General features: G+C 67.4%; 111 protein-coding genes, 1 tRNA gene and 3 pseudogenes. 56 read left to right on the top strand and 59 right to left on the bottom strand.

Annotation, left to right across the window (positions count from 1 at the left end):
• Positions 1-72 precede the first annotated feature (72 nt).
• Both FA740_RS08410 and FA740_RS08405 read right to left on the bottom strand, forming a co-directional pair.
• On the bottom strand, positions 73-297 hold the full coding sequence (locus FA740_RS08410; protein ID WP_136856324.1) for a DUF2798 domain-containing protein: 225 nt from the start codon (positions 295-297) through the stop codon (positions 73-75).
• A gap of 57 nt (positions 298-354) precedes the next feature.
• A complete protein-coding gene (locus tag FA740_RS08405; RefSeq protein ID WP_136856323.1) occupies positions 355-1,716 on the bottom strand; it encodes an aminotransferase in 1,362 nt (453 codons plus the stop codon).
• Between the two features lie 120 nt (positions 1,717-1,836).
• Here FA740_RS08405 and FA740_RS08400 point away from each other — a divergent pair, with 120 nt between their 5' ends.
• The gene (locus FA740_RS08400) at positions 1,837-3,132 is read left to right on the top strand and encodes an alpha/beta hydrolase family protein (protein ID WP_136856322.1); all 1,296 of its coding nucleotides are present in this window, start codon (positions 1,837-1,839) and stop codon (positions 3,130-3,132) included.
• 1 nt (position 3,133) lies between these two features.
• Here FA740_RS08400 and FA740_RS08395 read toward each other — a convergent pair whose 3' ends face one another.
• Positions 3,134-3,454, bottom strand: a complete 321-nt coding sequence (locus FA740_RS08395) for a TfoX/Sxy family protein (RefSeq protein ID WP_136856321.1) — start codon at positions 3,452-3,454, stop codon at positions 3,134-3,136.
• 64 nt (positions 3,455-3,518) lie between these two features.
• Between FA740_RS08395 and miaB the strand changes: the two genes are divergently transcribed.
• Positions 3,519-4,835 carry a tRNA (N6-isopentenyl adenosine(37)-C2)-methylthiotransferase MiaB gene (gene miaB, locus FA740_RS08390; protein ID WP_136856320.1) on the top strand — a complete coding sequence of 439 codons (1,317 nt, stop codon included), beginning with the start codon at positions 3,519-3,521 and terminating at the stop codon, positions 4,833-4,835.
• A gap of 190 nt (positions 4,836-5,025) precedes the next feature.
• Here miaB and ccoP read toward each other — a convergent pair whose 3' ends face one another.
• The 4 genes from ccoP to ccoN are packed head-to-tail and all read right to left on the bottom strand — an operon-like array spanning position 5,026 to position 8,613.
• Entirely contained in the window at positions 5,026-6,045 is a 1,020-nt protein-coding gene (gene ccoP / locus FA740_RS08385; protein WP_136856319.1) for a cytochrome-c oxidase, cbb3-type subunit III, read from the bottom strand.
• On the bottom strand, positions 6,045-6,263 hold the full coding sequence (locus tag FA740_RS08380; protein WP_136856318.1) for a cbb3-type cytochrome c oxidase subunit 3: 219 nt from the start codon (positions 6,261-6,263) through the stop codon (positions 6,045-6,047). The genes ccoP and FA740_RS08380 overlap by 1 nt, the downstream gene beginning before the upstream one ends.
• A gap of 10 nt (positions 6,264-6,273) precedes the next feature.
• On the bottom strand, positions 6,274-6,996 hold the full coding sequence (gene ccoO / locus FA740_RS08375) for a cytochrome-c oxidase, cbb3-type subunit II (protein ID WP_136856317.1): 723 nt from the start codon (positions 6,994-6,996) through the stop codon (positions 6,274-6,276).
• A gap of 12 nt (positions 6,997-7,008) precedes the next feature.
• Positions 7,009-8,613, bottom strand: coding sequence for a cytochrome-c oxidase, cbb3-type subunit I (gene ccoN, locus FA740_RS08370; RefSeq protein WP_136856316.1), 1,605 nt, complete (start codon positions 8,611-8,613; stop codon positions 7,009-7,011).
• 202 nt (positions 8,614-8,815) lie between these two features.
• Between ccoN and FA740_RS08365 the strand changes: the two genes are divergently transcribed.
• Positions 8,816-9,655: a universal stress protein gene (locus FA740_RS08365; protein WP_136856315.1), complete on the top strand. Its 840-nt coding sequence runs from the start codon at positions 8,816-8,818 to the stop codon at positions 9,653-9,655.
• Positions 9,656-9,738: 83 nt separating this feature from the next.
• On the opposite strand, the gene queE is transcribed toward FA740_RS08365, so the two are convergent.
• The 4 genes from queE to fnrL form a co-directional block, all read right to left on the bottom strand.
• Positions 9,739-10,461 (bottom strand): 7-carboxy-7-deazaguanine synthase QueE, encoded by a 723-nt coding sequence (queE, locus tag FA740_RS08360; RefSeq protein ID WP_136856314.1) that lies wholly within the window; start codon positions 10,459-10,461, stop codon positions 9,739-9,741.
• Entirely contained in the window at positions 10,458-10,811 is a 354-nt protein-coding gene (queD, locus tag FA740_RS08355; protein ID WP_136856313.1) for a 6-carboxytetrahydropterin synthase QueD, read from the bottom strand. The genes queE and queD overlap by 4 nt, the downstream gene beginning before the upstream one ends.
• Positions 10,811-11,518 carry a 7-cyano-7-deazaguanine synthase QueC gene (queC, locus tag FA740_RS08350; protein ID WP_136856312.1) on the bottom strand — a complete coding sequence of 236 codons (708 nt, stop codon included), beginning with the start codon at positions 11,516-11,518 and terminating at the stop codon, positions 10,811-10,813. Before queC ends, queD begins: the two co-directional genes overlap by 1 nt.
• 96 nt (positions 11,519-11,614) lie before the next feature.
• Positions 11,615-12,331 carry a transcriptional regulator FnrL gene (fnrL, locus tag FA740_RS08345; protein WP_136856311.1) on the bottom strand — a complete coding sequence of 239 codons (717 nt, stop codon included), beginning with the start codon at positions 12,329-12,331 and terminating at the stop codon, positions 11,615-11,617.
• A gap of 74 nt (positions 12,332-12,405) precedes the next feature.
• Between fnrL and hemN the strand changes: the two genes are divergently transcribed.
• Positions 12,406-13,761 carry an oxygen-independent coproporphyrinogen III oxidase gene (gene hemN, locus FA740_RS08340; protein WP_136856310.1) on the top strand — a complete coding sequence of 452 codons (1,356 nt, stop codon included), beginning with the start codon at positions 12,406-12,408 and terminating at the stop codon, positions 13,759-13,761.
• 7 nt (positions 13,762-13,768) lie between these two features.
• Here the strand turns inward: hemN and polA are convergent, their stop codons facing one another.
• Positions 13,769-16,567, bottom strand: coding sequence for a DNA polymerase I (polA, locus tag FA740_RS08335; RefSeq protein ID WP_136856309.1), 2,799 nt, complete (start codon positions 16,565-16,567; stop codon positions 13,769-13,771).
• A 79-nt stretch (positions 16,568-16,646) separates the two neighbouring features.
• Between polA and FA740_RS08330 the strand changes: the two genes are divergently transcribed.
• Positions 16,647-16,829, top strand: a complete 183-nt coding sequence (locus FA740_RS08330) for a DUF2256 domain-containing protein (RefSeq protein WP_136856308.1) — start codon at positions 16,647-16,649, stop codon at positions 16,827-16,829.
• Positions 16,830-16,884: 55 nt separating this feature from the next.
• Here FA740_RS08330 and FA740_RS08325 read toward each other — a convergent pair whose 3' ends face one another.
• Positions 16,885-17,073, bottom strand: a complete 189-nt coding sequence (locus FA740_RS08325; protein ID WP_136856373.1) for a zinc-finger domain-containing protein — start codon at positions 17,071-17,073, stop codon at positions 16,885-16,887.
• Positions 17,074-17,221: 148 nt separating this feature from the next.
• Here FA740_RS08325 and FA740_RS08320 point away from each other — a divergent pair, with 148 nt between their 5' ends.
• A complete protein-coding gene (locus tag FA740_RS08320) occupies positions 17,222-18,145 on the top strand; it encodes an ABC transporter ATP-binding protein (RefSeq protein WP_136856307.1) in 924 nt (307 codons plus the stop codon).
• Positions 18,146-18,158: 13 nt separating this feature from the next.
• Here the strand turns inward: FA740_RS08320 and FA740_RS08315 are convergent, their stop codons facing one another.
• Positions 18,159-18,533 (bottom strand): HIT domain-containing protein, encoded by a 375-nt coding sequence (locus FA740_RS08315; RefSeq protein WP_136856306.1) that lies wholly within the window; start codon positions 18,531-18,533, stop codon positions 18,159-18,161.
• A gap of 11 nt (positions 18,534-18,544) precedes the next feature.
• Positions 18,545-20,122: a DUF5928 domain-containing protein gene (locus tag FA740_RS08310; RefSeq protein WP_136856305.1), complete on the bottom strand. Its 1,578-nt coding sequence runs from the start codon at positions 20,120-20,122 to the stop codon at positions 18,545-18,547.
• A 168-nt stretch (positions 20,123-20,290) separates the two neighbouring features.
• On the opposite strand from FA740_RS08310, the gene FA740_RS08305 reads away from it, so the two are divergent.
• Complete coding sequence (locus tag FA740_RS08305; RefSeq protein ID WP_136856304.1) at positions 20,291-21,109, top strand: sulfotransferase family protein; 819 nt, start codon at positions 20,291-20,293, stop codon at positions 21,107-21,109.
• Between the two features lie 21 nt (positions 21,110-21,130).
• Here the strand turns inward: FA740_RS08305 and dps are convergent, their stop codons facing one another.
• From dps to ndk, 5 genes are all read right to left on the bottom strand, one after another.
• A complete protein-coding gene (gene dps, locus FA740_RS08300; RefSeq protein ID WP_136856303.1) occupies positions 21,131-21,604 on the bottom strand; it encodes a DNA starvation/stationary phase protection protein Dps in 474 nt (157 codons plus the stop codon).
• Between the two features lie 139 nt (positions 21,605-21,743).
• Positions 21,744-21,977, bottom strand: coding sequence for an acyl carrier protein (locus FA740_RS08295; protein ID WP_136856302.1), 234 nt, complete (start codon positions 21,975-21,977; stop codon positions 21,744-21,746).
• A gap of 169 nt (positions 21,978-22,146) precedes the next feature.
• Positions 22,147-22,884, bottom strand: coding sequence for a 3-oxoacyl-ACP reductase FabG (gene fabG / locus FA740_RS08290; RefSeq protein ID WP_136856301.1), 738 nt, complete (start codon positions 22,882-22,884; stop codon positions 22,147-22,149).
• Positions 22,885-22,944: 60 nt separating this feature from the next.
• The gene (gene fabD, locus FA740_RS08285) at positions 22,945-23,871 is read right to left on the bottom strand and encodes an ACP S-malonyltransferase (protein ID WP_136856300.1); all 927 of its coding nucleotides are present in this window, start codon (positions 23,869-23,871) and stop codon (positions 22,945-22,947) included.
• A 141-nt stretch (positions 23,872-24,012) separates the two neighbouring features.
• Complete coding sequence (gene ndk / locus FA740_RS08280) at positions 24,013-24,435, bottom strand: nucleoside-diphosphate kinase (RefSeq protein WP_136856299.1); 423 nt, start codon at positions 24,433-24,435, stop codon at positions 24,013-24,015.
• 151 nt (positions 24,436-24,586) lie between these two features.
• Between ndk and FA740_RS08275 the strand changes: the two genes are divergently transcribed.
• The 15 genes from FA740_RS08275 to urtE all read left to right on the top strand — a co-directional run bounded on the left by FA740_RS08275 (position 24,587) and on the right by urtE (position 38,291).
• Positions 24,587-25,696 carry an AI-2E family transporter gene (locus tag FA740_RS08275; RefSeq protein ID WP_169306256.1) on the top strand — a complete coding sequence of 370 codons (1,110 nt, stop codon included), beginning with the start codon at positions 24,587-24,589 and terminating at the stop codon, positions 25,694-25,696.
• Between the two features lie 117 nt (positions 25,697-25,813).
• Positions 25,814-26,569 carry a GNAT family N-acetyltransferase gene (locus FA740_RS08270; RefSeq protein ID WP_136856297.1) on the top strand — a complete coding sequence of 252 codons (756 nt, stop codon included), beginning with the start codon at positions 25,814-25,816 and terminating at the stop codon, positions 26,567-26,569.
• Between the two features lie 135 nt (positions 26,570-26,704).
• Positions 26,705-27,520 (top strand): urease accessory protein UreD, encoded by an 816-nt coding sequence (locus FA740_RS08265; protein WP_136856296.1) that lies wholly within the window; start codon positions 26,705-26,707, stop codon positions 27,518-27,520.
• Between the two features lie 2 nt (positions 27,521-27,522).
• Positions 27,523-27,837: an urease subunit gamma gene (locus FA740_RS08260; RefSeq protein WP_136856295.1), complete on the top strand. Its 315-nt coding sequence runs from the start codon at positions 27,523-27,525 to the stop codon at positions 27,835-27,837.
• Positions 27,834-28,415: a HupE/UreJ family protein gene (locus FA740_RS08255; RefSeq protein WP_246053530.1), complete on the top strand. Its 582-nt coding sequence runs from the start codon at positions 27,834-27,836 to the stop codon at positions 28,413-28,415. The genes FA740_RS08260 and FA740_RS08255 overlap by 4 nt, the downstream gene beginning before the upstream one ends.
• Position 28,416: 1 nt before the next feature.
• Complete coding sequence (locus FA740_RS08250; protein WP_136856294.1) at positions 28,417-28,722, top strand: urease subunit beta; 306 nt, start codon at positions 28,417-28,419, stop codon at positions 28,720-28,722.
• The gene (gene ureC, locus FA740_RS08245; RefSeq protein ID WP_136856293.1) at positions 28,719-30,404 is read left to right on the top strand and encodes an urease subunit alpha; all 1,686 of its coding nucleotides are present in this window, start codon (positions 28,719-28,721) and stop codon (positions 30,402-30,404) included. Before FA740_RS08250 ends, ureC begins: the two co-directional genes overlap by 4 nt.
• Before the next feature lie 14 nt (positions 30,405-30,418).
• Positions 30,419-30,964, top strand: a complete 546-nt coding sequence (locus FA740_RS08240) for an urease accessory protein UreE (RefSeq protein ID WP_136856292.1) — start codon at positions 30,419-30,421, stop codon at positions 30,962-30,964.
• Positions 30,927-31,592 carry an urease accessory protein UreF gene (locus FA740_RS08235; RefSeq protein ID WP_246053529.1) on the top strand — a complete coding sequence of 222 codons (666 nt, stop codon included), beginning with the start codon at positions 30,927-30,929 and terminating at the stop codon, positions 31,590-31,592. Before FA740_RS08240 ends, FA740_RS08235 begins: the two co-directional genes overlap by 38 nt.
• Entirely contained in the window at positions 31,589-32,212 is a 624-nt protein-coding gene (gene ureG / locus FA740_RS08230; protein ID WP_136856291.1) for an urease accessory protein UreG, read from the top strand. The genes FA740_RS08235 and ureG overlap by 4 nt, the downstream gene beginning before the upstream one ends.
• Before the next feature lie 219 nt (positions 32,213-32,431).
• Complete coding sequence (urtA, locus tag FA740_RS08225) at positions 32,432-33,694, top strand: urea ABC transporter substrate-binding protein (RefSeq protein ID WP_246053539.1); 1,263 nt, start codon at positions 32,432-32,434, stop codon at positions 33,692-33,694.
• Between the two features lie 57 nt (positions 33,695-33,751).
• Entirely contained in the window at positions 33,752-35,665 is a 1,914-nt protein-coding gene (gene urtB / locus FA740_RS08220; RefSeq protein WP_420873141.1) for an urea ABC transporter permease subunit UrtB, read from the top strand.
• Positions 35,666-35,669: 4 nt separating this feature from the next.
• Positions 35,670-36,845, top strand: a complete 1,176-nt coding sequence (urtC, locus tag FA740_RS08215; protein WP_136856289.1) for an urea ABC transporter permease subunit UrtC — start codon at positions 35,670-35,672, stop codon at positions 36,843-36,845.
• Positions 36,842-37,582, top strand: coding sequence for an urea ABC transporter ATP-binding protein UrtD (urtD, locus tag FA740_RS08210; RefSeq protein WP_136856288.1), 741 nt, complete (start codon positions 36,842-36,844; stop codon positions 37,580-37,582). The genes urtC and urtD overlap by 4 nt, the downstream gene beginning before the upstream one ends.
• A 1-nt stretch (position 37,583) precedes the next feature.
• Positions 37,584-38,291 (top strand): urea ABC transporter ATP-binding subunit UrtE, encoded by a 708-nt coding sequence (gene urtE, locus FA740_RS08205; RefSeq protein ID WP_136856287.1) that lies wholly within the window; start codon positions 37,584-37,586, stop codon positions 38,289-38,291.
• Between the two features lie 85 nt (positions 38,292-38,376).
• Here the strand turns inward: urtE and FA740_RS08200 are convergent, their stop codons facing one another.
• Together FA740_RS08200 and FA740_RS08195 are read right to left on the bottom strand one after the other, a co-directional pair.
• Entirely contained in the window at positions 38,377-38,826 is a 450-nt protein-coding gene (locus FA740_RS08200) for a DNA polymerase III subunit chi (protein WP_136856286.1), read from the bottom strand.
• A gap of 177 nt (positions 38,827-39,003) precedes the next feature.
• Complete coding sequence (locus FA740_RS08195) at positions 39,004-40,587, bottom strand: leucyl aminopeptidase (protein ID WP_136856285.1); 1,584 nt, start codon at positions 40,585-40,587, stop codon at positions 39,004-39,006.
• A gap of 107 nt (positions 40,588-40,694) precedes the next feature.
• Here FA740_RS08195 and lptF point away from each other — a divergent pair, with 107 nt between their 5' ends.
• The 6 genes from lptF to rsmA are packed head-to-tail and all read left to right on the top strand — an operon-like array spanning position 40,695 to position 48,468.
• A complete protein-coding gene (gene lptF, locus FA740_RS08190) occupies positions 40,695-41,828 on the top strand; it encodes an LPS export ABC transporter permease LptF (protein ID WP_136856284.1) in 1,134 nt (377 codons plus the stop codon).
• Positions 41,825-42,934, top strand: coding sequence for an LPS export ABC transporter permease LptG (lptG, locus tag FA740_RS08185; RefSeq protein WP_136856283.1), 1,110 nt, complete (start codon positions 41,825-41,827; stop codon positions 42,932-42,934). Before lptF ends, lptG begins: the two co-directional genes overlap by 4 nt.
• The gene (locus FA740_RS08180) at positions 42,931-45,303 is read left to right on the top strand and encodes an LPS-assembly protein LptD (protein WP_246053528.1); all 2,373 of its coding nucleotides are present in this window, start codon (positions 42,931-42,933) and stop codon (positions 45,301-45,303) included. The genes lptG and FA740_RS08180 overlap by 4 nt, the downstream gene beginning before the upstream one ends.
• 29 nt (positions 45,304-45,332) lie before the next feature.
• A complete protein-coding gene (locus FA740_RS08175) occupies positions 45,333-46,601 on the top strand; it encodes a peptidylprolyl isomerase (RefSeq protein WP_136856282.1) in 1,269 nt (422 codons plus the stop codon).
• A complete protein-coding gene (gene pdxA / locus FA740_RS08170; protein WP_169306258.1) occupies positions 46,598-47,632 on the top strand; it encodes a 4-hydroxythreonine-4-phosphate dehydrogenase PdxA in 1,035 nt (344 codons plus the stop codon). The genes FA740_RS08175 and pdxA overlap by 4 nt, the downstream gene beginning before the upstream one ends.
• The gene (rsmA, locus tag FA740_RS08165; protein WP_136856280.1) at positions 47,629-48,468 is read left to right on the top strand and encodes a 16S rRNA (adenine(1518)-N(6)/adenine(1519)-N(6))-dimethyltransferase RsmA; all 840 of its coding nucleotides are present in this window, start codon (positions 47,629-47,631) and stop codon (positions 48,466-48,468) included. Before pdxA ends, rsmA begins: the two co-directional genes overlap by 4 nt.
• 722 nt (positions 48,469-49,190) lie before the next feature.
• On the opposite strand, the gene FA740_RS08160 is transcribed toward rsmA, so the two are convergent.
• The 6 genes from FA740_RS08160 to FA740_RS08135 all read right to left on the bottom strand — a co-directional run bounded on the left by FA740_RS08160 (position 49,191) and on the right by FA740_RS08135 (position 54,641).
• Positions 49,191-50,072: a DUF4167 domain-containing protein gene (locus FA740_RS08160; protein ID WP_136856279.1), complete on the bottom strand. Its 882-nt coding sequence runs from the start codon at positions 50,070-50,072 to the stop codon at positions 49,191-49,193.
• A 254-nt stretch (positions 50,073-50,326) separates the two neighbouring features.
• Positions 50,327-51,163: a peptide chain release factor N(5)-glutamine methyltransferase gene (gene prmC, locus FA740_RS08155; RefSeq protein WP_136856278.1), complete on the bottom strand. Its 837-nt coding sequence runs from the start codon at positions 51,161-51,163 to the stop codon at positions 50,327-50,329.
• Positions 51,160-52,215: a peptide chain release factor 1 gene (gene prfA / locus FA740_RS08150; protein WP_136856277.1), complete on the bottom strand. Its 1,056-nt coding sequence runs from the start codon at positions 52,213-52,215 to the stop codon at positions 51,160-51,162. Before prfA ends, prmC begins: the two co-directional genes overlap by 4 nt.
• A 107-nt stretch (positions 52,216-52,322) precedes the next feature.
• Positions 52,323-53,282: an agmatinase gene (gene speB / locus FA740_RS08145; RefSeq protein WP_136856276.1), complete on the bottom strand. Its 960-nt coding sequence runs from the start codon at positions 53,280-53,282 to the stop codon at positions 52,323-52,325.
• Positions 53,283-53,346: 64 nt separating this feature from the next.
• Positions 53,347-53,724, bottom strand: coding sequence for a rhodanese-like domain-containing protein (locus FA740_RS08140; RefSeq protein ID WP_136856275.1), 378 nt, complete (start codon positions 53,722-53,724; stop codon positions 53,347-53,349).
• A complete protein-coding gene (locus tag FA740_RS08135; RefSeq protein ID WP_136856274.1) occupies positions 53,721-54,641 on the bottom strand; it encodes an MBL fold metallo-hydrolase in 921 nt (306 codons plus the stop codon). Before FA740_RS08135 ends, FA740_RS08140 begins: the two co-directional genes overlap by 4 nt.
• 236 nt (positions 54,642-54,877) lie before the next feature.
• On the opposite strand from FA740_RS08135, the gene rpsF reads away from it, so the two are divergent.
• From rpsF to bmt, 4 genes are all read left to right on the top strand, one after another.
• Positions 54,878-55,318, top strand: coding sequence for a 30S ribosomal protein S6 (gene rpsF / locus FA740_RS08130; protein ID WP_136856273.1), 441 nt, complete (start codon positions 54,878-54,880; stop codon positions 55,316-55,318).
• A gap of 13 nt (positions 55,319-55,331) precedes the next feature.
• The gene (gene rpsR, locus FA740_RS08125) at positions 55,332-55,559 is read left to right on the top strand and encodes a 30S ribosomal protein S18 (RefSeq protein ID WP_042247758.1); all 228 of its coding nucleotides are present in this window, start codon (positions 55,332-55,334) and stop codon (positions 55,557-55,559) included.
• Between the two features lie 13 nt (positions 55,560-55,572).
• Positions 55,573-56,157, top strand: coding sequence for a 50S ribosomal protein L9 (gene rplI / locus FA740_RS08120; protein ID WP_136856272.1), 585 nt, complete (start codon positions 55,573-55,575; stop codon positions 56,155-56,157).
• A 165-nt stretch (positions 56,158-56,322) separates the two neighbouring features.
• Positions 56,323-57,291, top strand: coding sequence for a betaine--homocysteine S-methyltransferase (gene bmt / locus FA740_RS08115; RefSeq protein ID WP_136856368.1), 969 nt, complete (start codon positions 56,323-56,325; stop codon positions 57,289-57,291).
• Here bmt and FA740_RS08110 read toward each other — a convergent pair.
• On the bottom strand, positions 57,288-58,367 hold the full coding sequence (locus tag FA740_RS08110; RefSeq protein WP_136856271.1) for a PA0069 family radical SAM protein: 1,080 nt from the start codon (positions 58,365-58,367) through the stop codon (positions 57,288-57,290). The genes bmt and FA740_RS08110 overlap by 4 nt on opposite strands.
• 99 nt (positions 58,368-58,466) lie before the next feature.
• Between FA740_RS08110 and yghU the strand changes: the two genes are divergently transcribed.
• Positions 58,467-59,330 carry a glutathione-dependent disulfide-bond oxidoreductase gene (yghU, locus tag FA740_RS08105; protein ID WP_211243660.1) on the top strand — a complete coding sequence of 288 codons (864 nt, stop codon included), beginning with the start codon at positions 58,467-58,469 and terminating at the stop codon, positions 59,328-59,330.
• A gap of 195 nt (positions 59,331-59,525) precedes the next feature.
• Here yghU and ilvC read toward each other — a convergent pair whose 3' ends face one another.
• Positions 59,526-60,548 (bottom strand): ketol-acid reductoisomerase, encoded by a 1,023-nt coding sequence (gene ilvC / locus FA740_RS08100; protein WP_136856270.1) that lies wholly within the window; start codon positions 60,546-60,548, stop codon positions 59,526-59,528.
• A 126-nt stretch (positions 60,549-60,674) separates the two neighbouring features.
• On the opposite strand from ilvC, the gene FA740_RS08095 reads away from it, so the two are divergent.
• Together FA740_RS08095 and FA740_RS08090 are read left to right on the top strand one after the other, a co-directional pair.
• Positions 60,675-61,130 carry an Lrp/AsnC family transcriptional regulator gene (locus FA740_RS08095; RefSeq protein WP_136856366.1) on the top strand — a complete coding sequence of 152 codons (456 nt, stop codon included), beginning with the start codon at positions 60,675-60,677 and terminating at the stop codon, positions 61,128-61,130.
• The gene (locus tag FA740_RS08090; protein ID WP_136856269.1) at positions 61,127-61,585 is read left to right on the top strand and encodes an Lrp/AsnC family transcriptional regulator; all 459 of its coding nucleotides are present in this window, start codon (positions 61,127-61,129) and stop codon (positions 61,583-61,585) included. The genes FA740_RS08095 and FA740_RS08090 overlap by 4 nt, the downstream gene beginning before the upstream one ends.
• 21 nt (positions 61,586-61,606) lie before the next feature.
• Here the strand turns inward: FA740_RS08090 and ilvD are convergent, their stop codons facing one another.
• Positions 61,607-63,445, bottom strand: a complete 1,839-nt coding sequence (ilvD, locus tag FA740_RS08085; protein ID WP_136856268.1) for a dihydroxy-acid dehydratase — start codon at positions 63,443-63,445, stop codon at positions 61,607-61,609.
• Positions 63,446-63,631: 186 nt separating this feature from the next.
• Positions 63,632-63,946: a DMT family transporter gene (locus FA740_RS08080; protein WP_136856267.1), complete on the bottom strand. Its 315-nt coding sequence runs from the start codon at positions 63,944-63,946 to the stop codon at positions 63,632-63,634.
• A 232-nt stretch (positions 63,947-64,178) separates the two neighbouring features.
• On the opposite strand from FA740_RS08080, the gene FA740_RS19660 reads away from it, so the two are divergent.
• Complete coding sequence (locus tag FA740_RS19660) at positions 64,179-64,352, top strand: hypothetical protein (protein ID WP_169306255.1); 174 nt, start codon at positions 64,179-64,181, stop codon at positions 64,350-64,352.
• 3 nt (positions 64,353-64,355) lie between these two features.
• Here the strand turns inward: FA740_RS19660 and FA740_RS08075 are convergent, their stop codons facing one another.
• The 4 genes from FA740_RS08075 to FA740_RS08060 form a co-directional block, all read right to left on the bottom strand.
• Complete coding sequence (locus FA740_RS08075; RefSeq protein WP_136856266.1) at positions 64,356-64,955, bottom strand: HNH endonuclease; 600 nt, start codon at positions 64,953-64,955, stop codon at positions 64,356-64,358.
• A gap of 150 nt (positions 64,956-65,105) precedes the next feature.
• Positions 65,106-65,762, bottom strand: coding sequence for an alpha/beta hydrolase (locus FA740_RS08070; protein ID WP_136856265.1), 657 nt, complete (start codon positions 65,760-65,762; stop codon positions 65,106-65,108).
• Positions 65,759-66,391, bottom strand: a complete 633-nt coding sequence (locus FA740_RS08065; RefSeq protein ID WP_136856264.1) for a DNA-3-methyladenine glycosylase family protein — start codon at positions 66,389-66,391, stop codon at positions 65,759-65,761. Before FA740_RS08065 ends, FA740_RS08070 begins: the two co-directional genes overlap by 4 nt.
• Positions 66,384-67,007, bottom strand: coding sequence for a GntR family transcriptional regulator (locus FA740_RS08060; protein WP_119884870.1), 624 nt, complete (start codon positions 67,005-67,007; stop codon positions 66,384-66,386). Before FA740_RS08060 ends, FA740_RS08065 begins: the two co-directional genes overlap by 8 nt.
• A 65-nt stretch (positions 67,008-67,072) precedes the next feature.
• Here FA740_RS08060 and FA740_RS08055 point away from each other — a divergent pair, with 65 nt between their 5' ends.
• Both FA740_RS08055 and FA740_RS08050 read left to right on the top strand, forming a co-directional pair.
• Positions 67,073-67,735: a pyrimidine 5'-nucleotidase gene (locus tag FA740_RS08055; RefSeq protein ID WP_136856263.1), complete on the top strand. Its 663-nt coding sequence runs from the start codon at positions 67,073-67,075 to the stop codon at positions 67,733-67,735.
• 71 nt (positions 67,736-67,806) lie between these two features.
• Positions 67,807-69,006, top strand: coding sequence for a UbiH/UbiF family hydroxylase (locus FA740_RS08050; protein ID WP_136856262.1), 1,200 nt, complete (start codon positions 67,807-67,809; stop codon positions 69,004-69,006).
• Positions 69,007-69,071: 65 nt separating this feature from the next.
• Here the strand turns inward: FA740_RS08050 and dapA are convergent, their stop codons facing one another.
• On the bottom strand, positions 69,072-69,947 hold the full coding sequence (gene dapA, locus FA740_RS08045; protein ID WP_136856261.1) for a 4-hydroxy-tetrahydrodipicolinate synthase: 876 nt from the start codon (positions 69,945-69,947) through the stop codon (positions 69,072-69,074).
• Between the two features lie 123 nt (positions 69,948-70,070).
• Here dapA and FA740_RS08040 point away from each other — a divergent pair, with 123 nt between their 5' ends.
• Positions 70,071-72,134, top strand: coding sequence for a lytic transglycosylase domain-containing protein (locus tag FA740_RS08040; RefSeq protein WP_246053537.1), 2,064 nt, complete (start codon positions 70,071-70,073; stop codon positions 72,132-72,134).
• Here FA740_RS08040 and FA740_RS08035 read toward each other — a convergent pair.
• The 3 genes from FA740_RS08035 to FA740_RS08025 all read right to left on the bottom strand — a co-directional run bounded on the left by FA740_RS08035 (position 72,100) and on the right by FA740_RS08025 (position 74,931).
• The gene (locus FA740_RS08035) at positions 72,100-73,053 is read right to left on the bottom strand and encodes a DMT family transporter (protein WP_136856259.1); all 954 of its coding nucleotides are present in this window, start codon (positions 73,051-73,053) and stop codon (positions 72,100-72,102) included. The genes FA740_RS08040 and FA740_RS08035 overlap by 35 nt on opposite strands.
• Positions 73,054-73,152: 99 nt before the next feature.
• Positions 73,153-73,941 (bottom strand): inositol monophosphatase family protein, encoded by a 789-nt coding sequence (locus FA740_RS08030; protein ID WP_136856258.1) that lies wholly within the window; start codon positions 73,939-73,941, stop codon positions 73,153-73,155.
• 75 nt (positions 73,942-74,016) lie between these two features.
• Positions 74,017-74,931: a LysR family transcriptional regulator gene (locus FA740_RS08025; protein ID WP_136856257.1), complete on the bottom strand. Its 915-nt coding sequence runs from the start codon at positions 74,929-74,931 to the stop codon at positions 74,017-74,019.
• 91 nt (positions 74,932-75,022) lie between these two features.
• Between FA740_RS08025 and metF the strand changes: the two genes are divergently transcribed.
• Positions 75,023-75,895 carry a methylenetetrahydrofolate reductase [NAD(P)H] gene (gene metF, locus FA740_RS08020; protein WP_136856256.1) on the top strand — a complete coding sequence of 291 codons (873 nt, stop codon included), beginning with the start codon at positions 75,023-75,025 and terminating at the stop codon, positions 75,893-75,895.
• Between the two features lie 64 nt (positions 75,896-75,959).
• On the opposite strand, the gene FA740_RS08015 is transcribed toward metF, so the two are convergent.
• Both FA740_RS08015 and FA740_RS08010 read right to left on the bottom strand, forming a co-directional pair.
• Positions 75,960-77,060: a DUF2235 domain-containing protein gene (locus FA740_RS08015; protein ID WP_136856255.1), complete on the bottom strand. Its 1,101-nt coding sequence runs from the start codon at positions 77,058-77,060 to the stop codon at positions 75,960-75,962.
• Positions 77,061-77,095: 35 nt separating this feature from the next.
• Positions 77,096-78,250 carry a type III PLP-dependent enzyme gene (locus tag FA740_RS08010; RefSeq protein ID WP_136856254.1) on the bottom strand — a complete coding sequence of 385 codons (1,155 nt, stop codon included), beginning with the start codon at positions 78,248-78,250 and terminating at the stop codon, positions 77,096-77,098.
• Positions 78,251-78,418: 168 nt separating this feature from the next.
• On the opposite strand from FA740_RS08010, the gene FA740_RS08005 reads away from it, so the two are divergent.
• From FA740_RS08005 to FA740_RS07995, 3 genes are all read left to right on the top strand, one after another.
• Positions 78,419-78,850 (top strand): Lrp/AsnC family transcriptional regulator, encoded by a 432-nt coding sequence (locus tag FA740_RS08005; RefSeq protein WP_136856365.1) that lies wholly within the window; start codon positions 78,419-78,421, stop codon positions 78,848-78,850.
• Positions 78,851-78,906: 56 nt separating this feature from the next.
• Entirely contained in the window at positions 78,907-79,257 is a 351-nt protein-coding gene (locus FA740_RS08000) for a DUF1428 domain-containing protein (RefSeq protein WP_136856253.1), read from the top strand.
• 74 nt (positions 79,258-79,331) lie between these two features.
• The gene (locus tag FA740_RS07995; protein WP_136856252.1) at positions 79,332-82,193 is read left to right on the top strand and encodes a valine--tRNA ligase; all 2,862 of its coding nucleotides are present in this window, start codon (positions 79,332-79,334) and stop codon (positions 82,191-82,193) included.
• A gap of 81 nt (positions 82,194-82,274) precedes the next feature.
• Here FA740_RS07995 and FA740_RS07990 read toward each other — a convergent pair whose 3' ends face one another.
• From FA740_RS07990 to FA740_RS07980, 3 genes are read right to left on the bottom strand one after another with little or no spacing between them, the layout of a single operon-like run.
• Positions 82,275-83,375, bottom strand: a complete 1,101-nt coding sequence (locus FA740_RS07990) for a pyridoxal phosphate-dependent aminotransferase (RefSeq protein ID WP_136856251.1) — start codon at positions 83,373-83,375, stop codon at positions 82,275-82,277.
• Positions 83,375-83,611, bottom strand: coding sequence for an Lrp/AsnC family transcriptional regulator (locus FA740_RS07985; RefSeq protein WP_136856250.1), 237 nt, complete (start codon positions 83,609-83,611; stop codon positions 83,375-83,377). Before FA740_RS07985 ends, FA740_RS07990 begins: the two co-directional genes overlap by 1 nt.
• A 24-nt stretch (positions 83,612-83,635) precedes the next feature.
• Positions 83,636-85,009 carry an MATE family efflux transporter gene (locus tag FA740_RS07980; RefSeq protein ID WP_136856249.1) on the bottom strand — a complete coding sequence of 458 codons (1,374 nt, stop codon included), beginning with the start codon at positions 85,007-85,009 and terminating at the stop codon, positions 83,636-83,638.
• A 130-nt stretch (positions 85,010-85,139) separates the two neighbouring features.
• Between FA740_RS07980 and FA740_RS07975 the strand changes: the two genes are divergently transcribed.
• From FA740_RS07975 to plsY, 3 genes are read left to right on the top strand one after another with little or no spacing between them, the layout of a single operon-like run.
• Entirely contained in the window at positions 85,140-86,099 is a 960-nt protein-coding gene (locus tag FA740_RS07975) for an aspartate carbamoyltransferase catalytic subunit (protein ID WP_136856248.1), read from the top strand.
• Positions 86,099-87,379, top strand: coding sequence for a dihydroorotase (pyrC, locus tag FA740_RS07970; RefSeq protein ID WP_136856247.1), 1,281 nt, complete (start codon positions 86,099-86,101; stop codon positions 87,377-87,379). The genes FA740_RS07975 and pyrC overlap by 1 nt, the downstream gene beginning before the upstream one ends.
• Entirely contained in the window at positions 87,376-87,951 is a 576-nt protein-coding gene (gene plsY / locus FA740_RS07965; RefSeq protein WP_136856246.1) for a glycerol-3-phosphate 1-O-acyltransferase PlsY, read from the top strand. The genes pyrC and plsY overlap by 4 nt, the downstream gene beginning before the upstream one ends.
• 3 nt (positions 87,952-87,954) lie before the next feature.
• Here the strand turns inward: plsY and FA740_RS07960 are convergent, their stop codons facing one another.
• From FA740_RS07960 to FA740_RS07910, 11 genes are all read right to left on the bottom strand, one after another.
• Entirely contained in the window at positions 87,955-88,338 is a 384-nt protein-coding gene (locus tag FA740_RS07960) for a hypothetical protein (RefSeq protein WP_136856245.1), read from the bottom strand.
• Between the two features lie 185 nt (positions 88,339-88,523).
• The gene (locus tag FA740_RS07955; protein ID WP_136856244.1) at positions 88,524-89,894 is read right to left on the bottom strand and encodes a glutamate--cysteine ligase; all 1,371 of its coding nucleotides are present in this window, start codon (positions 89,892-89,894) and stop codon (positions 88,524-88,526) included.
• Positions 89,895-89,965: 71 nt separating this feature from the next.
• Complete coding sequence (locus FA740_RS07950) at positions 89,966-90,472, bottom strand: hypothetical protein (RefSeq protein WP_246053526.1); 507 nt, start codon at positions 90,470-90,472, stop codon at positions 89,966-89,968.
• Between the two features lie 34 nt (positions 90,473-90,506).
• On the bottom strand, positions 90,507-90,941 hold the full coding sequence (locus tag FA740_RS07945; RefSeq protein ID WP_136856243.1) for a molybdenum cofactor biosynthesis protein MoaE: 435 nt from the start codon (positions 90,939-90,941) through the stop codon (positions 90,507-90,509).
• Positions 90,941-91,192, bottom strand: coding sequence for a MoaD/ThiS family protein (locus FA740_RS07940; protein ID WP_136856242.1), 252 nt, complete (start codon positions 91,190-91,192; stop codon positions 90,941-90,943). Before FA740_RS07940 ends, FA740_RS07945 begins: the two co-directional genes overlap by 1 nt.
• On the bottom strand, positions 91,182-91,814 hold the full coding sequence (gene pgsA / locus FA740_RS07935) for a CDP-diacylglycerol--glycerol-3-phosphate 3-phosphatidyltransferase (RefSeq protein WP_136856241.1): 633 nt from the start codon (positions 91,812-91,814) through the stop codon (positions 91,182-91,184). The genes FA740_RS07940 and pgsA overlap by 11 nt, the downstream gene beginning before the upstream one ends.
• A gap of 99 nt (positions 91,815-91,913) precedes the next feature.
• Positions 91,914-93,764, bottom strand: a complete 1,851-nt coding sequence (uvrC, locus tag FA740_RS07930) for an excinuclease ABC subunit UvrC (protein ID WP_136856240.1) — start codon at positions 93,762-93,764, stop codon at positions 91,914-91,916.
• 300 nt (positions 93,765-94,064) lie between these two features.
• Entirely contained in the window at positions 94,065-94,835 is a 771-nt protein-coding gene (locus tag FA740_RS07925; protein ID WP_277355195.1) for an SDR family oxidoreductase, read from the bottom strand.
• A gap of 5 nt (positions 94,836-94,840) precedes the next feature.
• Positions 94,841-95,764: a calcium/sodium antiporter gene (locus FA740_RS07920; protein WP_136856239.1), complete on the bottom strand. Its 924-nt coding sequence runs from the start codon at positions 95,762-95,764 to the stop codon at positions 94,841-94,843.
• 105 nt (positions 95,765-95,869) lie between these two features.
• Positions 95,870-96,679, bottom strand: coding sequence for a S49 family peptidase (locus tag FA740_RS07915; RefSeq protein ID WP_136856238.1), 810 nt, complete (start codon positions 96,677-96,679; stop codon positions 95,870-95,872).
• 44 nt (positions 96,680-96,723) lie between these two features.
• Positions 96,724-97,749 (bottom strand): LacI family DNA-binding transcriptional regulator, encoded by a 1,026-nt coding sequence (locus tag FA740_RS07910; protein ID WP_136856237.1) that lies wholly within the window; start codon positions 97,747-97,749, stop codon positions 96,724-96,726.
• Between the two features lie 108 nt (positions 97,750-97,857).
• On the opposite strand from FA740_RS07910, the gene FA740_RS07905 reads away from it, so the two are divergent.
• Positions 97,858-97,934: transfer RNA gene (locus tag FA740_RS07905), tRNA-Arg, on the top strand.
• Between the two features lie 230 nt (positions 97,935-98,164).
• Here FA740_RS07905 and FA740_RS07900 read toward each other — a convergent pair.
• A complete protein-coding gene (locus tag FA740_RS07900; protein WP_169306254.1) occupies positions 98,165-99,649 on the bottom strand; it encodes a TniQ family protein in 1,485 nt (494 codons plus the stop codon).
• A gap of 417 nt (positions 99,650-100,066) precedes the next feature.
• Positions 100,067-100,511, bottom strand: a pseudogene (locus FA740_RS07895) (transposase); the annotation flags it as partial.
• A 286-nt stretch (positions 100,512-100,797) separates the two neighbouring features.
• Between FA740_RS07895 and FA740_RS07890 the strand changes: the two are divergent.
• From FA740_RS07890 to FA740_RS07870, 5 genes are all read left to right on the top strand, one after another.
• On the top strand, positions 100,798-103,410 hold the full coding sequence (locus FA740_RS07890; protein ID WP_136856235.1) for a Z1 domain-containing protein: 2,613 nt from the start codon (positions 100,798-100,800) through the stop codon (positions 103,408-103,410).
• Position 103,411: 1 nt separating this feature from the next.
• Positions 103,412-104,407, top strand: coding sequence for a PD-(D/E)XK motif protein (locus FA740_RS07885; RefSeq protein ID WP_169306253.1), 996 nt, complete (start codon positions 103,412-103,414; stop codon positions 104,405-104,407).
• Positions 104,404-106,245 carry a hypothetical protein gene (locus FA740_RS07880; RefSeq protein WP_136856233.1) on the top strand — a complete coding sequence of 614 codons (1,842 nt, stop codon included), beginning with the start codon at positions 104,404-104,406 and terminating at the stop codon, positions 106,243-106,245. Before FA740_RS07885 ends, FA740_RS07880 begins: the two co-directional genes overlap by 4 nt.
• 104 nt (positions 106,246-106,349) lie before the next feature.
• The gene (locus FA740_RS07875; protein ID WP_246053524.1) at positions 106,350-107,156 is read left to right on the top strand and encodes a hypothetical protein; all 807 of its coding nucleotides are present in this window, start codon (positions 106,350-106,352) and stop codon (positions 107,154-107,156) included.
• Complete coding sequence (locus FA740_RS07870; protein ID WP_136856231.1) at positions 107,153-108,016, top strand: DUF6339 family protein; 864 nt, start codon at positions 107,153-107,155, stop codon at positions 108,014-108,016. Before FA740_RS07875 ends, FA740_RS07870 begins: the two co-directional genes overlap by 4 nt.
• Here FA740_RS07870 and FA740_RS07865 read toward each other — a convergent pair.
• The gene (locus FA740_RS07865) at positions 107,944-109,443 is read right to left on the bottom strand and encodes a DNA cytosine methyltransferase (protein ID WP_136856230.1); all 1,500 of its coding nucleotides are present in this window, start codon (positions 109,441-109,443) and stop codon (positions 107,944-107,946) included. The two genes, FA740_RS07870 and FA740_RS07865, sit on opposite strands and share 73 nt — an antisense overlap.
• Before the next feature lie 76 nt (positions 109,444-109,519).
• Between FA740_RS07865 and FA740_RS07860 the strand changes: the two genes are divergently transcribed.
• The 4 genes and pseudogenes from FA740_RS07860 to FA740_RS20030 all read left to right on the top strand — a co-directional run bounded on the left by FA740_RS07860 (position 109,520) and on the right by FA740_RS20030 (position 110,541).
• Positions 109,520-109,999: a very short patch repair endonuclease gene (locus FA740_RS07860; RefSeq protein WP_136856229.1), complete on the top strand. Its 480-nt coding sequence runs from the start codon at positions 109,520-109,522 to the stop codon at positions 109,997-109,999.
• Positions 110,000-110,060: 61 nt separating this feature from the next.
• Positions 110,061-110,300, top strand: a pseudogene (locus FA740_RS07855) (transposase); the annotation flags it as partial.
• 22 nt (positions 110,301-110,322) lie between these two features.
• Positions 110,323-110,367: pseudogene (locus FA740_RS20035) on the top strand (hypothetical protein); the annotation flags it as partial.
• 36 nt (positions 110,368-110,403) lie between these two features.
• Positions 110,404-110,541, top strand: a complete 138-nt coding sequence (locus tag FA740_RS20030; RefSeq protein WP_246053541.1) for a hypothetical protein — start codon at positions 110,404-110,406, stop codon at positions 110,539-110,541.
• The last annotated feature ends 1,384 nt before the right edge of the window (positions 110,542-111,925 follow it).

Below are 111,925 nucleotides of genomic sequence, written 5' to 3'. Positions count from 1 at the left end.
CGGTCCGCCGGACAAGTTTTTTACGACCCGGCACACCGACTGCCCCGCACGCGACCCGGGCCGGGGTCGTCGTCACCCCCGCGTCAGCCGCGCGACCAGACGCCGGGCCATCGGCGCCACGACCAGCACCGCCGGAAAGGCCACCGCCCAGCTGGACAGCCAATTCCCCAGCCACAGCCCCGCCACCCCGTCGGCCATACCGACCGCCCGCACCGTGGCGATCCCCGACACCAGCGAGGACATCAGCCCGGACAGAAAGAACCCGAACAGGATCGGGGCATAGCGGGCGGGAATCATCGGCCATCCCTTTCGACAGGCAGCCCCCGGCACCACGCCGGAGGCCGCAGGCAACTCTTACGCAAGCTCGGCAAAGACCTTGCCCAGGGCCTTGTCCAGCTTCTCGAACATCTCGTCCATCTGCGCGGGCGTCATGATGAAGGGCGGGCACAGCACGATCGACTGCCCCAAGGGCCGACAGATCAGGCCCATGTCGGTGCAGGTGTTCGCGATCCGCTCGCTGACCGACAGATGCCCCTCGAAAGGCGTCTTGGTCGCCTTGTCGCGCACCGCCTCCAGCGCCCACATGAAGCCCACACCGCGATATTCGCCGATATTCGGGTTCTGCGCCAATTGCCGCAGCCCGTCCTCGAACCGCGGGGCCAGGTCGATGACGTTCTGCGCCAGCCCCTCGTTCATCACCACGTCGATGGCCTTCAGCGCGATCGCGCAGCCGACCGGATGCCCCGACGCGGTGAAACCGTGCGGAAACTCCTCGATCTTGTCGATGGCGGCCTGCAGGCGGTCGGTCAGTTCCGGCCCCAGGATCACCGCGCCCATCGGGAACAGCCCCGCCGTCAGGTTCTTGGAGCTGATGATCGCGTCCGGCACGAAATCATAGGTGACGGACCCCCAGGTATTCCCCGTCCGCCCGAACCCGGTGATGACCTCATCCGCGATCATCGGGATGCCGTGCTTTTTCAGCACCGGCAGGATCGCCTGGAAATACCCTTCGGACGGCGGAATGACCCCGCCCGCGCCCTGCACGGGTTCCGCAAAGAACCCCGCGATGGTGTCGGCCCCCTCGCGCTGGATGGTTTCGTCCAGCTCACGCGCCAGACGGGCGGTGAACTGCTGCTCGGTCTCGCCCTCATGACCAAAGCGCCAGTAATGCGGGCAGGTCAGGTGGATAAAGCCCGGCAGCGGCAGGCCGAACACCTCGTTATAGGGCTTGCCCGTCATGCTGGCCGACACCACCGTCACCCCGTGATAGGCATTCCAGCGCGTCAGGATCTTGCGTTTCTGCGGGTTGCCTTCGGACGCGTGCATGAACCACAGCATCTTGACCATGGTGTCGTTCGCCTCGGAGCCCGAGTTCGTATAGAACACCTTGCCCCGCGAGAACGGCGACACCTCGACCAGCTTTTCGGACAGCATCACCGTCTGGTCGGACATCCGCCCGAAGAACGCGTGATAGCCCGGAAACCGGTCGTACTGATCCTTGGCGGCCTGGGCCAGGCCCTTGTGATCGAACCCCGCGACCATGTTCCACAGGCCCGAATTGGCGTCCAGATAGCGGTTGCCGTTCACGTCGACGACATAGGGCCCCTCGCCATGGGTCAGGACGACGGCGCCGCGCTTGTGCACGCTTGGCAGGTCGGTGAAGCCATAAAGCGAATATTCGTCGGCGCGCGATTCCCAGCTTTGCGGGATGGTCATGGTCAGGCTCCTTACCGATTTGGGATCAGGCTATCCGGGCGGCGGGGCGCGTTCAATGGGGCGGCTTGTGCAGATCGTGCAACCGGGGCACAGTTCGCGCGAACCGCCGGAGGAGCCTTGATGAGACACCTGCTGTTGGCCGCCGCCACCACCCTGGCCTGCGCCGCGCCCGCCCTGTCCGAAAACCGTATCGATCTGATCCGCCCCGACGCGCCCGCGCTGGCCACGCGCGGCACGCACCCGGTCGGGGTGCGCGCGCAGGACTTCACCGATGCCGACCGCATCGACGTGATCGCGGCCGCCCAGGGCGGCACGCCCACCACTGATCGCACCCTGCGGACCGAGATCTGGTATCCCGCCGCCGAAGGGACCGAACCCGGCACCACCTATGACACGATCCTGCGCGACGGGGTGACGCCCACCACCCTGACCGGCAGCGCCGCCCGCGACGCGGCCCCCGCGCAGGGGTCGTTCCCGCTGGTGATCCTGTCGCACGGCTATCCCGGCAACCGCTATCTGATGAGCCACCTGGCCGAAAACCTGGCCTCCAAGGGCTATGTGGTGGTCGCCGCCGACCACCCCGAAAGCACCTATGACGACCAGCAGGCCTTTGCCTCGACGCTGGTGAACCGGGCGGTGGACCAGCGCTTCCTGCTGGACAGCATGGCCGCGCTGGAGGGCGATCTGGGCGCCGCGACCGATGCCGATCATGCGGCGGTCGTGGGCTATTCGATGGGCGGCTATGGCGCGCTGATCTTTGGCGGTGCGGGCCTGTCGCGCACCGCGCTGGAGCGGACCGAGCCTGCCGGCTTTGCCCCGCCCGCGGGCCTGCTGGACCGCCTGGCCGCGGGCGGTGAGGATCACGCATCGCTGGTCGATCCCCGCGTCAAGGCGGTGGTGGCCATCGCGCCCTGGGGGCGACAGCATGAGTTCTGGGACGCGGGCGGGCTGAACGACCTGACCAAGCCGCTGCTGCTGGTCTCGGGCAGCGATGACGACGTGTCGGTCTATGATGCGATCCGGCAGATCTATGACCAGACGACGGCCACGACGCGCCATCTGCTGACCTTCGATCACGCCAACCACAATGCCGCAGCCCCCATCCCCGCGCCCGCCGAGGCCTGGGCCATGTCGGAATCCCTGGGCCGCGCGCCCTTTGACCATTATGCCGATCCGGTCTGGGACAGCGTGCGGATGAACAACATCCTGCAGCATTTCACGACCGCCTTTCTGGACATCCACCTGAAGGGCGACAGCGGCAAGGCGGACTATCTGAACCTGATCCCCGATGCGGGCGACGGGGTCTGGTCGCTGGACGATGACGGCACGCCGGACGCGGCCCATACCTATTGGCTGGGCTTTCCCGACCGCAGCGCCAAGGGCCTGATGTTCGAGACGAAGCCCTCCGGCCAATGACTTAGGGGCGGCGCAGGCCGATCTGGTCCAGCGCCGCCTCCAGCGCCGTCAGCGGGCGGCGTGCGCCCACCAGCGCGTCGAACCGCGCCCGCAGCGCGGTCTTTTCTGCGCCCTTGCAATCGTTCCAAGGCCGCCCCTGCAGCGCCATGTGCAGGACGTAATAGCCGATGAAATGCGGCCGCTCCCCGGCATCCATCAGGGCGCAATAGGCCGCATCCGCCCCTATCGCCCTGAGCGCCGCCGCATCGGGCACGCCCGCCGCGATCAGCGCCCGCGCCGTGGCGGGGCCGATGTTGCGGATCTGGGTCAGGTCGCTCTCCATCCCGTGCCTTTCCAAAAGCCTGCATTTCCTGTATCGCTGCGCGACCTTCAGGAACAGGCATGACATGACCGCCCATAACCCGGCCGCGAAAAAACTGTTCATCAAGACCTATGGTTGCCAGATGAACGTCTATGACAGCCAGCGCATGGCCGAGGCGATGGGCGCCGAGGGCTATGTCCTGACCGAGGATCAGGCGGATGCCGACATGGTCCTGCTGAACACCTGCCACATCCGCGAGAAGGCGGCCGAAAAGCTGTACAGCGACCTGGGCCGCCTGAAGCCGCTGAAGGCCGCGCGCCCCGATCTGAAGATCGGCGTCGCAGGCTGCGTGGCCCAGGCCGAGGGGGCCGAGATCATCCGCCGGATGCCTCTGGTCGATCTGGTCGTGGGGCCGCAGACCTATCACCGCCTGCCCGCCATGGTGCGCGGCGAGGCGCCCGCCATCGACACCGACTTTCCCGAAGAAGACAAGTTCGACCACCTGCCCGCCCCCCGCGCCACCCGGCGCGCGCCGGCCGCGTTTCTGACCGTGCAGGAGGGTTGCGACAAGTTCTGCGCCTTTTGCGTGGTGCCCTATACACGGGGCGCCGAGGTCAGCCGCCCCGCGGAACGTATCCTGGCCGAGGCCCGCGATCTGGCGGAGCGCGGCGTGCGCGAGATCACGCTCCTGGGCCAGAACGTCAACGGCTGGCACGGGGGGCCGGGGGGCTTTGGCGCCCTGATCCGGTCCTTGGGCGAGATCGCGGGGCTGGAGCGGATTCGTTACACGACCAGCCACCCCAACGACATGGCCGACGATCTGATCGAAGCCCATCGCGACGTGCCGCAGCTGATGCCCTATCTGCACCTGCCGGTGCAGTCGGGCAGCGACCGCGTCCTCAAGGCGATGAACCGCAAGCACACGTCAGACCAGTATCTGCGCCTGATCGACCGCATCCGCGCGGCACGGCCCGACATCGTGCTGACCAGCGATTTCATCGTAGGCTTTCCCGGAGAGACGGATGAGGATCACACCGACACCCTGCGCCTGATCGAACGGGTGGGATACGGCATGGCCTACAGCTTCAAGTATTCACCCCGCCCCGGCACCCCGGCCTTTGACCGCCCCGAGGTGGACGCCGCCGTGGCCGACGCCCGCCTGCAGGAGCTGCAGGCCCTGCTGACCCGCCAGCAGCACGCCGTCCAGGAGGGCATGATCGGCCGCACCGTCACCGTGCTGTTCGAGAAAGCCGGGCGCGAGGCCGGGCAGATGATCGGCAAGTCCGACTATCTGCATTCGGTCTTTGTGGACACCGATCAGGTGCAGGTGGGCGATCTGCGCGCCGTGCGCATCATCGGCAGCCAGCGCAATTCGCTGCATGGCGAACTGATCGCCGGATAAAAACCCGGCCCCCGACCGGAACGCACATTCTGTCGGGGGCCGGTCCTCCATGCGGTCGCGCCGCCCTGGAAGATCGTGTCGCAGCCAGGCTGCGAATCAGCTGCCGGCCCCCCAGGAACGCGCGAACAGGACGGGGGGCCGGGCTTTTCCGCAGCGGGTAGGGCCGCTGCGGAAACCGGTCGGGCAGAGGCTATTCGCCGCCGCCCAGATTGTGGACATAGACGGCCAGGGACCGGATCTCGGCCTCGGACAGGCGGTCGGACCAGGCGGGCATGACGCCATAGGGCCCCTGGGCGATGATGCGGGTCAGCGTCTCGGGCGAACTGCCATACAGCCAGACCTGATCGTTCAGCGCGGGCGCGCCCTGGCCGCGGTCGCCGCTGCCGTCATCCATGTGGCAGGCCGCGCAATTTTCGGCATAGACCGCCGCCCCCAGGGCCGCACGCCCCGCATCATGGGGCAGGCCCGACAGGGACAGGACGTGGTCGGTGACTTCGGTGATCTGCTGGGGCGCCAACAGACCGTCCGTGCCGAAACGCGGCATCTCGGAATAGCGGGTATCGGTGTCCTTGGGGTCGCGGATGCCGTGGCGCAGGGTCAGGTGGATATCCTCCAGCGTGCCGCCCCACAGCCAGTCGTCGTCCAGCAGGTTTGGATAGCCCGGCCCGCCTGCCGCCCCCGCGCCATGGCATTGCGCGCACCAGGTCCGGTACAGCGCGGCCCCCGCGTTCGTGGCATAGCCCACCAGCTGCGGATCGGCGGGAATGGCCTCCAGATCGGCCGCGACCAGGGCCTGCTGGACCGGCGCGTTCGCGGCGGCAAAGCGGTCGATCTCGGTCGCGACGGCGCTGCGGGTGTTGTACCCCAACAGCCCCTGCGTCGCCTGCGACACCAGCGGGATCGCCGGATAGGCGACCATATAGCCGAAGGCCCACACGATCGTCGCATAGAACGTCCACAGCCACCAGCGGGGCATGGGGTTGTCGTATTCAGTGATGCCGTCCCATTCATGCCCGGTCGACGGCGGCTCCTGCACCGCGGCACCGGGGCGGGTCCGACGGCGATAGGCGGGCGCGGCCGGGGCGTCGGGTTCAGCGCGCGGCGGGATGTCGCCCGCGATCTTGGCGGCATGTTCGGCATCGGCGGACTGGCGTTCCAGGGCGATGCGGTTGTCGGCCTCGTCCGCCGGCCGGTCGGTCTTGTCGGACATCAGCGGGTCTCCTTGTCGTCAGGGGCCTGGTCGGGGTCTTGGTCTGGGTCGGGCTCGGCGGGCCGGGTCTCGTGGCGAAAGATGCTCTCGGCGGCGTCGCGATGGATGCGCCTGCCGCCGGGGCGAAAGACGAAGACGACCATCCCCACAAAGACCAGCGTCAGCGCCAGAAGGGCCCAGCTGTCGGCCAGCGTGCGAAGAAAACTGTAGGTTTCCATGCCATGCCCCTCAGCGGTTCGGGTCGGGTTCGAAGGTCGAAAAATCGACCATCGTGCCCAGCACCTGCAGATAGGCGATCAGGGCGTCCATCTCGGTCAGCTGGGGCTGGCGGTCGAAATTGCGCATCTGCGCACCGGGATAGCGCTCCTGCAGGGCGGCGTCGCCGAACGGGTCGGCCTGGGCGCGCAGATCGGCGGCGGCGGCCTGCACCATCGCCTCGTCATAGGGCACCCCCACCCGGCGGTCGGCCACCAGACGGTCGCGCACATGATCGGCGCGGATCACCCGGTCCAGCAGAAAGCCGTATTTCGGCATGATCGATTCGGGCACCACCGATTGCGGATCGCGCAGGTGGTCGATGTGCCATTCGTCGGAATAGCGCCCGCCCACGCGCGCCAGATCCGGCCCGGTGCGCTTCGACCCCCATTGGAACGGGTGGTCGTACATCGATTCGGCGGCCAGGCTGTAATGGCCGTAACGCTCGACCTCGTCGCGCATCGGGCGGATCATCTGGCTGTGGCAGACATAGCAGCCCTCGCGGACATAGACGTCGCGGCCCATCAGCTCCAGCGGCGTATAGGGACGCACGCCCTCGACCTTTTCGATGGTGTTCTCCAGATAGAACAGCGGCGTGATCTGCACGATGCCGCCGATGGTGACGACCAGAAAGGACAGGACCAGCAGCAGGGTCGCGTTCCGCTCGATGATCTTGTGTCGGTCAAGAATGCCCATGATCTGAACCCCTTACTCGGCCGGAACGGCGATGGTGGAGGAAACGGCGCGGGGCTGGCGGGCGACGGTCGCCCACAGGTTCCAGGCCATGATGATCGCGCCGGCCAGATACAGCACGCCGCCCAGGCCGCGCACCACATACATCGGGAACTTGGCCGCGACGGTGTCGGCGAAGGCGTTGACCAGATAGCCGTTCTGGTCGACCTCGCGCCACATCAGGCCCTCCATGATGCCGGTGACCCACATCGCGCTGGCGTAGAGCACGATCCCGATCGTCGCCAACCAGAAGTGCCAGCTGACCAGCCCCAGGCTGTACAGGCGTTCGCGCCCCCACAGCCGCGGCGTCAGGTAATAGATGGCGCCAAAGGTGATCATCCCGTTCCAGCCCAGGGCGCCGGAATGCACGTGGCCGATGGTCCAGTCGGTGTAATGCGACAGGCTGTTCACGGACTTGATCGACATCATCGGGCCCTCGAACGTGGCCATGCCGTAAAAGCCCACCGCGACGACCATCATCCGCAGGATCGGATCGGTGCGCAGCTTGTCCCAGGCCCCCGACAGGGTCATCAGCCCGTTGATCATGCCGCCCCAGCTGGGCATCCACAGCATGATCGAGAACACCATCCCCAGGGTCGCGGCCCATTCCGGCAGCGCGGTGTAATGCAGGTGGTGCGGACCCGCCCAGATATAGAGGAAGATCAGCGCCCAGAAGTGGATGATCGACAGCTTGTAGCTATAGACCGGGCGCTCGGCCTGCTTGGGAATGAAGTAGTACATCATCCCCAAGAACCCCGCCGTCAGGAAGAATCCGACCGCGTTGTGGCCGTACCACCATTGCACCATCGCATCCTGCACGCCGCTGAACACCTGGACCGATTTCGACCCCCAGATGCTGACCGGCATCGACAGGTTGTTGACCACATGCAGCATCGCGATGGTCACGATGAAGGCCAGATAGAACCAGTTGGCGACATAGATATGCGGCTCGCGGCGCTTGATGATCGTGCCCAGGAACACCGCCAGATAGGTCAGCCAGACCACGGTCAGCCACAGATCGACATACCATTCCGGCTCGGCATATTCCTTGGACTGGGTGGCGCCCAGGATATAGCCGGTGGCCGCCAGGACGATGAACAGGTTGTATCCCCAGAACACGAACCAGGCCGCGTTCCCGCCCCACAGCCGCGCAGCCGATGTCCGCTGCACCACATAAAAGCTGGTCGCGATCAGCGCGTTGCCGCCAAAGGCAAAGATCACCGCGCTGGTGTGCAGTGGTCGCAGCTTGCCGAAATTCAGATAGCCCTGCGTCAGGTCGCTGAAGTTCAGCGCCGGAAAGGCCAGCTGAAAGGCGATGACCACGCCCACCAGGAACCCCACGATGCCCCACAGCACCGTCGCCACCACGCCATAGCGGACCACGTCGTCCATGTATTCGCGCGGATTGACGACCGCCAGCGGCTCGTCCACGCGGCGCAGGGTCCACAGGAACAGCCCGCCCGCGACCAGCATCACGATCAGCGCGTTGGCCATATAGGCGGGGTCGCGCGCCAGGTTCGCGCAGATGGCCGCGAACAGCGCCACCGCCCCAAGTCCGATCAGTTTCACCAAGCTCGACATGCTGTCCCCGCACCCATCCGCATTCCCTTCGCGGGCGGCCCGGCAGTGCGAATCACGCAGACCGGACGCCCTTCATGGGACAGGGCTTAGGCGGGTGCGGGGTGGCGGACCTTGATCTGCGTCAATCGCGCGACTTGACCCTGATCAAGGCGCGGCGCGCGGCGCGGGCGCAGACTGACCACAGCGACAACAGGAGGCGACAATGGCCTACAAGACGATCCTGACGGTTCTCAGCGACCCTGCCCAGCTTCCGCAGCTGGACAATGCCGTGGCCTTGGCCGCGGCGCAGGACGCGCATCTGGACATCCTCTGCCTGGGCATCGACCACAGCCAGGCCGGGTATTTCTTTCCCGGCGGCACCGCCTATGGCTGGCAGGAGGCGATCGACAGCGCCCTGTCGGATGCCGAGGCCCTGGACCGCAGGGTCACCGCCCACATGGCCGCCTGCCACGACACGCGCTGGTCGTCCGAGGCCGTGGTATCGCAATCCCTGGGGATCGCGGGTCTGGTCGGGATGCGGGCGCGCTTCTCCGATCTTGCGGTGTTGGCCAGCCCCTATGCCCAGGGCCAGCCCGGCGACGCGGAGCTGGTGACCGAGGCCGCGCTGTTCGAGGGCGCCTGCCCGGTTCTGGTCCTGCCCACGGCCCAGAACCCGGTCATCCCGCCGCGCCGCGTGCTGGTCGCCTGGAACCAGTCGGCCGAGGCGCTGGCCGCGATCCGCCGCGCCCTGCCGCTGCTGCGCGCCGCCCAGATGGTCGAGATCACCTGCATCGATCCGCGGCAGGGCGGTCCCGAACGCTCGGACCCCGGCGGGGCGCTGGCGCAGATGCTGACCCGCCACGGCGTGCGGGCCCAGATCGCGGTCCTGGCCCGCACCGCCCCCCGCATCAGCGATGAGATCAACCGCCGCGCGATCGAGATCGGCGCAGATCTGGTGGTCATGGGCGCCTATGGCCATTCGCGCCTGCGCCAGGCGATCCTGGGCGGGGCGACGCGCAACATGCTGGAACAGGCCAAGGTGCCGGTGTTCCTGGCACGCTGACCGCCTGTCACCCCCCCTGTCGGTCGGGCGCGGCAGGGGGGTGCGGGGGGACGGCCAGTCCCCCCGCCGTCGCGGGACGCAATTCAGACGCCGCGCTTGTTGCCCCACAGCAGGACATGCAGCTGCGGCAGCAGCCTTGGCCGGAACCAGCCCTCTGCCATGACCTTGTCCACCAGCCACAGCAGTCGGTCGGCCACGTCCTGCGCCGCCACCGGCAGGTCGGGATCGACCTCGGGGTTGCCCGGTTGCAGGACCAGGTCCAGCCCCGGATACCGGTCCGCGACCGCGCGCGCCCAGGCATAATCGGCGTCGTCAAAGACCACGATCTTCAGCACCACGGCCCCCGCCCCCTGCCCCGCCGCAAGGCAGGCGTCGAACGCCGCCCAATCGGGCCGCTCGCCGCTGGAGGGGGGCTTGGGGCTCAGCACCAGGACCGACAGCTGCGCGAACCAGTCCCGCGCGATCGAGCCCTGCGTCTCCAGCGCGAAGGCGTATCCCTCGGCCCGGCCCATCGCGATCAGCGGGCCGAAATCCTGGATCGCGGGGTTGCCGCCCGAGATCGACACGGTCAGCGGCCGGCCCCCCGACAGCTCGCGCACCCGCGCCCAGACCTGCGCCGCATCCATGGCGGCCCAGCTGTCGCGATAGGCGCTGTCCACCGCATGCATCGAATCGCACCACGAACAGCGATAATCACAACCGCCCGCCCGCACAAAGACCGTGGGCTGGCCGATCAGCGCGCCCTCGCCCTGGATGGTCGGGCCAAAGATCTCGGCGATGCGCAAGGGTCTTTCGGGCGGTTTCATGGCCGGTATTCCGCCCACGTCTTGGGCGTCTCGCTGACCTTGACGGCGCTGGTCTCGGGCCAGCGGGCGCGGCACCAGTCGAACAGGTGGCGCGCCAGATTCTCGGCGGTCGAGGGCACGTCCAGCACGTCGTTCAGGTGCCGGTGATCAAAACTTTCGTCCAGATAGGCCTTCAGCGGCGCCAGCTCGTGATAATCGCGCACGAAGCCGTCCCTGTTCAGATCCGCAGCCGCCAGCTCGACCACAACGATGTAATTGTGCCCATGCAGCCGCGCGCATTGATGGTCGGGGGCCAGGTGGTCCAGCCGATGCGAGGCGCTGAAGTGGAACTCCTTGCTGATCCGGAACATCACGCCCCCCCTGCGGCATGGGCCGCGACCGCCGCCTGCCAGAAATCGGCGTCGTCGTAATCGGTGGGGTCCGCGACGCCCGCCAGGTGGAATGCTTCGCGCCGCTCGACGCAGGTGCCGCAGCGCCCGCAATGGCGCGCGCCGCCCTTGTAGCAGGACCAGGTCTGCGCGAAGGGCGTCCCGGCACCCGCCCCCGCCGCCACGATATCGGCCTTGGTCGCATGGACAAAAGGCACCTCCAGCGCGACATCGGCATAGCCGTCCAGCGCCGCGCGCTGCATGGCGGCAAAGGCGTCGGTAAAGGCCGGGCGGCAGTCAGGATAGATGAAGTGATCGCCGCCATGGACCGCCGCCGCGACCGCCGTGTCGCCATTGGCCGCGGCGATGCCAAAGGCCACGGTCAGCATGATGGCATTTCGGTTGGGGACGACCGTGACGCGCATGGTCTCTTCGGCGTAATGGCCATCGGGCACGGCCAGATCATCGGTCAGCGCCGACCCCGACAGCGCCGCCCCCAGGCCGGACAGATCGACCAGGTGAAAGGGCACGGCAAGGCGCGTCGCGCAGGCCCGCGCGAAATCCAGCTCCTTGCGGTGGCGCTGGCCGTAATCAAAGCTGACGATCCGCGACAGGCGACCCTGCGCGGCCAGGACTTGGGCAAGCGAGACGGAGTCCAGCCCGCCCGAGCAGACGAGAGTGGTGTTCATTCTGTGACCCTTGTTTTTGTGACCCGGGTAGGCTGCGACCGGGAAGGCGCCTGTTAGCAGAGCGGTGCCAGGATGAAAAGCCGGGGCGCGCGGCCCTCAGGACAGCGTGCCGCCGTCGCTGTCATCGCCCGATTCCTCGACCAGGCGGTCGTAATCGGGCAGGGTCACCTCGCGCTTGCCGACCATCTCGATGATGCCGTCGCGGCGCAGGGCGGTGATCTGGCGGCTGACGGTCTCGATTGTCAGGCCCAGGTAATCGGCCATCGCCTCGCGGGTCAGGGGCAGGTCCAGCTGCATCCGCCCGCCGGGGCGCCTCTTGTGCAACGCGGCCTGGCGGCGCGCGATGATGGCGATGAACGAGGCGATCTTTTCGCGCGCGGTCTTGCGGCCCAACAGCAGCATCCATTCGCGCGCCGCGTCCAGCTCGTCCAGGGTCATCTCCAGCAGGCGATGCGCGACATGCGGGGTCTGGCGCATCATCTGGTCAAAGGGCTTGCGCCGGAAACAGCACAGCACGACATCGGTGGTGGCGGTCGCGTTATAGGCCGCCTGATCGCGCCCCGGCCGGCCCAGGAAATCGCTTGGCAGCAGCAGGCCCACCATCTGGGTGCGCCCATCCTCCAGCGTGTGGGTCAGCGTGGCGACACCCGTCACGACCGAGGCCACGAAATCCATCCGGTCGCCTTCCCAGATGATCGGCTGCCCGGCCTGATAGCTGCGATAGAACTTCATCTGCTCCAGCGTCGCCAGTTCATCGCCCTCGCATTGGGCGCAGACGGCGCGATAGCGGATGGGGCAGTCCTCGCAGTGCATGTCACCATGCCCTGCATCCGTCGTGTTGATCTGGGTCAAGGCAGGTGTGCGCATCCTGTCCCAGTGATAGCCGCATGGAACATCTTTCGCAACTGAGACGAACGGGCCTGTTTGAATCGCGGGCCCCCCGCTATACCAGCTATCCGCCCGCGACCCAGTTCCGCCCCACGGTGGACGGCACCGTGGTCGGCAGCTGGATGGAGGTACTGGACCCCGGCACGCCCGTGTCGCTGTATGTGCACGTGCCGTTCTGCCGGCGGCTGTGCTGGTTCTGCGCCTGCCGCACGCAGGGCACCCAGAGCCTCAAGCCGGTGGCGGACTATGTCCAGGCGCTGCTGACCGAGCTGCGCCAGCTGCGGGCCCGGCTGCCGCAGGGCATCACGCTGTCGCGGCTGCATTGGGGCGGGGGGACGCCCACGCTGCTGACGCCCGCGCTGATCGCCCGGCTGGCCGATGCCATCCGCGCGGCGTTCCCGTTCCGCGAGGGGGCCGAATTCTCGGTCGAGATCGACCCGTCCGAGATCGACGCCCCCCGCATGGCGGCGCTGGTGCAGGCCGGGATGACGCGGGCCTCGGTCGGGGTGCAGGATTTCGACCCCCAGATCCAGGACAGCATCGGCCGCCCGCAAAGCTTTGCGCTGACCGCCCGCGCGGTCGACCTGATTCGCGATCACGGCATTGCCGGGCTGAATGCCGACATCCTCTATGGCCTGCCGCATCAGACCGGCGCGCGCATGGCCGATACGGTGCAAAAGCTGCTGGCGCTGTCGCCCGACCGGGTCGCGCTGTACGGCTATGCGCATGTGCCGTGGATGTCGCGGCGGCAGGTGATGATCCCCGAGGCCGCGCTGCCCGACGGAGAGGCGCGTCTGGCGCTGTTCGACACGGCGCGGGCGCTGTTCCTGGATGATGGGTTCCGCCAGATCGGCATCGACCATTTCGCGCGGCCGGGCGACGGTCTGGCGCGGGCCGCCGATCAGGGGCGGCTCAGGCGCAACTTCCAGGGCTATACCGATGACGGGGCCGAGGTTCTGCTGGGCTTGGGGGCCTCGTCCATCTCGCGCTATCCGCAGGGCTATGCGCAGAACGCGCCCGCGACCGGGGCCTGGTTGGCGGCGGTGCGCGCGGGTCGCGTGCCGGTGACGCGCGGCCATGCCTTCGGCCCCGAGGACGGCTGGCGCGGCCGCATGATCGAGGCGCTGATGTGCGATTTCCGCATCGACCCCGCCGATATCCAGGCGCGCTTCGGCCTGACCCCGGACCAGCAGTCCCGCATTCTGGCACCCCTGCTGGACCGGTTCGGCCCGGCGGTCGCACTGCGCGACGGCGCGCTGGTCATCCCGCCCGAGGCACGCCCCCTGACGCGGCTAATCGCGCAGGCGCTGGACGCCTATGCCGCCCCCGAAGGGGGGCATTCGGCCGCCGTCTGAGCCTGGGTCAGTGCGCCTCGGCCCAGGTGGCGCCCTGGCCCGCATCGACGACCAGCGGCACGGACAGGCGCACGGACGGCTCGGCCGCGCCCTCCATCACGGCGCGGGCGCGGGCGATCAGGTCGTCCGCGGCATCCTCGCGGACCTCGAAGACCAGCTCGTCATGCACCTGCAGCAGCATCCGCGCGGGCAGATCGGCAATGGCATCCGGCATGCGGATCATCGCGCGGCGGATGATGTCGGCCGCTGCCCCCTGGATCGGCGCGTTGATCGCCGCGCGCCGCGCACCCCCGGCGGCGGGGCCGGACTGGTTGATGCCCGGCGTGTTGATGCGCCGCCCGAACAGCGTTGTGACATATCCGTCCTGCTTCGCATCCGCGACGGTCTTGTCCATATAGGCGCGGATTTCGGGGAAACGCTCGAAATAGGTGTCGATGAAGCTTTGCGCCTCGGCCCGCGGGATGCGCAGGTTCCTGGACAGCCCAAAGCCCGAAATGCCGTAGATCACCCCGAAATTGATCGCCTTGGCCTGGCGCCGGATCATCGGGTCCATCCCCTCGACAGGCACGCCGAACATCTGGCTGGCGGTCATGGCGTGAATGTCGATGCCGTCGCGGAACGCCTGCTTCAGCGCCGGGATATCGGCCACATGCGCCAGGATGCGCAGCTCGATCTGGCTATAGTCCAGGGCGACCAGCTTGTAGCCGTCCGGCGCGATGAAGGCCTGGCGGATGCGGCGCCCCTCTTCGGTGCGGATCGGGATGTTCTGCAGGTTCGGCTCGGTCGAGGACAGCCGCCCCGTCTGCGCCCCTGTGATCGAATAGCTGGTGTGCACCCGCCCCGTTTCCGCGTTCACATAGGTGGGCAGCGCGTCGGTATAGGTCGATTTCAGCTTGCTGATCTGGCGCCAGTCCAGCACGCGGGCGGGCAGGTCGTGCCCCTCGGCGGCCAGATCCTCCAGCACGTCGGCACTGGTCGAAAACGCCCCGGTCTTGCCCTGCTTGCCGCCGCTCAGTCCCATCTTGTCGAACAGGATCTCGCCCAGCTGCTTGGGGCTGCCGATGTTGAAGCTTTGCCCCGCCAGCCCGTGGATCTCATCCTCCAGCTGCGCCATCTTTTGCGCAAAGACGTTGGACATGCGTTTCAGCACCTCGGTGTCGATCCGGATGCCCGCCATCTCCATCTGCGCCAGCACCGGGATCATCGGGCGTTCCAGCGTGTGATAGACGGTGGACACCTTTTCCACCGGCAGCATCGGCGCGAAATGCTGGTATAGGCGCAGGGTGACATCCGCATCCTCGGCCGCGTAGGGGGCGGCCTTGTCGATGGCGACCTGGCCGAAATGGATCTGGCTCTTGCCAGACCCGATCAGCTCCTTGATGGGAATGCACTTATGGCCCAGATAGCGTTCGGCCAGCTCGTCCATGCCGTGATTGTGGGTGCCCGCGTTCAGGGCATAGGACATCAGCATCGTGTCGGCGACCGGGGCCATCCGAACCCCGTGGCGGGCCAGCATCTTCCAGTCGTATTTCAGGTTCTGCCCGATCTTCAGGATCGCTGCGTCTTCCAGAACCGGCTTCAGCGCGGCCAGGACGGTCGCGGGGTCCAGCTGCCCCTCGACCCGCGCGGACTGGCCGAACAGGTCGTCTCCTCCCGCGACATGCCCCAGGGGGATATAGCAGGCCCGCCCCGGCGCTGTGGCCAGGCTGATGCCCACCAGATCGGCCTGCATCTCGTCCAGACTTGTGGTCTCGGTGTCGATGGCCACCTGCCCCCCGTCGCGGATGGCGGCGATCCAAGCATCCAGCGCATCAGGGGTGGTCACCGTCTCATAGCGGCCCGTGTCGATGGCGGGCTGATCCGGCGCGGCGGGCGCATCGCTGACGGGTGCGGCCTGAATCGCGGGGGCCTCGGCGCCGAGGGATTCCGCCACGCGGTTGGTCAGGGTGCGGAACTCCATCTCGGACAGGAAGGCCAGCAGGCGGTCGGCATCGGGCGCCTTCACCTCAAGGGACTCCAGCGTCACGTCCAGGGGCGTCTCGCAATCCAGCTGCACCAGGCGCTTGCTGATGCGGATCTGGTCGGCATGCTCGATCAGGGTCTGGCGGCGCTTGGGCTGCTTGATCTCCTCGGCGCGCGACAGCAGCGTCTCCAGGTCGCCGTATTCCTGGATCAGCAGGGCGGCGGTCTTGATGCCGATGCCCGGCGCGCCAGGCACGTTGTCGACCGCGTCACCGGCCAGCGCCTGCACATCGACCACGCGTTCCGGATAGACGCCAAACTTCTCGAACACCTCGTCGCGGCCGATCAGCTTGTTCTTGATCGGGTCCAGCATGTCGACGCCATCGCCGATCAGCTGCATCAGATCCTTGTCGCTGCTGATGATCGTGGCGGTGCCGCCGGCGTTGCGGGCGGCGCAGGCCATGGCCGCGATGATGTCGTCCGCCTCATACCCCTGCGTCTCGATGCAGGCGATGTTGAAGGCGCGGGTCGCATCGCGGGTCAGCGGGAATTGCGGGCGCAGATCCTCGGGCGGCTCGGGGCGCTGCGCCTTGTAGGCGGGATAGATCTCGTTGCGGAAGGTCTTGGACGAATGGTCAAAGATCACCGCCGCATGGGTCGGCGCGGTGTGTCCGTCATCGGTCTGCACGTACCGCCACAGCATGTTGCAGAACCCCGCAACCGCACCCACTGGCAGCCCGTCCGACTTGCGCGTCAGCGGCGGCAGCGCGTGATAGGCGCGAAAGATGAAGGCCGATCCGTCGATCAGATGCAGATGACAGCCCTTGCCGAAACGCTCGCCCATGATCACCTATCCTTGCTGGTCAGGGCCGCCTTGTGCCACGACCCGGACCGATCTTCCAGCAGGATGCCCCAGAACCGCCATGCCAAAGATGCGCCGCAAATCCGACCTGCCCACGAAAATCTGCGCCGCATGCGGGCTGCCGTTCACCTGGCGCAAGAAATGGGAACGCGATTGGGACAATGTCCGCTATTGCTCGGACCGCTGCCGGGGCAAGGGCAAGGCCCGCGGGGACGCGCCGGGCGGCAGCGCCGCCCCGGTTTGACGGCCCCCTCGATGGGGGGCGGCAAACCGACGCGGGTCGGGACGATCCTGGCGGGTCAGTGATCGTCGCCCGCGTGATCGCGGTCGATCACGAACCGCTTGTCGCAATAGCCGCAATCGACGAAGCCCAGATCGGGGCTGATCGCCAGCCAGACCCGGGGATGGCCCAGGCCCGCCCCGTCATCGCCGTCGCAGCTGACGCGCCAGCGGGTCACGACCTCGGTCACCGGGGCCGGGCGGCTCAGCGCCTCGGGTCCGGTTTCGGTCGACAGCGGGGTCTCGGGCGTCACGTGCTGCGTCATGGCTGGCCTTCTTGTGGCGGCGTGCTTCATCTGGTCTAACCCCATTAGCGCAGCGCCGCCTGCCTTCGCAAGCTCTGCTAAGGAACGCCTCATGCCCGATGCCATCCAGATCCAGGGTCTTCGCAAGACCTATGCCGCCCAAGGCAACGCTCCCGCCAAGGAGGCCCTGAAGGGGATCGACCTGACCATCCCCGCAGGCAGCATCTTCGGCCTGCTGGGCCCGAACGGCGCGGGCAAGTCCACCCTGATCAACATCCTTGCGGGCCTGGTGAACAAGACCGCAGGCCGGGTGTCGATCTGGGGGTTCGATCAGGACGTGAACCCGCGCCAGTCGCGCGCCGCCATCGGGGTCATGCCGCAGGAGCTGAACATGGACCCGTTCTTCTCGCCCCGCGCCAGCCTGGAGGTCCAGGCGGGCCTTTACGGCGTGCCGAAATCCGAACGCTGGACCGATGAGCTGCTGGCGCTGGTGGGCCTGACCGATCAGGCCAATGCCTATGCCCGTTCCCTGTCGGGCGGGATGAAGCGGCGGCTGCTCCTGGCCAAGGCGCTGGTGCATCGCCCGCATATCCTAGTGCTGGACGAACCCACCGCGGGCGTCGACATCACCCTGCGCGAGATGCTGTGGAAGAACGTCCGCCGCCTGAACGAACAGGGCATGACGATCATCCTGACCACCCATTATCTGGAGGAGGCCGAACAGATGTGCGACCAGATCGCCATCATCAACCACGGCCAGGTGGTGGTGCGCCAGACGACCCAGGACTTGCTGTCGCGCACCGATGGCAAGACGCTGGTGCTGGACACGGGCGGCGCCGTCCCCGTCCCGCCCCTGCCCCAGGGCTGCCGGTCCGAGATCCGCCCCGACGGGCGGCTGGCCGTCACCTATCCCCCGTCCCGCCTGCGCGCCGATCAGATCCTGGACGCGCTGCGCGCTGCGGGCGTGCCGATCCTGGACGTGGCGACCGAACAGCCCGACCTGGAGGATGTCTTTGTCGAGCTGACCCGGAACTGACTGCCGCCCGGCTTCAGTCGCGCGCGCCGATCATCGGCCCCATCACCGCACCGCCCAGGATGTGCAGGTGGAAATGCGGCACCTCCTGCACGCCGTCGCGGCCCGCATTGGTAATGGCGCGGAACCCCTGCCCGCGGTCCAGAGAGACCCCCTCCATTGCGCAGACCTGCGCGCACAGCCGCATGAAGCCCGCGATCTCGGCTTCGGACGCGTTGGCCGCGAAATCGTCAAACGCCACATAGGCGCCCTTGGGAATCACCAGGACATGGCTGGGTGCCTTGGGCGCGATGTCGCGAAAGGCCAGCGCGTGATCGTTTTCCGCGACGGTGTCGTTCGGGATCTCTCCGCGCAGGATGCGGGCGAAGATGTTGGTGTCGTCATAGGCCATGGGGCGTCCTTTCAGTCGGCAAACAGATGCGGCGTCTCGGCCAGGTGGCGGGCCTGGTCCGGGCTCACCCCCAGAAACGCCGCCAGCGCCGCCGCGTTGCGGTCGGTCCCGGCGGTTTCCGAGATGGTGACCAGATAGCGGAACCCGGCCTCCTTGAGGCGGTCGGCCTCGTGCTCCAGGTCCCAACGCACGACGGGCAGCAGCCGGTCCACGATATCGGCCGGCGCGCCGGGGCTGATCAGCCCGACCCTGCCCATATGGCCGCGCACGTAATCGTCGTCAAAGCGGGTGTCGACGAACAGGATGCGCGTCTCGGCGCGGTCGGCGTTGAAATCGGTGATCAGGCTCAGCGCCGAGGGGTCCACGCAGAACACCAGCCGGTCCGAGGAGAACTGCTCGAACATCAGCTTGACCAGCGCGCGGCGATGCCGCTCGCGTTTGCCGACCGATGTGGCGACGCCGCCCATGTCGGGCAGGTTGGCGTCCTGTTCGTTGAACACATAGTCGACGGCGGGCACCTCGGTCGCGGCCCGGATGGCGGCGGTCAGGCGCTTGGCGATGTGCCATTTCTTGGCCACCACGATCTGGACGACGCGCTCGGCGCCCAGGCTGCTTTCGGTCTCCCAGAACCGGGGCGCGAAGCGGCGGCCGATGCGCCCCCGCCCGGTCAGAAAGCTGAACAGCCGCCGCCCCTCGGCCGCGATGCTGAAGGCGTGCCCCTCGGCCTGCCACAGCGCCCCCAGACGGGCGCGCAGGTCCAGCGCCTCGGGGCTGATCTTGCGGGCGAACAGGTAATCCTGGCGCAGCAGAAGGTCATAGTGATCGTTGTAGAACGTCACCGGCATCCCGTAATCGCTGAAGATCAGAAAGGTCAGCGTGCGCGTGCGGATCTGCTTCCTGGGCACCACATGGGACACCAGCGTCTGAAAGAAGGTCTCGTCCGGGATCCAGGTCGTCGCGAAAAAGCGCGGGATCTCGGGGCGCTGGCTGATCAGGTCCAGCACGGCCTCGACGGTCTGGCGGCGCAGGCACCACCATTGCGACCCGATCATCACCTGCAGATCGCGCGGCACTGGCCGCGCCAGGCCGAACTTCTGCTGCAGCTCCAGGCTGGTATAGAACAGCCACTTGTGCGTGCGCTCGTTGAACCAGTGGCGATAGATCAGGCGCTCTTTCTTGATGCCGGTCTTGATCCAGTCGCTCTCGAAGAAATCGAAGCTTTCGATATAGTCGCAATCCTCGGCGTCCAGAAAACCATGAGCGAATTCTGCCGACTTGATGGGCATGCAATCGCCCGACAGCATGTAGAAATGCGTGGCGTGCGGAAAGGCCGCCTCAGCGGCGCGCAGCGCCTCCAGGGTGGCGGCCACCAGCGACCATTCCCCCCATCCGCATTTCACCCGGCGCGCCGCGAAGGTCACGCCCGGATGATCGCCAAGCGCGTCCCGGATCTGCTGGAACTTCGCCTTGGGCGCGCGCTTGTCGAAATGGATGGACACGAAATCGCCGGTCGCGGTCAGGCGTCGCGCCTGGTCGATGACCCCCTGCGGGTCTTTGTGCGTCAACAGGATGAACGCGATGCGTGCCATGGTCTTCGCGGTCCCCGGAGACTGTTTACGCGCAATTTATCGTAAAGCGTTGAAAACATCAGTCAGCTTTGCTTTGTGTGTGTAACCAATTTTTATGGTGGGACAAGCAGGTCTGCCAGCCGACGCTGCCTTTCAGTGCCGCTGCGCGTGAACGAAGTGAGTGTCAGAATGGGGTTTCCCGGCGTTTGGATGACGGAAAGCGAAAGCATGATCTATCGGGTCGTGCCGAAATGCGCGTGTTCCACGATTGGCCAGATCATGTTCTACTCCGACCACGGTCGGTTCTTCGACGGCGATATCCATGACTCGACCGACGGCATGCACAAATGGGCCCAGGATCACAGCCACGACCCGATCGAGCGCGCGGTGCGCGCCCATGCCGGAGTGACCTTCACCTGCGTCCGCAACCCCTACGCGCGCATCCTGTCGTCGTTCTTCGACAAGATCGCCGGCATCCAGCGCAACGGCCGCCGCTATCGCGGCAACCTGGTTCCGCAGCTGATCCAACGCTATGGCATCGATGTCGGCACGGCCGAGAACGGGTTCGATTTCGACCAGATCGCCAGCTTTCGGCGGTTCCTGCTGTTCGCGCGCGACACCGTCCGCTTTCGCAAGCCGATGGAGCCGGACATCCACTGGTCGGCCATGTCGGGCCATATCTCGACCTTCATCGTGAATGGCGGCCGATACGATCAGATCTTCTTCACCGAGGCGTTCAACGAGGGCATGGACAAGGTCCTGGCCCAGGCCGAGACGCCCGTCCCGGTCGATCTGACGCAGGTCCCCCGCTTCAACGAATCCGAAGGGCACGGACCCAAGCGGGCGCACAAGGTCAGCGACTATTTCGACGACCTGTCGCGCCACCTGATCTGGGAGATCTACAAGGACGACTTCCAGCTGTTCAAATACGATTTCGACAACCCGGACAACAAGATGCCCCTGGCCGAGGTCGACCTGAACGAGGTGCACGCCAAGCTGGGCCGCTAGGCGTCACCCGTTGCCGCCATCCTATTCCAGATGGCTCTCCAGGAACCACAGATCCTTGTCCGCCGTCCGCGAGGCGGCGGTAAAGATGTCGGCCGTATTAGCATCGCCCGCCTCGTCGGTGACGTCGATGGCGGCGCGCAGCTTTTCGCCGTGATCGCGCATCCGGGCACAGATTTCCCGGATGTGGTCGGCCGATTTCACCAGATCGGTGGGATATTCCTTCAGCGTGGACGCCTTGGCGACGGCCTCGGCGGTGCCGACCGCCACCCCGTCCAGCACCTGCACGCGCTCGGCAAAGACGTCCAGATGCGCCTCCAGATTGGCGTGGACGGTGTCGAACAGCTCGTGCACGGCGATGAAATTGATGCCCTTCACGTTCCAATGCGCCTGCTTGATCGCCATGGACAAGGCCAGCCCATCGGCCAGGCGGGCGTTCAGTTCGGAAACAGCGGTCTTGCGGGCGTTGTCGGTCAGCCCCTTCACGTTCACGGCCATCGTGCGATTCCCTTTCCTTTGGGTTCGCGCTGACAACACGGATCGCGGCGGCCGGGTTCCTGCGACATGAAAAACGGCGCCTCCCTTGCGGGGGCGCCGTCATGTCCAACGCGCAGGCTGCGCGGTCGGTCGGGTCGGATCAGACCGCGCCCTTGATAAAGGTCACCGCGTCGCCGACGGTCTGGATGGTCTCGGCGGCGTCATCGGGGATCTCGATCCCGAACTCTTCCTCGAACGCCATGACCAGCTCGACGGTGTCGAGGCTGTCGGCACCCAGATCGTCGATGAACGAAGCGGTCTCGACCACCTTGTCCTCGTCGACACCCAGGTGCTCGACCACGATCTTCTTCACGCGATCAGCGATATCGCTCATGTCATATCCTCATTCTCGCGGGCATCCGCCCAGTTTTTCGCGGACACGACGGTCCGGTTCAGCCCAGGGCGGTTCCCCTGCTGCTAAAGGCGGGGATATAGCACCCATGAACCCTCATGCAACCGCTTTCGCATGGGTTAATGCCCCGCGTGGCGGCGCTGCACAGAGGTCAGACCATCGCCATGCCGCCATTCACATGCAGCGTGGCCCCGGTGACATAGCCCGCCTCGGGGCTGGCCAGATACAGGACCGCCGCGGCGATCTCCTCCGGACCACCCATGCGCCCCGCCGGGATCTGGGTCAGGATCTTGCCCTTCTGATCCTCGGTCAGCTTGTCGGTCATGGCGGTCGCGATAAAGCCGGGCGCCACGCAGTTCACGGTGATCCCACGGCTGGCAACCTCATAGGCCAGCGACTTGGACATGCCGACCACACCGGCCTTGGCGGCGGCATAATTGCCCTGCCCCGGATTGCCCGTGGCCCCCACGACCGAGGTGATGTTGACGATCCGCCCCCAGCGCGCCTTCATCATGCCGCGCAGGACCGCCCGCGACAGCTTGAAGGTGCTGGTCAGGTTCACGTCCAGCACCTGCGCCCATTCGTCATCCGACATGCGCATGAACAGGTTGTCGCGCGTGATCCCGGCATTGTTGACCAGGATGTCGATCGACCCCATCGCCTCGACCGCTGCCTTGGGCAGCGCCAGAACCGATTCCGCATCGCCCAGGTTCGCGGTCACCACATGCGCCCGCTCGCCCAGCTTCTCGGCCAGATCGCGCAGCGGCGCCTCGCGCGTGCCCGACAGCGCCACCGTCGCCCCCGCCGCATGCAGCGCCTCGGCGATGGCCCCGCCGATCCCGCCCGAAGCGCCCGTCACCAGCGCGGTCTTTCCCGTCAGATCGAACATAGCCGCCCTTTCTTCTTCATGAAAATATCCCGGGGTCCGGGGCAGCGCCCCGGTCCGCCCTCATCCCTTCAGCGCCGCCAGATCGCCCGGCGCACCGACATTGCGCACCGCCGCGTCCTTGGCGATCCGCTTGATCATCCCGGACAGCGCCTTGCCCGCGCCGACCTCCCAGAACTCGGTCACGCCGGCCTCGGCCATGTTGGCCACCGACTCGCGCCAGCGTACGGTGCCGGTCACCTGCTCGACCAGCAGGCGGCGGATGGCGCCGGGCTCGGTCACGGCCTCGGCGCGCACATTGGCGATCAGCGGCACGGCGGGGGCCTGGATGTCCACGCCCGCCAGCGCATCGGCCATGACCGCGGCGGCGGGCTGCATCAGCACCGAATGGAACGGCGCCGACACAGGCAGCATCAGCGCCCGCTTGGCGCCCGCGGCCTTCATCGCCTCGGCCGCGGCCTCGACCGCACCCTTGTGACCCGAGATGACCACCTGCGCGGGGTCGTTGTCATTGGCGGCCTGCACGACCTCGTCGCCGCCGATCTCGCGGCAGATGCGATCGACCGTCTCGAAATCCAGGCCCAGAATCGCGGCCATCGCGCCGATGCCGACCGGCACGGCCTCCTGCATGGCCTGCCCGCGCAGGCGCAGCAGATGCGCGGTATCCGACAGGGTCAGCGCCCCGGCCGCGCACAGCGCCGAATACTCGCCCAGGGAATGGCCCGCGACAAAGCTGGCATCGGTGATGCCGAAGCCCTCGGCCTCCAGCGCGCGGAACGCCGCGATCGAGGTCGCCATCAGCGCGGGCTGGGCGTTCTGGGTCAGGGTCAGCGTATCGGCATCCCCCTCCCAGATCAGCGCCGACAGACGCTCGCCAAGCGCCTCGTCGACCTCGTCAAAGACCGCGCGCGCGGCCGGATAGGCCTGCGCCAGCTCGCGCCCCATGCCGATGGTCTGCGCGCCCTGCCCCGGAAACACGAATGCCCGCATGGCACCCCCCTGAAATCGTTGCGTTGCCGCCCGGCATAGCCCGTGCCGCCCCCTGCCGCAACCGACAGCCCATGCCGCATCGGCAAAGAAAAGGGGCCCGCAGGGGCCCCTTTGCAGACGATCAACGGGGCCGGATGGGCCTCAGCCAACCAGTTCCAGACCCGAAAAGAAGAACGCAATCTCTTCCTTGGCGGTGTCGGCGGCGTCCGAACCGTGGACCGAGTTCTCGCCCATGGACAGCGCGAATTCCTTGCGGATGGTGCCCTCGTCGGCATTGGCCGGGTTGGTGGCGCCCATCACTTCGCGGTTCTTGGCAATGGCGTTCTCGCCCTCCAGGACCTGCACGACGACCGGCTCGGAGGCCATGAACTCGACCAGCTCGCCATAGAAGGGACGGTCCTTGTGGACCTCGTAGAACTTGCCGGCCTGGGCGGGCGACAGGTGGATGCGCTTGGATGCGACGATGCGCAGGCCGGCATCCTCGAACTTGGCGGCGATCTTGCCGGTCAGGTTGCGGCGGGTCGCGTCGGGCTTGATGATGGAAAGGGTGCGTTCGATCGCCATGATGGTCACCTTGTCTGTTGGCGGGAAAACCCGCGCTGAATATGATCGGGGTCCGGTTAGCAGGCTTGCCCGCCTGCGGCAAGCCACGCGGCATCGGCGGAACCCCGCCCGCCCCGGGGGCCTTGTTCCCCCGAACCCAGCAGGAGCGACCATGACAGACCTTCATCCGGCCCCGACGCCGGCCGCCCCGCCCCCCCATGCCGCACTGCCGCCCCGCACGGCGATTACCCCCGGCACGATCGTGACGACGGTCGCGATCCTCGTCGTCCTGGCGGCGGCCTGGTTCTGGTCGGACCTGCTGCTGATGGCCTTTGGCGCGATCCTGATCGCCATCGCGCTCAGGGCGGGGGCGCGCGGGCTGAACCGGCTGCTGGGCCTGAACGTCAAGCTGGGGGTGCTGATCGTGCTGCTGGGCGTGGTGGGGGCGGTGGCGCTGCTGGTGCGGCTGGCCGGTCCCGCCGTGGCCGAACAGTTCCGCGACCTGCTCTCTGCCCTGCCCCAGTCCTGGGACGCGGTGCAGGACTGGCTGCAGTCGCTGCCCATGGCCGACACCGTGATCGAGCAGATCCAGGACGGAGAGGAGGCCTCCACCATGGGCGAGAACGCCGCCCAGCTGGCCGAGCGTCTGCCGGGCGTGTTCTCGATGGTGCTGGGCGGGCTGAATTCGGTGCTGGGCAGCCTGTCGTCGGTCTTCGTGCTGCTGATCCTGTCGCTCTATGTCGCGATGGAGGCGGACCTGTACCGCGCCGGCGCGATCCGGCTGGTGCCGCTGCGCCGCCGCGCCCGCGCCGCGCAGATCCTGGACGAGCTGGGGACCAATCTGGGCCGCTGGATGGCGGGACAGGCGGTCGACATGCTGGTCGTGGCGCTGCTGGCCGGGATCGGGCTGTGGCTTCTGGACGTGCCGCTGGCCTTCATCCTGGCGGTGATCGCGGGTCTGACCAACATCGTGCCCATCATCGGGCCGTTCTTCTCAGGGGCGATCGCGGTCGTCGTCTCGGCCCCGCAGGGGCTGGACACGGCGATCTATGTGGCGATCCTGTTCACAATCATCCAGCTGTTCGAGGGCGAGGTGCTGATGCCCCTGATCCAGCGCTATGCCGTGCAGCTGCCGCCCGCGCTGACCATTCTGGCCATCGTCGGCATCGGGTCGCTGTTCGGTCTGATCGCGGTGATCCTGGCCACGCCGCTGCTGATCGTGGCGATGCTGCTGATCCGCCGCATCTATGTCGAGGACGTGCTGGGCGACCGCCTGGACTGAGCGCTCTGCCCGGCGGCGCAGCAGCCGGGCATCTTTCCCGGCCCGACCCGCAAGGCTGTTCGTGATTTCGACACATGAACGGATTATGGTGGCGCGACACAGACCGGGGGTCGCGCGATGCAACCGTACTGCAAGGGCCGATACCGCGCCCGCCTGGCCGATACGCCCGATGACCTGCGCGCCTCTCAGCGGCTGCGCTGGCTGGCCTTCGTCGCCCGCACCGGCACCGCCGACGACGGTCACGCGCTGGATCTGGACGAGCTGGACGCCGATTGCAGCCACATGCTGATCGAGGATGTCCAGACCGGCCAGCTGGTCTGCAGCCTTCGGTTCCTGCCGCTGGCGGATGGCAGCCAGATCGCGCGCAGCTATTCGGCCCGCTATTATGATCTGGCGGCGCTTGGCCGGTTCGACGGCCCCATGGTCGAGATGGGGCGGTTCTGCCTGCATCCCGACTGCCACGACCCCGACGTGATCCGGTTGGCCTGGGGGGCGCTGACGCGCTTTATCGACGAATCGGGGGCCCAGATGCTGTTCGGCTGCTCCAGCTTCACCGGCTGCGAGCCCGAGGCCCATGCCGAGGCCTTTGCCATGCTCAAGGACCGCCACCTGGCACCGCGCGCCTGGTGGCCGCGGGTCAAGGCGCCGGACGTGTTCCGCTTTGCCCGTGCGCTGCGGCTGCGACAGCCCGACCCCCGGCAGGCGATGGCCGCGATGCCGCCGCTGCTGCGCAGCTATCTGGCGATGGGGGGCTGGGTCAGCGACCATGCGGTGGTCGATCACGCGCTCAAGACGATGCACGTCTTTACCGGGGTCGAGATCCGCGCCATTCCCCCCGCCCGCCGCCGCCTGCTGCACGCGCTGGCGGAATAGCGCCAAACAGGGACCGCCGCAGCGACGGGCAGCCTGCACAATCTGCGGGCAGAACAGCGCATCCTGCCTGTCCGCATGGCAGGAATTCCCCCCGCGGCGATTGACCTTGCCCCCGGCGCGGCGCCCCTTGCCTGCATGTTCGACACCGGTGCCACAGCGATCCGCATGCAGCGCAGCCAAGGGGCGGCGCATGTGGTCATGGGGCCGCGCGGCCTGATCGACCTGGCGCAGCGCGGCTCGGCCAAGGCGATGCTGCCCCGCATGACCGCGGGCCTGCCCGAGATCGTGTTCCTGAACACCTCCGGGGGGTTGGCATCGGGCGACAGGCTGTCCTTTGCCGTCGATCTGCGGGCGGGCACGCGGGCGCTGGCCACCACCCAGACCGCCGAACGCGCCTATCGCGCGACGGGCGCGCCCGCCCGGGCGACGGTGGCGCTGAACGTGGGGGCGGGCGGCTGGCTGGACTGGCTGCCGCAGGAGACGATCCTCTATGACGACGCCCGGCTGGAGCGGGACACCGCGGTGGACCTGGCCCCCGGCGCGGGTTGCCTGCTGCTGGAGATGCTGGTCCTGGGCCGCCTGGCGATGGGCGAACGCCCCACGCGGCTGCATCTGCGCGACCGCCGCGTGGTGCGCCGCGAGGGTCGCGTCATCCATCACGACGCGCTGGCGCTGGATGACGATGCGCTGGCCCGCCTGAGCGGCCCCGCCCTGACCGGCGGCGCCCCCGCGCTGGCCACCCTGGCGATGATCGCGGATGACGCGCCCGACCGGCTGGCCGCCGCCCGCGCCGTTCTGGACGAGCCCGGCGTGACCGCTGCCGCCAGCGCGCCCCCCGGACGCCTGATCATCCGCCTGCTGGCCGCCGATGGCTGGCCGCTGCGCCGGCAGATCAACCGATTGCTGCGCGTCTTGCGCCCCGACCCCCTTCCCCGAATCTGGCAGGTCTGACGATGAACCTTTCCCCCCGCGAACGCGAGAAACTGCTGGTATCCGTGGCCGCCATGGTCGCCCGAGGGCGCCTGTCCCGCGGCGTCAAGCTGAACCACCCCGAGGCGATTGCCCTGATCACCGATTACGTGGTCGAGGGCGCGCGCGACGGCCGCACGGTCGCCGACCTGATGCAGGCGGGGGCCCATGTGATCACCGCGGGTCAGTGCATGCCCGGCATCCCCGCCATGATCGAATCCGTCCAGGTCGAGGCGACCTTTCCCGACGGGACCAAGCTGGTCACCGTCCACCACCCCATCCGCGAGGCTGCAGAATGAACGCCCTGATGAAACGCCTGACGCTTGCCGCCATCCTGCTGCCCTCGGCCGCACTGGCCCATCCCGGCCATGTCCATGATGCCCATGATTCGGGGGCACAGTTCATCCACGGTCTGGCCCACCCCGTCGGCGGGGCCGATCACCTGCTGGCGATGGTCGCACTTGGCCTGCTGGCCGTGCAGCTGGGCGGGCGGGCGGTCTGGGCGCTGCCCCTGACCTTCGTGGGCGCGATGCTTGCGGGCGGGGCTGTGGGCGCGGGCGGCATGATCTTTCCGGCGGTCGAGCCGATGATCCTGGCCTCGGTCGTGATCCTGGGCGTGCTGGTCGCGATGGCCGCACGCCTGCCGATGGCGGCGCTGGTGCCGATGGTCGCGCTGTTCGGCGCGGCGCATGGCTGGGCGCATGGGGCCGAGGGTCCGGCGACCGGGCTGCCCCTCTATGCCGCGGGCTTTGCGCTGGCGACCATGGCGCTGCATCTGGCGGGCATCGCCTTTGGCCGCCTGCTGTCGCGCGGGCTGGAGCTGCGCGTGTTGGGCGGCGGCACCGCGCTGGCGGGCGTCGCGCTGGCGGTGGCGTGACATGATTCCCGGTGAAATCCTGCCCGCCAATGGCGAGATCGCGCTGAACGACGGGCGCGCGACGATCACGCTGATGATCGCCAATACCGGCGACCGGCCGATCCAGGTCGGCAGCCACTACCATTTCGCCGAAACCAACGCCGCGCTGGATTTCGACCGGGCCGCCGCGCGCGGCATGCGGCTGGCCATCCCGGCAGGCACCGCCGTGCGGTTCGAACCAGGCCAGTCGCGCCAGGTGACGTTGGTGGGTTACGCGGGTGACCGCATCGTGCACGGCTTTCGCGGCCAGATCGGGGGTGCGCTGTGACGACGCTGTCCCGCGCCGATTACGCGGCGCTTTACGGTCCCACGAGCGGCGACCGCATCCGCCTGGCCGATACCGAGATCATCATCGAGGTCGAACGCGACCTGACCATCCCCGGAGAGGAGGTCAAGTTCGGCGGCGGCAAGGTCGTCCGCGACGGCATGGGCCAATCTCAGGTCACGCGCGAGGGCGGCGCGATGGACACGGTCATCACCGGCGTCGTGGTCTTTGACCATCAGGGCATCGTCAAGGCCGATGTGGGCCTGAAAGACGGGCGCATCGCAGGCATCGGCAAGGCGGGCAACCCCGACACCCAACCCGGCGTGACCCTGATCATCGGCCCCGGCACCGAGATCATCGCCGGAGAGGGCCGCATCCTGACGCCCGGCGGGTTCGACTGCCACATCCACTATATCTGCCCGCAGCAGGTAGACCACGCACTGCATTCGGGCGTCACGACCCTGCTGGGCGGCGGCACCGGCCCCGCGCATGGCACTCTGGCCACGACCTGCACGCCGGGGCCGTGGCACATCGCCCGCATGCTGGAGGCCTGCGCCGACCTGCCCGTCAATATCGGCATCGCGGGCAAGGGGAATGCCAGCATCAAGGCGCCGCTGGAGGAACAGGTCCGCGCCGGCGCCTGCGCGCTGAAGCTGCACGAGGATTGGGGCACCACGCCCAAGGCCATCGACACCTGCCTGTCCGTGGCCGACGCGATGGATGTGCAGGTGATGATCCACACCGACACGCTGAACGAATCGGGGTTCGTCGAGGACACGATGGCCGCCATCGGCGGGCGCACCATCCACGCCTATCACACCGAGGGCGCGGGCGGCGGGCACGCCCCCGACATCATCCGCGTGGTCGGCATGGCAAATGTGCTGCCTTCGTCCACGAACCCCACGCGCCCCTATACCGCCAACACGGTCGAGGAGCATCTGGACATGCTGATGGTGTGTCACCACCTGGACCGCCGCGTGCCCGAGGACGTGGCCTTTGCCGAATCCCGCATCCGCAAGGAGACCATCGCGGCCGAGGATATCCTGCACGATCTGGGCGCGTTCAGCGTGATCTCGTCCGACAGCCAGGCGATGGGCCGGATCGGAGAGGTGATCATCCGCACCTGGCAGACCGCATCCAAGATGCGCCAGCAGCGCGGGCGACTGCCCGACGAACAGGGCCAGAACGACAACATCCGCGCCCGCCGCTATATCGCGAAATACACGATCAACCCGGCCATCGCGCATGGGGTCAGTGCCCATATCGGCTCGATCAGCCTCGGCAAGCGCGCCGATCTGGTCCTGTGGTCGCCCGCCTTCTTTGCGGCCAAGCCGGAAATGGTGCTGGTCGGCGGGCAGATCAGCGTGGCGCAGATGGGCGACCCGAATGGCTCGATCCCGGTGCAGCCGATCTTTTCGCGACCCATGTGGGGGCACAACCGCCGGGCTTCGGCGCTGTTCCTGTCGCGTGCCGGTCTGGAGGCCGGGGCCGGAGAGGCACTGTCCAAGACCCTGATCGCGGTCGAACACACCCGCGACATCGGTAAACGCGACATGGCGATGAACGACGCCATGCCCGCGATCGAGGTCGATCCCGAGACCTACGAGGTCCGCGCCGATGGACAATTGTTAACCTGCGAGCCCGCGACGGAACTGCCGCTGGCCCAACGCTATTTCCTCTTCTGAGGGAGGAGTACCACATGACCGCAACTGCCCATGCCATCATCCGCAACGCCCCGGCGCCCTTCGACGCCGAGGTCAGCCTGGATTACGAAGGCCGCCTGCTGCGGCGCAAACGCCTGTCCTGCGAGGGGGGCGACTTCATGGTCGACCTGCCCGAGGTCACCAGCCTGGACGACGGCGACGCGTTCGAGCTGTCGGACGGCCGTCAGGTCGTCGTGCGCGCGGCGCCCGAGCCGGTGCTGGTCATCCGCGGCAATCTGCCCCGGCTGGCCTGGCATATCGGTAACCGCCACACCCCCTGCCGGATCGAGGCCGACCGCCTGATCATCCGTCAGGATCACGTGCTGGAGGCGATGCTGAAACAGCTGGGCGCGGACATGTGCCGCAAGGACATGCCGTTCCGCCCCGAAGGCGGCGCCTATGGTCACGGTCGCACCTTTGGCCATGACCACGGCCCCGCCACGCACCATCCCCATGGTGCGGGCGAACACAGCCATTCCCATGCGGAAAGCCACAGTCACGCGCATGCGGGACACCACAGCCACGCGCATGACCACGCCTGAGGCCGCCCGCCTGCAGCTGTCGCAAGTGCTGTCGCCCGCCTTTCCGGTGGGCGGCTTTGCCTGGTCGCAGGGGCTGGAATACGCGATGGATGCGGGCTGGGTGACGCAGGCGACGCTGGCCCAATGGCTGGACGACTGGCTGGATCACGGCGCGGGCTGGTCCGATGCCGTGCTGCTGTCGCTGTCCCTGCGGCGCCGCGCCGATCACGCCGAACTGGACGATCTGGCCCGCGCCGCCTGCATGACCAGCCAGCGCCTGCAGGAGAGCGCCGAACAGGGCGCGGCCTTCGCCGCCAACATGACCGCGCTGACCGGCCAGCCGCAGGCGCCGGTGGCCCTGCCCGTCGCCATGGGCCGCGCCTGCGCCGCGATGCCTCTGCCCGCGGCAGAGATCATCGCCGCCTTTCTGCAGGCGCAGGCGGCAGCGCTGATCAGTGCGGCGGTGCGGTTCCTGCCGCTTGGGCCGATGCAGGGGCAGCAGATGCTGACGGCCCTGCAGCCCCGCATCCTGCTGCGCGCGATGCGGGCGGCGGACGCGACCGAGGCCGACCTTGCCAGCGCCGCATGGGGGGCAGACATTGCCGCCATGCGCCACGAAACCATGACCACAAGGATCTTTCGTTCATGAGCCAGCATGGCCCCCTCCGCGTCGGCATCGGCGGTCCCGTCGGCGCCGGCAAGACGACGCTGACCGAACAGATCGCCCGCGCGCTGGCCCCCCGCCTGTCGATGGCGGTGATCACCAACGACATCTACACCCGCGAGGACGCCGAGGCGCTGATGCGCGCCCAGGTCCTGCCCGTGGATCGCATCAGGGGCGTCGAGACCGGCGGCTGCCCGCACACCGCCATCCGCGAGGATGCCAGCATCAACCTGGCCGCCATCGCCGATCTGAACGCGGCCTTCCCGGATCTGGAGCTGATCCTGATCGAATCGGGCGGCGACAACCTGGCCGCGACCTTCAGCCCGGAACTGGCCGACCTGACCATCTATGTGATCGACACGGCCGCCGGGCAGGACATTCCCCGCAAGCGCGGTCCCGGTCTGGCGCGGTCCGACCTGCTGGTGGTGAACAAGACCGACCTGGCCCCGCATGTCGGCGTCGATGCGGTTCTGCTGGAAAAGGATGCACATGAGGCGCGGGGCACGCGCCCAGTGATCATGGCCCAGCTGCGCCACGGCCACGGCGTGCAGGCCATCGTCGATTTCCTGATCGAACAGGGCGGGCTTGCGCCCCGCGCGGCCTGACACTGCCCGGCGGGCGGGCATATGCCCCGCCCGCTGCCCAAGGCCGCGTCACCGGCTGCGCGGGGCGGCCACGGACTGCTGAAATCCTGTCCAACTGCCCGATTTTCCCCTCTTTCTGCACATGCGAAGGCCGCGCGCCTTCCCAAGAACAACAGGGACACCGGCCAACGCGCCGGGGGGAAAAGGGTAACGATGACCAAGCTGACCAAGATCCTGATGATGACCAGTGCCCTGACGCTGGCCCATGCCGCCCATGCCCAGACACCGGAGGGCGAGCCGATCAAGATCGGCGTGCTGCATTCTCTGTCGGGCACGATGGCGATTTCCGAGACCACGCTGAAGGACACCGTCCTGATGCTGGTCGAACAGCAGAACGCCAAGGGCGGCGTGCTGGGCCGGCCGCTGGAGGCGGTGGTCGTCGATCCGGCCTCCGACTGGCCGCTGTTTGCGGAAAAGGCGCGCGAGCTGCTGACCGTGTCCGAGGTCGATGCGATCTTCGGTTGCTGGACCAGCGTCAGCCGCAAGTCGGTCCTGCCGGTCATCGAGGAACTGAACGGCCTGCTGTTCTATCCCGTGCAATACGAGGGCGAGGAATCGTCCAAGAACGTCATCTATACCGGCGCCGCGCCCAACCAGCAGGCGATCCCGGCCGTCGATTACATGATGGAGGAGCTGGGCGTCGAATCCTGGGCGCTGTTGGGCACGGACTATGTCTATCCGCGCACCACGAACAACATCCTGGACGCCTATCTGAAGGATAACGGCGTCGCGGCCGAGGATATCTTTGTCAACTACACCCCCTTCGGCCATTCGGACTGGTCGCGGATCGTGTCCGACGTTGTGGCGCTTGGCGCGGGCGGCAAGAAGGTCGGCGTCGTGTCCACCATCAACGGTGACGCGAACGTGGGCTTCTACAAGGAGCTGGCGGCGGCGGGCGTGTCGGCGGACGACATCCCGGTCATGGCGTTTTCCGTGGGCGAGGAGGAGCTGTCGGGCCTGGATACCGCCAACCTGGTCGGCCACCTGGCGGCCTGGAACTACTTCCAGACCGCCGAATCGGACGTGAACACCGCCTTCATCGAGGAATGGAAGGCCTTTACCGGCGACGAAAACCGCGTGACCAACGACCCGATGGAGGCCACCGTCATCGGCTTCAACGCATGGGTCGCGGCGGTCGAGGCGGCGGGCACCACCGATGTGGACCCGGTGCTGGAGGCCATCGTCGGCGTCGAGGTTCCGAACCTGACCGGCGGCACCGCGACCGTCCTGCCCAACCACCACATCACCAAGCCCGTCCTGATCGGAGAGATCCGCGAGGATGGCCAGTTCGACATCGTCAGCCAGACCGAACCGGTCGCGGGCGACGCCTGGACCGACTTCCTGCCCGAATCGGCGGTGCTGGATGCCGACTGGCCGGGCAAGGGCTGCGGCATGTGGAACACCGAGACCGAAAGCTGCGTGCAGGTTCAGTCGAACTACTGATCCCGACAGCCGGGCGGTGCGTGCCGCCCGGCCTCTTTCGCAAAGGACACCCCCCGCGTGACCCGTCTTCGCCTGATCGCCTGCGCGCTTGCGCTGCTGCTGCCGTCATCCCTGCTGGCCAATCCCGCGCTGGACGCGGTGATCGCGGGCAACCTGGACCAGATCGAACAGCCCTCGCGGCGCACGGTCGAGCCGCTGGTGGCCCAGATCGCCGCCACCGGCCCCGAGGGGCTGGCCCTGCTGCAGGCCTGGGCCGACCGCAATCTGGGGCTGGCCGACGGGCGCGCGGTGATCGTCGATGGCGACGATGTGACCGATGCGGTGACCGGCGCGCCGGTGACCGCGACGCCGCAGATGCTGCGCCCTAATTCCGGCGTGCGCGGCGTGATCGAACAGGCGCTGGTCGCGGGCGCGCTGACCGACCCCGACCCGCGCCGCCGTGCCGCCGCGCTGGATTCGCTGGCACGCGGCGGTGATGCGGAACAACTGACAGCCCTGCGCGCCGCGCTGGATGACCCCGACCCGACCCTGGCCGCCCGCAAGGCCCGGATGGAGCGGTTGCTGACCATCCAGCACGACCCCGACAGCGCCGCCCGCGTCGCGGCGATCGAGCAGATGGCCGGCGATGTCGGCCTGGACTTTCGCGGCGTGCTGAACCCGCTGCTGGCGACCCAGCCCCTGGTCGCGCCGGAACCGCCCGCAGGCGCCAATGTCGCGCGCGAGCTGACCCCCGGCAGCGACGCCCTGCCCCGAGAGGCAGCCCTGGCCCAGCTGGTCCGTCAGGGCCTGCTGCAGCCACCTTTGTCGCGGGCCGATCAGCGCGCCGCCCTGGCCGCCAACATCACCGACGGGGCGGTGGGGGGCGTGCCCGTCGCGACCCTGTCGGACCCCGCCGCCCGCGACCGCGCCTATGAGGCGCTGGAGGCCGCAGGCGCCGTCCCCCCCGCCGCGACCGAGACCGAGGCCCAGGCCGCGCTGGAGGCCAACCGCTTCTACGACATCCATGTCGAACCCGACGCGGCGGTGACGGAGGCCGCCAAGGCCGCCCAGATCCGCGCGCAGGTGCGCCTTGGGGCGATGCGCGGCATCGATCTGGGGCTGGACGCGCTGTCGCTGGCCTCCATCTATTTCCTGGCGGCGATCGGGCTGGCCGTGACCTTCGGCGTCATGCGGGTCATCAACATGGCGCATGGCGAATTCATCATGATGGGCGCCTATACCGCCTATACGGTCCAGACGGTCATCGCGGATCGCACCCTGTCGCTGGTCGTGGCGCTGCCGCTGGCCTTTGCGGTGACGGCGCTGGCGGGGGTGGTCCTCTATCGCCTGGTGATCCGGCATCTGGCGCATCGCCCGTTGGAGACGCTGCTGGCGACCTTTGGCGTGTCCATCGCGTTGCAGCAGCTGGCCAAGAACATCTTTGGCACGCAGGCCCGGCCCCTGACCGCGCCCGCCTGGCTGGAAGGCTCGATCACCATCAACGACGTGATCGGCATCAGCTCGATCCGGGTGGCGATCTTCGTGCTGGCGCTGCTGTTCCTGGCGCTGTTCCTGTTCATCATGAAGCGCACGCGGTTGGGCCTGGAGGTCCGCGCGGTCACCCAGAACCCCGGCATGGCGGCCAGCATGGGCATCAACCCCGACCGCATCGCCATGATGACGTTCGGCCTGGGGTCGGGCATCGCGGGCATCGCGGGCGTGGCCATCGGCCTCTTCGCGCAGGTCACGTCCGAGATCGGCCAGCAATACATCGTCCAAAGCTTCATGACCGTGGTCGTGGGGGGCGTGGGCAACATCTGGGGCACGCTGGCGGGGGCCACGCTGATCGGCGGGCTGTCCAAGGTCATCGAAAGCTTCAACCCCGGCAACACGCTGGCGGCGCAGACCTTCATGATCCTGTTCATCATCATCTTCATCCAGTTCCGGCCCCGCGGGATCATCCCGCAAAAGGGCCGCGCGGCCGAGGTCTGACACCATGACGCGAACGCCTTTCATCCTGCGCAACCCCTCGGTCCTGATCGTGCTGGCCGGGCTGGCGGTGTTCACCGTCGCGGTCACGCTCCTCAGCCAGGCTTACGGCACGGGCGCGGTGCCCACGTCGATGGTCAAGGTGCTGGGCAAGACGCTGTGCCTGGCGCTGGCCGCCGTCGCCATGGACCTGGTCTGGGGCTATCTGGGCATCCTGTCCCTGGGGCAGATGGCGTTCTTTGCGCTTGGCGGCTACATGATCGGGCAATGGCTGATGTATGCCCGGACCGAAGGCATCGTCGCGGCCCAGCTGGCCCAAGGGCCCATCCCCGCCACCGCGCAGGAATTGCAGGACGCGGTGACCAACCAGATCTTTGGCGTTGTGGGCGCATCCGAGCTGCCGCTGGTCTGGAGTTTCGCGCATTCGCTGACGCTGCAGCTGATCCTGGTGCTGGCGGTGCCGGGGCTTCTGGCGCTGGTCTTTGGCTGGCTGGCCTTCCGGTCCCGCGTGAACGGCGTCTATCTGTCGATCCTGACCCAGGCCATGACGCTGGCCCTGGCGCTGTGGCTGTTTCAGAACGACAGCGGGTTCCGGGGCAATAACGGGCTGTCGGGCCTGCAGAACCTGCCGGGGCTGGACCATGTCGATCAGGCGACGCTGTCGGTGTGGTTCCTCTGGGCCTCCGCCGCGGCGCTGGCGCTGTTCTATGCGCTGGCCGCGTGGCTGGTCAGCGGCAAGTTCGGCAGCGTGGTCCGCGCCATCCGCGACGACGAGACACGCGTCCGGTTCTTGGGCTATCCGGTCGAGGGGTTCAAGCTGGTCGTCTTCACCCTGGCCGCGATGATCACCGCCGTGGCGGGGGCGCTGTATTACCCCCAGGCCGGGATCATCAACCCGGCCGAGATGATGCCCATCGCCTCGATCTATCTGGCGGTCTGGGTGGCCATCGGCGGGCGCGGGCGGCTGTATGGTGCGGTCATCGGGGCGGTGGTCGTGTCGCTGCTGTCCAGCTGGTTCACGGGCGGGCGGGCGCCGTCGATCCACCTGCCGGGCTATGTGGTCAACTGGGTCGACTGGTGGCAGGTGGCGCTTGGCCTGTCCTTCGTGCTGGTCACGCTCTATGCGCCCAAGGGCATCGCCGGAGTGTTCGACCTGTTCAGCCGCAGAGGAGATCGGGCATGAGCGCGCTTCTGGAGGTCAGCGGGATCAGCAAGTCCTTTGACGGGTTCAAGGCCATCAACAACCTGTCGTTTTCCATCAACGCGGTCGAATTGCGCGCGGTGATCGGGCCGAACGGCGCGGGCAAGACGACCTTCATGGACATCGTCACCGGCAAGACCCGCCCCGATGCGGGTGAGGTTCTGTGGGGCGACGGGTCGAAATCGCTGCTGAAGATGAACGAGGCGCAGATCGCCCGCGAGGGGATCGGTCGCAAGTTCCAGCGCCCCACCGTCTTCGAAGACCAGTCAGTCGCCGACAACCTGATCATGGCGCTGAAGGCCGACCGCAGCCCGTTCGCGGTGCTGCGCTGGCGGCCCACGGCGGAATCGGGCGCCCGCGTGGCCGAGCTGGCGGCCGAGGTCGGGCTGGCCGATCAGCTGCCCCGCCTGGCCGGAGAGCTGAGCCACGGCCAGAAGCAGTGGCTGGAGATCGGCATGCTGCTGGCGCAGGAGCCCCGCCTGCTGCTGGTGGATGAGCCTGCGGCGGGTATGACCCTGGCGGAACGCGAACAGACCACGACGCTGCTGTGCCGTCTGGCCGAGACGCGGGCGGTGGTGGTGGTCGAACACGACATGGATTTCGTGCGCCGCCTGAACTGCCGCGTGACGGTGCTGCATCAGGGGTCCGTCCTGGCCGAAGGCAGCCTGGACCACGTGACCCGCAATCCCGACGTCATCGACGTCTATCTGGGGCGATGAGATGATCGAGGCGAAAAACCTGACCCTGCATTACGGCGGCAGCCAGATCCTGCACGGGATCGACCTGGTCGCGCGCCCCGGAGAGGTCACCTGCGTGATGGGCAACAATGGCGTGGGCAAGACCAGCCTGATGAACCTGCTGGCCGGGCGGCATCCCCGGTCGGGCGGTGATATTTCCTTTGACGGCAGGGTGTTGGGGCGGCTGTCGGCGCAGAGGATGGCGCGGATGGGCGTGGGCTATGTCCCGCAGGGGCGGGCGATCTTTCCGATGCTGACGGTGCGCGAGAACATGGAGACCGGGTTCGCCTGCCTGCCCCGCGCGGAGCGGCGCATCCCCGACGAGATCTTTGAGAGCTTTCCGGTGCTGGCCGAGATGGCGCATCGGCGCGGCGGCGATCTGTCGGGCGGCCAGCAGCAGCAGCTGGCGATCGCGCGCGCGCTGATCACCAAGCCGCGGGTCCTGCTGCTGGATGAGCCGACCGAGGGCATCCAGCCCAACATCATCGCGCAGATCGGGCGGGTCATCGCGGCCCTGCGCGACCGGGGCGACATGGCCATCGTGCTGGTCGAGCAGTTTTTTGATTTCGCGTGGGATCTGGGCGATCAGTTCCTGGTGATGGAGCGCGGGCGCGCGGTGCTGCAGGGGCCCAAGGCCGGGCTGGCGCGGGCCGATCTGCATGCGCGGCTGGCGGGGCATGCAGACGCCTGAGGACGTTGCCGCGGGCGGTGGCCGGGGGGCTGCCAGCCCCCCGGACCCCCCGGAAGGCCGGTGCCCGGTGGTGGGCGTGGGAGCCTTAGCGTTTCCGCTCCCAACGGCCTGATTCCTCGGACCAATATTCGGCCTCGATGGCGGCGGCGGTCAGCTGGCGCCACTGGTCGCGGGCGCGGGCCACGGCATTCGGGTCGCCGCCGTCGAAGAGGATGCAGGTGCGGTCCAGCGCTTGCGCCTGATCGGCGGTGACGGGCACGCCGTCCACCGCCATCAGGCAGGCGGGCGCGTTGGCGGCGGGCTGATCCGGCAGGGTCAGCAGCACCGGCTGGCGCGCATCATTCGGGCCGCCCGCAAGGCCGTGGGGCAGGAAGCCGTCGCCCTGCCACAGCTGCTGGTCCAGCATGTCCAGCCGGGCCGCGTCGGGCGCGCGCAGTTCCACCCGCCAGCCGGCGGAGAGGGCCTTGGTCAAGAGGACTGGCAAAAGCGCCTCGGCCGGAGAGCGGGTGAGGTGATAGAACAGCGCCTTGCCCATGTCAGCGCAACACCCCCGCAACGGCAGCGCGCGTTGCGCGGCGCACCCGACACGGCGAGGGGCCGGACATCCCCAGCAATTGCTGGAAATGGGGGCGCACAGGGCGGGCACGGGCGGTGCACAGGGCGTGCACAGCGCGTACACCGCTTGCGGGCGTTGCGCGGGTCGGCCTGCGGGTCACGGGGCCTCGTAGGTGTCGCGGACCAGGCGGTCGAGGGTCATGACCCCCCAACCCGACGCGCCCTTTGGGGCCAGGTCGGTCCCGCCCGGCGGCAGGGCCACGCCCGCGATGTCGATATGCGCCCAAGCCTGACCCTCGCGCACGAAGCGCTGCAGGAACTGCGCCGCGGTGATCGAGCCTGCCGCGCGGCCGCCGGTGTTCTTCATGTCGGCCAGGCGGCAGTCGATCAGGCTGTCATAGGACTTGCCCAAGGGCAGGCGCCAGGCGCCCTCGCCCTCGGCCTGGGCGGCGGAGAGGATCTGGCCCGCCAGCGCGTCGTCGTTCGAAAAGACACCCGCATTGTCATGGCCCAAAGCGATGATCACCGCGCCGGTCAGGGTCGCCAGGTCGATGATGGCGCGCGGCTGATAAGTTTCCTGCGCGTACCAGAGCACGTCGGCCAGGACCAGGCGACCCTCGGCATCGGTGTTCACGACCTCGATCGTGTCGCCCTTCATCGATTTCAGGATGTCGCCGGGGCGATAGGCGCGGCCGTCGGGCATGTTTTCCACAAGGCCGACCAGACCCACGACATTGGCCTTGGCACGACGCAGCGCCAGGGCCCGCATGGTGCCCGCGACGACGCCCGCGCCGCCCATGTCCATGGTCATCTCCTCCATGCCCGCGCCGGGCTTGATGGAAATGCCGCCGGTGTCGAAGACGACGCCCTTGCCGACCAGCGCCAGCGGTTGTTCGTCGCCGCCGCCGTTCCAGCGCATCACCACCACCTTGGAGGGCGATTCGCTGCCCTGACCCACGGCCAGCAGGGCGCGCATGCCCAGGGCGGCCAGCTGATCCTCGTCCAGCACCTCGACCTCCAGGCCGATCTCCTGCATGGCCAGCAGGCGGTCGGCGAAATCGCTGGTGGTCAGGACGTTGGCAGGCTCGTTCACCAGATCGCGGGTGAAGAACACGCCCTCGGCCACGGCGGCCGCGTCCTGGGCGAACTTGGCCAGACCCTCGGGGTCCTTGACCATCACGGTAACGCGGGCCTTGTCGCCGATGGGGGCGTCGGTGCCCTCGGCGGCATCAGCGGCCTGGGCATCGTCCAGCAGGGCGTCGGTGGCGGCGCCTTCCGATTCGGGCATCATACCGTCGCCCGCGCCGGGCCGGGCCGGGCCGTTGGCCGGTTTCGTCTTGTAGACCGAGAAATCATAGCCGCGCAGCGCCAGGCCAAAGGCCAGATCGGCCGCCAGCTTGTGATTGCCCGCATGGATCAGTGTGTGGCTGCGGCCCAGTTTCGCGCCCAGGGCGGCACCGGCGCGGCGCGCCTCGGCCTGGGTGCTGGTCTGGGGCAGCATCACCAGGACCAGCGCATCGGCGGCCATCCCGGCGGGAAAGGCCAGCTCCAGCACCTGGCCGGGCTTGAGCGCCTGACCGGCCTTGGAGGCCAGCGCGCGGGCCGCGGCCTCACGCGCGGGGCGGGGCAGGCGACCGGGGAGGCGGTCGGCTGCGGTCAGCACCAGCGCCACGCGGCCCCGGTGTTCGGCCAGCTTTTCAAGCGCGACCTCGGTGAAACTGATTTCGACAGGCTGTGTCATGGTGGTCCTCACGTCTGGTTGCGGGTGACCCTAGACCCCCGTCCGGCCCTTTTCCAGAGCCGCCCTTGCCGCTAAGCAGGACGGAACGTCACGCATGAAGGCCCCCCATGCCCCGGATCGACCGCTATATCCTTGCGCAGCTGCTGACGCTGTTCGGCTTTTTTGCGCTGGTGCTGGTGTCGGTCTATTGGATCAACCGGGCGGTCAGCCTGTTCGACGACCTGCTGAATGACGGCCAGACCGCGCTGGTGGTGCTGGAGTTCACGGCGCTGACACTGCCTTTGGTGATCTCGGTCGTGCTGCCGGTGGCGGCCTTCGCGGCGACGGCCTATGGCACGAACCGCCTGTCCGGGGAATCCGAGCTGGTGGCGATGCATGCGGCGGGGCTGGGGCCCTGGCGGCTGGCGCGGCCGGTGCTGATCTTTGGCGTCTTCGTGGGGGTGATGGTGGCGGTGCTGGTCCACGGGCTGGTGCCGATGGCACGGGCGCGGCTGGCTGACCGGTCCGCCGAGATCGCCGAGAACGTGACCGCGCAGTTCCTGCGCCCCGGCAGCTTTCAGTATCCCGGCCAGCGGGTGACGCTGTTCATCCGCGACGTGGCGGGCGACGGCCGCCTGCTGGATCTGTTCATCGAGGACGGGCGCGACCCGGCGCAGACCGTCACCTATACCGCCCGCGAGGCGCTGGTGGTGCGCAACGACACCGGCCCGGTGCTGATCCTGCTGGAGGGGATGGCCCAGACCCTGCGCCCCGGCACCGATGGCCCGGCCCTGGCGGTGACGCGCTTTGCCGAGTTCAGCTATGACATCGGGGCGATGTTCGCAGGCGGCGGTGACCGGCGGCGCGATCTGCGCGATTTCGGCACGACCACGCTGCTGGCCGCGCCGCCTGCCCTGCTGGAGGCCACGGGCGCCAGCGCGGGCGACGCGCGGCGCGAGGCGCATGAGCGGCTGGCGCAGCCCCTGCTGTCGCCCATTGCCGCGATGTTGGGTTTCGCCACGCTGATGATCGGCGGGTTTTCGCGCTTTGGGGTGTGGCGGCAGGTTGGCTGGGCGATCCTGGGGCTGATCGCGGTGCAGTTCCTGTCCAATGCCGCCGCCAATCAGGTCGGGCGCGATGCGGGGCTGTGGCCGCTGTTGTATCTGCCGGCGGTCTTTGGCGCGGCGCTGTGCGCGGCGCTGCTGTGGCTGGCCGCGCGACCGCGTGGGCCGCGCGGGTCCGGCGGGGGGGCGCGGGCATGATCCTGGCCAGCTATGTCGCGCGGCGGTTCCTGCGCGGGTTCGTGATGATCGCCGGGGTGTTCCTGCTGATCCTGTTCCTGATCGACATGATCGAGATGATCCGCCGCTTTTCGGGCCGCGGCCTGGGCCTGGGCGGGGCTGCGGAACTGGCCGGGCTGAACATCGCGGGCAGTTTCTATTCGATCCTGCCGCTGATGACGGTGCTGGCGGGGATCGCGCTGTTCCTGGGCCTGGCCCGCAGCAGCGAGATGGTGGCGATCCGCGCGTCGGGGCGGTCGGGGCTGCGGGTGATCCGGGCGCCGGCGGCGGCGGCGGCGCTGGTCGGCGTGCTGGCGGTGGGGCTTTTGAACCCGCTGGTGGCGGTGACGGGGTCGCTTTACGACGATGCGGTCGCGGGGATCGACCGGGGCGGCAGCCAGACCGTCAGCCTGGGCGACAGCGCCGTCTGGCTGCGTCAGGGGATGCAGCAGAACGGCCGCGAATCGGGGCAGATCGTGATCCGCGCCCGCCGCGCCAGCCCCGATGCCGTGACGCTGTATGATGCCAGCTTTCTGGTGTTCGACGCCGAGGCCGGGCCCGTCCGCCGCATCGAGGCGCGCGAGGCCCGCCTGACGCCCGGTGCCTGGGACCTGCGCGAGGTCAGCGACTTCCCGCTGGACCGCCCGAACCCGATGGCCGCCGTCACCCGGCATGCGGCAATGACGCTGGCCTCCGATCTGACGGCGCAGCGCATTCGCGACGGCTTTGGCCGGCCCGATTCGGTGCCGGTCTGGCAGCTGCCCGCCTTTATCGCCGGGCTGGAGCGGGCGGGCTTTTCCGCCGCGCGCCACAAGGTCTGGTTCCAGATGGAGCTGGCCCGCCCCTTCCTGATGGCCGCGATGGTGATGATCGCCGCCGCCTTTACCATGCAGCACATGCGCGGGCGCAACAGCGGCACCGCCGTCCTGCTGGCCTTTGGCGCGGGGATCGCGCTGTTCTTTCTGCGCAACCTGGCGCAGGTTCTGGGCGATAACGGGCAGATCCCCGCCGCGATGGCGGCCTGGACGCCGCCTCTGGTCGGCATGATGCTGGCCCTGGGACTGATCCTGAGACGGGAGGACGGATGAGCCTGCGCATCATCACCACGGCGCTGACATCCGGGGCCGCATTGCTGGCGCTGGCTGGACCGATGGCCGCCCAGACCGCCTGGGACCAGGGCAGCATGGGCGCGATCAGCGGCATGCCGGGCGCCACGGGCCGGGCCGATGCCGGTGTCACCGCGCTGGCGCCTGAATCCGACAGCCTGGGCAGCAACCCGGTGGGCGACCGCACCCCCACGCCGCAGAACCCCGCCACGGCCAGCCCGGCCACCACGCTGACCCTGCCGGGCGACCGGCCCACCGACCCGCAATCTGGCGCGGCCACGGTGCTGGCCGATGCGGTGACGGTTCAGGCGGGCGGCACGCTGATCGCGTCAGGCGGGGTGGTGGCCTGGTATCAGGGCGCGCGCCTGGTCGCGCCGCGCATCACCGTGGACGGCGAGACGGGCGATCTGACCATCGAGGGCCCGATCCACCTGTCGCGCCCCGGCAGCACCGACCCCGAACGCGACGCGGTGCTGGTGGCGGACAGCGCCCAGCTGGACCGTGCGTTGCAGGACGGCATCGTGCTGGGCGCGCGGCTGGTTCTGGCGCGGGAATTGCAGCTGGCCTCGACCCGGCTGGAACGGCGCGAGGCGGGCCGCATCACCGAGATGACCAATGTGGTCGCCTCGTCCTGCCGCATCTGCGCCGAGGACCCCCGCCCCCTGTGGGAGATCCGCGCCCGGACCATCACCCATGATGCGGAAACGCGCGAAATCACCTTTGATCGCCCGCAATTCCGCGCCCTGGGCGTGCCGCTGGCCTATGCGCCGTTTCGCGTGACCGCCCCCGACCCCACGGTCGACCGCCGATCGGGCCTGCTGCGCCCCGAGATCCGCACGACCTCGGGCCTGGGGTTCGGGGTCAAGCTGCCCTATTTCCAGACGCTTGGCGATCAGGCCGACCTGACGCTGACGCCCTATCTGGCCGCCAACCGCACCACCACGCTGGAGGCGCGCTATCGCCAGGCCTTTGCCAATGGCGCGGTGGAGGTGAACGGCGCGGTCAGCCGCGACGACCTGCGCCCCGGAGAGACGCGCGGCTATCTGTTCGGCACCGGCCAGTTCCTGCTGCCGCGCGATTATCGGCTGGGGCTGCAGGTGCAGCGCGCATCCGACCGGGCCTATCTGCTGGATTACGGGGTGACCGGCGCCGACCGGCTGTGGAGCGGCGTCTCGGTCGAGCGCGTGCGCCGCGACAAGCTGTTCTGGGGCCGGGTCGGCAATTACGAATCGCTGCGCGAAGATGAAGATAACGCGACCTCTCCGGCGCAGGTGGCCGATGCGATCTGGCTGCGCCGCACCACCCCCGCCCTGATCGGCGGCGAGGCGCTGCTGGAATGGTCGGTCCATGCGCATAGGCGCCCGTCGAACACGGACCGGATCGGGCGCGACGTGGCGCGCGGGTCGGTCGGCATCGACTGGCGGCGCAGCCAGATCCTGCCCGGGGGGGTGGTCGCGGCGGGGCTGGCCGGGCTGGATGCGGACCTGTACCGCATCGCCCAGGACGACCGGTTCGAGCAGCTGGTCACCCGCGTCGATCCGCAGGTGGGTGTCGAGCTGCGCTGGCCGCTGGCGGGCGGCGCGGGCGGGGCCACCCATCTGGTGGAACCCGTGATCCAGGTGCTGTATTCGCCCCGCGGCCGCGACGAGGACATCCCCAACGAGGACAGCCGCCTGATCGAGTTCGACGAGGGCAACCTGTTTTCCGACAACCGCTTTCCGGGCTGGGACGTGCGCGAGACCGGGCTGCGCGCCAATATCGGCGCGACCTGGACGCGGATCGACCCGACCGGCTGGTCCCTGGGCGTGACCGGCGGCCGGGTGCTGCGCGCGCGGGCGGCCGACAATTTCGCCCCCGACAGCCCCCTGGGCGGGCGCAGCTCCGACTGGCTGCTGGCGGCGCATTACGACAACGGCGCGGGGCTGGCGGTGGCCAACCGGGCGCTGTTCGACGACGAATTCGCCATCTCGCGCAACGAGCTGCGGGTGGGCTGGCTGCGCACCGACCTGCAGCTGTCGGCGGGATACATCTGGATCGACCGCGACGAGGACGAGGGCCGCGACGTCGATGCCAGCGAACTGGCCGCCAATATCGGCTGGCAGATCGCGCCGGGCTGGTGGGGCGAGGCCCAGACGCGCTATGACTTTTCCGCCGACCGGGCGCAGCGGGCGGGGCTGCAGGTCAGCTATCGCAACGAATGCATCACGGTGGAGACCGGCCTGTCGCGGCGCTTCAGCAGTTCCGACCTGCTGCGCGCCGAGACCAGCCTGGACCTGTCGGTCCGCCTGGGCGGTTTCGGCACCCAAGAACAGGCGCGGGGCACGGTGGCGCGCCGCAGCTGCATGCGCTAACCTGCAGATCGCAACGAACGAGGGCTATGATGCGGCATTTCCTTTCGGGTATCGCCTTGGCGGCGGTGATCGCCACGGGTGCAGGCGCGCCCGCGCTGGCGCAGAACCTGTTCGCACCGGTGGTCTATGTGAACGACAGCGCCGTGACCCGCTATGAGGTGGATCAGCGGATGCGGTTCATGCGCGTGATCGGTGCCCCCGATGCCAGCGCCGCGGCCGCCGAACAGGCGCTGATCGACGACCGCCTGCGCGTGCAGGCCGCCCGCCAGATCGGCGTCGAGATCACCCCCGAGGGGCTGCAGGCGGGGCTGGAGGAATTCGCCGGCCGCGCCGGGCTGGACGCTGCGGGCTTCATCGCCCAGCTGGAACGCGCGGGCGTCGAGGACGGCGTGTTCCGCGATTTCGTCGAGGCCGGCACCGTCTGGCGCGAGGTCGTGCGCGCCCGCCTGCTGGCCCGCGTGACCATCACCGATGCAGAGGTCGACCAGGAGCTGCAGCGCGTGATCGAGACCCCGATCATCGACCGCGTCCTGTTGTCCGAGCTGATCATCCCCGCGCCCCCGGGCCAGGAGGCGCAAGCCCTGCAGCTGGCCGAGCGTATCTCGGCCTCGCGCCCGACCGAGGCGCAATTCGCCGAAGCCGCGCGGCAATATTCGGCCGTGCCCTCGGCCGAGGCGGGCGGCCGGCTGGAGATGCTAGCCCTGGACAACCTGCCGCCCAGCCTGCGCCCGATCATCACCGCGCTGCAGCCCGGCCAGACCACGCAGGCCCTGCCCGTCGAGGGCGCGGTGGTGCTGTTCCATCTGCGCGACGCACAGGGCACGCTGCGTCCCGGCGCGCGCGAGCAGGTGCTGGATTACATGACGCTGCGCCTGGCATCGGCCGGTGACGCGGCTGCGCTGGCCGCGCGGGTGCGCAATTGCGACGACCTCTATGTGCAGGCGGGCGACGCCGCCCCGCAGGTCCAGCGCCAGACCGCGTCCCAAGGCGCGATCCCGCAGGGCATCGCCGCGCGGCTGGCCTCGCTGGACGCGGACGAGGCCGGGGTGATCCCCGCAGGTGCGGGGGCCGATCTGGTGATGCTGTGTTCGCGCCAGACCGCCCTGGCCGCCCAGCCCCAGGTCGCCACCACCGCCCTGCCCGATGACGGGGTCGAGGCCGCCATCCCGCAATCCGCGACCCCCGGCATCCCCACCCGCGATCAGGTCCGCGACCGGTTGTTCAACACGCGCATCAACACCGCCGCCGAAGGTCTGCTGGCCGATCTGCGCGCCGACGCGATCATCCGGCGGCCCTGATGGCGCGCATCCTGCTGACCTGCGGCGAACCGGCGGGCGTCGGGCCGGAACTGGCGCCCCTGGCCCTGGCTGCGGGCGCCGATATCGTCTGGCTGGGCGATCCGCGCCACCTGCCCCAGGGCGCGCTCTGGACCCAGGTCGCGGCGCCCGACGATGCGGTGACCCCCGGGCACCTGCCGGTCCTGCGCCACGATTTCGCGGGCCCCGCCACGCCCGGCCGCCCCGATCCCGCCCATGCGGCGGACGTGATCGCGGTGATCGCCCGCGCGGTCGATCTGGCCATGACGGGCCAGGTCGCCGCGATCTGCACCGCCCCCATCAGCAAGGAGGCCCTGATCCGCGGCGCGGGCTTCGCCTTTCCGGGCCATACCGAGTTCCTGGCGCATCTGGCGGGCGACGTGCCGGTGGCGATGATGCTGGCCTCGACCACGGTGACGCCGCCCTGCCGGGTGGTGCCCGCGACGATCCACATCCCGCTGGCGGACGTGCCCACAGCCCTGACCGAACAGGCGCTGGAACAGGCGATCCGCCTGACCCATGCCGCGCTGATCCGCGACTTCGGCCTGCCCGCGCCGCGCATCTCGGTCGCGGGCCTGAACCCCCATGCGGGCGAAGGCGGCATGATGGGCACCCAGGACCGCGACCTGATCGCCCCCCTGATCGCCCGCCTGCGCGCCGAAGGGCTGCACGTCACCGGCCCCCACCCCGCCGACACGATGTTCCACGCCCCGGCGCGGGCGCGCTATGACGCGGCCATCGCCTGCTATCACGACCAGGGCCTGATCCCCATCAAGACGCTGGATTTCGACGGCGGCGTGAACGTGACGCTCGGCCTGCCCTTCATCCGCACCTCGCCCGATCACGGCACCGCCTTCGACATCGCGGGCAAGGGCCTGGCCGACCCCTCCTCTACCATCGCCGCCCTGCGCCTGGCCGCCGACATGGCCACCGCCCGCGCGCTTCTTCTTCACGAAAATATCCTCAGGGGGTCTGGGGGCAGAATGCCCCCGGCCTTCGGCAAGGCACCATGATCGACGACCTCCCCCCCCTGCGCGAGGTGATCGCGACCCATGACCTGCGCGCCAAGAAACAGCTGGGCCAGAACTTCCTGCTGGACCTGAACCTGACGCACAAGATCGCGCGGCAGGCGGGCGACCTGACCGGCTGCGACGTGCTGGAGGTCGGGCCCGGCCCCGGCGGGCTGACCCGCGGCCTCCTCGCCTGCGGCGCGCGCCATGTGCTGGCCATCGAAAAGGACCCGCGCGCCCTGCCCGCGCTGGAACAGATCGCCGAGGCCTATCCGGGCCGCCTGACGGTCATCACCGGCGACGCGCTGCAGATCGACCCGCTGGCGCATCTGACGCCGCCGATCCGGGTGGCCGCGAACCTGCCCTACAATGTCGGCACGGAACTGCTGATCCGCTGGCTGACACCCAAGGACTGGCCGCCCTTCTGGCAGTCGCTGACGCTGATGTTCCAGCGCGAGGTGGCCGAACGCATCGTCGCCCGCCCCGGCTCCAAGGCCTATGGCCGGCTGGCGCTGCTGGCGCAGTGGCGGGCGGACGCGCAGATCGTGATGTCCCTGCCGCCCGAGGCCTTTGTCCCCGCACCCAAGGTCCATTCCGCCGTGGTCCACCTGACCGCCCTGCCCCAGCCGCGCTTTCCGGCCGATGCGGCAGTGCTGTCGCAGATCACCGGGGCGGGGTTCAACCAGCGCCGCAAGATGCTGCGCGCCAGCCTCAAGGGCTTGCATCCGCAGATCGAGGCGCTGCTGGACAGCGTCGGCATCCCCCCCACCGCCCGGGCCGAGGAGATCGAGCTGGAACGCTTCTGCGCCCTGGCCCGCGCCTTGAAGGCCGCTCGCTGAACGCTGACTGATCCGCAGCATCCCCCCGCGCGATGATTCCCCATGCGCGGACCCAACGGCGACAGGGGGGCGGTCTGCGCTCCCACGCTGGTCCGGGGTGTTATCAGGCGGCAGGTCGGGTCGGGTTTCCGTCCGAAGGACGGATCCAGGACTGATCATGGCACCGCCCCCGCGATAAGCTCCTCAATCTCCGGCGGCGGAAGGCGGAAGGCGGACCGGAACAGGCGGGCATGCCAAGCACACGCGAACCGGGATTGACGGGAAGACCCTCCCAACCCACCGCCCCGTCGCGCATACTCGCTAAGGGCACAGCCTTTCCGACGCATCTGACAATGATCGGCCATGCCGCCGCGATGACCTCATCCCGTTCGGCAGAACGCTGAGCTTTGGAGGGAGCCGGGCGGGGTGTCGAGCAGAGGCTGGCGATACGGAGGACGGGCGGCGGAGGGTTCCGCGTTGCGGGTTTCTCAACGACGCGAGATTACCAGTCAGGGCGCGCATCACCATGAGCCGCCCGTCAGGGGCGAGCCGCCATGACCAGACCGGCAATCAAAATGCTATCTGGTCGGTGTCAGGAGCGCGTTTACCATGCGGATAGCGCGGGGGGACCCACCCGACACCGGATCAGGGAAGGCGGATAGGGGCGCATTCCGGCGCCAGGGACCCGGAATGGAAAAGGGCGCGCCATTGGCGCGCCCTGTCCGGTTTCGGGGTCTGCAGGATCAGTCCTGCTCGCCCTCGCGCGGGGCGGCGGGGGCCGGCTTGCGGCGGCTGCGGACCGGGGCTGCGGGCGCGTCGGGTGCGGCCTCGCCTTCGGCGGGCGCGGGCCGGGGCGCGCGGCTGCGCGGGGTGCGGCTGCGCGCGGGCTTGGGGGCGGCCTCGGCCTCGGGGGTGCTGATCGGCGCGCCCTGATCCTCGGCGGTCGAGACGATCACCTCGGGCAGGCTGGGCTGGATCTCGTCGCGCGGCGCCTCGACACGGTCCTGACGCGGTTCGCGGGGCTGCTGCTCACGCGGCTGCTGATCGCGGCGCTGGTTGCCGTCGCCCTGGCCTTGGCCATCGCGGTTTCCCTGACCATCGCGGTTGCCATCGCGGCGCTGGTTGCCGCCCTGGTTGTCGCGGTTCTGCTGGTCGCGGCGCTGACCGTCGCCCTGGTTGTCGCGATTGCCGTCACGGCGCTGGTTGTCGCCTTGGCTGTCGCGATTGCCATGCTGGCCCTGGTCGGCATGGCGCTGGCCGTCGCCCTGATGGTCGCGGTTGCCGTTCTGGCCCCCGTTGCCGCCCTGGTGATAGCCGTGGCCGCCCATGCTGCTTTGATAGTCGTCGTCGCTGCGGCCCTGGCCCTGACGTTCGGCCATCTCGCGGTTCGCCTCGCCCAGCATGCGGGTGTAATGCTCCGCATGCTGCAGAAAGCTCTGCTCGGCCACGCGGTCATGGGACAGCTGGGCGTCACGCGCCAGCGTCAGGTATTTCTCGATGATCTGCTGGGGGGTGCCACGCACCTTGCCCTCGGGCCCCGAGCTGTCGAAGACGCGATTGGTGATATTCCCCAGCGTGCGCTGGCGGTTCGATTTGCTACGCGAGCGGGATTTTGATGATCTCATCAGTCTTGTCTGTACTGTTTCCGGGCGTCGGGATGCCAGCGTAAGCTGGACGGCGGTGTCGGACGGATACGGGGGCTGTGACCACTCCGTTCAGCCTTGCCTTGCCCAGCCACGGCGCAGCGGTTGCGCCCTTTCGGTATCGGCAGTTGTCAGGCTGACCCATGCGACGGCAAAGGCCTGTCGCACGCCGCTGACTAACCATGCCGCGCCGCGCGAGACAAGGGAAAACTGCCGAAAATCCCCCGCAACCGGCGTCAAACCGCCGCGATGGGCGCGAAATCGGCCAGCACCACGCGGTCGCGCCCGTCCAGGTCGGGCAGGATGCGCACGTCGGCGCCCGCCGCCGCGAACAGCGCCGCCACCGCAGCGCCTTGGGTCGGGCCGATCTCGACCAGGACCGCGCCGCCGGGGGCCAGCCGCGCCCGCGCGCCCGCCGCGATGACGCGATAGGCGGTCAGCCCGTCCGCCCCATCGGTCAGCGCGCCATGCGGCTCCCAGTCGCGGACATCGGGGTCCAGCAGGGGCATCTCGATCGCGGCGATATAGGGGGGGTTGGACACGATCAGGTCAAACGGACCCTCGACGCCCTGCAGCCAGTCGGCCTGCCGGAACCGGGCATTGACGCCGATGCGCCGTGCATTGCCGCGCGCGACCTGCAGCGCCGCCTCGGAGATGTCGGTGCCCAGCCCCGTGGTCCCCGTCCGCGCCGCCAGAAGCGAGATCAGGATTGCGCCCGTCCCGGTCCCCAGGTCCAGCACGCGGGTCCAGGGGCGGGCCAGGGCGGCCTCGACCAGGGCCTCGGTCTCGGGCCGGGGGTCCAGCGTGTCGGCGGTCACCGTGAACCGATGCGCCCAAAAATCGCGGAACCCCACGATCTGGGCCACCGGCTGGTGCATCGCCCGCGCCGCGATCCCGTGGTTGAAGCGCGCGGCCTGATCGGCGGTCAGCGCGCGGTCGTCGGTGATGCGCAGCTGGCCCGGCTCCATGTCCAGCACCGCGGCCAGGATGCGGTCGGCGTCGCGCGCAGCCCCCCCGATGCCCGCCGCCCGCAACAGCGCCGCGCCCTGGGCCTGGGCGTCCGACAGCTTCATTCGGCCTGGGCCAGGCGCGCGGCCTGGTCATGCGCGGTCAGCGCGTCGATGGTTTCCGTCAGGTCACCCGCGATGATGCGGTCCAGCGCATAAAGCGTCAGGTTGATGCGGTGATCGGTCATGCGGCCCTGCGGAAAGTTATAGGTGCGGATACGTTCGGAACGGTCGCCGCTGCCCACCTGGGCGCGGCGGTCGGCGGCGCGTTCGGCATCGGCCGCCGCGCGCTGCATATCGTACAGACGCGCGCGCAGTACCGCCATCGCGTTGGCGCGGTTCTGGTGCTGGGACTTTTCGCTGCTGGTGACGACGATGCCGGTGGGCAGGTGGGTGATGCGGACCGCCGAATCGGTGGTGTTGACGTGCTGGCCGCCCGCACCCGAGGCGCGCATCGTGTCGATGCGAATGTCGGCGGCGGGAATGTCGATGTCCACGTCCTCGGCCGCCTCGGGCAGGACGGCGACGGTGGCCGCGCTGGTATGGATGCGCCCGCCCGATTCGGTGGTGGGCACGCGCTGGACGCGGTGCACGCCCGATTCGTATTTGAGGCGGGCAAAGACCCCCTCGCCCTCGATCCGGGCAATGGCCTCCTTGACGCCGCCCAGCTCGGACCGGGTCAGCTCCAGCATCTGGAACTGCCAGCCCTGGCCTTCCGCGTGGCGGCGATACATCTCCAGCAGGTCGCCCGCGAACAGCGCGGCCTCGTCGCCCCCGGTGCCCGGGCGGATCTCCAGGATGGCGGGTCGCGCATCGGCCGCGTCACGCGGCAACAGCGCGATGCGCAGATCCTGCTCCAGCGCGGGCAGCTCCGCCTCAAGGCGGCGCAGCTCGTCCTGGGCCAGCTCGCGCATCTCGGGGTCGGACAGCATGGCGCGCGCCTCCTCCAGCCCCGCGGTCGAGGCGCGCCAGCGGTCGATCTGGGCCACGACGGGCTTCAGCTCGGCATATTCGCGGCTGATGGCGGCGATGCGCTCGGGCGCGGCCCCGGCATTCAGCTGCGCCTCGAGAAACTCGAAACGCTGCAGGATCTGGATCAGGCGGTCTTCGGGCAACATGGCTGGGCCTTACCCCCCCGTCCGCATCAGGACAAGCCGCGACCAAGGGCGCGCCGCCGGGGGGGTCCGGGGGGCGCGCAGCCCCCCGGCGCGTCGCGGGACGCACTTCATCGCCGGTTCCAGCCCAAGAGCGCGATCAGCTCCATCGCGACATGGGCCCCCGCGATGGCCGTGGCCCCGGTCGTGTCATAGGGCGGCGAGACCTCGACCACGTCGCCCCCGATCAGATCCAGCCCCGCCAGCCCGCGCAGCAGCGCCGCCGCCTGCCAGCTGGCCAGACCGCCCCAGACCGGCGTGCCCGTCCCCGGCGCGAAGGCCGGGTCCAGCGCGTCGATGTCGAAGGTCAGATAGCAGGGCCTGTCCCCCACAGTGTCGCGGATGCGCGCCAGCGTGGCCTCCACCCCGTCCCGATGCACCGATGGCGCGTCCAGGATCGTGACGCCCATCGTGTCCGGGTTGTCGGTGCGGATGCCCACCGCGACACTGGCCGCCGGGTCCACCAGCCCCTCGCGTATCGCCTTGTAGAGGAAGGTGCCGTGGTCGATCCGGTCGGGGTCGTCATCGACCCAGGTGTCGGAATGCGCGTCGAACTGGATCAGCGCCACAGGCCCCCGCCGCGCCGCGACCGCCCGCAGGATCGGCAGCGTGACGAAATGATCGCCCCCCAGGGTCACGGGCGCGGCCCCCGCGTCCAGGATGGTGCCCAGATGCGCGTCGATTCGCGCAGGCACGTCGCGCACCGCAGCGTAATCGAACGCCATGTCGCCGTAATCGACCACATCCATCACCGACAGCGGGTCAAAGCCCCAGCCATAGGGCGGATCAAAGGCCTGCAGGGTCGATGCCTCGCGGATCGCCCGCGGCCCGAACCGCGCGCCGGGTCGATGCGTCACCGCCTGATCGAAGGGGATGCCCGTCACCGCCACGTCGACGCCGGTCAGGTCCTTGGTATAGCGGCGGCGCAGAAAGCTGGTCGCCCCGCCAAAGGCGTTCTCGAAGGACAGGCCCCGCAGGCTGTCACGGGTAAAGGCCTGATCGACCTGGGTCTTTGCGTCTTCCAGCGCCATCGCGTCCTCCCGGCAGGTTGCGCGGGCCAGATTGGCCGCGCCCCCGGCCCTTCGCAAGGGGCGATCAGCGCACCAGTTTCGGCGCGCCGGTGGCCAGATCTGTGCCGCGATAGGGCTTGCCGGCCTCTTTCCAGGCGCCAAAGCCGCCCTCCAGATGGGCGATGCGGTCCACCACGCCCGATTCCAGGATCTGCCGGGCCACCGCCTCGGACCGCCGCGATCCGCCGCAATAGAGCACCACAGGCCGGTCGCCCCCCAAAGGCAGCCGTTCGGGGACGATATAGGCCATGGGCGCCAGCAGCGCGCCCTCGATCTGTTCCTGCATGTATTCGGCCGGGGTGCGCACGTCGATCATGGCGATCTTGCCGTCGGCCAGGGCGCGGGCGACCTCGTCCGGGGTCCAGGTCTCCAGGGTGCCGTGGCCAGTCTGTTCGGTCTTCATGCGGTCGGGTCCTTGAACTTGTCGGTAAAGACGTTGGTGGGGATCTTCAGATAGACGTTTCCGTCGGCCTCGGGTTCCGGCATCCGGCCCGCCCGCAGGTTCACCTGCAGCGCATGCAGGATCCGTTCCGGCAAAGGCAGCGTCGCGTCGCGTGCATCGCGCAGCGCGCGGAAATCGGCCCGGCTGATGCCGCCGCCCACATGGGCATTGGCCGCGCGCTGCTGGGCCACGGTCGATTCCCATTCCGGGTCGTCACGGTCCTTGGTGCCGTAATCGTGACCGACAAAGACGCGCGTCTCGTCCGGCAGGGACAGGACCGACATCAGGCTGTCATACAGCTCGCTGGAATTGCCGCCGGGGAAATCGGCGCGGCTGGTGCCCACGTCGGGCTGCATGAACGTGTCATGCACAAAGGCCGCATCGCCCACCACGTAGCTCACCGACCCCAAGGTATGCCCCGAATGCAGCATCACCCGCACCGGCAGATCGCCCAGGGCGAATGTCTGGCCATCGGCAAACAGGTGGTCGAAATCAGCCGCCGGATCAAAGGCGCCGGGCAGGTGATACAGCCCCTCCCACAGGCGGGCGATGTCGATGACCCTCTCGCCGATGCCGTTGGGAACGCCCGTCCGCGCCCTGAGCCAGGCCGAGGCCATCAGGTGGTCCGCATGCGGATGCGTGTCCAGGATCCAGGCCAGCGTCAGGCCGCGCGCGGATATCTGCTCCAGCGCCCAGGCCGCGGCGTGGTGACGGCTGACGGCGGCGCGGGGGTCGAATTCCTGCACCACGTCGATCAGGGCCGCCTGTTTCGTGGCCTCGTCCCAGACCAGATACTGGCAGCTGCCGGTGGGCTTGTCCCAGAACCCCAGCACATGCGGCGAGCCCGCGCCGCGCGAGGGGCTTTCCCGAGTGAACATCGCCTGCTCCTTCCCAAATACATTCATTTACTGGAATATAATCACGCCGGGCGGAATGTGAACCCCCACCCGCTGCGGCAGGCCGGGATGAGGCGAAATCCCTTGCATCCGCGCGATCTGCTGCTATGACACGCCATCCTTCCGCCTTGGCTTATCTGTAACGGCGCAGCCTCTCGTGACGGGTGCGGAAGGGACGGCCCGTCGATGAAATGCGCAAGAAACCCGAAAGGATCGCCATGCCTCTGTACGAGCATGTGCTGATCGCCCGCCAGGACCTGTCGAACACGCAGGCCGAAGGGCTGATCGAACACTTCTCGACCGTACTCGCCGATAACGGCGGCAAGGTCGTTGAGCATGAATACTGGGGTGTGCGCACCCTGGCCTACAAGATCAACAAGAACCGCAAGGGCCACTATGCCTTCCTGCGCACCGACGCCCCCTCGGGTGCCGTGCTGGAAATGGAACGCCTGGCCCGCCTGCATGATGACGTGATGCGCGTGATGACCATCCGCGTGGACGAGCATCAGGAAGGCCCCTCGGTCCAGATGCAGAAGCGCGAAGAGCGTGGCGAGCGTGGCGACCGTCCCCGTGGCGACCGTCCCGACCGGGGCGACCGTGATCGCGGCGACCGGGGCGATCGTGGCGGCGACCGCGGCGAACGCCGCGAGCGGAACTGAGAGGATCTGACGAATGGCCAACAAACCCTTCTTCCGTCGTCGCAAGGTCTGCCCGTTCTCGGGCGATAACGCACCTGCGATCGACTACAAGGACACCCGCCTGCTGCAGCGCTATATCAGCGAACGCGGCAAGATCGTGCCCTCGCGCATCACCGCCGTCTCGGCCAAGAAACAACGCGAGCTGGCCCGTGCCATCAAGCGCGCGCGTTTCCTGGCCCTGCTGCCCTATGTCGTCAAGTAAGGAGACCTGAACGATGCAAGTCATCCTGCTGGAACGTGTGGCCAAGCTGGGCCAGATGGGCGAAGTCGTGAACGTCAAGCAAGGCTTTGCACGCAACTATCTCCTGCCCCAGGGCAAGGCGATGCGCGCGTCGGAAGCCAACATCAAGGCGTTCGAAGGTCAGAAGGCGCAGCTGGAGACCCGCAACGCGGAGTCCAAGGCCGAAGCCCAGAAGATCGCCGAGAAACTGGACGGCCAGACCTTCGTGGTCATCCGTTCGGCATCCGATTCGGGTGCGCTGTACGGGTCGGTCACCACGCGTGACGCCGCAGAGGCCGCGACCGAGGCCGGCTTTACCGTCGACCGCAAGTCGGTCGTGCTGCGCGAGCCGATCAAGGATCTGGGTCTGCATGACGTCACCGTCGTGCTGCACCCCGAGGTCGAGGCGACGATCACCATGAACGTCGCGCGTTCGAACGAGGAAGCCGAGCTGCAGGCCCAGGGCAAGTCCATCCAGGACATCGCCGCCGAAGCCGATGCCGAGGCCGAATTCGAGATCGCCGAGCTGTTCGACGACATCGGCGGTGCCGATGATGGCGAAAGCGACGACCGCAACTGATCCTGTCCGGATCAAGTGCAGACAAATTTTGCCGCGCCGGGAAACCGGCGCGGTTTTTCATTCGTTCATGTCAAAATCCTTCCTGATGTGGCACATCCCGACATGGACCTGATGACTGGACCCGACATTGCCCCGGCGCCCCGGCGCATGGCCAAGGATGTGGTGATGACCGACGCGCTGTCCCGGATGCTGCAGACCCGCCCGCATGTGCTGGCCGACGGGGCCACGGGCACCGCGCTGTTCAACATGGGTCTGGACGCGGCCACCCCGCCCGAAATCTGGAACGCGACCCATCCCGACCGCATCGCCGCCCTGCACCGCGCCGCGATCGAGGCCGGGTCGGATCTTTTCCTGACCAACAGCTTTGCCGCCAATGCCAGCCGCCTGGCCCTGCATGGTGCCGCCACCCGCGTGACCGAGCTGAACCGCCTGGCCGCCGGAATCGCCCGCGATCAGGCCGACCGCGCCGGTCGCACGGTGATCGTGGCGGGCTCGATCGGCCCGATCGGAGAGTTCATGGCCCCGATGGGTAGCCTGACCCATGCCCGCGCCGTCCAGATGTTCCACGAACAGGCCCAGGCCCTGCAGGACGGCGGCGCCGACATCCTGTGGTTCGAGACGCTGGCCTCGCTGGAGGAGCTGCGCGCCGCCGCCGAGGCCGCGCGCCTGACCGGCATGGCCTGGTGCGCCAGTCTCAGCTTTGACACGGCGGGGCGCACGATCATGGGCGTGACGCCCGGCCAGCTGGCGGCGGCGGTCGAACGCCTGCCCAACCCGCCCGTGGCCTATGGCGCGAATTGCGGCGTCGGCGCGTCGGACCTGCTGCGGTCGGTCACCGGCTTTGCGGCCTCGGGAAACGAGCGTCCGGTGATCGCCAAGGGCAATGCCGGCGTCCCGCATCTGCATGACGGGCATATCCATTACGACGGCACGCCCGCGCTGATGGCCGATTACGCCTGCCTGGCGCGCGACCTGGGCGTGCGGATCATCGGCGGCTGCTGCGGCACCATGCCCGCGCATCTGCGCGCAATGGCCGAGGCGCTCCAGACCCGCCCGCGCGGCCCCCGCCCCACGCTGGAGCGGATCGCCGAACAGCTGGGCGCCTTCAGCAGCCCCGACGACCGCCGCCATTAGAACAGCGACAGCTGATCCCCCGCCCGCGGCGGCGGGCCAAAGCGTGAACAGTCCAGCGCCGGGCCGCCGCTGCGATAGTCCAGCCGCTTGCGCGCCAGCCGGAACCGCTGCTGCGCCAGTTGGGCATGCAGCCCCTCGCCCCGGAAACGGTGGCCGAATCGCGGGTCGTTGTCGCGCCCGCCGCGCATGTCCTGCACCCGGTTCATCACATGCGTGGCCATGCCGGGGCGGTGCCGCTCCAGCCAGTCGCGGAACAGGGGCGCCACCTCATGCGGCAGGCGCAGGGGGATCATCGTGGCGGTGGTCGCGCCCGCCTCGCGCGCGGCGGTCAGGATCCTTTCGATCTCGGGCTCGGTCAGGACGGGGATGACGGGGGCGACCATCACGCGGACCGGGACGCCCGCCCGCGACAGATCGCGGATCATCCGCAGACGGGTGGCGGGGGTGGGCGCGCGCGGCTCCAGCGCGCGGGCCAGATCCGCGTCCAGCGTGGTCACGCTGACCCCCACCGCCGCCTGATCGCGCGCCGCCAGTTCCGCCCACAGGTCCAGATCGCGCAGGACGGTCTGGCCGCGCGTCACCAGCGTCACCGGATGGTTCCAGTCGCGCAGCACCCGCAGGATGCCCGGCATGATCGCCAGCCGCGCCTCGACCGGCTGATAGGGGTCGGTGTTGGTGCCAAGCGCGATCGGCGCGGGACGATAGCGGGGCCGGGCCAGCTCACGCGCCAGCAGGGCTGCGGCATCGGGTTTGGCGGTGATCCTGGTCTCGAAATCCAGCCCCGGCGACAGGCCCAGATAGGCATGGCTGGGCCGGGCATAGCAATAGATGCAGCCATGCTCGCACCCCCGATAGGGGTTGATCGAGCGGTCAAAGCTGATGTCCGGTGAGGTGTTGCGGGTGATGATGCTGCGCGGGCGTTCGACCGTCACCTCGGTCCGCAGCAGGACCTGTTCCTCGGGGATGTCCCAATCGTCGGATTCGCGGATGCGGCTCTCGCGCTCGAACCGCCCGGCGGGGCGGGTGTCGGCGCCACGGGCCTTCAGGCGCTGGTCGGGATCACGGGGCGGCAGCATGGGGTGATTATAGAACACATCAAGAACATCGCAAGGGCATGGTTGATGTTCCCCCGCCCCGCCCACATCTTTGGCCCGACGCAATCACAGGATATCCCGATGAGCGACGACTATACCCCGCCCAAGGTCTGGACCCCCGGCAAGGAGAATGGCGGCCAGTTCGCCAGCATCAACAAGCCCACCGCCGGCGCGCAGTTCGACCGCGACCTGCCTGTGGGCCGGCATCCGCTGCAGCTCTATTCGCTGGCGACGCCCAACGGGCAGAAGGTCACGATCCTGCTGGAGGAGCTGTTGGAGGCAGGCCACGACGCCGAATACGACGCCTGGCTGATCAAGATCGGCGATGGCGACCAGTTCGGCAGCGGCTTCGTCGCGGCCAACCCCAACAGCAAGATTCCCGCGCTGATGGATCATTCCGTGACCCCGCCGCAGCGGGTCTTTGAATCGGGGTCGATCCTGCTGTACCTGGCCGAGAAATATGGCGCCTTTCTGCCCACCGACCCCGCGGCGCGGACCGAGACGCTGAACTGGCTGTTCTGGCAGATGGGTGCGGGCCCCTATCTGGGCGGCGGCTTTGGGCACTTCTATGCCTATGCGCCGACAAAGATCGAATATGCGATCGACCGCTTCACGATGGAGGTCAAGCGCCAGCTGGACCTGCTGGACAGGCGCCTGGTCGACAACCGGTTCATCGCGGGCGACGATTATACCATCGCCGACATGGCGATATGGCCGTGGTACGGGCGGCTGATCACCGGCGGCGCCTATGGCGATGCGGCGACCTTTCTGGACGCGGAGAGCTATCGCAACCTGCACCGCTGGCAGGCCGAGATCGCGGCACGCCCGGCCGTGCAGCGCGGGATCATGGTGAACAACGTGTCGGGCGATCCCTCCAAGCAGCTGCATGAGCGCCACGACGCGTCGGATTTCCAGACGCGGACCGAGGACAAGCGGCAGGCATGAGAAAGGGGGGCGTTGCCCCCCGTCCTTCGGACTCCCCCCAGGATATTTGAGTGAAGAAGAAAGACTGCTTCTTCTTCAAGGAAATATCCCACGGGGGTGAGCCGCGTCCGGAAAAGGTCCGGGGGACCTTTTCCAAGGCGAACGCCCGGTGCGTTGGCACCGGGCATGGGGTGTGAAACCCCCGGTCGCGGTCGATCAGTTGCGCGCGCGGTCGACCATCTTGCCCTTGGAGATCCAGGGCATCATCTCGCGCAGCTTGGCGCCGACCTGTTCGATCTGATGCTCGTCATTGGCGCGGCGCGAGGCCTTCAGCGTCGGCTGGCCGACGGCGTTCTCCAGCATGAAGTCGCGGACGAACTTGCCCTGCTGGATGTCGGTCAGCACGGCCTTCATGCGGGCCTTGGTCTCCTCATAGGGCAGGATGCGCGGGCCGGTGACATACTGGCCGTATTCCGCCGTGTTCGAGATCGAGTAGTCCATGTTGGCGATGCCGCCCTCATAGATCAGGTCGACGATCAGCTTCACCTCGTGCAGGCACTCGAAATAGGCCATCTCGGGGGCATAGCCCGCCTCGACCAGCGTCTCGAAGCCACAGCGGATCAGCTCGACCAGGCCGCCGCACAGGACCGCCTGCTCACCGAACAGGTCGGTCTCGCATTCCTCGCGGAAGTTCGTCTCGATGATGCCCGAACGGCCGCCGCCGATGGCCGAGCAATAAGACAGACCGATATCCATCGCCTTGCCCGAGGCGTCCTGATGCACCGCGACCAGGCAGGGCACGCCGCCGCCCTTGGTGTATTCGCCGCGGACCGTGTGGCCGGGGCCCTTGGGCGCCATCATGATGACATCGACGCCGGGCTTGGGCTGGATCAGGCCAAAATGCACGTTCAGGCCGTGCGCAAAGGCGATCGCCGCGCCGTCGCGCAGGTTGTCATGGACGTATTTCTTGTAGGTCTCGGCCTGCAGTTCGTCCGGCATGGTGAACATGATGACGTCGCACCAGGCGGCGGCTTCGGCGATGCCCATGACCTTGAGGCCCTCGGCCTCGGCCTTCTGCGCCGACGGGCTGCCGTCGCGCAGGGCGACGACGACGTTCTTGGCGCCGCTGTCGCGCAGGTTCAGGGCATGGGCATGGCCTTGGCTGCCATAGCCCAGGATCGCGACCTTGGCATCCTTGATCAGGTTCACGTCGCAGTCGCGGTCATAGTAAACGCGCATGGGAAAGTCCTTTCGATATGCTGCCCCGGTTCTAGCGCGTTTGCCGTGCAGCCATCGTTCGATCTGACCGAAAAGATGCGGTCTTGTGAAAAGATCATGCTTTGATAAACGACATTCATGAAATTCATGCTTGATACGACAGATCGGCGCATTCTTCGCCAGCTTCTGGCCGATCCCTCCGCCGCCAATGCGGCCTTGGCGGAGCGCGCCGGCGTGACCCCCGCCAGCCTGTGGCGGCGGCTGGAGAGGATGCGCGAGGCGGGCGTCCTGCGGGGCATCCAGGCCCGCATCGACTGGCGCGCCATGGGCTGGGAGGTCGAGGTGTCCTTGCGCTTCACGCTGGACAAGACCGACCCACGCGCCTTTGACCAATTTCTGGCGGCCCTGCGGGAGGTGCCCGAGGTGATCGAGATCCAGTCCTTTCTGGGCAGCGTCGACTGGCGGGCATCGGTGATCGCGCGCGACATGGCGCATTGGCAGCAGGTCTATCGCGACCGCATCCTGACCCTGCCCCATATCGCGGAGCTGGACGCGCTGATGCTGGTCGCGACCATCAAGGACAGCGGAGAGTTGGCGTTGTGAGCGGGCTGGACACGACCGATCTGGCGATTCTGCGCGTGCTGGCCCATGACGCGACGACCAGCGCCGCCGATGTCGGGCGCGCCGTGGGCATCGGCCAGCCCGCCGCATGGCGGCGCATCCGGCGGCTGACCGAGCAGGGGGTGATCGCGGGGCGTCGGGTGGTGCTGGACCCTGCGGCCCTGGGCTTTGGCGTGACGGTCTTTCTGGGGATCAAGCTGGCCGCCAAGGGCCGCACCGGCCTGGAGGATTTCGAGCGCGCCGTCACCGCCATCCCCGAGGTGCAGCTGGTCCAGCATGTCTTGGGCCAGTTCGACTATCGCCTGCGGATCACCGCCCGCGACATCAGCGATTTCGAGCGTATCCTGAGGCGTCGCATCATGACCCTGCCCGGCGTCGGTCAGGTCGAGGCGAACGTGATGCTGTCGGAGGAGCGGCGGCCGGGGCCGTTGGGGTGACCCCAGGCCCCGGCGCGCGGATCACTCCGGGACGACCCGGACCGCGCCCTTGGCCGCGCTGGTGGTCATCGAGGCATAGGCGCGCAGGGCCGTGGTGATCTTGCGCTTGCGCGGCTTGGCGGGCTTCCAACCCTCCGTCTCGCGGGCCGCGCGGCGGGCGGCCAGGGTCGCGTCATCGACCATCAGTTCGATCCGGCGGTTGGGGATGTCGATGCGGATCAGGTCGCCCTGTTCGACCAGGCCGATCGTGCCGCCCTCGGCCGCCTCGGGCGAGACATGGCCGATCGACAGCCCCGACGAGCCGCCCGAAAAGCGGCCATCGGTGACCAGCGCGCATTCCTTGCCCAGGCCCTTGGATTTCAGATAGCTGGTCGGATACAGCATCTCCTGCATGCCGGGGCCGCCACGCGGGCCTTCGTAACGGATCAGCACGACCTCTCCGGCCTTGACCTTGCCGGTCAGGATGGCGCTGACGCTGTCATCCTGGCTTTCGAAGATATGGGCCGGGCCTTCGAAGGTCAGGTTCGAATCGTCCACGCCCGCCGTCTTCACGATGCAGCCATCCTCGGCCAGGTTGCCATACAGCACCGCCAGCCCGCCATCGCGCGAAAAGGCATGCTCTGCCGACCGGATCACGCCCTTTTCGCGGTCCAGATCGACATCGTCATAGCGGTTCGCCTGCGAGAACGCGGTCTGCGTGGCCACCCCGCCCGGTGCCGCCCGGAAGAAGTCGTGGACCGAGGCCGCCTCCGTGCGCGACACGTCCCACCGGTCCAGCGCCTGCGCCAGCGTGCCGGAATGGACGCTGCCCACGGACGTGTCCAGCAGACCCGCCCGATCCAGCTGACCCAGGATCGCCATGATGCCGCCGGCGCGGTGGACGTCCTCCATGTGCACATCGTCCTTGGCGGGCGCGACCTTGCACAGGACCGGCACCTTGCGCGACAGGCGGTCGATGTCGGACATGGTGAAATCGATGCCCGCCTCATGCGCCGCAGCCAGCAGGTGCAGGACGGTGTTGGTCGACCCGCCCATGGCGATGTCCAGCGTCATCGCGTTTTCAAAGGCGGCAAAGCTGGCCACGTTGCGGGGCAGCACGCTGTAATCGTCGCCGTCATAATGGCGCTTGGCCAGATCGACGATCAGGTGGCCCGCCTCAACGAACAGCCGCTTGCGGTCGGCATGGGTCGCCAAGGTCGAGCCGTTGCCCGGCAGCGACAGGCCCAGGGCCTCGGTCAGGCAGTTCATCGAATTGGCCGTGAACATCCCCGAACAGGACCCGCAAGTCGGGCAGGCCGCCTGTTCGATCGCGGCCAAGTCGCTGTCGGACACCGAATCATCGGCCGCCGCGACCATCGCGTCGACCAGATCCAGCGCCTTGACGCGCCCGTCCTGCAGCACGACCTTGCCGGCCTCCATCGGGCCGCCCGACACGAAGACGGTGGGGATGTTCAGGCGCAGCGACGCCATCAGCATGCCCGGCGTGATCTTGTCGCAATTGCTGATGCAGACCATCGCGTCGGCGCAATGGGCGTTGACCATGTATTCGACCGAATCGGCGATGATCTCGCGCGAGGGCAGCGAATACAGCATCCCGTCATGGCCCATGGCGATCCCGTCATCGACCGCGATGGTGTTGAACTCCTTGGCGATCCCGCCCGCCGCCTCGACCTCGCGGGCGACCAGCTGGCCCAGATCCTTCAGATGGACGTGGCCCGGCACGAACTGGGTAAAGCTGTTGACGATGGCAATGATCGGCTTGCCGAAATCGCCCTCCTTGACGCCCGTCGCGCGCCACAGGCCACGCGCGCCTGCCATGTTGCGGCCATGAGTGGTGGTGCGGGAACGATAGGCGGGCATGGGCTGATCTCCTTTGGCTGCGATTGCGTCTATCACCCCGCGCGACGGAAGGAAATTACCCCCGCACGCCGCCGGGCGCGCTTTTCTGTCCGCACCCCCTCACAAAGGCGCGCGGGGCGGGGGGTCCGGGGGGCGCGAGCGCCCCCGGCCGTCGCGGGACGCAACCCGCGCCGGGCCGCCGCGCCGTCACGACGCCAGCTTCATGGTCACGATGCCCGCGACGATCAGACCCGCCGCCGCCATGCGCATCGCCGTCACCGGCTCGGCCAGAAAGACCACGCCCACGACAAAGCTGCCCACCGCGCCGATGCCGGTCCAGACCATATAAGCCGTCCCCAGGGGCAGCGACCGCATCGCCGTTGCCAGCAGCCAGAAGGACGCCACCATCCCCACGACCATCACCGCCGTCGGCAGCGGGCGGGTGAAGCCCTGGGAATATTTCATGGCGGTCGCCCAGATGATTTCCAGCAGACCGGCGGCGAACAGAAGGATCCAGGGCATGGGGGTACCTCACGCGAATCCGGGCCGTCCCGGAGATGACACCCGATGCGGGGAGGTCGTCCTCGCCCGCTGATCTAGGGTCGCCCCGACCGGGGGTCAAGACATGCGCCCGGATTGCGTCAAATCCGCGCGAATCCGCCGGACGGACCCGCAAAACGCCGTGCATTTGATCGGATGGCCTTTTCAACCCGCGCCGCCCGGCCCATATTCCCCGAAGGAGAAGGAGTGACCCATGCCGCTGACCCATTTCCTCGTGATGATCGCCGCCGTGGTCCTGGCCGCTGGCGCGACGATCTGGGCAGGCCTGTCCGCGGGCGTGCCGCCGGTGGCATTTCTGCTGATCGCGCTCAGCGGCGCGCTGTTGGTGCATTTGAACCAGCGCGGGCGGCATGATCACGACGGCTGAGGCTCAGCTGTCCAGTTCCGCGTCCCAGTACAGGAAATCCATCCAGCTGTCATGCAGGTGGTTGGGCGGAAAGCGCCGCCCCACGGCATGCATCTCATCGGCCGAAGGCTGGCGCGGCGGGCGGCGCAGGTGCATCCCGGAATGGCGCAGGCTGCGATTGGCCTTTTTCAGGTTGCAGGGCGAACAGGCCGCGACCACGTTCTCCCAACTGGTGATCCCGCCGCGCGACCGCGGCACAACATGGTCAAAGGTCAGATCGCCCTTGGCCCCGCAATACTGACAGCAGAATTCATCCCGCAGAAAAAGATTGAAGCGCGTGAATGCCACGCGCTTCTGGGGTCGGACGAAATCCTTCAGCACCACCACCGAGGGGATGCGGAATGCCTGTCGCTGGCTTCGCACCTCGTGGTCGTATTCGGCGATGATGGTGACCCGGTCCAGGAACACCGCCTTGATCGCCTCCTGCCAAGGCCACAGCGACAGCGGATAATAGCTCAGCGGGCGATAGTCGGCATTCAGCACCAGCGCCGGATAATGGCGCAGGTTCGCCGGTTCACGCACGAATTGCGTTCGAAAGTCGGGGTGATGATGGTCGTCCAGCATAGCGCCTTCCCGTCTGCCCCGTGGGGTTGACCGGGGCGCCCGTCAGATCCGTTGACCCGACTATATCTGGCGGCGACCATCTGGCAAGCCCCCGCATCTATAACCGATACGGGGACTTGTATCCGCCCGAAATGACGGCAGCGTGACAGCTCAGTCGCGCAGGTGTTCCTTGAGGAAGGCCAGCGCCACCGACAGCCCGTCCGGAGAGATGCCGTGGCCGGTCCCCTCCATCACATGGCCATAGACGGTGAACCCCGCCCCCTGCAGCGCCTGGCCCGCCACTGCCATGTCGTCAAAGGGCACGACCTCGTCCTGGTCGCCGTGGATCAGCAGGACGGGCGGGTGGACGCGGGCCTCGGTCGCGAGGGTTTCGGGGGACAACAGCCGCCCCGAAAACCCGACCACGCCCGCCACCGCATCGTCGCGGCGGGGCGCGACCTGCAGGGCCATCATCGTGCCTTGGGAAAAGCCCACCAGCACCATCCGGTCGGCGGTCAGCGCCTCGGCGGCCAGCACGGTGTCCAGGAATTCGTTCAGCGCCGCGACCGACTGGCCCATGCTGATGCGGGCGTCGACCTCGGACGAACCGTCCAGCCAAGGGATCGGAAACCACTGATACCCCATCGGGTTGTTCCGGCAGGGCTCCGGCGCGTCCGGCGCATAGAAGGCGGTCGTGGGCAGGTGCTGCGCCAGCGGTTCGGACAGGCCCAGCAGGTCGGTGCCGTCGGCCCCATAGCCGTGCAGGAACACGACGACCGATCCGGCCTTTTCGGGGCCCCGGCGGGCGGATTGCAGCGGTTCGATCATGATATTCCCTCGCGTCCTTTGGCCCAGCGGTAATAGGCCCACAGCCCCCGCGCCGCAACCGCGCGCCACGGCTGCCACGGCTCGGCCATCGCGCGCAACGCCGCGGGGCCGGGCCGGTCGGACAGGCCGTACATGCCGCGCGCGGCCTCCTGCAACGCCAGGTCGCCCGCCGCGAAAACATCGGCCCGGCCCAGCGCGAATTTCAGATAGATCTCGGCGGTCCAGACACCGATGCCCGGCAGGGCCACCAGTTCCGCGATGGCCTTGTCGTCGGGCAGGGCGCGCAGGCCCTCCCAGTCCAGCCCCGCCGCGGCGATGCCGCGCAGATAGCGCGCCTTGGGCCGCGACAGGCCCGCCGCGCGCAGCGTGTCGTCATCGGCGTCGCGCAGCGTCTGCTGCCGGTGCAGCCCCGCCGCCAGCAACCGCCCCCAGATCGCCGCCGCCGCCGCGACCGAGACCTGCTGGCCCACGATCGCCTGCGCCATCGCCGCGAACCCGTCCGGCTGACGGCGCAGCGGCAGCGGGCCCAGCTCGGGCAGCACCCGCGCCCAGACCGGGCAGACGGCCGCCAGATGCGCGCAGCCCTCGTCGATATCGGCTTGCGTCAGGATCAGGCGCGGCTCAGCCACCCGCCTGCGCCTCCAGCTTCAGCCGCGTCTCCCACGCCATCGAGATGTGCTGGCGCAGCGCGCGGTCCGCCGCCGCCCCGTCCCCCGCCGCGATCGCATCCACGATGCGGGCATGTTCCGCCAGCGCGGTCTCTCCCCGCCCCTCGGCGGCCAGCGATGTCCGCGCCATCAGCGCCATGGTCCGATGCACCAGATCCAGCTGCTGGACCAGATAGCGGTTGTGGGAGGCCAGGTGGATCTGGCGGTGGAACCGCTTGTTGGCGCGGGCCAGCGCCTCGGGGTCGCCCTTGGCGCGGCGGTCCTCCTCGACCATCTGGGCCAGCACGCGCACCTCCTCGGGGGTGGCGTGGCGGGCGGCCAGGCGGGCGGCCAGCGCCTCCAGTTCCGCCCGCACGGTGTACAGCTCCGCCAGCTGGTTGTGGTCCAGCGATGCCACGATCAGGCTGCGCCCGTCCCGGACCAGCATGGCCTGCGTCTCCAGCCGCTGCAGCGCCTCGCGCACGGGCGTGCGGCTGACGCCGAAACGCTCGGCCAGCTCGGATTCGACCAGCCGGTCGCCGGGGCGATAGGTGCCGCCCTCGATGGCGGTCAGGATCAGGGAATAGGCGTCTTTCATGCGGCCAACGATTGGCGCTGCGGGCGCGAATTGCAAGCGGGCGCGCGCCAAGCTATGCCTGCGCCATGGATTTTTCGCATGTCACCGCCTGGATCTTCGATCTGGACAACACCCTCTATCCGCCCGAGGCGCAGCTGTTCGCGCAGATCGAGGTGCGGATGACCGCCTATATGATGCGCGCCCTGAACGTGCCGCAGGATCACGCCAACCGCCTGCGCGCCGATTACTGGCGCCTGCACGGCACCACGCTGGCCGGGCTGATGGCCGAACATGCCATTGATCCGGGCCCCTATCTGGCCGATGTGCACGACATCGACTTTTCGGTGCTGACCCCGGACCCGGGCCTGGCCGCCGCCATCGCGGCCCTGCCGGGGCGGCGGATCATCCACACCAACGGCGATGCGGGTTACGCCCGCCGCGTGCTGGCCGCCCGCGCCCTGCCCGAGGATCTGTTCGACGCCGTCTATGGCATTGAGGAATCGGGTTTTCACCCCAAGCCCGACCCCCGCGCCTATGCGCCGATCCTGGCCGCGTCGGGCATCGACCCGACCCAGGCCGCGTTCTTCGAGGACGACCCGCGCAACCTGATCGTGCCGCATGACCTGGGCATGCGCACCGTGCTGGTGGGCGACGGTCGCCACGGGCCCGACGCGCTGACGGGCGGGGTCGGCCCTCATGTCCAGTACCGCACCCATGACCTGACCGGTTTTCTGCGCGCACTGGTCTGACTGCGACAGCGCCGCCCCTTTCCCCGGCCCGCGCGGCGGGGCAGTCTGACCCGGAACCGAAAGGGCCTGCCATGACCGACACGCGCATCGACGACATCGACATCCTGATCTCGGGCGGCGGACTGGCCGGGCTGATCGCCGCCTGCGCCTTCGGGGCCCAGGGGTTCTCGGTCCTCTGCGTCGACCCCGCCCCGCCCGTGACGGAGGAGGGTGCGGCGGGCGCCGACCTGCGCTCCACCGCCTTCCTGATGCCATCCGTTGCGCTGTTCGAACGCATCGGGCTGTGGGAAAGCCTGGCCCCCCATGCCACCGCGCTGCAGGTCATGCGTATCGTCGATGCGGGCGGGGCCACGGCAACGCCCCGCCTGACCCGCGACTTCGACGCGGCCGAGATCGGCGACCAGCCCTTTGGCTGGAACCTGCCCAACTGGCTGATGCGGCGCGAATTGATGGCGCGCATCGACGCCCTGCCCTCGGTCCGGGTGATCCACGGCACCGGCACGGCGACGGTCCTGCCCCGATCCGAAGGCGCGGTCGTGACCCTGACCAGTGGCCGCCGCCTGCGTGCCCGCCTGCTGATCGGCGCGGACGGGCGCGATTCGACCGTCCGGCGCGCACTTAGCATCGGCACGCGCACATGGCGCTATGGCCAAAAGGCGCTGGCCTTTGCCGTCACGCATGAGCAGCCCCATCACAATGTCTCGACCGAGGTGCACCGCTCGGGCGGGCCCTTCACGCTGGTCCCCCTGCCCGATCGCGCCGGGCGGCCCGGATCGGCGGTGGTGTGGATGGACGACGCGGCCGCCGTCGACGCACTGGCGGCCCTGCCCGCGCCCGCATTCGAGGCCGCGCTGAACGACCGCTCCGCCGGGGTGCTGGGCCCCCTGCGCCCGGCCACGGCGCTGACCACATGGCCGATCATCAGCCAGATCGCCGACCGCTTCGCCGGCCCCCGCACGGCGCTCATCGCCGAGGCCGCGCATGTCCTGCCCCCCATCGGCGCGCAGGGCCTGAACATGAGCCTGGCCGACCTCTCCGCGCTGCTGGACCTCAGCCGCGCCGAACCGGGCAGCGCGGACAGCCTTGCGCGCTATAACCGCACGCGCCGCCCCGATGCCTATGCGCGCATCCTGGCCATCGACGCGCTGAACCGCGCCAGCCAGGCGCAGATGCGCCCGCTGCGCGACCTGCGCGCCGCGGCTTTGGGCGGGCTGTACGGGATCGCACCCGTGCGGCGCATGATGATGCGGGCCGGTCTGGGTCTCAGCTAAGGCCCCGGCACCGCGCGACACCGGGGGGTGCGGGGGGCTGGCCCCCCGCCGTCGCGGGACGCAATCTACAGCAGTCCCGCATGCTCCAGCGCCGCGTCGATCAGACGGCGGGTCGGCTCGGTCAGCGGCGTCAGCGGCAGGCGCACGCGCTCGTCGCACAGGCCCAGGCGCGACAGCGCGTATTTCGCCCCGACCAGCCCCGGCTCGACAAAGATCGCCAGATGCAGCGGCATCAGCCGGTCCTGGATCTCCAGCGCCGCCGCGTAATCGCCGCGCAGCGTCGCCTCCTGAAACTGCGCGCACAGGCGCGGCGCCACATTCGCGGTCACGCTGATGCAGCCCACGCCGCCATGCGCGTTGAAGCCCAGGGCCGTTGCATCCTCTCCGGACAGCTGGATGAAATCGGGCCCGCAGGTCATGCGCTGACAGCTGACCCGCTCCAGCTTGCCGGTCGCGTCCTTGACGCCGATGATCGACGGGATGCGCGCCAGCACGCCCATCGTCTCGGGCATCATGTCGACGACCGACCGCCCCGGAATGTTGTAGATGATGATCGGCAGGTCACAGGCATCCGTCAGCGCGGTGTAATGCGCGATCAGCCCCGCCTGCGTCGGCTTGTTGTAATAGGGCGTGACGACCAGCCCCGCATCCGCGCCCACGCTGGCCGCATGCTGCAGCAGGCCGATGCCCTCGCGTGTCGAATTCGACCCCGCGCCGGCGATCACCGGCACGCGGCCATTCACCGCACGCACGACCTCCTCGATGACCAGCCGGTGCTCGTCATGGGTCAGGGTCGGGCTTTCGCCGGTGGTGCCGACGGGCACGATGCCGTGGCTGCCCTCGGCGATGTGCCACTCGACCAGCTTTTGCAGCGTGTCCAGATCCAGCTCGCCGTCCGGGGTGAACGGCGTGACCAGGGCTGGCATCGACCCTTTGAACATGACACGCTCCATGATGATCCTTGGTGAATGCAGGCAAATCCGCGGTCCTCCCTATCCAAGGGCTGCGATCTTGCCAAGGTTGTGAATTGCGTCGGAGGGCCATGACGGTGACACAGGGTGGTGATGCGACTTCTGCGTGACATGCTGATTGCGGGCCTGCTGGCCCTTCCCCTTGCCGCCCCCGCGCAGGCCGAGGAGCCGGGCGCGATGGCACTGGCCCTGGCCGCGACCGAGGCGCGCGACTGGGTGACCGCCCGCGACGCCGCCCGCCTGGCCGGTCCTCTGGCCGAGGCGCTGGTCGGCTGGCACGCGCTTCGCGCCGGATATGGCGAGTTTTCCGACTATGCCGCGTTCCTGCGCAACCATCCCGACTGGCCCGGCCTGGACCTGCTGATCCAGCGCGGCGAGGCCAAGCTGCGCCCCGGCGCCGACCCCGACGACATCCGCCTGTGGTTCGACACCCGCACCCCGACAACGCGGGCCGGGCTGAACGCGCTGACCGCGATCCTGCCCGAGGCCGAGGCCGCTGATGCCCGCGCCGCGTTCTTCGTCCGCCAGCCCCTGCCCGAGGCCGACGAGACCGCCCTGCTGGCCGCCTATCCCGCGCTGGAGGCGCTGGTCCCCGCCCGCGTCACCGCGATGCTGGATGCGCGCGAATGGGCGCAGGCCGAACGCCTGTTGCCCCGCCTGACTGAGGCCGACCGCGCCCTGCCCCGCGCCCGCATCGCCCTACAGGCGGGCCGCGAGGGTGTGGACGACCTGATCCTGGCCCTGCCCGACGACCAGCGCGCCGATCCGGGCCTGACGCTGGACCGGTTCGACTGGCGCGTGGGCGCGCGGGCCCATGACGGCGCGCAGGCGCTGCTGCTGGAGGCCTCGACCAGCGCCGAAGGCTTGCGTGACCCCGGCCGTTGGGCCTCGATGCGGGTCGATTATGCGCGGCTGGCGATGCGGAACGGCGATTGGGACCGCGCGCTGCGTCTGGCCACGCCGCATTTCCTGACGCCCGAGAACCGCCATTACGCCGATCTGGAATGGCTGGCGGGCTATGCCGCGCTGAAGACCGGTGATCCGGCCCGCGCGCTGACCCATTTCGACCATCTGGAAACGGTGGTCAGCGCGGCCATCAGCACCTCGCGCGCGCTCTATTGGCAGGGCCGGGCGCATGACGCGCTTGGCGATGCGGATGCGGCGCAGGCGGCGTGGCAGGCGGCCGCCGACCTGCCCGGCACCTATTACGGCCAGCTGGCGATGGAAAAGGTGGGTCGCCCCCTGCCCGAAGATTACGCCGTGGCCGACCGGGCCATCGACACCCTGCCCGACTGGCGCGGCAGCGCGCTGCGCGAGGAGGGGCTGTTCCGCGCCGCCCTGTGGATGGTGGCCAGCGGGCGTCGCGACGATGCGCAGCGGTTCCTGCTGCATCTGGCGCAGCGGTCGACCCCTGAGGACATCGCCCGCATGTCGCGCCTGATGTACGAGGCCGGCACCCCATGGCACGGCCTGCGCCTGGCCAAGCAATCGGCCAATCAGGGCGTCATCTGGCCCGTCGCGCATTTCCCCCTGACCGGGCTGGAGCGCGAGGATCTGGGCCCGCCCCCGGAACTGGTCATGGCCATCGCGCGCCAGGAATCGGAATTCAACCACCTGGCCTCCAGCCCGGTGGGGGCGCAGGGGCTGATGCAGGTGATGCCCGGCACCGCCGAACAGGTCACGCGCCAGATCGGCCTGCCCTATGACCTGGGCCGCCTGTCCAGCGACGCGGCCTATAACGCGCGGATCGGGTCGCAATATCTGATCGATCTGGCCGACCGGTTCGGCCCGTCGGTGGCGCTGATCGCGGCGGGCTATAATGCCGGGCCGGGGCGGTCGGCGCGCTGGCTGGGCGATTTCGGCGACCTGCGACGCGACGCCGACCCCGTGGACTGGGTCGAGCTGATCCCCTTTGACGAGACGCGCAACTATGTGATGCGCGTGGCCGAGGCGCTGCCCGTCTATCGCGCCCGCATCCACGGCAAGCCCGCGCCGGTCGTCACCCGGTGGGATCTGGCGGGCGGGGGCCAGGTGCCGCCGCCACCCCAGCGGCTGACGCTGGCCCTGTCGGCGCGGCCGGTGGCCAAGCCCTTCATCGGGCCGCGCCTGCCCGACAGCTGGTTCACGCAGACCGCCGCCGCTGTCGCCACAGAGTGAAGATGCCCGCCGCGACCACGATCGCGCCCCCGACCACCACGTTGGGGCGCAGCGTCTCTCCGAACAGCCAGACGCCGATGATGCTGACCCAGACCAGCTGGGTATAGCCGAAAGGCTGCAGGGCCGAGGCCTCGGCCATCTCATAGCTGCGGATCATTAGGTAGTGCGAGGTCATGCCGCAGACGCACAGGCAGCCCATCCAGACCCAGTCCATCGGCGCCAGCCATTGCCAGTCCCAGATGCCGATCAGCGTCATGGCGACCGCCCCCGACACCCCCGTCCAGAAGAAACTGACCATCGCCGGATCGTCGCGCGACACATGCCGCGTCAGCAGGCCGTACAGTGCGAACATCAGGGCGGCGGCAAAGGGCAGCAGCGCGGTCACACTGATGACGCCGCCGCCGGGGTTCAGGATCACCAGGATGCCCAGGAACCCGATGGCGATGGCGGTCCAGCGGCGCCAGCCCACGGTCTCGCGCAGGACCGGGCCGGACAGCGCCGCGACCAGCAGCGGATAGACGGAAAAGACGGCATGCGTCTCGATCAGGCCCAGGCGGACGAAGGCCTCGACCATCAGTACCACCTCCAGCGCCAGGATCACGCCGCGGGCGATCTGGGTCAGCGGGCGTTTGGTGCGGATGGCGCGGCGCAGCCCGCCGGGCTGTCGCGCGACCAGCGCGATGACAAAGGCCGCGAACACCCAATAGCGGATCATCACGATCAGCACCGGCGGATAGTCACCCCCCAGGATGCGCGAGAACACGTCCTGAAACGCAAAGATCAGGCTGACCAGGCACATCAGCGCGATGGCCAGCCGGGTGCGGTCGCGCACGGGCGGCGGCGTCTGCGGCGGGATGGGGGGCGGGGCCGCGACGGCGGCCGATGCGGCATAGGGGGGGTGGGATCGGTCGTCGGACATGGGCGCGCCTTCAGGGATGCCCCCGTGTTGCGCCCGCCCCGACCCAAGGTCAAGCGGCGGTCAGGGTTGCACGGCGTGCAAGCCCCGACCTGTGGCGGTTCAGTCGCGTGCGCGGATGATCTTGGCGAACGGCTCCAGCAGGGCCGGGTTCGCGGCGATCAGACGGCCCGATTCCAGCGGGTCGTCGCCCTCGCGGATGCCGTGGACGAAACCGCCGGCCTCGCGGACCAGCAGGATGCCCGCCGCCACGTCCCAGGGCTTCGTGCCGCGCTCCCAATAGCCGTCAAAGCGGCCGCCCGCGACATAGGCCAGGTTCAGCGCGGCCGAGCCAAAGCCCCTCACACCCGCCGCCACCGGCATCAGCTGCGCCAGATCCTGGATCATCGCGGGCATGGGTCCGGTCCCGGCATGGGGGATGCCGGTCGAAAAGACCGATTCGGACATCCGCGTGCGGCCCGAGACGCGCAGGCGCTGGTCGTTCATATAGGCGCCGGTGCCCTTTTCGGCGATGAACATCTCGTCCTTGGCGGCGTCGAAGACGACGGCGGCGACGATCTCTTTCTTGTGCTCCAGCGCGATCGAGACGGCCCAATGCGGCAGGCCGTGCAGAAAGTTCGTGGTCCCGTCCAGCGGATCGACGATCCAGCGGCGGGTCGGATCGTCGCCCTCATCCGTGCCGGTCTCCTCTCCGACCCAGCCATAGCTGGGGCGGGCGGTCATCAGCTCTTCCTTGATCAGGCGTTCGGCTTCGCGGTCGGCGCGGGTGACGAAATCGCCGGCGCCCTTGACGCTGACCTGCAGGTTCTCGACCTCGCGGAAATCCTTGACGAGGGCGCGCCCGGCCTTGCGGGCGGCCTTGATCATGACGTTCAGATTGGCGCTTGCCATCGGGTGCTCCGGGAATTGGGGTTGGGCGCGTCATAGGCCAGACGCGCCGGAAAGCCAAGCGTCACCCGGTCCGCCTCAGTTCGGGGCCCCGCGCAGCATCCGCAGGGGTTCGGTGCGCGACAGCCGCAGCACATGCGCCAGATAGGGCTGGGACAGATCATCCGTGCGCACCGCCGCGTACAGCCTGCGCCGGATGCCCTGCGGCCCCAGCGGCAGCAGGGCCAGCTCGGGGTTTGCCGCCTCGCGCCGCAGCACCCAGTCGGGCATGACCGCGACCCCGCGCCCCGAGGCCACCAGCATGACCGCCACGGCGGTCAGCTCGACCATGCGCTGGCGGGCCGGTTCGACATTGGCGGGGGTCAGGAACTGGCTGAACACGTCCAGCCGTGCCCGGTCCATCGGATAGGTGATCAGGGTTTCGCCCGCCAGATCGGCAGGGTCGGCATAGCCCTTGGCCACCAGCGGATGCCCCGCGGGCACGGCCAGGGTCGGGGCATAGTCGAACAGCGGCTGAAAGGTGACGCCCGCCAGATCCTCAGGGTCGGACGAGATCACCAGGTCGACCTCCTCGCGCACCAGCGCGGGCAACGCACCAAAGGCCAGCCGCTGGCGGATGTCCACATCGACATCGGGCCAGGCGCGGCGAAAGATGTCCAGCACCGGAAGCAGCCAGTCGAAGCAGGCGTGGCACTCCATCGCGATGTGCAACCGGCCGATGCGACCGGCCTCGACGCCCTTGAACTCGGCCTCGGTGGCGGCGACCAGGGGCAGGACCTGCTCGGCCAGGCGCAGCAGGCGCATGCCCGCCGCCGACAGGCGCATGGGCTTGGCGCGGCGGACGAACAGCTCGACCCCGGACTGCGCCTCCAGCGCCTTGACCTGATGGGACAGCGCGGATTGCGTGATGTTCAGCACCTGGGCCGCGCGGGCCAGGCCGCCCTGTTCGTGGATGGCATGGACCGTTCGCAGATGGCGCAGTTCCAAGTGCATGATGAATGAAACTCAGGTTGATCTTGAGGATTATGAATTTGTCTCACAGCGCGCCGCATGGCACAAGATGCGCCAACAGAAAGGATTCGCCATGAGCACCCCCAAGATCAGCTTTGAGTTCTTTCCGCCCAAGACGCTGGAGGCCTCGTTCAAGCTGTGGGAGGCGGCGCGGGCGCTGGCGCCTCTGGCGCCCGATTTCGTGTCGGTCACCTATGGCGCGGGCGGCACCACGCGCCAGCTGACCCATGAGGCCGTCACCACCATCAACCGCCAGTTCGGGCTGACGGTCGCCGCCCACCTGACCTGCGTCGAGGCGACCCGCGCCGAGACGATGGAGATCGTGCAGTCCTATGCCGATGCCGGCATCACCGAGATCGTGGCCCTGCGCGGCGATGCCCCCAAGGGCGCCGACCGCTTCACCCCGCATCCCGACGGCTTTGCCAATTCGGTCGAGCTGATCGAGGCCATCGCCGCGCGCGGCGACATGACCATCCGCGTCGGCGCCTATCCCGAACCGCATCCCGACAGCCGCGACGGCGATGCCGACGTCACCTGGCTCAAGCGCAAGCTGGATGCCGGGGCGACCAGCGCGATCACGCAGTTCTTTTTCGAGGCGGACACGTTCTTTCGGTTCCGCGACAAATGCGCGGCGGCGGGCATCGACGCGCCGATCATTCCGGGGCTGCTGCCGGTGCAGAGCTGGGCGGGGACCAAGCGCTTTGCCGCGACCTGCAACACCACCGTGCCCGATTGGGCCGAGGAGGCGTTCCAGCTGGCCGCGCTGGACGGACCCGAGGCCACGCGCCAGCTGGCCACCGGCCTGTGCGTCGACCTGTGCGAGCAGCTGATCGCGGGCGGGGTGGACAGGCTGCATTTCTATACGCTGAATCGGCCCGAGCTGACCCGCGATGTCTGTGCGGCCCTGGGCGTTCGCCCGCAGCCGGGGCTGGAAGCCGTCGCCTGACGGCCCGCCTGCGGGCGGGCGGTGGCCGGGGGCGCTTCGCCCCCCGGACCCCCAGAGGATATTTTTATGAAGAAGAAGCCTGCGCCGTAGGGCTTGCGGTTTCAGCCGGGCTATCCGGCGGGGCGTGGCGTCGCTTGAAGCGGCGGCGCGCGGGGCGGGCGGCCGCGGCCAGCTCGCCGGTCAGCAGGGCGGGGCCGGGATAGGGCTGCGGGACGGTCGGATGCAGGGCTTCGGTTCCCGTGCGCCCGGCCAGGCGGGGCGCGCGGGCCAGAAAGGCCTTGCCCCAGTTCCGCCAGCTGCCGATCGACGGGGCGGTCGGGTCACAAGGGAACAGGTCGCGCCAGTCGGGGGGCAGCGGCAGTGCCACCGATTCGGCGCGGTCCAGCATCCAGACCAGCGGGATGTTCGCCAAAGGCCGCGCGAATTCGAACCCCGACAACTGGCCCCCGATGTCAGGATGGGCCCCTCGGAACCACATCTGCTCCACCCGCCCCGCCGCATGGTCGTCATCCCAGAGCAGCGGCGCGAAGGCGGCGCGCGTCTCGTCCAAGGCCAACGCCTGAAAGCCGTGCTCGATCCCCTGCCCCAGATGCGCGTCGTGAAAACGAAAGCCCGGCTCGGTGAGCATCCACAGCAGCGGCAGGCGCAGGCCCAGGGCCATCACCGTATCGAAACAGCCGACCATGCGGATCGGGGCCTGCGCATGGCAGCGCCTGCGCCGAAAGGCCGCCAGCGCCTGTGGCGTGCCGCCGTGATGGTAATAGCGCCAGGCCAGCCGGATATGGCGTTCCGTGGCTGCATCCGCCCGCAACAGGCCGATGCGGCTGATCATCCCCGCCAGGCTGCGCACCGCAAAGGCCCCGCGGGAATAGCCCAGCATGAAGATCCGGTCGCCCGGATGATAGCTGCTGGCCAGCCAGCCATAGGCCTCGGTGATGCGGGTTTCCAGGATGCGGCCCATGGCCAGGTCCGGCAGGGTGCGCCAGCGCGTCCATTGCTGGCCCATGCCGTAATGCAGGCGCAGGCGGCCCGGCGGCATAGGACCCAGCTGGCCCGACAGAAGGCGATAGATGCGCCCGATGGAGCTGCGCCGCCCGTCCGCCAGCGAGGCGAAGGTGCCATCCATCAGAACGACATGGGTGATGGGCGGTCGAATGGTGCTCATGCCCGCGATGCTAGCATGCGGGCATGAGCAAACCGTTACGACAGGTGCATCACCGTCGCGTGGGTCATGGCGCCAAAGCCGTTGAACCGCGTGTTGGTGACGGTCGAATAGGCACCGGCGCCGTGGAAGATGACATAATCGCCCTCGGCCACGTCGCCCGGCAGGGACAGCTCGCCCGGCAGGCGGTCGACCGAATCGCAGGTCGGGCCAAAGATCACCCGGCCACCCGCATCGCCGGTGCGGGGGCGGCCCTGGGGGTCCAGAACCTCGATGCGGTCGATGTTGCCGATGATCGGCAGCTCGGCCAGACCGCCATAGACGCCGTCGTTCAGGAACACATGGCCACCGTCGCGCACGCCCTTGACGCGGGTGATGAGCGCATAGGCGTCGGCCACGATGCCGCGACCCGGTTCGCAGACCAGGGCGGGGGCGTCGGTGCCGAACATCTCGGTCACGGTGTCGGCGATCTCCTGGAAGATCGACGTCAGGTCCGGCTCAACCCCGATGACCCGGTGCGACGGGAAGCCCCCGCCCACGTTCAGCCGCACCGCGCGCACGCCCGCCATGTCGCAGATGTCCTTGGACACGCGGATATAGCTTTCCCACGCGATGGGGTCGGTGCATTGCGTGCCCGGATGGAAGGTCAGCGACGGGACATAGCCGCGGCGCGCAACCTCGGCCAACAGCTCGGCCGCCAGCTCGGGAGAGGCGCCGAACTTGGACCCGAAATCATAGGCCGCCCCCAGCACCGGCAGCTTGAACCGGGGAGAGATCTCGACCCCCTGCCCGTCCACCGTCACCGGCACCTGGTCGAACAGCTTGTCCAGTTCGGACCGGCTGTCCACGGACCAGGCGCGGATGTTTTGCGTCACGGCATGCGCGATTTCCGTCCGGGCGCGAACGGGGTTGTGATAATGGCGCGCCGCGTGCGGGGCCATGCGGCCGATCAGGTCGATCTCGAAGGGCGATGCCACGTCGAAGCCCTGGATGCCGGCGGCGACCAGGTTCTGGATCACGGCCTCTTCGGGGTTGGACTTGACCGCATAGGTCACCAGCCCCGGAAAGCCGTCGATGAATTGCCGCGCACGGTCCTGCAGCACCGTCGGCGCGAAGACCATGACCGGATGTTCCGGGGCCAGATGTCGGATGACCTCGGCCGGATTATCCCAGACGGTCTTCTGTTGTCCCATTGCGGTTCCTTTCGCAGGAGGCTGGTGGTGATGGGGCTAAGGTTCCTCAACCCAGAATGGCGCTTTTGGGTTCCGATTTCACCGATGAAAAGGGTAGAATCGCGCCCTGTCCCGGTTATTATGACGCAGTTCATGTCATTTTGACGAAACAGGCGGGTGGACGGGGCATTGGACGACCTGGATCGCAACATTCTGGCGCAGCTGTCGGGCGATGCGCGCATGTCGGTGGCCGTGCTGGCCCGCCGCCTGCGCGTCGCGCGATCGACCGTGCAGGCCCGGCTGGAGCGGTTGGAGGCGTCGGGCGCCATCGCCGGCTATACCCTGCGTCTGGGTGAGGCGGCGCGTGCCGCGCGCATCCGCGCCACCGTGCTGCTGGGGATCGAGCCGCGCGCCCAACCTGCCGTGCTGTCGCGTCTGAAGGTCATTCCCCAGGTCGAGCGTGTCAACACCACCAGCGGCCGGGTCGACCTGCTGATCCAGCTGGCAGCGGCCTCGACCAGCGATCTGGACGATACGCTGGACCGCATCGGGGGCATCGAGGGCGTGCGGTCGTCGGAAAGCCTGATCCACCTGTCCACGAAACTGGACCGGGCGGTCTGATCGGGCTTGATCCGAATCTGTGACGGGCGGACAGTCTGTCGCAGAGGAGGACCGTCATGACCTATTATTCCGGCTTTGTCGCCGCCGTGCCCACCGAGCGGCGCGACGATTACATCACCCACGCCAAGGCGTCCTGGCCGATGTTCAAGCGCCACGGCGCGCTGCGGATGGTCGAATGCTGGGGCGAGGACGTGCCCCATGGCAAGCAGACCGATTTCTATCGCGCGACCCACGCGCAGGAGGGCGAGGTTCCGGTGTTTTCCTGGATCGAATGGCCCGACCGCGCGACTGCCGATGCGGCATGGGCCGCGATGATGTCAGAAGACCACCCCGAGATGGGCGAGATGCCCTTTGACGGCGCGCGCATGTTCTGGGGCGGCTTTGCCCCCATCCTGGATCTGAGCTGACAGACCGGGTCGCCGACGGGCTTGGCCTTTGGCCCTGCATTCGCTAATCCCGCTGCAACAGATGGGGTGATGCGATGACGATGGAAAAAAGCTTTGACGCGGCGGATGCCGAGGCCCGGATCGCCGCCGGGTGGGAGGCCGCGAACGCCTTTGCCGCCGGGGCCAATGCGCGGCGGGCGGAAACCTTCACCGTGATGATCCCGCCGCCCAACGTCACCGGCAGCCTGCATATCGGTCACGCGCTGAACAACACGCTGCAGGACATCCTGGTCCGCTGGCACCGGATGCGGGGCTTTGACACGCTGTGGCAGCCGGGTCAGGACCATGCGGGCATCGCCACCCAGATGGTCGTGGAACGCCGCATGGCCGAACGGGGTGAGCCGGGCCGCCGCGAGATCGGGCGCGAGGCCTTCACCGCCAAGATCTGGGACTGGAAGCGGGAATCCGGCGACACGATCATCAACCAGCTGAAGCGCCTTGGCGCCAGTGCGGACTGGTCGCGCAACGCCTTCACCATGTCCGGGGCCCCCGGCGCGCCTGCGGGCGAGGAGGGCAATTTCCACGATGCGGTGATCCGGGTGTTCGTGGACCTGTACAACAAGGGCATCATCTATCGCGGCAAGCGGCTGGTGAACTGGGACCCGCATTTCGAGACCGCGATCAGCGATCTGGAGGTCGAGAACCGCGAGGTTCCGGGCCATATGTGGCACTTCAAGTACCCGCTGGCCGGGGGCGCGACCTATGAATACGTCGAACGCGACGAAGACGGCCGCGTGACCCTGCGCGAGACGCGCAACTATATCTCCATCGCGACCACGCGCCCCGAGACGATGCTGGGCGACGGCGCGGTGGCGGTGCATCCCTCTGATGCCCGCTATGCCCCCATCGTCGGCCAGATGGTCGAGATCCCGGTCGGGCCCAAGGAGCACCGCCGCCTGATCCCGATCATCACCGACGAATACCCCGACCCCGATTTCGGGTCCGGCGCGGTCAAGATCACCGGCGCACATGATTTCAACGATTACGGCGTGGCGATGCGCAACGGCATCCCGCTCTATGCGCTGCTGGACACCAAGGGCGCGATGCGCGCCGACGGGCTGTCCTATGCCGACAGCGCCGCCATCGCGTCCCGCGCCGCCGCAGGCGAGGATGTGGGCGACGTCACGGCCGTGAACCTAGTCCCGGACGAGCTGCGCGGCCTGGACCGGTTCGAGGCCCGCAAGCGCGTGATCGACGCCATCACCGCCGAAGGTCTGGCCGTCACCTATCTGCACCGCGAGATCGAACCCGAGACCGGCGCCGAGCATCTGGAACGCCGCCCCGTGATCGACGCCAAGCCGATCATGCAGCCCTTTGGCGACCGCTCCGGCGTGGTGATCGAGCCGATGCTGACCGACCAATGGTTCGTGGACACCAAGCGCATCGTCGAACCCGCGCTGGAGGCCGTGCGGTCGGGCCGCACCGAGATCCTGCCCGAGCAGCACAGACGCGTCTATTTCAACTGGCTTGAGAACATCGAGCCCTGGACCATCAGCCGCCAGCTGTGGTGGGGCCACCAGATCCCGGTCTGGTATGACGCCGAGGGCAACCAGTATTGCGCCCCCACCGAGGCCGAGGCGCAGGCCATGGCGCCGGGCAAGACCCTGACGCGCGACCCCGACGTGCTGGACACCTGGTTCAGCTCGGGCCTGTGGCCCATCGGGACGCTTGGCTGGCCTGAGAAGACGCCCGAGTTGGAGCGGTATTTCCCGACTGACGTGCTGGTCACGGGCTTTGACATCATCTTCTTCTGGGTGGCCCGGATGATGATGATGCAGCTGGAGGTCGTGGGCGATGTGCCGTTCCGCACCGTCTATGTCCACGGGCTGGTGCGCGACGAAAAAGGCGCTAAGATGTCCAAGTCCAAGGGCAATGTGATCGACCCGCTGACGCTGGTGGATGCTTACGGTGCGGATGCGCTGCGCTTCACGCTGACCAGCATGGCGGCGATGGGGCGCGACCCCAAGCTGGGGCCCAAGCATGTCGAGGTGAACCGCAATTTCGTCACCAAGATCTGGAACGCCACCCGGTTCGCGGAGATGAACGGCGTGCGCGGCGGCGGGGCGCGGCCCCAGCCCAGCCACACCGTGAACCGATGGATCATCGGAGAGACCGCGCGCATCCTGATGGCGACCGACGAGGCGCTGGCCAGCTATCGGTTCAACGACGCGGCGACGGGGCTTTACGCCTTTGTCTGGGGCAAGGTCTGCGACTGGTATGTCGAATTCGCCAAGCCGCTGTTCGACGGCGAGCATGCGGATGAGACGCGGGCCACGATGGGCTGGGTGCTGGACCAGTGCTTTGCCATGCTGCACCCGATCATGCCCTTTGTCACCGAGGAGCTGTGGGCGCTGACCGCCGACCGCGACCGCATGCTGGTTCATGGCGACTGGCCGGAACTGGACGCCGATCTGATCGACGCCGACGCGGACCGCCAGATGAACTGGGTGATCGCGCTGATCGAGGGCGTGCGGTCGGCCCGCGCGCAGATGGGCGTGCCGGCGGGGGCCAAGCTGGACCTGGTCGTGACCGAGGCGGACCCTGCGGCGCGTGCGGCCCTGGCCGACAACGGTCCGCTGATCGAGCGGCTGGCGCGGGTGAATGCCCCGGCGGACGGGACCGCGGGCAAGGGGATGATTTCGGTGTCGGTGCAGGGGGCGTCCTTTGCGCTGCCGATCGGTGACGTGATCGACGTGGCAGCCGAGACGGCGCGCCTGCGGAAGGCCGAAGGCAAGACCCGCAAGGATGCCGAGGGCCTGCAGAAGCGCCTGTCGAACCCAAAATTCGTCGAGAATGCCGAGGCCGAAGTGATCGACGAGACCCGCGAGAAGCTGGCCGCGCTGGAGGATGACATCGCCCGGCTGCAGGCCGCGCTGGCGCAGCTGGCGGCGATGTGAGCCTGCGCCGCCGGAGGTGCCTGCCCGCGGGGGCGGATGCCTCCGGCGGGGATATTGAGGTGAAGAAGAAGCCGGGCCGCGCTAGCGGGTGGCGAGGTCGGACAGGGCGCGGGGCAGCACGTCCTCGAACACGTCGAGTTCGTGGAGGGGCGCGCAGCTGATGCGGATGCAGCGGTCGAGCGGTGTCACGCCGGGCATGCGGGCAAACACGCCATGCTGTGCCAGCGCGGCGATCAAGGTGCGGGCGAAGGCGCCGCCGCGATGGGTGTCCAGCGCCACGAAATTGGTGGCCGAGGGCAGCGCGGTCAGGCCATTCGCGGCACCGATGGCGGCGATGCGGTCGCGCGCCGTGGCGACCTCGGCCACGACATGGGCCAGCCAGCCCTGATCGGCCAGCGCGGCCAGCGCGCCTGCCTGCGCCAGGCGGTTCACGCCGAAATGGTTGCGGATGCGGTCGAAGCCCGCGATCAGGTCCGGCGCGCCGAGGGCGTAGCCGATGCGCGCCCCCGCCAGACCGTAGGCCTTGGAAAAGGTCCGCATGCGGATCACCCGCGGGTCGTCCGCCGCGATGTCGGGAATGGCCGAGGCGGGGGCGAATTCGGCATAGGCCTGATCCAGCACCAGCAGGCAGTCGTCGGGCAGGCGGTCCAGCATCGCGGTGATGACCGGGCCGTCATGCCAGCTGCCCATCGGGTTGTCGGGATTGGCCAGATAGATCAGCCGCGCGCCGGTCGCGTGGGCGCGATCCAGCAGCGCCTCGGGGTCTTCGGCATCGTTGCGATAGGGCACCTTGTGCAGTACGCCGCCGAAGCCTGCGACGTGATAGTTGAAGGTCGGATAGGCCCCGTCCGAGGTCACGACCGCATCGCCCGGCGCGATCATCAGGCGGACCAGCGTGCCCAGCAGGCCGTCGATGCCTTCGCCGACCATGATATTGGCGGGGGACATGCGGTGATGGTCGGCCAGGGCGTGGGTCAGATCAAAGCTGGGCGCATCGCCGTATTTCCAGACCTGGCCCACGGCCTCGCGCATGGCGCGGGCGGCCAGGGGGCTGGGGCCGAACGCGCTCTCGTTCGCGCCCAGACGGGCGGCGAAGGGCGCGCCGCGCTGGCGTTCCAGCGTTTCAGGGCCGACGAAGGGGACGGACGCGGGCAGGCCCGCCGGCAGGGGTGCAAACCGCATCAGAAGGCGCGGAAGGTCATCGTGGTCAGCGTGCGGCTGATATGGGGGATGTCGAACAGGCGGTCCGACAGAAAGCGGCCGACGTCCTGATCCTCGGGGATGTAGACCTTGGCGATCAGGTCGAAATCGCCCGAGGTGGAATACAGCTCGGACACGACCTCGCGGTCGTAGATGGCTTCGGCGACCTGATAGGTGGTGCCGGGATCGCAGCGGAACTGGACAAAGACGGCGCGCATGGGACCTCTCGTTTCGGGGGCAGGTTAGACCGGGGCGGTGGCGCGGGTCCAGTCCCCGCGCGCGTGGCCCCGCCAGAACCGGCGCATCAGCAGCACCGCCGCCAGCGTCAGCCCGACGCACAGGCCCAGCCACAGCCCCGCCGGGCCAAAGCCCAGGGGAAAGGCCAGCGCCCAGGCCACCGGCATGCCCACGACCCAATAGCTGAAACCCGCGATCCACATCGGCACCTGCGTGTCCTGCACCCCGCGCAGAAAGCCGAGCGCGATCACCTGGAACGCATCGGTCAGCTGGAACAGCGCCGCATACATCAACAGCATTGCCCCAAGCGTCACGATCTGCGGCGCCTGCGGGTCGGCAGGGTCCAGATAGAGCCGCACCAGCTGTTCCGAGAACAGCAGATAGAGGGCGATGGCCACCGCGGCAAAGGCCAGCGACATCCAGATCACCGTCAGCGCCGCATCGCGCATCCAGGCGCGGTCGCCGCGGCCCTTGGCCTGACCCACGCGGACGGTCGCGGCATTGGACAGCCCCAGATGCGCCATGAAGGTGATCGAGGTGATCTGCAGCGCGATGCCATGCGCGGCCAGCTGCGCCGTCCCGATCCAGCCCATCATGATGTTCGAGGCGACGAACAGCCCGCCCTCGGCCACCATGGTCAGGCCGATGGGCCAGCCGATGCGGGCGATCTGCCACATCGCCTGCCAGTCCGGACGCCAGAACCGCTGAAACAGGTTGTATTTGCGCGCCACGGGCACCCAGGCCGCATAGGCGATCAGGGCGGCCAGCTGGACGACCTGGACGGTGACGCTGGCGATGGCCGCGCCGCGCACGCCCAGTTCGGGCGCGCCCAGGTTGCCAAAGATCAGCACCCAGTTCAGGAACAGGTTCAGCGGCAGACCGGCCAGCGTCACCCACATCACCACCTGCGTCCGCTCCAGCGCGGCCAGATAGGAGGAGAGCGTCAGCTGGCCCAGCACCACCGCCAGACCCCAGCCCGCGATGCGCAGGTAATCCTGCGCCAGCGCGCTGACCGTCTGGGTCTGGCCCAGGGCCAGCAGGATCGGTTCGGACCACCACATCAGCGGCATGACCGCCAGCGCGAATCCCGCCGACAGCCACAGCGCCATGCGGGCGCCGCGGCGGACCTCAGTCTCTCGGCCGGCGGCGACATGGGTGGCGATCAGGCCCAGGACGCCGATGCCGAAGCCCATGCCCAGAAAGAACAGGATGTGGAAAAAGCTGGTGGCGATGACCAGGGCGGCCAGAGGCTCGACCCCGTACCAGCCGATCATCACCGTGTCGCCCACGCCGATGGCCATGCGCGCCAGGTGGCTGCCGATCAGCGGCAGGCCCAACGACAGGGTCGCAAGAACATGGGGGCGGTATTTCGCGTGCATGCCCCTGCCATATCCGCGCGCGCGAAACGCGGCAAGGGGCCGCATTGCACGTCATGCAGAAACCCGGACGCTTGCCGCCCCCCGGTCCATCTGCGATAGATCGCGCGACCCCCTGACCCCGAGGCCAGACATGAGCTTTCGCGCCCGCCACCTTCTGGGCATCGACCATCTCAAGCCCGACGAGATCGTGTCGCTGCTGGACCTGGCCGAGGAATACGCGGCCCTGAACCGCCGCACGGTGAAACATTCCGACGCGCTGGCGGGCATGACCCAGATCAACATGTTCTTCGAGAACTCGACCCGCACCCAGGCCAGCTTTGAGCTGGCTGGCAAGCGATTGGGGGCCGACGTGATGAACATGGCCGTCGCGCAATCGTCCGTGAAGAAGGGCGAGACGCTGATCGACACCGCCCTGACGCTGAACGCGATGCAGCCCGACCTGCTGGTCGTGCGGCACCCCCATTCCGGCGCGGTGAACCTGCTGGCGGAAAAGGTGAACTGCGCCGTCATCAATGCGGGCGACGGGCGGCACGAACATCCGACGCAGGCCCTGCTGGATGCGCTGACCATCCGCCGCGCCAAGGGGCGGCTGCAGCGCCTGACCATCGCCATCTGCGGCGACATCGCGCATTCCCGCGTGGCCCGGTCGAACCTGATCCTGCTGGGCAAGATGGAGAACCGCATCCGCCTGATCGGCCCCGCCACCCTGATGCCCGCAGGCGTGGCGGATATGGGGGTCGAGCTGTATGAGGACATGCGCGAGGGCCTGCGCGGTGCCGATGTCGTCATGATGCTGCGCCTGCAGAAGGAGCGGATGGATGGCGGCTTCATCCCGTCCGAACGCGAGTATTTCCATCGCTTTGGCCTGGACGCGGAAAAGCTGGCCCTGGCCGCGCCCGACGCGATCGTCATGCATCCCGGCCCGATGAATCGCGGCGTCGAGATCGACGGCACCCTCGCCGATGACATCAACCGCAGCGTCATCCAGGACCAGGTCGAGATGGGCGTCGCCGTCCGCATGGCCGCCCTGGACCTGCTGGCCCGCAACCTGCGCGCCAGCCGTGGCCGCACCGCCGTCGGAGAGCCGTGATGGACCTGATCTTCCGCAACGCCCGCCTGATCGACCCCGAAGCCCAGACCGACGACCTTGGCAGCCTTCGCGTGACGGATGGCCTGATCGCCGGACGCGGCGCGCCCGAGGAACCCAGCCCCGAGGGTGCCACCGTCATCGACTGTCGCGGCCGCGCGCTGGCGCCCGGCCTGATCGACTGGGGCGTCAAGATCGGCGAGCCGGGCGAACGTCACAAGGAAAGCTTTCGCAGCGCGGGCCGTGCGGCGGCGGCGGGCGGCGTCACCACGATCATCGCGCGCCCCGACACCACGCCCCCCATCGACACCCCCGAGGCGCTGGAATTCGTCGCCCGCCGCGCCAGCGACGCGCCCGTGAACATCCGCCACATGGCGGCGCTCACCAAATCCCGCGAGGGCCGCGAGATGACCGAGATCGGCTTTCTGACCGATCTGGGCGCGGTGGCATTCACCGACGGCGTGCGCGTGGTGCGCGACACCAAGCTGCTGGGCCGCTGCATGACCTATGCGCGGGGTCTGGACGCGCTGATCATGGGCCATCCGCAGGACCCGTCCCTGTCCCACGGGGCGGCGGCCACCAGCGGCAAGTTCGCCTCCCTCTATGGCATCCCCGCCGTGTCCCCCATGGCCGAGGTGATGGGCCTGGACCGCGACCTGGCGCTGGTCGCGATGACGCGCGGGCGCTATCACGCCGACCAGATCACCGTGGCGGCCAGCCTGCCGGCGCTGGCGCGGGCGCGCGATGCGGGGCTGGACGTCAGCGCGGGCATCTCGATCCACCACCTGACGCTGAACGAATTCGACGTGGGCGATTACCGGACCTTTTTCCGCTTCACCCCGCCCCTGCGGTCCGAGGATGACCGCCTGTCGATGGTCGATGCCGTGGCCCAGGGCCTGATCGACACCATCGCCAGCTTTCACACCCCCCAGGACGAGGAATCGAAACGTCTGCCCTTCGAGGCTGCAGCCCCTGGCGCGGTCGGCGTGCAGACCCTGCTGCCCGCCGCGCTGCGCCTCTATCACCAAGGCGGCCTGACCCTGCCGCAGCTGTTCCGCGCCATGGCGCTGAACCCGGCGCGCCGCCTGCGCCTGCCCGCAGGGCGGCTGTCGGACGGCGCGCCCGCCGATCTGGTGCTGTTCGACCCCGATGCGCCCTTCGTGCTGGACCGCTTTGCGCTGCTGTCGAAATCCAAGAACACCCCCTTTGACGGCGCGCGGATGCAGGGGCGCGTGATCGGCACCTGGGTCGCAGGCACCCCCGTTTTCGGAGACCACGCATGATCTTCTGGGCGATCTTCGGCTATCTTCTGGGGTCCGTCCCCTTCGGGCTGGTCATCACCCGCGCCCTGGGCCTGGGCGATCTGCGCCAGATCGGGTCCGGCAATATCGGCGCGACCAACGTGCTGCGGACGGGCAACAAGGGCGCGGCCCTGGCGACCCTGCTGCTGGACAGTGGCAAGGGCGCCATCGCCGTTCTGCTGGCCCGCCATTTCGGCGGCGAGACCGCCGCCGAAATGGCCGGTGCGGCGGCCTTTCTGGGCCATTGCTTTCCGATCTGGCTGCGGTTCAAGGGCGGCAAAGGGGTCGCCACCTTCCTCGGCACGCTGATCGCGCTGTGCTGGCCCGTGGGCCTGATCGCCTGCGCCACCTGGGCGGTGACGGCGGCGGTCACCCGCATCAGCAGCCTCAGCGCGCTGTTGGCGGCGGCACTGGCCCCGGCCTTTGCCTGGGGGCTGGGACGCCCGGACATCGCGGCGGCGGCGGCCTTCATGGCGGTGCTGATCGTCATCCGCCACCACGCCAACATCCGCCGCCTGCTGGCCGGGACGGAACCCCGGATCGGCCGGAAATAGCCCTCAGCGCTCGGCCACCAGCACCCGCCCGGGCCGAGGGGGGCGCGGCGGGGCGATGGCCTCAGCCAGCCCCGTGGACGTGAACGGCGGCCCCTGCATCTCGGGCTCGGCCTCCTCCTCGGCGACGGCCATGGGGGCTGCGCCGCCCATGCCGCGCAGCGCCTCGACCCCGCGCCGCGCCGATACCGCGATCGAGATCAGCGCCAGGCACGCCCCCGCCAGCAGGATCAGCACCGTCATCCCCAGCAGGCCCAGGAACACCGGCATCGGCGGCACGCCCTCGGCCTGCCGGATCAGCACGACGACCGCCCCGATCAGCGCCAGAACCCCCAGGCCAAAGACGACCGCGACCAGCCGCCCCATCCATTGCATCACATCACCACGCATCACATGCCCCCACCGGTTTTGCGACGGGGGTGCCACCGCAGGCGGGCCAGTTCAAGTCACCGCCGCAGGCCACCCGCTCACACTCGCGTGCATCACGGTCGCGGACAGGTCGGCGGCAGGCGGTGGGTAGGGGGGTCCGGGGGGACGGCAGTCCCCCCGGCACGTCGCGGGACGCAACCCGGCGCTCAGTAGGAATATTCGTCGTAGATCCGCGTCAGATCGCCACCCCATGCGCCACGATATTTCTCCAGCAGCTCGTCGGCGGGGACCTTGCCGCTGTCGACGCTCTCCTTCAGCGCGTTCAGGAAATGCGTCTCGTCGGGGACCAACCCTTCATTGCCGGACCGGGCGCGGGCCTTCAGACCGCCCTCGGCGATGGCCAGAACCTCGCGGGCCAGATCGTGCATCTTCACGCCACCCGCCTCTGCCTGCAGCCCGTCGCGGCCCGCGGCCACGCGCAGCGCCTCGCGCGTCTCGGCGTCCCAGCCGTTGATCAGGTCGGTCGCGGCATCCAGCGCCCCCTGGTCATAGGTCAGCCCGACCCACAGCGCCGGCAGCGCGCACAGACGCCGCCACGGGCCGCCATCGGCGCCGCGCATCTCGATGTATTTCTTGACGCGGGCCTCGGGGAACACGGTGGTCATGTGGTCCGCCCAGTCCGACAGGGTCGGCACCTCGCCCGGCAGCGCCGGCAGCTGGCCCTTCAGGAAATCCCGGAAACTCTGGCCCAGGGCGTCGATATATTTTCCGTCGCGATAGACGAAATACATCGGCACGTCCAAAACGTAATCGACCCAGGCCTCATAGCCGAAGCCCTCCTCAAAGACGAAGGGCAGCATGCCGGTCCGCGCGGCATCCAGGTTCTGCCAGATATGCGCGCGCCAGGATTTCATGCCGTTGGGCTTGTTGTCCAGAAACGGCGAATTGGCGAACAGCGCGGTCGCCACCGGCTGCAGCGCCAGCGCGACACGCATCTTCTGGACCATGTCGGCTTCGGAGGCGAAATCCAGGTTCACCTGCACGGTGCAGGTCCGGTACATCATCTGCGTGCCCAACGTGCCCACGCGGCCCATGTAATCGGTCATCAGCCGATAGCGCCCCTTGGGCATCATCGGCATGTCGCCCGCGCCCCAGATGGGCGCGGCACCCAGCCCGATGAACCCCGCGCCGATATCGGCAGCCACGGCCTCGACCTCGGCCAGGTGGCCGTTCACCTCGTCGCAGGTCTGGTGAATCGTCTCCAGCGGCGCGCCGGACAACTCCAGCTGGCCGCCGGGCTCAAGGCTGACATTCGCGCCGTCGCGCTCCAGCCCGATCAGCTTGCCCGCCTCCAGCACCGGGGTCCAGTTGAAGCGGTCGCGCAGTCCCTCCAGCATGGCCGTGATGGACACCGGACCTTCGTAAGGCAGCGGCATCTTCTGCGCGTCGTCATAGCCGAATTTCTCGTGCTCGACGCCGATGCGCCAGGCATCCTTGGGCTTTTCACCGCTGGCGATATAGGCGGCCAGCTGGTCGCGATGTTCGATGGGGCCTCCGCCCTGCTGGGGAATGGACATGGACGATGAGGCCTTTCAAGGGTTTCCGGTCGGCCACAGGTGGCAACGCGGGCGGGCCAAGTCAAGCCGCCTCAGCCCGGCCTCCGCCAAACGGTGCGCATCGCATCGCCCTGCCGGGCGATCTGCGCCAGCGCCGCGGACACCGCGCCCATGTCCAGACCCGGCAGCGCGGTGAAGGCATCGGCCAGCGCGCCCGCCCCCGCCGCATCGGCGGGAACCAGCAGCGCCTCGCCCCCCAGGCTGCGCAGCCGCCAATGCGCGCGGCCATCCAGGCGCAGCAGCCGGATCTCGGCCAGATCGCGCAGGGGCATCTCTCCGCCCATCTCGGTCGCGCCGTAATAGCGGATCGCGCCCTCGACCACCTCGACGACGCCGGGGGCCGCGACGGGGCGGCGGAACGGCGTGCGGCGGATCGCCCCAAGCGCCAGGCTGCCCGCGACCAGGGCCGCGCCGCCGCCGATCACCGCCCAGAACCAGCCGCCTTTGAAGGCCACCCACAGACCCGCCAGCGTCAGCCCGACAAAGATCATCGTTTCCGCATGCCGCACCAGGAGGGCGCGCAGATCGGGCCGGATCACGGGGCGCAGCCGGACAAGGGGGCGGAACCCGCGCCTACCATCGCGACAGCGCGTCCTCATCCGCCGCACGCGCCGCAACCCATGACGCGCTGCCGTCCCGCGCGATCTCTCGTTTCCAGAAGGGCGCGCGCGATTTCAGCCAGTCCATCAGGAAATCGGCGCCGTCAAAGGCCGAGCGGCGGTGACGGGCGGCGGTGGCGACCATCATGATCGGCCCGCCCACCGGGATGCGGCCAAAGCGGTGGACGATCCGCCAGTCGCTCAGCCCGAATCGGGCGGCGGCGGTCAGGCCGTGATCGCGCAGCGCCGCCTCGGTCATGCCGGGGTAATGCTCGATCTCCAGCGCGGCCAGATCGCCGCCATCGTCGCGCACGACGCCGGTAAAGGTCACGACCGCCCCAGCCCCCACGCCAAAGCCCGCCATCTCGGCGGACAGATCGAACGGTAGGGCCTGGACGCGCGCGACCATCAGCCGCCCGTCATCGGAGGAAAGAACGCGACCTCGCGCGGCTGTCCGAGGGGGGCGTCCAGATCGGTCAGCACCTGGTCGACCGCGCAGCGCACGACAGCGCCGTCGGCAAAGGCCGCCGCATGCCCCTCGGACAGGGCGGCCAGTTCGGCGATCAGGGCGCGCGGCGTGGCGGCGTCGGTCTGGACCGTCTCGCGCGGGTGCCCGACGCGTTCGCGCATCCAGGCGAAATACAGGACCTCAACCGTCACGGCCGGGCTCCTTCAGATAGGGTAGCGCCTTGACGAAATAATCCCACCCCGTCCAGGCCGTCAGCGCCGCGGCGATCCAGATCAGCGTCAGGCCCGTATGGGTGGCCAGCGCGGCCCAGCTGACCGACCAGACCAGCCCCGTCTCGCCCACGCGGGGGGCCAGGCCGTGTTCGACATAGGTCAGCCCCGTGCCCAGGAACAGCACCGAGATGGCGACCATCTGCAGCGTCGTCTTCCATTTGGCCAGGTTGGTGACGGCCAGCATCCGCGACTTGTCGCCCAGGTATTCGCGCAGGCCGGACACGAAGACCTCGCGGAACAGGATGATCGTCACGGGCAGGATCAGCCAGGGATTCATGCCAGAATAGCCGGTGATCACGACCAGCGCGATCACCACCATCGCCTTGTCGGCGATCGGGTCCATTGCGGCGCCGAACCGGCTCTCCTGCTTCCAGGCGCGGGCCAGATAGCCGTCGAACCAATCGGTGATCGCCGCCAGCAGGAACAGCGCCAGCGCCGCCCAATCGGCCCAGGGGCGGTGGAAATAGAGAAACATCAGCGGGACCCCGGGGGCCGCCAGCAGACGCATCAGGGTCAGGATATTCGGAAGGGTCCAGCGCATGACCGCACGCTAGTCCCTGTCGCGGCGGTTGGAAAGGCCCAAGCATCACCCAGACGCAGCCGTGATCGCGGGTTTCCGCCGCCGCGCCCGGGGCCCCGCTCAGTCACGGGTGTTGAAGTGGTCATGCACCTTCTGCGCCATCGCGGCTGATATCCCGGGCGCCGCCTGCAGATCCGTCAGACCGGCGCGCGCCACGGCCTTGGCGCTGCCGAAATGCTGCAGCAGGGCGCGCTTGCGCGCGGCGCCGATGCCCGCGATCTCGTCCAGGGGGTTGGCCATCTGCGATTTCGCGCGCTTGGCGCGGTGGGTGCCGATGGCCCACCGATGCGCCTCGTCGCGCAGGCGCTGGACAAAGTACAGGACCGGGTCGTTCATGCGCAGCGCGAAGGGGCGCTGGCCGGGACGGTGGAACTCCTCCTTGCCGTGGTCGCGGTCCTGGCCCTTGGCGACGCCGATCATGGGGATGTCCTCGACCCCCATCTCGGCCATGATCTCGTGGACGACCGACACCTGCCCCGCGCCGCCGTCGATCAGCAGAAGGTCCGGCCAGGCCTCGGTCTGGCGATCGGGATCGTCCTTCAGCAGGCGGGCAAAGCGGCGGGTCAGCACCTCCTTCATCATGCCGAAATCGTCGCCGGGGGTGATCTCGGTGCCCTTGATGTTGAACTTGCGGTACTGGTTCTTGATCCAGCCCTCCGGCCCCGCCACGATCATGCCGCCCACCGCGTTGGTGCCCATGATGTGGCTGTTGTCATAGACCTCGATCCGGCGCGGGGGGGCGGGCAGTTCGAACGCGTCGGCCAGCCCTTCCAGCAGGCGCAGCTGGGTCGCGCTTTCGGACATGCGGCGCGCTAAGCTCTCGCGCGCATTGCGCAGGGCGTTGGTGACCAGGTCGGATTTCTCGCCGCGCAGGGGAACGGCCACCTCGACCTTGCGCCGGGCGCGTTCGGACAGAACCTCGGCGGTCAGGTCGGGGTCCTCGGGCGGGTGGGACAGCAGGATCTGGCGCGGCGGCGGGGTGTTGTCATAGAACTGCATCAGGAACGCCTGCATCACCTCGTCCGGGCTCTCGGCCCCGCCAAGGCGCGGGTAGAAATCGCGGTTTCCCCAGCTTTGATTGCCGCGGATGAAGAACACCTGAACGCAGGCCTGCCCGCTGTCCATGTGCAGCGCCACGATGTCGGCCTCGGCCACGCCCTTGGGGTTGATGGCCTGCACCGACTGCACGGCGGTCAGCGCCTTGATCCGGTCGCGCAAGGCGGCGGCGCGTTCGTATTCCATGTTCTCGGCCGCCTGTGCCATCTCGGCCGCCAGGTCGGACTGGATGGTCGTGGTCTTGCCCTGCAGGAAGCGTTCCGCGTCGTTGACCAGCGCGGTATAGTCCGGCGCGCTGATCCGGCCGACGCAGGGCGCGCTGCACCGCTTGATCTGGAACAGCAGGCAGGGGCGGGTGCGGGACTCAAAGACGCTGTCGGTGCAGTTCCTCAGCAGGAACACCCGCTGCAGCTGGGTCAGGGTGCGGTTCACCGCCCCTGCGCTGGCAAAGGGGCCATAGTAATCGCCCTTTTCCGTCTTGGCGCCGCGATGCTTCTTGATCTGGGGATAATCGTGGGACTTGGCCACCAGGATGTTCGGGAACGACTTGTCGTCGCGCAGCAGCACGTTGTAGCGCGGCTTCAGCTGCTTGATCAGGTTCTGTTCAAGCAGCAGCGCCTCGGTCTCGGTATTGGTGGTCAGGAACATCATCGAGGCCGTCTCGCGGATCATCCGCGCGATGCGCCCCGAATGGCCCGACGGCCGGGCATAGTTCGACACCCGCGCCCGCAGGTCGCGCGCCTTGCCGACATAGAGGACCGCCTGCTGTGCATCCAGCATGCGATAGACGCCGGGGCTGCTGTCCAGCGTGCGAAGGTAATCCTGAATCAGGGCGTGGCCGGTTTTCTGGGTCATGACGTCAACTTGGTGATTCTGGGCCCCGCTGCAAGTTCCGGACCCCAAGTGCAACCGTTAAGCTTTCCACGGAATCTGTGGATAATTCTGTGGGCGGCCTGTGAGGATGACCCTGCGGGGCCAGCAATCGTTACAGTTTAGTGAACCTGCCCGGATTTTAGGCAGATCGGAAGGGCTTTGTTTTCGTTGGGAAAGTTTTATCCGCGCAAGATTCAGACAGAAAAACCATGCGGAATCTGCAGGTTGGAACTTTGCTGCGGGGTCAAGTGGACAAAATCGGCGAACAGGCCCGATCCGGGCCTATTCCGGGCCCAGCACGTCGGGCGTGCGCCATCCCAGATGCTGTCCGCCATCGACGCAGATCAGCTGCCCGGTGACGCCCCGCGCCTCCAGCAGATAGCCCAGGGCGTCGGTGATGCCGCGCGCATCGGCGCCGCGCCCCAGCACGGTGGCGGCACGTTGGGCGGCAAAATGCGCGGCGCTTTGGCGGGCGCCCTGCAGGGTCGGGCCGGGGCCGATGGCGTTTACGCGGATGTCGGGGGCAAGGGCCTGCGCCGCGGTGCGGGTCAGCGACCACAGCCCTGCCTTGGCCAAGGAATAGGTCATGAATTCGGGCGTGGGCTTCAGCACGCGCTGATCGACCATGTTCACGACCAGACAGCGGGCCTGCGGTTCGCCGTTCTCGTCCGGCGCAGCCTTGGCGGCCTGGGCGGCAAAGGCTTGGATCAGCTGGAACGGTGCGCGCAGGTTCGAGCCCAGATGCCGGTCCCAGCCCTCCATCGTGGCGCTGCGGATCGTGTCATAGTCAAAGATCGAGGCGTTGTTGACCAGCACCGTCAACGGCCCCATCGCCGCCGACACCTGCGGGATCAGCGCAGCGGTCGCCTCCGGGTCCAGCAGGTCGGCCTGAAAGGTCTGCGCCGCGACGCCCAGGGCTCGGGCATCAGCGGCGGTCTGTTCGGCCTCATCGGCGGAACCGGCGTAATGGATGGCCACGTCATGGCCGCGTCCCGCCAGTTCCAGCGCCATGGCGCGGCCAAGGCGGCGGGCCGCGCCGGTGACCAGCGCCACACCCCTCACAGCAGCACCCAGGCATAGGCGCCGTACATCACCACGAAGGCCGCGCCGACGGGCCGCGACAGGCTGACCCCGCGCAGCAGGAACGGCGCCAGCAGCAACGACGCCCCCAGCATGACCCACAGGTCCAGGCGCAGCATCTCGGGCGGGACGGGCAGCGGAGAGACGACCGCCGTGATCCCCAGGATCGCCAGCAGGTTGAAGATGTTCGAGCCGACGACATTGCCCAGGGCCATGTCCGCCCGCCCCTTGAGCGCCGAGGCGACCGAGGCCGCCAGTTCCGGCAGCGAGGTTCCGATGGCCACCAGCGTCAGGCCGATCACGGTATCGCTGATGCCAAAGGCGCGCGCGATGTCGCTGGCGCCCGCCACCAGCAGGTTGGCCCCCAGGGGCAGCAGCACCAGCCCCGCCCCCAGCCACAGCGCGATGCGGCCCCAGCCCGCGCCCAGGGTGGTGCCATCCACATCGGCCTCGTCGGCACGTCCGGTGGTCAGCTGGCGCCACAGCACCAGCGCCAGGGCGGCCAGCAGGATCATCCCCTCGATCCGGCCGATCTCTCCGGTGAAGGCCAGCGCGATCATCAGCACCGAGGCGCCGATCATCATCGCCCAGCTTTCGCGCAGGTCATGCCCCTTGGTCACGATCACCGAGACCAGCGCGGTCACGCCCAGGATCACCAGCACATTGGCGATGTTGGAGCCCACGACATTGCCCATGGCGATGCCGCTGGACCCCTTCAGCGCCGCCGACAGCGACACCAGCAATTCGGGCGCCGAGGTGCCGAAGGCCACCACGGTCAGGCCCACGACCAGCGGCGTCATGCCCAGCTTCAGCGACAGGCCCACGGCGCCCTTGACCAGCAGGTCACCGCCCAGAACCAGCAGGGCCAGCCCGCCCAGGACCAGCAGAATTTCAACGACCACGACGATTGATCCCCAGAAGTTTTTTGATGAAGCGACGAAATCCCGGCCCGCTGACCAGCGCCATGACCACCATCACCAGCAGGAACAGCAGAACGGCGCGCAGCATCATCCGCGCGTGCCGAATTGCTGGAACGCGGCGCGATCCTCGGCCGCGTCCAGCAGCAGGTCGGCGGACAAGCCAAGGCGGCGCAGCAGCGGGCGACGCATGCCGTGAACCTCAAAGCGGATCTTGTCGCCATAAAGCGCCTCGAGCCGCGGGACGGGATGGCCGATGCCGTCGGCCAGACCCAGGCGCACGGCCTCGCGGCCCGCCCAGAACTCTCCGGTGAACAGGTCGCGGTCGGCGGCCAGCCGGGTGCCGCGACGGGCGCGGACATGGTCCTTGAAGGCCTGGTGGATGGGCTCCAGGATGGTGTGCAGGCGGGCGACGTCATCGGGGTTCTGCGGCCGGAACGGGTCCAGCGTCGATTTCGACGTGCCCGCTGTATGAACGCGCCGCTCGATGCCCCACCGCTCGATCAGCTGGTGAAAGCCGAAGCCCGCCGAGATCACCCCGATCGACCCGACGATCGAGCTTTCGTCGGCCCAGATGTCATCAGCCGCACAGGCCAGCCAATAGCCGCCCGAGGCGGCCACATCCTCGACAAAGGCATGGACGGGAATGTCCGTCTCATCCGCCAGCCTGCGGATGCGGGCCGCGATCAGCGACGACTGCACGGGCGATCCGCCCGGCGAGTTGATGACCAGCGCCACGGCCAGCGGCTTGCCGCGCCGGAACGCGCGTTCGATCAGCGGCGCCAGGGCCGCGTCGTTCAGGCCGCCTCCCCGGCCCGCGCCACCAATGGTGCCGGACAGGCGGATGACCGCGACGCGGGGCCTGCGGGCCAGGAAACGGGACAGAAGGGGAATACGCATGCGACACAGATAGGCGGGCGCAGTCCCGCCCACAAGGCGCGACGTCAGTCCGCGATGGCGCGGATGGTGTCGCCCGGCAGGAAGGTCGGCGTCAGCGCGATGATGCGGTCGTCGGGCGCGCGATCCTTGCCCGACACCAGCCGCGCGGCGCGCCGCCCGACATCGACGCGGCGCGCATCGGTGGTGGCCAGCCGCATGGGCAGCCCGTCCAGCAGATCGACCCCGTTGAACCCCGCCAGACCCAGCTGACCCGGAATGTCATAGCCCCGGTCGATGCAGTGCAGCAGCCCCCCCGCCCCGATCATGTCGTTCGAGAAATACAGGAAATCCAGGTCCGGCGCGCGGGTCAGGATACGCTCTGTCAGTTCGCGCCCCTTCAGCAGGGACGATCCGCCCTGATAGTATTCGCGCGCCTCCAGCTGGATGCCGGCGGCCGCCAGCCCCTCCTCAAAGCCCAGCAGGCGTTTGCGGGCGCGATGATCTTCGGGCATGTGGGTGCCGACAAAGCCGATGCGCCGATAGCCCGCGGCCAGGATGCGGTCGGCCATCTCGCGCCCCGCGCGGATATGCGAGATGCCCACCAGCGTGTCGATGCCCTCGCCGTCGACATCCATGATCTCGACTACCGGAATGCCCGAGTTCTGCAGCATGGCCCGCGCCGCCCGGCTGTGCTCCAACCCCGCCAGGATCACGCCCGAGGGACGCCAGGACAGCATGTCGTACAGCACCATCTCCTCACGCGCGGGCGAATAGTTGGTGACCCCGATCACCGGCTGCAGCCCGGTATCGTCCAGTTCCGCCGATATGCCGCCCAGCACGTCGGGAAAGACCAGGTTCGACAGGGACGGAATGACCACCGCGACCAGGTTGACCCGCTGGCTGGCCAGCCCGCCCGCGATCTTGTTGGGGACATAGCCCAGGGCCTTGGCCGCGGTCAGCACCTTCTCGCGTGTGGCGGCCGAAACGTCGCCCCGGTTGCGCAGGACGCGGCTGACGGTCATCTCGGACACGCCCGACGCCTCTGAGACGTCGCGAAGGGTCAGCGGGCGGCGCGGGCGTATGGGCAGCATGGGGCATCCGATCTGTAAGACCCCGATGTTAGCGAAGGACAGCACCCCCCACAACCGCGACCTGCGCCTTGCCAAACGACCTTGGGGGCGGCTATTGGTCGGGTGGTCGGCCCCGTGGCTCAACTGGATAGAGCAGCCCCCTCCTAAGGGGCAGGTTACAGGTTCGAATCCTGTCGGGGTCACCAGAAAACCCAATTGCTGACGATGAAGCATAAGAGTGCACGTTTTGCAGTTCCTGTGCACACCTTGCGTCAAGTTGTTTCTGCAGCACTGCAGTGGAATCGACACAAGATACTGATATGGAATGCTTTATTACTGTAAAGAATCCGGCACCAGTTTGGCTGCATCAACTTGCACCTCTGTCTTGCGTGCCGCCTCGTCTGCACTTTCCCAGCAGCATGACCTGTCGCGGAGGCTACTCGATTGCCCCGAACTCGCTCCGGCAGACCTTGAAGCCGTGATAGGACCTGTTGCCTGCCGGGGCATGGACCCGGATCTTTCGCGCCCGGATGGCGGTGATGATGCGCCCCACCGTGACTTTGCTGTTGGCCTGCGCCCTCTGGATGGTTTCCCATTTGGCGGACCCCGGGTTCGCGTCTGAAAGCGCGTTCAGCTCGTCGACAAGCGCTTTGCCATCCGCCTCCAGCCAGCGAAGCCGCGCGCCGGGAAGGCGCGTCCGGGGCTGCAGGACGCCGTCCTGCTCCAGGGCGCGCAGCTCGGCCTCGGTCATGCCGACAGCGCACCGCATCTCTTGGTCCGTGACCAGCGACCCGATCGCGCAAAGTGTTCCGCCATGCGCCTGCGCGTCAAAAACGGCGCGGCTGTCCGGCCGCGGATCGTCAACCGCGATAACTCCAGCCTCGACCAGCAATGGACGCAACCGCCCCTCAGCGACGCGCAGTGCAAACGCCGCGGTGCCGACCGAGTGAAGCTTTCGCTGCGACACCGTCTGTCCCAGCAGCACGGTCCCTTCCGCAATGGGCCAGATGTCCAGAACCACGCCTCGAATGATGTCCGCAAATGGCTCGAACGCTTCATTGTCCTGATGGTAGTCCCGCATATCCCTCCAGAGTGGTCCGAATGCCTTCTGTGGCTCATCCAGAGAGCCGTTCGCCCCCGCGGCCAGATCGTGCAGTGCGTGCCGAATGGCATCGGGACCATGACGCACCACATCGAACCCCGCTACCAATGAGGCATGCCGAACAGCCTGCGGATCAGCGTCATCCTTGCCGTCGTTGTGCAGCAGTTCCCCGCCGAGCAAGCGACAGAAGGTCGTCGCGGCATAGAGGCTTTGGCCCGAGAGCCAGGATGCATCCTCGCCCCTGTCCAGCCGGTGTTCCAGCCACCGATCGTATCCGGTTGGAGTGGCCATCGGACCGTCGAGGCTGCCCGAGAGAATGGTCGGCAGGATCTCGGTCAGCCGGGCCGTCAGGTCGTTCCGGGCGGTCGGATGCGGCGCCGTCCAAAGAGGCACCAGCAGCGCGCCGTGCGTGGCGCAGGTCACCATCTCGCGCATCTGCCAGTGCCCACGCATTGCCATCGCGGCCAATGGATCTTCCGGAGCTGACAGGGCATCGTCCCTCAGACACCGGGGGCATCCTTGCACGACCGGGTTCCGCAGCGCCCGGGAAACAAAGATCTCGCCCCGGAAGCGCATCCGGACATCGCCGATCGGCTCGCCCGTCCAGGACAGGAGTTCTTCCAGCTCCGCATCGTCAAGCCCGGCCCAAGCCATCAGGTTCTCGAACAGCTCGCGATCCTGGCTGACCAACCGCTTCATCGAGCCGCCCAGATCGAGCACCAGCTGATGCAGCGATACGCCCTTCGACGCGGCAAGCCTGGCGACGAGCGACGGCACGGTTTCACGGGCGACAGGCGAAATTCCGTGCAGCAAGGCCAATGCGGACACTCCCTTCGATAGAAGGCGGACCTATGCCTGCAGGCTTATCGAAGAATCAAGGGGGCCCTTGGCGTCGACCTTCCGCCCAAGATCTAATCGAAGTTGGGGAGGCGACCTTTGAACAGTGCCGCTAAGCGTTTTTCCTATATCGCGGAAGCGGTCAATCGGCCCCGTTTCTGCCAAGCGTAACGCGACGCGAAGGGCGGGGAGCGGCCTTTCGGCAGTGCAGCGAACTAGCCGCCTCAAGACGCAAAAGCGGCCATTCGACCTCGGTGCAGCCTCACGGCCGCCTAACCCGACGCGAAGGGCAGAAAAGCCGCCTGACGGCGGTGCGGCAGAGCGGATGCAGCATTTCGAAGAAGCAGACACTCAATCCCCGCTCAGTGTCATCGGCACAGGATCAACGCCAAGGGCGGGGAACCGGCGCTGCTCCGACGCCAACGCCCGCAGGCGCTCGCGCAGGTCGTGATCGTCGGGGCGTCGGCCGCGGTATCGGATCGAGGTCCGGTCCGTGCCGATCACGGAACACGCCCGCCGCTCGCTCATCTCGTGGCGCTCCAAGAGGATCGAGACGGCTTCTCGCTTGGGGGCGGGCGTTACCACCTTCGCGACAGGAGATCCTTCAACGCCGCCTGGTCGAGCAGCGACTCGCCAAGGGCCGCTTCAGCCGGGCATTCTCCTCCTCGAGCGCCTTCAGCCGCTTCGCGTCCGACACGTCCATCCCACTGAACTTGGCCTTCTAGGCGTAAAACGTCGCGCTGCCTATCCCGTGCCGGCGGCACAGCTCCGCAATCTTCCCTCCCGCTTCCTGCTCGCGCAGGATGCCGATGATCTGCTCTTCCGTGAACTTCGATCGCTTCATGGTCCGGTCCTCTCCCTGGCCCAGACTCTAGCATCAGATGGACGAGTTATCAGGGGTCACCGCACCTCCTTCGCACCGGAGGTCGCATTGCTCGGCCGAAGGCTCGTAACTTTGCTAATGCCATGTGTCGGAGCCGTCAGAGCTGGGCATGTCCAGCACCCTGACAAATACCGTTGCGATGAAGCCCCCCGCAGCTAACGGTTTGGTGTGTTCTGGGGGGAATTTGTTTGATGCGAGAGTAGCCGCCGCGCTAGGCTCAGGCAATTGCTTTCATTAGGTCCAATCCATGTCCTCACCCCAGATTCAAGCCTTTGCAACTCAGTTACGTCAGCGCCAAGTCAATTACGAGAGCGTAGAAGAGACCGCAGCAGCAATACGCACTGACGCCACAGCCATAGGCTTTGACTTTGGTTCGGCTCAGCTCGACGCGCTTGCTGCCGCTGTCGGATTGGTAAAAGCGGAATTCCAAGAGGTAGAGATCCTCCGCCGCTTTTCCGTTTTAGACAAACGAGAGGAGTGGTATTCCGGCCCTCGCCCCGACGGTAGGCACTGGTCAGCCTTGCACGAGTATTTGAAGACGAAAGGCTGGAACAGCGACACAGTAAGATCACTCGATAGTGCGTCAACCGAAGTCGTATCGCTCTTGGGGAACCCGACCTCCGAGAAGTTCGACTGCCGGGGACTTGTCGTGGGTTACGTGCAGTCCGGCAAGACGGCGAACATGACAGCCGTTATGGCGAAGGCGGTGGACGCAGGCTACAACATGATAATCGTGCTGGGCGGCGTAACGAACAAGCTGCGGAAGCAGACCCAAGATCGATTCGAACAGGACGTGCTTCGGCATCGGGGGCTTTGGCAGCTCTACACGACCAGTGCTGCTGACGGAGACTTCGTCCAGCCTCCTAATGGTGGATTTGTGATGCCGTCTCCAGGCCATGCCCAGCTTGTGGTCATGAAAAAGGAGGGCAGTCGCCTGCGGCAACTCCGTAAGACGTTCAAGCGCACGCAGGCTGCGGTGAAACGGAAGCTCCGCGTCCTCATGATCGACGACGAATGCGACCAAGCCTCCGTCAACTCGGCCAAGGGCGAGTTCGACATGACAAAGATCAATGAGGAGATCCGGCGAATCTTGGCAGAAATTCCGGCCGTCTCCTACGTCGGCTACACGGCCACCCCCTTTGCGAACGTCTTCATCAATCCCTATCCCTATGGCGAGGAGGAAGCCCTAGACGATTTGTATCCGCGGGACTTCATCACTGCCTTGGAGCGACCGGAGGGATACTTTGGAGCTCGGGAGGTATTCGGAGGCGATAGTGCCGACGAAGGAGCCGAAGAGCGGGACATGATCCGCCATCTCGAGATGGAGGAGCCTGCTCTACTGCAGCCGGCGTCCATGAAGGATAAGGAAAGCTTCCGTCCCCAGATGACGCGATCCTTGGAAAACGCGATTTTGTGGTTTCTCTGCACCTGTGCGCTACGGAGGGCGCGGGGGCAGGCGGACAAGCACATGTCGATGCTGGTTCACTCGTCTCCGTTTGTCCGTCAGCATGAATACATGTCGGACCTCATACGGAACTGGATCGAGGACCGTAAGGATGATCTGATCGCCGGGGCCGGTTTGGTGGCGGAGCGTCTGCGGGAGGTGTTCGAGGACGAGCGCCTGCGCACCGCAGCGGCCAGGGGGGCGCACATTCTCGAAAAGTTCGAGGCTGTTACGGAATCTCTTCCCGAGGTGCTCGCAGTGATGACATATCCTGTGGAGAACGGCGAAACGGAGGAGGATTTTCGGCTGGACTACACGGGGGACCCCGTAACCTGCATCGTTGTGGGAGGCACCGTGTTGGCACGGGGTCTTACCCTCGAGGGACTATGTGTCTCGTTCTTCCTGAGGACGTCCAAGCAATATGATACGCTTCTGCAGATGGGGCGCTGGTTCGGCTATCGGCATGGCTACGACGATCTCCCACGCCTCTGGACGACCGAGGATCTTGCATCGAAATTCCGCTCTCTTGCGGTGATCGAAGAAGAGATCCGCAGCGACATCGCCATGTATCGCGAGAACGATCTTACGCCGCGGGAGTTTGCGGTCCGTGTGCGGGCGATACCGGGAATGGCGATCACTGCCGCCACGAAGATGAAGCACGCCCATCGGACGAACATGAGCTTTGCCGGCAAACATGTGCAGACCATCCGCTTCAACCACACTGATCCCCAAGTAGTTGCTGGCAACTGGAAAGCTGCTGCCAAGCTGATCGATGTTGCAGGAACCGCACAACCCCCGAAGTCAGGGAAGGGTGACGTCCTCTTTGAAAATGTTCCACTTTCGGCAGTCCGTAAGTTTATCGCTGCCACCGACATCTCGGAAGAGCACATGGACCTCAAGCAGGCATATCTTCTGGAATATCTCGACAGCGCGGCGGCATCCCTGTCGGAATGGAACGTCGGCCTTGTTCAGCCTGCCTCAGGCACCCGTTCGACAAGGCCGCTCGGCAAGTTAGGCGCGGTCGTTACACTACGGCGCTCGAAGCTGAAGTCCGAGAATCCGCGTTACGCTGACATCAAGGCATTGATGTCAAAGGCAGACATCCTCATCGATGCGGACTGCAAGCCTGAAAAGGATGATTGGTCCGGGTTCAAGGAGTGCAGGCCGGACAAGCCCCTTCTCCTCCTCTATCCGATCGACGCGTTATCTGAGCCTGAAGAACGCAAAGCAAAATCAGGAAAGCCTTCCTCCCGTGAAAGCCTGAACGCTGCGGGCGATCTGATGGGGTTCGGTATCGTCTTCCCGGGACAGAAGGATCGAAGCGGAGGATATTTCTCGGTCGACATCGATGCCCAAGCTGTCGAAGATACCGAAGAGGGTCCCGACGAGTTGGCCGAAATCGAGGGGCTCGTCTGACATGATTGCCCTTGCAGCCGAATGGGACCGCATCCGTAGGAGCGGCCAAGGTGACGGTCGTTTGGAAGTGCCGAGCCGTGCAACTGGAGTTTCTACCGGCTACGGAGAGGTGCGCCTGGCAACAGGGCCACAGGGAGAGGCCCGCCTGCTTGTTCCCGTCGCACGTCCCGGCCGTGGCAGGATGCCTCCGGGAAACCAGAGCCTGCTCGTATCCTACGCCAGCTATCGGAATGGTTCGCAAGTCGAGCATTTCATCGACCTCATGCTCCGCGATGCCAGACTTGCCGGCGTTTTCGCCGATCTAGCAGAGGAGATTCTGTCTCGCATTGGCGTGGGGACTCCTCCCGACACCGCGGTGAAGGGAACGATTGACGACTTTCGGAAGCTCCTTGCCGCAGGACCCATCGGAGAGGTGCCTGCCAACAAGATTGCGGGGCTGATTGGTGAACTACTCGTGCTGGATCAATTGTGTGCTCATGACCCTGCAATGGTGGATGCTTGGGTCGGTCCCACCGGCCAGCGACACGATTTCCGTCGTGGGGCATTGGCAATCGAGACAAAGACTTCAATGCGCTCCGACGCAACCAAAATCGCGGTCCATGGGGGCGAGCAGCTTCAGGCCCCGCTTGGCTCAGCCCTCTTCCTCGCTCACATCAGGGCGGAACGCGCTGACAAGGGGGATCTAACCGTCGCAAGCATCTTCTCGCGGATCGTCGGACGAGGAGCTGACGAAGTCCTTCTCGAAGATCGACTGCACGCCGTTGGATGTCGTGCGCCGGATGCGGAGGAATGGAACGAAATAGCGTTCTCTCTCGAAGGCTTCGATATCTACGCGGTCAACAAGAACTTTCCGCGCATCATTCCTGAGATCTTTCCGGCAGGTGTCCTGCCGCCAGGAATTTCCAATTTAGATTACATGGTGGACCTCTTCCATGCACGAGACTGCAAGCTTCCCGAGGTCGAGACAACGGAACTGCTCCGGGGATTTTGCCTGTGACACCGCTTGATCTTCACAGTGAGCGTTTCGCACGCACCGGCAATATGGCCGCAGAGGGTTTCCGCCGCCTGCTGGGGCGACCGGCTCTCAGCATGTTGCAGGCGGTCATCCGCGAGGCACTCCAAAATTCCATTGACGCATCTCCCGGATTGCGGCCAATCGAGATTCTGCTGCGACGTCGCGTCCTGTTAGGGCACGAGCTGGAGCCATTTCGCCGATTGGCCTTCGCCGCCCTTCCGTCTCGCGCTAGTGAGCTTGGAACCGAAGACGAGGGCCGTATGCACCTTAACGACGTGCTGGCAGCAGATAGGCTGGCCATCTTCGAGGTTGCCGATTTCGGCACGAGCGGCCTGAGCGGCCCGTCGAGAGCTGACATTGCTTCGGAAACGGAGCCCCTCAACTTCGTCAACTTCCTTCGCAACGTGGGAGCGCCCCGGGACACTCAACAAGGTGGGGGAACCTACGGATACGGCAAGACCTCCCTCTATTCCCTCAGCAGTTGCTCTACGATCATCGTGGACAGCCAGACGATGTCGGGTGGACAGCCTGCGCGGCGCATCATGGGGTGTCACTTGGGAAACGCGTTCGACGAAGATGTTGATGGCAGGCGCTGTCGCTTCACCGGTCGCCACTGGTGGGGCAGGACGGACTGCGAAGGCGGGGTTGACCCACTCGAAGGCGGCGATGCAGAGCGCCTCGCCCGTGCCCTTGGATTTCCTGAACGGGACGAAACCCGGACCGGAACGACAATTGCGATCATCTCGCCACTTCTTGAGAATGAAAGCAGCCTCGAGCCAGATCTGCTGGAAACCGTTCTCTGGAACTTCTGGCCACGTATGTGCGCGGCCACAGATCCCGGACGCAAATTGAAGGTGAGCATCGATGTCGGCGGAAGGCTCATCAATGTTCCGCCGCCCGAGGAGTTTCCTCCGCTCGACCTCTATTGTCAGGCGCTGACAATCGCTCGAGAGGGCAAGGGAGAAATCATCCGAAGCCAGCGGCCAAAGGCCGTGTTGGGAAGCTTGGGAATGGCTCGTGGCATGCGGGCGCAGCGTGATCCGCGGATCGATCGACGGTCCTCGCCCTTGTCCCAGCAAGCCTCACACATTGCCCTGATGCGACCGGTCGAACTCGTGGTCCGGTATCTCGAAGGAAATGCCTTTCCTGACAGCCGCTACGAATGGGCCGGGGTCTTCATCTGTTCGGAGGATCCGGAGATTGAGGCCGCTTTCGCCGAAGCCGAACCTCCCGCACACGACGACTGGGTCCCGAACAACTTGCCGAAAGGCAACAGGAAGACGTTCGTCAACGTAGGACTGCGGGAGCTTGCCAGACATGCCTCGTCGTATGTTCAGCCCAAGGAAGGGATAGTGGGCACCGCCACGAAAGCCCCGTCGATTGCCGAGACAGCCGCGTTACTCGGCAAGCATCTTGACATGACTCTGAGTAAAGGTCCCGGTCGTGCCACTTCGGCACCCGGTAGCAGGGGAGGCAGGAAGAAAGGGATTACTATCTCGCCACCACGGTTCACCGGGCTGGACTTTTCGGAAGGGAGGAGGATCGCCCGTTTCGAAGCGGATATCAGGAACGACGGCAGTTCTCCCGGCATGTGCCTAGATGTTACAGCATATCTGATCCTTGACGGGGCCATGACAGATACGTCCGACCTGCCTGCCGGATATGAAGCACGGGTCATCGACGTGGAACTGAATGACCGCAAGGAGAAAGGTAGCATCATCAGCATCGGAACCAAGAGCGGCGTCATTATGTGCCGTGTCAGCATGCCCGCTGACGCGGCTGTTGGGCTGCGTTTGGACGTCGTGGCGGAGCGCCCGTGACGTCTTCCATCGCGCCACCCTTCCTTGTTCTGGGAGATACTGATGTCGGATTCGACGGCTGGTTTGTCGGAGATCCGGGCCAACCTCTCATTCCAGTGGGTAGGATGATCGAGAACTGGGATTATGCTCGAGATCTCCAGTTGAGGACATCGCTAACCTTCGACCTCCGGGCAGCCGCCCGATCCCTGCAGATTGACGTCGGCGAACTGAAGCTCGCGATCATCGTGAAGATCGGTTCGGGTCTCGGCCGCTTTCCTCGTCGTATGGATCGCGTGCTTCGGATCGACGTCGACAATCGGCGCCCGGCTCCGAGGGAACTCAAGGTCATCCTTCCGGGTCAATCGTTGGGGGGACGACTTTATGTGAGGACGGAAGTTCTTCTTGCAGAACGTCCTTCAGCGCATTCACCGCTTTCTCCCAACCTGCCGGGCGCGCGTCTCTGGATAAATATTGCCGAAGCTGCCTTGGAAGATGGAGGAGATACCCGATTTCCCATGGAAATCGTATCTTTCTCAAAGGCGTTCAAAAGCTGGCCACACGAACACGCACCTTGGTATCTTTCGTTCCGCGGCACGAGTTTTCACGGCGATTTCTCTGGAACGGTGCGTCTTTACGTGAACGCCGATCATGCGGCATTCGCACAACGTGTTATCGATGGGGATCCTCATGTATTGCAGGCGATGCTAGGAGACGTGATGGTCCAGCTGGCAAACATGGCATTGGACCAAGAAGACTTTTCAGAAACGGTTGCCACCTGCGAGGATGGCTCGGTTGGACGACAAATCATCGGGTGGCTAGCCACCGCCTTCCCCAGCCAAGCGCTCAATGCCATCCGTTCGATCCGGAACACGCGGCCAGGCAGCTTCCATGCTGCCCTGCATGCCGCAGCAGAGATCGGAGATCCGGAATGACCATCCTTCTTCCCCGGCTTACCCCAATGGGTGTCGACAAGTGCATTGAGGACCTGCGCAATGCTGCGCCCTTCCGGTCCGACCTGTCGATCAACGTTGAGGATCGTCTGCGTTCGCATGAGGCATACATCTGGTATGGCGCGAGCGGCGGGTCAGTGAACACGAATCTTCTTGAGGCCATAACGATTGAGATCGGCCGTATCGCTCGTGGACAGGCTTTTCCCTCACCGGCTTCGGAACGCCAGAAAACAGCCTTCGATCAAGAGGTCGCAAAGTTCCTAGGAGCGCATCCGGATCTCGGCGGGGGCGAAGCCTTGCGAGATGATGTTTGGGCCTGCATGACCTGCGTCCTTCTGCGCGAATTCGCCCAGTGGCGGTTTTCTTCGGACCAGAAGGCGCGCTTCGCCGGAGGGGTGAGGAACACGTTCCAGAGGGCATGGATGCGGGGACGCACGCTTGATCTGGGAAAAAAAGCGCCGGAGCGATGGCAGCTCATATCGAGCCTCAGCGAGGACGCGATGGTTCAGATTTTCGAACGGGCCTCTATCGCGTCCGATGCCCGCCTAGCTCGGGCACTCGGGATTGCATGGGTCGGGACGTCGAAAAAGCTGGGCCGCGGACGAATGGAGGATGTAATGCGTCGTGCAATAAAACTCTTACGGCTACGCAATCAGGTTGTCGACTTTGCCTTTCTGTCTGATGCTGATCTTTCACGGGAGATGTCGACCATCTTTAAGCAGGTTTCCGGAGCAGCAATGCCTGGCGATTCAGGAAGCGCTGATCTCGATCAGCCGATGATATCTCGGATCACGCGAGCGATCTTCAGGGCGAGGAAAGGCGGAACGGCGTTGCCGACCTGATGATACTGCTGGGTTCGGTTCCCGCAGAAGAAGTAGTTGTCCGGGAAGGTCTGCAGTCTAGCGGCCTCCCGGACTGTCAGCGATCTTGCTTGGGTAGGGTCGGGATGGATGAAATAGTGTCCGTCCTTGGAGATATGGCTGGTGACCGTGCTGGAAGGCCGGTCGCCTCGCTGGACCCGGAACCGATCCGCAAACTTCCCGCTCAAGCGGTTCTTGTGCTCAGGGAGAAGGAACTCCGGAAAATCTTGAAGCTTCGGCGACCGACGCCGCTCCTGTGCGAAAACGGATGCAAACAGATAGCGCCCCAAGTCTTCGGAAATATGGGCCCGAGTTTCATGCCCAAGGATGCGAACTAGAGCGGGATCGTGCAGCCAGCGGCCGAGTTCGGTTTCCGGTATCGGCCTCGGCTCGGCCTGTTCGAATTTTCGCAGCCGGACAGTGCCTAGGCTTCCAGACTTCAGGAACTGCATGGCGCCTCGAATGTCTTCGCCCACGTCGTTGCTGGCGATGATCCGGTTCGCATGATCACCAATGACTGTTGACCAAAGCTGAGCACTGTCAACGCCTCGGCTTAGGCCACTACGAAGGGCCGGAAAGTCTGACAGCACCGACCAGACATCCGCCCGCTCGGATGAGTTAATTGCAGGAAGAAGAGGCGCAGCGTCACCGGGTGGTCTGACGTCAGATCTGATCCCGACTACGAACACGCGGTGTCGCGCTTGGGGAACACCGTGATCCTCCGCCTTGACGATGAAGTCCCGCGCGTCCGGAACTGCCTTGTTCCGGGTAGCCGAAAGCGGCAAAAGCGTGTAACCGTCACCTGCGGTGCGAAGATCTTCCAAGACGCGCTCGAAGATCTCGCCACCGTCCACTTGGCTAGAGATCATGCCTTTGACGTTTTCCATCACGAAGGCGGCCGGGCGCAGCCGGTCCAAAATCGATACGTATTCGCGGTAGAGAAAATGCCGAAGATCGTCTTCGGCGACATAGTTGGCCTTCCCCCTGTTGCGGGATCGTCCGACCAAAGAGTATGCTTGACAAGGAGGCCCGCCGATCAGGATGGTATCGCCGTGGAAAGACTCGCGAGCCTCGTCAAGAACTGCAGCAATCTCCTCGAACACGCCGGGTTGTCCAAGCTCCATCTGGCGGGCTTCGTCCTGCGCGCGCGTCCACTGCCGCGGATGAGATGTCTCCCAGTCCGGAAGCGCACGTCCCCTATTGAGTGCCTCGTAATATTCTGAAGGCAGCGCCTCTCCGAAGCTCCTGAGGAACGAACGTAGCCTGAGCGTTCGAACTTCAACCGCTTCCTTCTCGATAGAGAGTCGGATATTCATCTTGATCGAAGTCTCGCGTCCGGCCGCCGAGAAGCCTTCGCCGAGTCCCCCCGGCCCAGCGAACAGGTCGATGATGGCGAAGTGCTTGGTCATTTCTTCTCTCGTCAGTGCAGCATCTTGTAGGCACATCGCGAGGTCAGCGCCAGGTGAAAACGGAAAGGAATGGAGATTGGCAGATATCGTCACGCCGGAAGTGCGTTCAAGAATGATGGCTGCCATCGGGCGAAGAGACACAAAACCGGAAATTGCTGTTCGCAAGGCGTTGCATGCGGCCGGATTTCGCTTCCGTGTCGATGTGCGGAAACTTCCCGGTGCTCCAGATCTGGCTCTAAGTAAATGGCGCACGGCTATCTTCGTGCATGGATGCTTCTGGCACCGTCACGGAGGTTGTCCGAAGGCCAGCGTGCCCGCAACAAGACCAGATTTTTGGGCGGGAAAGTTTGCCTCTAACGTAGCGCGTGATCAGCGCGTGCAAGCAGCCCTTATCGAAGCAGGGTGGAAGGTCGTCGTAATTTGGGAGTGCAGCATTTCAACTTCGAACATGGAGGCATCTTTGCTGTCGTTGATGAACTTCATTCGAGAAGGCGAGCCAAGCACGATGATCGAAATTCCGCAAGCAGCTACGTCGAATACTGTGCAGGCTACCTAGGGACAGGACCTATTGATGATCTGCTCGCGGCGTGATTCAGCTTCTGGAAGGAGACTGATCGATGAGCAACCTTTTCTGGCTGAGCGACGCGCAGATGGCGCGACTGCAGCCCTTCTTCCCCAAAAGCCATGATAAGCCGCGCGTCGATGATCGACGGGTGTTGAGCGGCATTATCTTCATCAATCGCAATGGGTTGAGGTGGCGCGATGCACCGAAGGAATATGGCCCTTCGAAGACCCTCTACAACCGTTGGAAGCGGTGGAGCGACAAGGGCGTCTTTGCCCGGATGATGGCTGGCGTATGGAGCTGAGGCGGTGAATGCGATGATACGGACTGCGTTTAAAGTGTTGGATGCACGCTTTGTAACGACAGGCCACGCAGCGCCCAATACGGCAAGTGCGCGCTTGGCGCAGAAGCTGGGCTTCAGGCAAATAGCGCAACAACCGCTTGGCTGTGAGCTGCCTGACGGCCTCCTTGTCGACGGTATTGCTTACGCCATCGAGAACATTGCTGTTTTGCAGCTGAAAGTCTCATGGGGCTGAATGGTGGCGCCGTCCCGCAGAGCAGACTGTGACCCGACGATCTCGCTGCGCCAAGCACGAACGTCCGGTCTGGGGATGCTGCAAGGCGGCACCAGACCGGGGCTGTCTGGCCTCAATGGGCCGGTCGCAGTGCGATCTATCCCAGGTGATAAAGGGGAGCCCATGGCGGCTTTGAATACTGAGCCGCCGCTTGTGGCTGGTGCCTATCATTTTTCCTGATGAGCTCAACTGCCCTCGCTGCATCAAGGCCGTGGATGCTACTTTTCCCTAAGGCTAACGATGGGTGGACGATTGACGCTTCGTGCTCGCCGGTCAGCTTCGAACTTGGCCTGTTTGGCAACATCCACCCAGCGGTGGTCCCAAGCATAAACCGTATTGCGGGACCGGCTGCTGTGGGCGGCGAAAGCTTCCTTCCGATACTGCCTTCCTTGGTAGGTGCAGATCTCGCGGCTTCGAGCTCTGGGGAATGCTGTGTCAAGGGCGCGATGAAGGGCTTCCTCAGGGCTCCGCTCCAGAAGACCTTCGGCCTGCAGCGACCGTCTGATCTCTGTAACCTTCCACTTGAGTCCGTCAATGTCGGACCTGTATTTGTTATGATCCTTGGCCGGGTCGCGTTCCGCAATGGCGACGCACTCTGCCAAAACGGCTTCCGCATGAGCGAGTTCAGCCAACGTTGCCATATGTTATCCACTCCGCCGAAGATCTCAATCATGACGGTAGCAAGTGATCGACGGCAAGTCGAGGTAGCCGCGCTCCGCGCGTTCGGCCTGTTCAGTAATAATGTGGCGTCGTAGGCGGGAACAGTGATCTATCGTGAGAGATGCGGTGTCATCTTCCTCGGCTCAATTGTCCGCGCCACAGCCTTCATATTTAGGCGTAAAATTTGAAGAATGTATCCCGCGCGAGAAGCAGCTTCGTCCGCTCTGCCGATCTCGCAGCGTCGGAAATGCTGCGCCAAGCCCGAACGGCGGATTCGGTGACGCCGCGCTGCCGCATCGGCGGTCGCTTCGAACGGCCGGAGTGGGCCGAGCGCGTATACAGATACCTGTTTTTCCTGGGGCACCGTTTGTATCTGGTTTCTCAACCGCAAGAACAGGGGTCGCTCCGCCGGGGCGCATGCTCATCTGACTGAACAGGCGCTCACTTCCTGTTCAGGTGAACTGTCCGGCTGGACTGCCGCATGTTGAGCCTAGCCGATACTGCACCTCAGGCTTCTGCCTAAAAGCCGAGAGGCAGTGTAAGCTGAGCATGTCAAATTGAGGTGCTCCCCCTTCCTTGGACAGGATCTGGCGCTTTTTAAGCTCTGAGTTGCTCCTGTTGATCGGGTTGCATGACTTCGATTTGCAGTGAGTAGACCACTGCCGGCGGTCGGCCGCCAAGGGCC

Origin of the sequence: Paracoccus hibiscisoli (assembly GCF_005048265.1) — a bacterium.
Lineage (GTDB): Bacteria > Pseudomonadota > Alphaproteobacteria > Rhodobacterales > Rhodobacteraceae > Paracoccus > Paracoccus hibiscisoli.
The sequence above is the reverse complement of the archived record's forward strand: the minus strand, read 5'-3'. Positions and strand labels throughout refer to the sequence as shown.

Coding starts and splice junctions, on each gene's coding strand:
- FA740_RS08410 (WP_136856324.1), bottom strand. CDS start 297: ATGATTCCCGCCCGCTATGCCCCGATCCTGTTCGGGTTCTTTCTGTCC.
- FA740_RS08405 (WP_136856323.1), bottom strand. CDS start 1,716: ATGACCATCCCGCAAAGCTGGGAATCGCGCGCCGACGAATATTCGCTT.
- FA740_RS08400 (WP_136856322.1), top strand. CDS start 1,837: ATGAGACACCTGCTGTTGGCCGCCGCCACCACCCTGGCCTGCGCCGCG.
- FA740_RS08395 (WP_136856321.1), bottom strand. CDS start 3,454: ATGGAGAGCGACCTGACCCAGATCCGCAACATCGGCCCCGCCACGGCG.
- miaB (WP_136856320.1), top strand. CDS start 3,519: ATGACCGCCCATAACCCGGCCGCGAAAAAACTGTTCATCAAGACCTAT.
- ccoP (WP_136856319.1), bottom strand. CDS start 6,045: ATGTCCGACAAGACCGACCGGCCGGCGGACGAGGCCGACAACCGCATC.
- FA740_RS08380 (WP_136856318.1), bottom strand. CDS start 6,263: ATGGAAACCTACAGTTTTCTTCGCACGCTGGCCGACAGCTGGGCCCTT.
- ccoO (WP_136856317.1), bottom strand. CDS start 6,996: ATGGGCATTCTTGACCGACACAAGATCATCGAGCGGAACGCGACCCTG.
- ccoN (WP_136856316.1), bottom strand. CDS start 8,613: ATGTCGAGCTTGGTGAAACTGATCGGACTTGGGGCGGTGGCGCTGTTC.
- FA740_RS08365 (WP_136856315.1), top strand. CDS start 8,816: ATGGCCTACAAGACGATCCTGACGGTTCTCAGCGACCCTGCCCAGCTT.
- queE (WP_136856314.1), bottom strand. CDS start 10,461: ATGAAACCGCCCGAAAGACCCTTGCGCATCGCCGAGATCTTTGGCCCG.
- queD (WP_136856313.1), bottom strand. CDS start 10,811: ATGTTCCGGATCAGCAAGGAGTTCCACTTCAGCGCCTCGCATCGGCTG.
- queC (WP_136856312.1), bottom strand. CDS start 11,518: ATGAACACCACTCTCGTCTGCTCGGGCGGGCTGGACTCCGTCTCGCTT.
- fnrL (WP_136856311.1), bottom strand. CDS start 12,331: ATGCACTGCGAGGACTGCCCCATCCGCTATCGCGCCGTCTGCGCCCAA.
- hemN (WP_136856310.1), top strand. CDS start 12,406: ATGGAACATCTTTCGCAACTGAGACGAACGGGCCTGTTTGAATCGCGG.
- polA (WP_136856309.1), bottom strand. CDS start 16,567: ATGGGCGAGCGTTTCGGCAAGGGCTGTCATCTGCATCTGATCGACGGA.
- FA740_RS08330 (WP_136856308.1), top strand. CDS start 16,647: ATGCCAAAGATGCGCCGCAAATCCGACCTGCCCACGAAAATCTGCGCC.
- FA740_RS08320 (WP_136856307.1), top strand. CDS start 17,222: ATGCCCGATGCCATCCAGATCCAGGGTCTTCGCAAGACCTATGCCGCC.
- FA740_RS08315 (WP_136856306.1), bottom strand. CDS start 18,533: ATGGCCTATGACGACACCAACATCTTCGCCCGCATCCTGCGCGGAGAG.
- FA740_RS08310 (WP_136856305.1), bottom strand. CDS start 20,122: ATGGCACGCATCGCGTTCATCCTGTTGACGCACAAAGACCCGCAGGGG.
- FA740_RS08305 (WP_136856304.1), top strand. CDS start 20,291: ATGGGGTTTCCCGGCGTTTGGATGACGGAAAGCGAAAGCATGATCTAT.
- dps (WP_136856303.1), bottom strand. CDS start 21,604: ATGGCCGTGAACGTGAAGGGGCTGACCGACAACGCCCGCAAGACCGCT.
- FA740_RS08295 (WP_136856302.1), bottom strand. CDS start 21,977: ATGAGCGATATCGCTGATCGCGTGAAGAAGATCGTGGTCGAGCACCTG.
- fabG (WP_136856301.1), bottom strand. CDS start 22,884: ATGTTCGATCTGACGGGAAAGACCGCGCTGGTGACGGGCGCTTCGGGC.
- fabD (WP_136856300.1), bottom strand. CDS start 23,871: ATGCGGGCATTCGTGTTTCCGGGGCAGGGCGCGCAGACCATCGGCATG.
- ndk (WP_136856299.1), bottom strand. CDS start 24,435: ATGGCGATCGAACGCACCCTTTCCATCATCAAGCCCGACGCGACCCGC.
- FA740_RS08275 (WP_169306256.1), top strand. CDS start 24,587: ATGACAGACCTTCATCCGGCCCCGACGCCGGCCGCCCCGCCCCCCCAT.
- FA740_RS08270 (WP_136856297.1), top strand. CDS start 25,814: ATGCAACCGTACTGCAAGGGCCGATACCGCGCCCGCCTGGCCGATACG.
- FA740_RS08265 (WP_136856296.1), top strand. CDS start 26,705: ATGTTCGACACCGGTGCCACAGCGATCCGCATGCAGCGCAGCCAAGGG.
- FA740_RS08260 (WP_136856295.1), top strand. CDS start 27,523: ATGAACCTTTCCCCCCGCGAACGCGAGAAACTGCTGGTATCCGTGGCC.
- FA740_RS08255 (WP_246053530.1), top strand. CDS start 27,834: ATGAACGCCCTGATGAAACGCCTGACGCTTGCCGCCATCCTGCTGCCC.
- FA740_RS08250 (WP_136856294.1), top strand. CDS start 28,417: ATGATTCCCGGTGAAATCCTGCCCGCCAATGGCGAGATCGCGCTGAAC.
- FA740_RS08240 (WP_136856292.1), top strand. CDS start 30,419: ATGACCGCAACTGCCCATGCCATCATCCGCAACGCCCCGGCGCCCTTC.
- FA740_RS08235 (WP_246053529.1), top strand. CDS start 30,927: ATGCGGGACACCACAGCCACGCGCATGACCACGCCTGAGGCCGCCCGC.
- ureG (WP_136856291.1), top strand. CDS start 31,589: ATGAGCCAGCATGGCCCCCTCCGCGTCGGCATCGGCGGTCCCGTCGGC.
- urtA (WP_246053539.1), top strand. CDS start 32,432: ATGACCAGTGCCCTGACGCTGGCCCATGCCGCCCATGCCCAGACACCG.
- urtC (WP_136856289.1), top strand. CDS start 35,670: ATGACGCGAACGCCTTTCATCCTGCGCAACCCCTCGGTCCTGATCGTG.
- urtD (WP_136856288.1), top strand. CDS start 36,842: ATGAGCGCGCTTCTGGAGGTCAGCGGGATCAGCAAGTCCTTTGACGGG.
- urtE (WP_136856287.1), top strand. CDS start 37,584: ATGATCGAGGCGAAAAACCTGACCCTGCATTACGGCGGCAGCCAGATC.
- FA740_RS08200 (WP_136856286.1), bottom strand. CDS start 38,826: ATGGGCAAGGCGCTGTTCTATCACCTCACCCGCTCTCCGGCCGAGGCG.
- FA740_RS08195 (WP_136856285.1), bottom strand. CDS start 40,587: ATGACACAGCCTGTCGAAATCAGTTTCACCGAGGTCGCGCTTGAAAAG.
- lptF (WP_136856284.1), top strand. CDS start 40,695: ATGCCCCGGATCGACCGCTATATCCTTGCGCAGCTGCTGACGCTGTTC.
- lptG (WP_136856283.1), top strand. CDS start 41,825: ATGATCCTGGCCAGCTATGTCGCGCGGCGGTTCCTGCGCGGGTTCGTG.
- FA740_RS08180 (WP_246053528.1), top strand. CDS start 42,931: ATGAGCCTGCGCATCATCACCACGGCGCTGACATCCGGGGCCGCATTG.
- FA740_RS08175 (WP_136856282.1), top strand. CDS start 45,333: ATGCGGCATTTCCTTTCGGGTATCGCCTTGGCGGCGGTGATCGCCACG.
- rsmA (WP_136856280.1), top strand. CDS start 47,629: ATGATCGACGACCTCCCCCCCCTGCGCGAGGTGATCGCGACCCATGAC.
- FA740_RS08160 (WP_136856279.1), bottom strand. CDS start 50,072: ATGAGATCATCAAAATCCCGCTCGCGTAGCAAATCGAACCGCCAGCGC.
- prmC (WP_136856278.1), bottom strand. CDS start 51,163: ATGAAGCTGTCGGACGCCCAGGCCCAGGGCGCGGCGCTGTTGCGGGCG.
- prfA (WP_136856277.1), bottom strand. CDS start 52,215: ATGTTGCCCGAAGACCGCCTGATCCAGATCCTGCAGCGTTTCGAGTTT.
- speB (WP_136856276.1), bottom strand. CDS start 53,282: ATGGCGCTGGAAGACGCAAAGACCCAGGTCGATCAGGCCTTTACCCGT.
- FA740_RS08140 (WP_136856275.1), bottom strand. CDS start 53,724: ATGAAGACCGAACAGACTGGCCACGGCACCCTGGAGACCTGGACCCCG.
- FA740_RS08135 (WP_136856274.1), bottom strand. CDS start 54,641: ATGTTCACTCGGGAAAGCCCCTCGCGCGGCGCGGGCTCGCCGCATGTG.
- rpsF (WP_136856273.1), top strand. CDS start 54,878: ATGCCTCTGTACGAGCATGTGCTGATCGCCCGCCAGGACCTGTCGAAC.
- rpsR (WP_042247758.1), top strand. CDS start 55,332: ATGGCCAACAAACCCTTCTTCCGTCGTCGCAAGGTCTGCCCGTTCTCG.
- rplI (WP_136856272.1), top strand. CDS start 55,573: ATGCAAGTCATCCTGCTGGAACGTGTGGCCAAGCTGGGCCAGATGGGC.
- bmt (WP_136856368.1), top strand. CDS start 56,323: ATGACCGACGCGCTGTCCCGGATGCTGCAGACCCGCCCGCATGTGCTG.
- FA740_RS08110 (WP_136856271.1), bottom strand. CDS start 58,367: ATGCTGCCGCCCCGTGATCCCGACCAGCGCCTGAAGGCCCGTGGCGCC.
- yghU (WP_211243660.1), top strand. CDS start 58,467: ATGAGCGACGACTATACCCCGCCCAAGGTCTGGACCCCCGGCAAGGAG.
- ilvC (WP_136856270.1), bottom strand. CDS start 60,548: ATGCGCGTTTACTATGACCGCGACTGCGACGTGAACCTGATCAAGGAT.
- FA740_RS08095 (WP_136856366.1), top strand. CDS start 60,675: ATGCTTGATACGACAGATCGGCGCATTCTTCGCCAGCTTCTGGCCGAT.
- ilvD (WP_136856268.1), bottom strand. CDS start 63,445: ATGCCCGCCTATCGTTCCCGCACCACCACTCATGGCCGCAACATGGCA.
- FA740_RS08080 (WP_136856267.1), bottom strand. CDS start 63,946: ATGCCCTGGATCCTTCTGTTCGCCGCCGGTCTGCTGGAAATCATCTGG.
- FA740_RS19660 (WP_169306255.1), top strand. CDS start 64,179: ATGCCGCTGACCCATTTCCTCGTGATGATCGCCGCCGTGGTCCTGGCC.
- FA740_RS08075 (WP_136856266.1), bottom strand. CDS start 64,955: ATGCTGGACGACCATCATCACCCCGACTTTCGAACGCAATTCGTGCGT.
- FA740_RS08070 (WP_136856265.1), bottom strand. CDS start 65,762: ATGATCGAACCGCTGCAATCCGCCCGCCGGGGCCCCGAAAAGGCCGGA.
- FA740_RS08060 (WP_119884870.1), bottom strand. CDS start 67,007: ATGAAAGACGCCTATTCCCTGATCCTGACCGCCATCGAGGGCGGCACC.
- FA740_RS08055 (WP_136856263.1), top strand. CDS start 67,073: ATGGATTTTTCGCATGTCACCGCCTGGATCTTCGATCTGGACAACACC.
- FA740_RS08050 (WP_136856262.1), top strand. CDS start 67,807: ATGACCGACACGCGCATCGACGACATCGACATCCTGATCTCGGGCGGC.
- dapA (WP_136856261.1), bottom strand. CDS start 69,947: ATGTTCAAAGGGTCGATGCCAGCCCTGGTCACGCCGTTCACCCCGGAC.
- FA740_RS08040 (WP_246053537.1), top strand. CDS start 70,071: ATGCGACTTCTGCGTGACATGCTGATTGCGGGCCTGCTGGCCCTTCCC.
- FA740_RS08035 (WP_136856259.1), bottom strand. CDS start 73,053: ATGTCCGACGACCGATCCCACCCCCCCTATGCCGCATCGGCCGCCGTC.
- FA740_RS08030 (WP_136856258.1), bottom strand. CDS start 73,941: ATGGCAAGCGCCAATCTGAACGTCATGATCAAGGCCGCCCGCAAGGCC.
- FA740_RS08025 (WP_136856257.1), bottom strand. CDS start 74,931: ATGCACTTGGAACTGCGCCATCTGCGAACGGTCCATGCCATCCACGAA.
- metF (WP_136856256.1), top strand. CDS start 75,023: ATGAGCACCCCCAAGATCAGCTTTGAGTTCTTTCCGCCCAAGACGCTG.
- FA740_RS08015 (WP_136856255.1), bottom strand. CDS start 77,060: ATGAGCACCATTCGACCGCCCATCACCCATGTCGTTCTGATGGATGGC.
- FA740_RS08010 (WP_136856254.1), bottom strand. CDS start 78,250: ATGGGACAACAGAAGACCGTCTGGGATAATCCGGCCGAGGTCATCCGA.
- FA740_RS08000 (WP_136856253.1), top strand. CDS start 78,907: ATGACCTATTATTCCGGCTTTGTCGCCGCCGTGCCCACCGAGCGGCGC.
- FA740_RS07995 (WP_136856252.1), top strand. CDS start 79,332: ATGACGATGGAAAAAAGCTTTGACGCGGCGGATGCCGAGGCCCGGATC.
- FA740_RS07990 (WP_136856251.1), bottom strand. CDS start 83,375: ATGCGGTTTGCACCCCTGCCGGCGGGCCTGCCCGCGTCCGTCCCCTTC.
- FA740_RS07985 (WP_136856250.1), bottom strand. CDS start 83,611: ATGCGCGCCGTCTTTGTCCAGTTCCGCTGCGATCCCGGCACCACCTAT.
- FA740_RS07980 (WP_136856249.1), bottom strand. CDS start 85,009: ATGCACGCGAAATACCGCCCCCATGTTCTTGCGACCCTGTCGTTGGGC.
- FA740_RS07975 (WP_136856248.1), top strand. CDS start 85,140: ATGAGCTTTCGCGCCCGCCACCTTCTGGGCATCGACCATCTCAAGCCC.
- pyrC (WP_136856247.1), top strand. CDS start 86,099: ATGGACCTGATCTTCCGCAACGCCCGCCTGATCGACCCCGAAGCCCAG.
- plsY (WP_136856246.1), top strand. CDS start 87,376: ATGATCTTCTGGGCGATCTTCGGCTATCTTCTGGGGTCCGTCCCCTTC.
- FA740_RS07960 (WP_136856245.1), bottom strand. CDS start 88,338: ATGCGTGGTGATGTGATGCAATGGATGGGGCGGCTGGTCGCGGTCGTC.
- FA740_RS07955 (WP_136856244.1), bottom strand. CDS start 89,894: ATGTCCATTCCCCAGCAGGGCGGAGGCCCCATCGAACATCGCGACCAG.
- FA740_RS07945 (WP_136856243.1), bottom strand. CDS start 90,941: ATGGTCGCGCGCGTCCAGGCCCTACCGTTCGATCTGTCCGCCGAGATG.
- pgsA (WP_136856241.1), bottom strand. CDS start 91,814: ATGCGCTGGACCCTTCCGAATATCCTGACCCTGATGCGTCTGCTGGCG.
- uvrC (WP_136856240.1), bottom strand. CDS start 93,764: ATGACCCAGAAAACCGGCCACGCCCTGATTCAGGATTACCTTCGCACG.
- FA740_RS07915 (WP_136856238.1), bottom strand. CDS start 96,679: ATGCGTATTCCCCTTCTGTCCCGTTTCCTGGCCCGCAGGCCCCGCGTC.
- FA740_RS07910 (WP_136856237.1), bottom strand. CDS start 97,749: ATGCTGCCCATACGCCCGCGCCGCCCGCTGACCCTTCGCGACGTCTCA.
- FA740_RS07890 (WP_136856235.1), top strand. CDS start 100,798: ATGTCCTCACCCCAGATTCAAGCCTTTGCAACTCAGTTACGTCAGCGC.
- FA740_RS07885 (WP_169306253.1), top strand. CDS start 103,412: ATGATTGCCCTTGCAGCCGAATGGGACCGCATCCGTAGGAGCGGCCAA.
- FA740_RS07875 (WP_246053524.1), top strand. CDS start 106,350: ATGATCGAGAACTGGGATTATGCTCGAGATCTCCAGTTGAGGACATCG.
- FA740_RS07870 (WP_136856231.1), top strand. CDS start 107,153: ATGACCATCCTTCTTCCCCGGCTTACCCCAATGGGTGTCGACAAGTGC.
- FA740_RS07865 (WP_136856230.1), bottom strand. CDS start 109,443: ATGACCAAGCACTTCGCCATCATCGACCTGTTCGCTGGGCCGGGGGGA.